Here is a 115,343-nt window from a genome sequence, read left to right on the forward strand (position 1 = left end):
GGATCGAATGTTGGAAGGATTTCCGAGGTGATGGTGACTAATATAGTAACCGGAACAGCACATTGACCTGCGTCTGGTGTAAACACATATTCTGCGTCTACAACCGCTACAGATGTATCTATTGCTGACGGGCTCCATGTTCCTGTTATACCATTTGTTGATGCCGGTAAAGCGTCTGGTGTTGCGTTTAAACAATAGGCAGTAGCTATTGGATCAAATGTTGGTGTAACTTCTTCTGTTACTGTAATTAACCATGTAACAATATTTGCACATTGTCCTGCATCTGGTGTAAATATATATTCTGCATCAACAACCGCTACTGTAGTATCTATTGTGGCAGGACTCCATGTTCCTGTGATACCGTTTGTTGATGTTGTTAATAATACATCCGCAGTAGCATCAATACAATAAGTAGTTGTAATTGGATCGAAAACAGGGTCAACAACATCGATAACAGTAAGTGTTACCGTATGGCTTTCATTGATTTCACAAACACCTGTGTTAGATGAAACTAAATAAGTAATCTCATAAACACCTGCAGTACTAGTTGATAAATCAATTGCACCTGTAGACGCGTCTATTGTTAATCCTGCTGGAGTTGCAGTAAATTGTCCTGTTATATCAAAGTTTTCGGCAGGTACAAGAACAGGATTCGATCCAGACTTACAATATTCTGCTTCATCGTAACTAAATTCTGTAATTGGAGTGACTGCATTTACTAATTCTATAGTAAAAGTGTATGTTCCTCCTTCTGTACAGCCTTGTGCTTCTAAAGTATAAACTACTTCATAAATACCGGCAGTACTAGTTCCTAAATTAATTTCTCCGGTTGTTGGATCAATTACTAAACCAGTTGTTGATGTAAATACTCCTCCTATATTGAAGTCAGTTGCTAATGTTGGCAATAGAAGACCACTTGTGCTTGATACACAAATTACAGCAGGATCATATTCAAACTCTACAATTGGTGTGACAATATCATCTCCAAAATTCAAGAAGAATGATTTAACCAAAGAACAAGTATTCGTTAAATCTGAAACGCGTACCCAAATTTGTTGACCATCTGTACCTTCAAACTCTGCAGGATTTTCTATAGGGTTTTGAGGAACTGATGCGTCTTCTTCAGATAAATAATAAGTAATTAAAAATAATGCCGGATCAAAAGTGCCTAAAATGGTAGCGTTATTTTGTGTTAAGTCAAAAATTGCTGTTCCTGTAGCACTACATGATTCCAAATCAACTGGATCATTACTTGGGAATTCAATAATATAAACAATATCAACTGTTTTAGAAGTAGTAACCTCTTCACCTGGCGTACATGTTGCATAGGTTGCAATTGCTTCCATTTCAAGTGTTAGAGTTAAGTTCGTTTCTAACTCTAGTTGCTGTTCTGGTGTTAAAACGATTGAAATATCATTTTGATTGCTATAAAAACCACCATTCATTAACCATTGGAAATCAACATCAGATTCTCCATTTGGAAGGAATCTCCAAGCTTCTTCTGTAGCAGACCAAGCTCCTGTATTTCTTCCAGGAGGGGTATAACCCACAGTTCCTAATGCGTTTTGAATACCAATAACTCCAACTCCATTTTGCCAAGATGTACATGGAACTCTTCTTTCTACATAAACTTCGATAATATTAGAAATTTCATATATTACAATTTGACTTGTTTGTGCACCAACGGCAGCACTATTATTACACCCTGTTCCAAATTGAGCAACTTGGGAGAAATTTACTACTAAAGCTCTACATGGATAAGTTCCTAAAACTTGATAGTTTATATTTGGTGAAGCAAATGCATTATTAATGAAAGGATCTATATCCTGATAAACTCCATATATTGCATTTAAAATTGGAAATGCAGGATTAGGAACACTCTGAGTAAAGGCCCATGGACAACCCCCACCATCTGTCATTCCATTTCCAAATTGTACAACTCCATTTGATCCTACTTTGGCTTGTGTAAAAGATTCTCCAAAGAAACAGAAATTAAACGGTAAATCTATAGCATCAGACCAAACGTCATCTGTGTCAACAGATGTTTGTGTACCACCAGTGAAAGGGAATGGAGGTTCATAGGTAATTGATTCTACTGCATAAGAAGTAGTTGAAGCAATTCCATAGAAGGAAGCTGCAAGGTTAATTTCTTCAATATCAGAATCAGGACAAACTACAATTGAACCATCTACAATATCAACACCAACACCAACAACATCTACAGATGCACACCCTGGCGGGATGTAGATTGAGAATTGCTCTGGTCCCGACCAAAAACTTTTATCGTCTTCCGAACAAATTGCTCTTACATAAAATTCGTAAAACACATCTTCAGATGCAAGGAAAGTGTATGTTGGACTATTAACAATTATTCCTGTTGAAGAAGCGTTTGGAACTCCACTTCCTAATTCTTGAATAATTACTTCCCATTGTGTTTCAGTTCCTGAAGGAGTCCATGTTAAATCTACAGAATATGAACCTAATTCGGTTGAAGCTGTTAATTCACTTGGAGAAGGACAGGTTAAAACACTAACATTAATATTGTCGATAGCTGCAGGTGTCTGAGTTCCTCCACCTCCATCATTTCTCCACTCAAATACTAAACGAAGTACTTGATCTGAAAATGCTGCTAATGGCAAAGTATATAATTGGTTTACATAACTAGCACTATTGTTAAAATTAGCACCTAATTGTTGACCTCCACTGGCTGCGTTAATTTGCACTCCTGGTGTTGGCGTAAAAGTTACAGGCACTAACCAAACTCTGAAGTAATCGAATGGGAAACCGCCAAATCCTTCTCCTACTGCTCTCCAATCAAATGATAGATTTACTTCATTCAATATTGTTGGCATTTGTAAATCACGGTAAGCATGAACTACAGTTGCAGGTGATGTTGTGTAAGTATTTGTAGCTCCATTATTATTAGAAATGTACATTGCTTGAGTTCCTCCATTATTTGTAGCATTTCCAACAACCCATTTATTGATAGAAGTTCCGTTTACGAAAGACCATCCATGAGCTGCTTCAAAATCTTCTGAATAATTTAAATCAACCGGTATTTGCGTAGTATTGAATGAAAACGCAGTAGTCCAATTGCTAATGCTTGTTTCACTACAAATTACTCTAACATAAACATCATAGGTTGTTGATGGTGATAATGAAGTAACTTCAAAAGGGTTATCTGTGGTAACTGTTCCTGTGTCGTCAATTCCTGGAGCAGGAGAACCTGTTGGAAGTACAATAACTTCGAACTCTGTAAATCCCGGTATTGGATCCCAACCAATCTCAGCTGTTTCTTGACCAACAGTAACGATAGAAACTCCAGTTGGAGGTAAACATTCCGGCACACCACATTCTACTAATGAATCGGTATATAAAACAGTTCCGGCTAAGCCTCCTGAAGCAACATCCATACTGTAAACAGTTTGGTTTGAATCGTTGATTACTTGTACTCGAACTTCACCTGTAAATCCACCGGCAACACTCCAAAATAAATCAAATGGTAAACCATTACATAATTGTACTGTAAAGTCAACCGGGTTTTGTCCATCTGCATTTGTTGGACCCGTAATAGTTGCAACAACAATTCCGTTTTGTCTAACTTCCATAATGTTGCCATTCCAACTATCTCCAAATGTATCTCGCGTTCTGATGATATAAGCACATTGGTCGGCTAAGTCACAAATTGTAGTATTGAATGTTAAAGCAGATGACCAGTTTCCGATTCCGGTTGGACAAATTGCTCTGATATACACGTCATATAATGTTCCTGATTCTAATCCTGTGATTAAAAATGGATTATCTGTAGTTAATGTTCCTGTAGCAGTTGCAGTAGGTACAGTTGAAGGCGATGGTAACCAAATTACTTCATATTCTGTAATTCCGGGAACAACATCCCATTGAACCTCTGCAGATTCTGCTGAAATTTGTCCGGCCACCATAGTTAAGCCTGTTGGTGCCAAACATTCCGGCACACCACATTCTACTAATGAATCAGTATATAAAACGGTTCCGGCTAAAGCTCCCGAAGGAACATCCATACTGTAAACAGTTTGGTTTGAATCGTTGATTACTTGTACTCGAACTTCATTTGTAAATCCGCCGGCAACACTCCAAAATAAATCAAATGGTAATCCATCACACAATTGAACAGTGAAGTCAACCGGATTTTGTCCATCAGCATTTGTTGGACCGGTAATTGTTGCAACAACAATTCCGTTTTGTCTAACTTGCATGATGTTACCATTCCAACTATCACCAAATGTGTCTTGTGTTCTAATGATATAAGCACATTGGTCGGCTATATCACAAATTGTTGTATTGAATGTTAAAGCAGTTGACCAGTTACTTGTTCCTGTTGGACAAATTGCTCTTATGTAAACATTATAAATTGTTCCTGAATCTAATCCTGTAATTAAAAATGGATTTTCAGTAGTTAATGTTCCTGAATCATCTGGACCCGGTGATGTGGAAGGCGATGGTAACCAAATTACTTCATATTCTGTAATTCCGGGAACAACATCCCATTCAACTTGAGCAGAATCTGCTGAAATTTGACCAGCCACTGTTGCTAATCCTGTTGGAGGTAAACATTCCGGCACACCACATTCTACTAAAGAATCGGTGTATAAAACTGTTCCAGCTAAGCCGCCGGAAGCAACTTCCATACTGTAAACAGTTTGATTTGAATCGTTTATTACTTGTACACGAACTTCATTTGTGAATCCTCCTGCAACGCTCCAAAATAAATCAAAAGGTTGACCTGTACATAATTGAACTACAAAGTCAACCGGATTTTGTCCATCAGCATTTGTTGGACCGGTTATTGTTGCAACAACAATACCATTTTGTCTAACTTCCATGATATTACCATTCCAACTATCTCCAAATGTGTCTCTAGTTCTAATTATATATGAACATTGATCCGCTGGTTCACATGTAGTCGTATTAAATATATAAGGTCCGGCCCAAGCACTAAATGTTCCGTCTCCACAATCTCTTCTTACCCAATATTGATATTGTGTTGAAGCCGCAATTGGAGTACCATCAAATAATGTGGTTACGTTTACGTTATCAAAGCTATTAGTTTGAATACCTGAACCTGCAGGAACTGTAGATCCAACAGTTTGTAAAACATATTCCCATGATGTAGCTCCATTAGCATCCCAATTTAAAACGGCACTTGTCAATCCACCAATTGCTCCTAAATTAGTTGGAGGTGGACAGTTTACTACTTGTAGAGATAAAGTGTAAGCAATTGTAGCAGGAGTTCCGCTTGTAGAAATTACTATATAATAAGTCTGACCTGAAACAACAGGTAAGTCTATAACTCTTGGTGTAGCATTATTACTTGATACACCTGCAATACAACTTACCCCAACATTATCACAACTATTATAAACGAATAAACCTGAATTGTTTCCTGTTGGTGTCATGGTAATGTTTACCACTCCATCAAAATCAGCGGTATAGCTATAAAAAACATCGTTACCGTTTAAAAAATTTCCGGCAGCTCCACAACCTGCACCCGGATTACCATCAATATTATCTAAATAATTAGCTGTGTTATCGGTTGTAGAATAAGGTAAGCCTCCTACCGGAATTGCAGAATCACATGTTAATCCCGGTGAAGATGTTGTAAAATTTACCGGCCCTACCCATTCACTATTACTTTGTGAACATATTGCTCTAACATAAACAGCATATTGAGTTGACTCATTTAATCCTGTTGCAGGATAAGTTGTTTCCGGACCAACCTCTACGCCAACCCCTGTTGGTGTGTTAGGAAATTCCACTATTTCAACTTCAAAAAGGTCTGCTCCGCCCGGATTATCCCATGTTATTGTTGCTCCAACTTGGCTAATACTGCCAACTTGAATATTTTCAGGATTAATACATCTTTCAACCAAACGAACATCATCCACAATCCATCTGTCTCCGGTTGGAGCAGCAGTTGGTTGTGTCACTAACATTACGAATGCAATATAAATGTCTTGCCCTTCATATCCGGCAAGAGCTAAATCCACTTCTTTTTCTTCACAGATATTAAAAACAGCATTTAATTCTGCTTCTGTCCATTGAGCAACAATTGAAAAACCACTGTTCTGAGAAACAGTAGAAACTCTAATCTGATACGTTGTATTATCAAAACCGTTAATTGTTGAACGGGTTGAGAATAACAATTGTCCATTATCAGGAACTGTAACTAATGATGACACTAACCACTTTTCAGAAGTGTTACCGGCACCAATATTTTCTCTACCGTTGACAAAAGCAGAAATACTGCCCTGGCAAACTGTTGGAGGTGTAGTTACAGCATTTACGGTTGTCCACTGAAAGGCACCGAATGCGTTGTTGTAAAATGTCCAACCGGGTGGTATTCCGCCCTCAAAATTTTGAGGAACCTGAGAATACGCAACTGTTCCTGTCAGCAAAAACAACAGTAATAGTAAAGTAATTCTTTTCATAAATGAAAGTTTAGATTGTTTTGTAATTTTTTTTCGTAGGTTTAGAGAGCCAAATTTAACAAAAATTAAGAATTATGTAACATTATTTTAATTTTTAACTAAATAATTCAACATATTTATTTCTTTTGTTTCTTTAATTTGGTCAGAAAAGCTTCTGAATTGCTTAATTTTGCAAGACATTTAATTGAATATGCTAGAAAAAGAAAAAACAAGTTTTGAAAAGACAGTTGTAGTAGGAATTGTTACGAAAGAACAAGATGAGTCTAAATTGAATGAATTTCTAGATGAATTAGAGTTTTTAACGTTTACTGCTGGCGGTGAAGTGATTAAGCGTTTTTGGCAACGACTTGAAAAAGCTCATCCTAAAACCTTTGTTGGAACAGGGAAAATTGAAGAAATTCATAAATATATTGTTGAAAACGACGTTTCTACCGTGATTTTTGATGATGAACTCTCGCCTTCTCAACAAAAAAATATTACTAAAATTTTGGATTGTAAGGTATTAGACCGAACCAACCTAATTTTGGACATTTTTGCTCAACGTGCCGAAACTTCTTATGCCAGAACACAGGTTGAGTTGGCTCAGTGTCAATATTTGCTGCCGAGATTATCGGGAATGTGGACGCACTTGGAACGGCAACGTGGTGGAATTGGTATGCGTGGTCCGGGTGAAACAGAGATTGAAACCGATAGACGAATTGTGCGTGACCGAATTGCATTGTTGAAAGATAAAATCAAGACGATTGACAAACAAATGTCGGTGCAACGCGGAAATCGTGGTTCGCTGGTTCGTGTTGCTTTGGTGGGATATACCAATGTGGGAAAATCGACGTTGATGAATGCGGTTGGAAAAAGCGATGTTTTTGTAGAGAATAAATTATTTGCAACGCTAGATACAACTGTGCGAAAAGTGGTGATTAAGAATTTACCGTTTTTGCTTTCGGATACGGTTGGTTTTATTCGAAAATTGCCAACTCAGTTGGTGGAATCGTTTAAAAGTACGCTGGATGAAGTACGTGAAGCCGATTTACTACTTCACGTTGTTGATATTTCGCATCCGGATTTTGAACATCATATTGCCTCGGTAAATCAGATTTTGCAAGATATTAAAAGTGCCGATAAACACACAATTATGGTTTTTAATAAGATTGATGCCTACAAACCTGCTCAATTTGATGAAGATGATTTGATGATTGAAAAAACCAGTAAGCATTATTCGTTGGAAGAATGGAAAGCCACATGGATGAGTAATGTGGGTGAAGATCGTGCGTTGTTTATTTCTGCGACGAATAAAGAGAATTTTGAAGAATTTAGAGAAAAAGTGTATGAAGCTGTGAGGGAAATTCACGTGACTCGTTTTCCGTATAATAAATTTTTGTATCCGGATTATAAGGATGCTGTGGATGAGGAATAGTTTATAGCACAGATTGCGACAGGGATTGCAGTGGAAAGCTTTTTTAAAAAAATTTTTAGTTTTGCTGACAAACAAAAGCGACCAACGGAAGCTCTTTGGGTGGCTTGCAAAACTTAATTTTTTTGAAAAACTTGGAACGGAAAGCCCGGCCGTTCGCCCCAAAAAAAAATCATTCCGAAAAAAGAGATTTGCTTCGCCTGTTCGCTTCGCTCGAGTCTCCTTCGTCGGAATGACAAGATTGGGGATAAATTATATTATTAAAATCCGTAATTCACGCCCACTCCCAACACTTGACGGGTTTGGAAACCGCGAAATGCATTGTCGTCATAAATGGTTTGGAACGACAGGTTGGTGGATAGGAATTTATTGATGGTCATTACGATATTTAACTGATAATCAACGTCTACGTTTTGTGGATCTTCGAGATAATTGGAATATAAACTCAGGATATTTTCGGCAGAAACGTTTTCGAATAAATTGAATTTATAGTAACCTGCTGCGTAGAAACCGAGCTCGTAACGCATTGATTTTCCTTCATCTACGCCAAAATAACTTCCGTCAACATAGCCCGGAACAGAAGTATAATCTTTGTCAACAAAAGTCATTTTTGATGATAATGGAGCTAAATTGAATTTGAAATTATCGCTTTTTTTCCACATCATACCCGGACCAAAAGTGAGGTAACCCGGCGACATAAAATTGGTGTTTTCGGTTCTGATTTCTCTGCCGTTTTCATCTGTTCCGTAAACAAAACCTTTTGTGAATTGTGTTCTGAAGTTAAGAAAAGCGGAATAATACCAATATCCTCCAGCTTTTTTTCCGGCAAGTGAATTAAACTCGAAACGGTCATCGGTTTTCTTTTCAAACTCTGAGTTTTTGGTTTTCACGATACCGTAGGATGCAATTACTTTGTTGTCCCAAGACCAATCTTCACTTTTGTAATTGAAATCGTAGTTGAGTCCGAGATTTCCTGAAATATTGTTTTCGCCACCGGCAACCCAATTGTCAAATGTTGATTGATTGAACAAGAACGAGATGTTTCCTTTTTTAATCCACCCGTTGGTTCGTGTGGTGTCGTTGACAGCTTTAACTACTTCTTCGACACTTTTTACTACTTCTTGTTGAGCTGAAACTTGTAGCCCAAACATGAAACTAAGTGCAATTACTACTTTTTTCATCCTTTAAATTTTAAGATTTTGCGGGACAAAGTTAATAATTGTTCTAAAATTAACAATTTTTTTCTGCTTAAAGGCCGTCTATTTTTGAGCTTTATATAACGGAACAGCAGAACAAGCTTCGCCAAACATAACGCTTTTGGCTACTTTTTGTAGATTTTGAATAGCAAAAATATAGGCTGATTCCGGAACCGGTTTTTTGGAACATCCTTTAAGAATGACCGGTTTTCCTTGGTAAATGGAATAATCGATTTGGCTGAGGATCTCGCTATATAATAAGGTGTCGATTTCTTCTTTTTTGCCTAAAATGATTTTTTTTGCAAACGGCTGAAGATGAACCGTAACCACAATAGTTGCCCAAGCCGGTAAAATAGCGTCGGTAGAGCAATAAATCGCCACAAAATGGTTTTGATATTGCGACCAATCGTGGTTTTTTAACGCTTCGCGGAAATTTTTTTCTTTAAGTAAAAATCCTTCTTCGAGCCAATGAGCAATATCAATTTGTGTTCGGATTCCGGTGGGATAATAATCCTCTAAATCGAACACTTCTAAGGAAGAATTGGCCACTTTGTTGATGATTTCGTTCATGTCTTTTGTTTCAGGTCTAAAGTTTCAAGTTTCAAGTTGCTGAACCTGAAACCTGAAACTTGAAACTTTTTTACAACATTCCTAATTCCAATTTTGCTTCTTCGCTCATTAAATCTTTGCTCCACGGTGGGTCGAAAGTGATTTCTACTTCGCACGATTTTACGGCATCGAGTGATTTTATTTTTTCTTCTACTTCTCTTGGCAATGTTTCGGCAACAGGACAATTGGGTGATGTTAAAGTCATTAAAACTTTTACATCATTGTCTTCGTTGATCATTACGTCGTAGATTAATCCGAGTTCATAAATATCGACTGGTATTTCGGGGTCGTAAATTCCTTTGAGGACTTTTACAACCGATTCGCCTAGGTTTATTTCGTCTTTATATTCTTCCATTTTGTTTACTTCTAAGTTTTGTTTTTGCCACTAAGGCACAAAGTCAATAAGTCTTTTTTTTAATTCTTAGCTTCAAAAGCTAACGCATACATTTTTATCTTTTTTATCATTGAGACCAAACCGTTTGCACGAGTTGGAGACAAATGTTCTTTCAATCCTATTTCATCAATAAAATCGGTATTGGCTTCTAAAATGGCGGATGGTTTTTGGTTCGAAAATGTTCGGATTAAAATGGCGATGATTCCTTTGGTTAAAATGGCATCGCTATCGGCTGTAAACATAATTTTTCCGTCCTGTTCTTCGCCTTGCAACCACACTTTTGATTGACATCCTTTGATGATGTTTTCCTCGGTTTTATATTTTTCATCAATCAACGGTAATGTTTTTCCAAGTTCGATGATGTATTCGTAGCGTTGCATCCAATCATCAAACATTGAAAACTCGTCAACGATTTCGTCTTGTATTTCTTTAATTGTCATTGTTTTCTGTTTTTACAAACGAGACTATTTTGTTTACAAACGCTTCAATCTCAACTGGTGGACTATCATGATCGAAGGTTTGTGATTGATAAACTTTTCCTTCATATACAATTCTGACATTAGCCATTGCTGCACCATCATAAAAACGTTTTTCCTCTGGTCCTTTATAGTTTTCCAGTTGATTTAGATCAATTTTTACAAACAAATCAGCTAATTCTTTAAAATCCTCTTTTGCCAATTGATAGCTTTTTGCCTTTTCATCTCTCTTTCTAACAATGGAAAGGGTTTCATTTTGGATTTGTATATTCACATAACTTCCTCTCGAAATGGCTTGGTATTCGATGGCCGCTTTCTTCATCTCTTCTTTTTCCTTTTGACTACAATTGTTTGCTAAAAAAAGCGAAAGGAAAATCATTGTAATAGTTTTCATAATCTGTTTTTAAGACAACATTAGTTTTGCTTTTTTAACGGCTTCTACCAAGGCATCAATTTCTTCTTTGGTGTTATAAAACGCAAATGAAGCTCTCAATGTTCCCTGAATTTGATAAAAATCCATAATCGGCTGAGCACAATGATGTCCGGTGCGAACCGCTATTCCTAGCTTGTCAATTATCGTACCAACGTCATACGGATGAATGCCATCAATATTAAACGAAATTACGGAAGTTTTTTGATTGGATGTGCCATAAATTTTTAATCCTTCAATTTCTAACAATCTGTTGGTTCCGTATTCTAACAATTCGTTTTCATAAGCTGCAATGTTATCAAAACCTATTTCGTTGAGATAATCAATGGCGGTTCCGAGCACAATACCTCCTGCAATATTGGGTGTTCCGGCTTCAAATTTATGAGGTAATTCCGCATAGGTTGTTTTTTCAAAAGAAACGGTGGCAATCATTTCGCCTCCGCCTTGATAGGGTGGCAATTTGTTTAACCAGGCTTCTTTTCCGTATAAAATTCCTGTACCGGTTGGTCCGCAGATTTTGTGTCCGGAAAATACATAAAAATCACAATCCAAGTCTTGCACATTTGGTTTTAGATGCGGAGTTGCTTGTGCTCCATCGATTAAAACCGCTGCACCCACTTCGTGGGCTTTTTCAATCATCCATTTAATTGGATTAATGGTTCCCAATGCATTGGAAATATGATTTACGGTTACAATTTTGGTTTTATCTGAAAGTAATCGTTCGTATTCTGAAAGAATTAATTCACCCGATTCATTCATCGGAATCACAACCAGTTTGGCTCCGGTTTTTTCGCACAACATTTGCCAAGGAACAATGTTGCTGTGGTGTTCTAACGCAGAAACCATCACCTCATCTCCTTGTTTTAAAAAAGAAGCAAATCCACTCGCAACCAAATTAATTCCGTGCGTAGTTCCGGAAGTAAAAAGCACTTCGTGACTAAATTTTGCGTTGATGTGCTGTTGAATTTTTAATCGTGAAGCTTCATACGCATCTGTGGCCAACTGACTCAACGTGTGTACACCACGATGAATATTGGCATTAATTTCTTTATAATAATTGGCTTCTGCATCAATCACCACTTGTGGTTTTTGCGAAGTTGCTGCGTTATCGAAATAAACAAGCGGTCTTCCGTTTACGGTTTGAGAAAGTATCGGGAAATCGGCTCTAATTTTTTGAATGTTTATCATTTTTTATTTAGAAAAATTCTAAATACAAAAGTAGTAAAAAGGATTGCGTATCTGCCACGAATTCACGAATTTTTATGAATTGTATCAACTGAAAATGCCAACGATTGATTTTCATTTGAGATAATTTTATACATTGCACTAAATAAATTTCAAATGAAAAAATTCTTCAAATTTCTTGGTATTGCTATTGTACTTTTTATTATTTATACTGGAATAACAACTTATCCAAAGTTGAATATTGTTTCCGGTTTTTCTGCAAAAAGTGTCGCTTCCGGATATTTTATTGATGGAAGACCGCTAGAAGTTATTGAGAATGGAGATAATGATATTGAAAGTGTTCGATTGGCAAAAAACGAAATTGATGAACAAGGAAAATTTGTCATTTCTTCTGCTTTTGGATTAAAAAAACGAAAAGCCATTTACCGAGAAGGCTTGGGAGCTACTTTGATAAACGATGATTTTGATGAAGCGAAGCCCTATTTGGTTCCGAATCGAACAAAAAACGAAACGAATTTACCTTTTCCGTATGGAAATCTTGAACCAAAAGATTCAATTTTTCCGGATGTGAATTATGAAAAATTAAATCAAGCGGTTGCGAATGCATTTGATAAAAAAGGTGAAAAAATTAAGCGAACAAGAGCTCTTTTAGTGATTTATAAAGATAAAATCATTGCCGAAAAATATGAAGATGGTTTTTCTAAAAACACTAAATTTTTGGGTTGGTCAATGACGAAAAGTATCACGGCTACTTATTTTGGAATTTTGCAACAACAAGGTAAAATTGATATTAATAAACCTGCTTCTGTGAAAGAATGGGCAAATGATGAACGATCAAAAATTACATTGCATAATTTAATTCAAATGAATTCCGGTTTGGAATGGGAAGAAGATTATGGGAAAATTTCGGATGTAACTAAAATGCTTTTTTTAGCGGAAGATATGACGAAAGTTCAATTGGAAAAACCCGCTGCTTTTGCACCGAATACACATTGGAATTATTCTTCGGGAACAACGAATTTGCTGTCGGGAATATTGCGAAGACAATTTCAAAATCATCAGGATTATTTGGATTTTTGGTATTCGTCTTTAATTGATAAAATTGGAATGCATTCGATGTTGATTGAACCTGATATGGCCGGAAATTTCGTTGGTTCTTCGTATGGATGGGCAACGGCTCGTGATTGGGCGAAATTTGGCTTACTTTATTTGCACGAAGGCAATTGGAATGGTGAGCAAATTTTTGATAAAAGTTGGGCGAAGTATGTGGCGACTCCTACACCCACTTCCAACGGAGAATATGGTGGTCATTTTTGGCTAAACGCCGGCGGGAAATATCCTGATGTGCCAAAAGATATGTATTTCTGTGGCGGATTTCAAGGTCAGAAAGTGATTATTATTCCGAGTAAAGAAATGGTGATTGTTCGTTTTGGATTGACGGAAGATGAGGATTTTGATTTTAATGGGATGATGAAAGGTGTTATTTCATCTATTAAGTTATAATTTAACCGCAAAGAGCACAAAGGAAAAATCGCAAAGGACGCAAAGTTTGAAGAAATTTTTTTTTGAAATTCAAAAGAATAAATTTCCCTGAAGTTCAATACAGTAAATCCTCTAGCCCGACCTTGCCTACCGGCAGGCAGGTTGCAGTGGAAATAAAAAAGTTCCGGTTTTTCTCGGGACTTTTTTATTGCAACGAAAAGCGGGAATATGGTTTCCTGAAATGCCCGAACCATTCGCTTCAAAGAATTAAAAAACGAACTATTTACAGAAAAGTATAGTTGATTCCAACATTCAATGTAACAGCCTTAAAGCCGTCGGGAAAATAAAAACCATGGTTATTTATTTCAAAAAACACGCCGAAATAGTTGTCTTTCTCTGTTTCTTTTGTGACACCAATTGTATATTTTCGGAGATATCCTGAGTAATTTTCAGTTCCAATTTGAAAACTTCTTCCATAGCCAAACGAAAGCAAGAGTTTGGTTTTCTCGGTTAAATCAATAAAGAATTTACTGTTTAAGTAAACGGGTAAAACTCCGGTATCTCGCCTGAAATTTCCTTCTATTCCGGAGTTTATTCCAATAAACAAACTTCCTTCGTTGTTGTGAACGCCAACGCCTCCTCTAAAACTCAATCCGCTGATTGAAAACACTTCTGTTTTTTCGTCTTGATTGGTAACAAAAAAGCCTGCTATAAATCCAACCTCACCTTCGTAATAAAAGTTTTCTTTAAAAAATTGAGCATTGGAAAACTGAGTCCAAAAAAGACAAAATAGGATTAAAAGTTTTAAAAATTTACTTTTCAACTTTTTGTAAACTACAAATCAAACCCCAAATTCACTCCTAATTTCATCGCAATAATCTTCGTGATGCGTTGTTTGAGTTCAGGTATTTTGATGCTTTCGATGACTTCGTTGGAAAATGCATATAGCAATAATGCTTTGGCTTCTTTTTTCGGGATGCCGCGTTGTTGCATATAGAACATCGCACTTTCGTCGAGCTGACCAATAGTGCAGCCATGTGAACATTTGACATCATCGGCAAAAATTTCCAATTGTGGTTTGGCGTTGATGGTCGCTTTGTCGCTTAATAAAATGTTATTATTTTGCTGAAAAGCATCGGTTTTTTGGGCTTCTTTTTCCACGAAAATCTTTCCGTTGAAAACGCCGGTTGAACTTCCGCCTAAAATGGTTTTATAGTTTTGATGGCTTTCGCAATTGGGTGTGGCGTGATTCACCAACGTGTAATGATCCACGTGTTGCTTGTCGCCAATAATCGTGATTCCTTTTAAAGTTGAATCGATTCGTTCGCCAAAGTGGTAGAAATTCAGGTTGTTTCTGGTAATGTTTCCACCAAACGAAAAGGTATGAACCGCAACTCTACTCTCTTGTTTTTGAGAAATATACGTATTGTCAATTAAATTGGCTGTTTGTTCGTCATTTTGAATTTTATAATAATCGACAATCGCTCTTTTTTGAGCAAAAATTTCGGTTACTGAATTAGTCAAAACCGGATTGCTGTTTAAACTTTGATGACGTTCGATGATTTGCACGTGAGCATTTTCGCCTACAATAATCAAATTTCGAGGTTGCACCATCAACGCACTTTCGACTCCAGTAGAGAAATGAATGATTTCAATTGGTTTGTCGGCTACTTTACTTTTTGGGATGTTGATGAACGCTCCTTCTTGTGCAAAAGCAGTATTTAATGTGGTTAAACTTTCGTCTTTGCTGGCGATTTGGTTGAAATAAGTATCCAAAACCATTTTGTATTTTGGCTTTGTTAACACAGAAGAAAGTAAGCAAACATCTATTCCTTCGTGCGTTGTTGACGACATAAACGAACTGAATTTTCCATCGATAAACACTAATTTGTAGGTGTCTATTTCGTGTAGAAAAAATTTCTTGACATCTTTAAATTCAATTGAATTTTCTCTTTTTGGGAAAACAGAAAAGTCGTTTTTTAATACTGAATTCAGTGATGTATATTTCCAAGCTTCCTCTTTTTTGGTTGGGAAACCTTTATTTTCAAAGTTTTTTATGGCAGAAGTTCGAATGTCGTGCAACTCGGCGGTTACATCGATTCGTTCTTCAAAGGCCATGAAAGATGATACTAATTTTTCTTTTAAATCCATTTTGTTATTCTTTTGTCATTACTTCGCCAGTTCGAGCATAGCTCTCGTACCCGAGGAACGAGGAATCTTATAATGAGATGCTTCCTTCGTCAGCATGACAATATTGTGTTAAACCAATTCACTTTTTATCCAATCGTAACCTTTTTCTTCTAACTCGTAAGCTAATTCTTTTCCGCCGGATTTAACGATTTTTCCGTCCATCAAAACGTGAACAAAATCAGGGATGATATAATCTAATAAACGTTGATAATGCGTGATTACTAAAACGGCATTTTCTTGGCTTTTCAATTTATTCACGCCATTTGCTACAATTCGCAAAGCATCAATATCTAAACCTGAATCGGTCTCGTCTAAGATGGCTAATTTGGGTTCTAACATTGCCATTTGAAAAATTTCGTTACGTTTTTTCTCTCCCCCCGAAAAACCTTCGTTTAATGAACGAGATAAAAACTTACGATCAATTTCTAATAATTCTGATTTTTCACGAATCAATTTTAGCATTTCATTAGCCGGCATTTCTTCTTTTCCGTTAGCTTTTCTGCTTTCGTTGATGGCCGTTTTCATAAAATTCGTTACCGAAACTCCTGGGATTTCCACGGGATATTGAAACGATAAGAAAATGCCTTTGTGAGCTCTTTCTTCCGGAGCTAAATCGGCTAAATCTTCGTCTAATAATTCAACTGAACCTTCGGTTACTTCGTAATTTTCATTTCCGGCGATTACAGCAGAAAGTGTACTTTTCCCTGATCCGTTTGGACCCATAATGGCATGTACTTCTCCGGCTTTAATTTCAAGGTTGATGCCTTTTAATATTTCTTTGTCTTCGATGGAAGCGTGTAAATTTTTTATGCTTAACATTTTGTTTTTGTTTCAAGTTTAATGTTTCAAGTTCGTTTTATTCACTTTTTGAAACATTTAATATTTATTTATCTTTTTTGATTGTTCTTTTGTTTCGTTCAGGCATAACTTGAAACCTGAAACTTGAAACATATTTAACCTACCGAACCTTCCAACGAAATCTCTAACAATTTTTGTGCTTCCACGGCGAATTCCATTGGTAATTTATTCAATACTTCTTTACTGAAACCGTTTACTATTAATGCAATTGCTTTTTCGGTTGGAATACCACGTTGATTGCAATAAAAAACCTGGTCTTCTCCAATTTTGGAGGTCGTTGCTTCGTGTTCAATTTTTGCAGATGTGTTTTTACTTTCAATATACGGAAAAGTGTGTGCTCCACAATTATTTCCCATCAAAAGTGAATCACATTGTGAAAAGTTTCTGGCATTATCGGCATTGGCACTAATTCGAACCAAACCTCGGTAACTGTTTTGTGATTTTCCGGCAGAAATTCCTTTGGAAATAATGGTTGATTTAGTGTTTTTCCCTAAATGAATCATCTTTGTTCCGGTGTCGGCTTGCTGATGATTATTGGTTACGGCTATTGAATAAAACTCGCCAATTGAGTTATTTCCTTTTAAAATTACTGAAGGATATTTCCAAGTAATGGCTGAACCGGTTTCAACTTGTGTCCAAGAAATCTTAGCGTTTTTCTCGCACAAACCTCTTTTGGTCACAAAATTAAAAACACCACCTTTTCCTTCTTTATTTCCGGGATACCAGTTTTGAACGGTTGAATATTTTATTTCGGCATCATCCATCGCAATAAGTTCAACCACAGCAGCGTGCAATTGATTTTCGTCGCGGCTTGGTGCAGTACAACCTTCTAAATACGAAACATAACTGCCTTCATCGGCAATTAATAACGTTCGTTCAAACTGACCTGTTCCGGCTTGATTGATTCGGAAATAAGTTGATAACTCCATCGGACAACGAACGCCTTTTGGAATATAACAAAAACTTCCATCTGAAAAAACAGCGGAATTCAAAGCGGCATAAAAATTATCTCGTTGCGGAACAACGGTTCCTAAATATTTCTGAACTAACTCCGGATGTTCTTTAATTGCATCAGAAATCGAACAGAAAATAATTCCTTTTTCGTTTAATGTCTTTTTGAAAGTCGTAGCTACAGAAACAGAATCCACAACAATATCCATCGCCACATTATTCATTTTTTTCTGTTCATCAATCGAAATTCCGAGCTTTTTATACATCGCTAATAATTCCGGATCAACATCGTCTAATGTTTTATTTGGATCTGCTTTTTTTGGAGCAGAATAATACGAAATCGCTTGAAAATCGGGTTTTTCATAATGTACATTTGCCCATTCCGGCTCGATCATTTCTTGCCAAGCACGAAAAGCTTCCAAACGCCAATCGGTCATCCATTGCGGTTCTTCTTTTTTCATAGAAATCGCACGGACAATGTCTTCATTTAACCCAATAGGAAACGTTTCCGAGTCTAATTCGGTATAAAATCCGTATTCATATTCTTTGCTTTCTAATTCGACTTTTAAGTCGTCTTCGGTATATTTTGCCATTTTTTTTATATTAACCCTAACAGCGTTTTGAACTCTTTCACGGTTGAAAATAATTTAATTTTTAAAGCGAAAAACTTTCTCCGCAACCACACGTTCTGTTCGCATTTGGATTGTTAAACACAAATCCTTTTCCATTTAAACCACCGGAAAATTCTAAAATAGTTCCGGCTAAATAAAGGAAACTTTTCTTTTCAACAGCTACTCGTATATTGTTGTCTTCGAATACTTTATCGTTTTCTCCAATTTCTTTGTCAAATTTTAAATCATAAGACAAACCGGAGCAACCACCACTTTTTACGCCAACTCGAACGTAATCTCGGGCAGCATCAAAACCATCATCTTCCATCAAATTGATGATTTTCTTTTTGGCTGTATCTGAAACTTTAATCATTTGCTATTTTGATTTTGTCTAAATTAACTGCAAAGATACATCAAAATAGGAATTTTAAAAGGATTCCTAACATTTTTATAACGAATGGATGGATAGAAAATAGTTATAATTACGCTTTAAAAAGGTAAGTTTTTAGTAATTTGCGAAACATTTTACTATCAAATTACAATTATGAAACTATACCCCATTGAAGCCGGAAACTTTAAACTCGACGGCGGAGCTATGTTTGGCGTGGTGCCAAAAACCATTTGGAACCGAACAAATCCGGCAGATGAAAACAACCTCATCGACATTGCTGCTCGCTGTTTATTGATTGAAAACGGAAATCGATTGACGTTGATTGACACCGGAATGGGCAACAAACAATCGGATAAATTTTTTGGTTATTATTCGCTTTGGGGCGAACATTCTTTAGATAAATCACTTGCAAAATATGGTTTTCATCGGGATGATGTAACGGATGTTTTTATGACACACCTTCATTTTGACCATTGTGGCGGCAGTGTAAATTGGAATGAGGATAAAACCGGTTATGACGTCGCTTTCAAAAATGCAAAATTCTGGACGAATGAAAATCATTGGGAATGGGCAACCAAACCAAATTCACGTGAAAAAGCTTCTTTTCTGCACGAAAATATCATTCCGATGCAAGAAAGCGGTCAGTTGAATTTTATCAAAAGACCAAACAGTGATTTTGGTTTTTCGGAAGAAATGGATTTCGGAATTTTTTATGTGGATGGTCATACCGAAAAGCAAATGCTTCCTCACATCCAATACGAAGATAAAACCATCGTTTTTTGTGCGGATTTGTTGGCTACGGCAGGACATATCCCGATTCCGTATGTGATGGGTTACGATACCAGACCGCTTTTAACTTTGGATGAAAAAGCGAAATTTATGAATGCCGCAGCTGAAAATAATTACTATTTATTTTTAGAACACGATGCTCACAACGAAATAATCACTGTTGAAAAAACCGAAAAAGGTGTTCGTTTGAAAGAGGTTTTTTCGTGTAAGGACATCCTAAACCTTTAAAAATTCAATCCTTCCAAATTGTTAAACTTGTATTAATTATTTAATTGATATATCAATTATTGATAAATCATTTTTAATTTTGATTAAAATTATAATATGGAAAAAATAAGTAGTGTTATTTTTTATTCGATGGATCAAAGTATTCGAACGTATCGAATGTTTGCTCAAAAACGATTAAAAGAAAACGGATTAAAGATCACAATCGATCAATGGCTTGTGCTAAAAACCATTAACGAAAACCCGGATATTGCTCAAAATGAATTGGCTGATATGGTTTTTAAAGACAATGCTTCTGTGACACGAATTATCGAATTATTAGTAAAATCAGATTATTTAGAACGAAAAAAAGATCAAAACGACAGAAGAAAATCAGTTCTAAAAATCACAAAATTGGGTTCAAAAACCATCGAAAAAGTATATCAAGTAGTTCAAGAAAACCGTCAAATCGCACTAACCGGAATTAATCAAGCTGAGTTAGAAATTGTGGATAGGGTTTTGAAAAAAATCAGTCAAAATTGTAAATAGTTTCAATCATCAATCAAAAAAAACAAATCAGTTATGTTACGAATTATCACCTATTTAGTGATGTTAAGCTTGTTGGTTATAACATCCATTTATTCTGCTTAAAGTCAAATAACAGAAATCTTTTGAACTAAAGAAATCTTTGTATCGAAGGTCAATCGGTTTAGCAAATGGATAATTATCATAAAAAAAATCAAAAATGAGTGGTTTTAGAACTTCTTTTTATGAAATTTGCCTTTTAGATTAAATTTACAAAACATTAACTATGAAATTGATACGTTCAACAGCATTTACTCTTTTATCTGCTCTAATTTTAACCGGATGTGGTGCTTCAAAATCATCCTTCACCAACTTAAAACCATTATCTTCTGAAACGGTTCCATTAAAAAACAGTAAAATTTCTGATGCCGAATTGTTGCGTTGGAGTCATTTAGACCTAATCAAAGACACGATTCCGGGTATGAGTGTAGATCGTGCCTACGAAGAATTATTGAAAAATAAAAAAGGTCAAAAAGTAATTGTTGCCGTAATTGATAGCGGAACTGACATCGAACACGAAGATTTAAAAGGTCGTGTTTGGACAAACGCTAAAGAAATTCCCGGAAACGGAATTGATGACGACAATAACGGATACATTGACGATATTCACGGTTGGAACTTTTTAGGCGATATTGTTCACGAAACCCTTGAGTTAACTCGTATCGTACGAAAAGGTGATGATGGTTCTGAAACCTATAAAAAGGCTCTTGCAAAACTAGAGGAAAAGAAAGAAGAAGCATTATCCAACAAACAACAAATCGATTTTATTGTTGCTGCCGACAAAGGAATTGCCGAGCATTTGAAAAAGGAAAATTACACATTGCAAGATGTGAAATCAATTTTGACTTCAAACCCTACCTTAGGAAGATATAAAATGGCGATGCTTCAGTTTTTAGCGAATTCTTCCCGCGAAGAGTTTATGAAAGGCGTAAAAGAATATGAAGAGCACGTTTATGACCAATTGAACTACAATTTAAATACAGAATACGATGGTCGAAAAATTTTAGGTGATAACTACGAAGATTTCTCAACCAAATTCTATGGAAACAACCAAGTTTGGGGTCCGGATAAAAAACACGCGTTACACGGAACGCACGTAGCCGGAATTATTGCTCAAGTGCGAGGAAATAATTTAGGTGGCGACGGTGTGGCAACCAACGTAGAAATTATGGCCATTCGTGCCGTTCCAAACGGAGATGAATACGACAAAGATATCGCTCTTGCCATCAGATATGCAGCTGATAATGGTGCAAAAATTATCAACGGAAGTTTCGGGAAAGGCTTTTCTCCTCAAAAAGAATGGGTTTATGAAGCTATTAAATATGCAGCAAGCAAAGATGTTTTATTTGTTCACGCAGCCGGAAATGATGGTGATGATTTAAACGTTGTTGAAAGCTTTCCAAATGACCGAATTGCCGATAAAGAAATTGCCGATAACTTCATCAAAATTGGTGCTTTAAACTTTGATTACGGAGCTAAAACTGTCGCTGAATTTTCAAACTACGGGAAAACCGATGTAGATGTTTTTGCTCCAGGTGTAAAAATTTATGCTACAGTTCCTGATAACAAATACGAACACCAACAAGGAACTTCGATGGCATCGCCAAATGCGGCCGGAGTTGCGGCTTTAATTCGTTCTTATTACCCAACTTTAACCGCTCCGCAAGTGAAAATGATTTTGAAAGAAAGTGGTGTTTCCATCAACAAAACAGTTGTGGTGGGCGGAGATCCAACAAACAAATTACCGTTTGCTGAATTATCCACTTCCGGAAAAATTGTGAATGCTTATAATGCGTTGTTGATGGCTGACAAAATGGCTAAATCATCAGGAAACGTTTCAAAATAAAACCTAAATCTATTTGTATGAGAAAGGCTACCGTGCTTCTTTTTATTGTTTTTTCTAATTTTCTTTCCGCTCAAAACAACCCAAATCCAGGCTATTGGCAACAACAAGCCGATTATAAAATGGATTTCTTTATGGATGTGAAAACCTTTCAATACAAAGGGACTCAAGAATTAGAATATACCAACAATTCACCCGACACACTTCGCAAAGTGTTTTATCATTTGTATTTTAATGCGTTTCAACCGGGAAGCGAAATGGATATTCGATTAAAAACGATTACCGATCCCGATAAACGAATGGTGAAAAGTTTTAAAGTTGCCGATAAAGAAGTAACTGAAAGTAGAATTTCTACTTTAAAACCCGATCAAATTGGGTATTTAAAAATCACTAATTTCAAACAAGACGGTCAAGTGGCTACAACAAAAGTAGTGGGGACAATTTTGGAAGTTACGTTAGTAAAACCAATTCTCCCTAAATCAAAATCGACCTTTACGTTAGATTTTGATGGACAAGTACCGGAGCAAGTGCGTCGTTCAGGAAGAAATAGTGCTGAAGGAGTTGCTCTTTCGATGACGCAATGGTATCCGAAAATGTGTGAATTTGATTTTGAAGGATGGCATGCCGACCCATACATTGGCAGAGAATTTCACGGTGTGTGGGGAAATTATGACGTAAAAATTTCGATTGATAAAGCCTATACCATTGGTGCTTCAGGCTATTTGCAAAACAAAAATGAAATCGGTCACGGCTATCAAGACGAAGGTGTAGAAGTCAAACATCCCAGAAAAACCAAAAACCTAACGTGGCATTTCGTAGCTCCAATGGTGCACGATTTTGCTTGGGGTGCCGATGACGAATACATTCACGATAAAATCATCGGAGAAAATGGTGTTGAACTTCATTTCTTTTATAAAAATGATAAAGAAATTATCGAAAACTGGAAAGCTTTACAACCCAAAACAGCGGAATTGTTAAGCTTTTTCAATAAAACAATTGGTGTTTATCCGTACAAACAATACTCAGTTATTCAAGGTGGCGACGGTGGAATGGAATATGCCATGTGTACCCTCATCACCGGAAAACGTTCATTAGGCAGTTTGGTGGGCGTTACTGCTCACGAATTGGCCCACACGTGGTTTCAACATGTGTTGGCGACCAACGAAAGTAAGCACGAATGGATGGACGAAGGGTTTACTTCTTTTATTTCCGATTTGGCAATGACCGAAGTAATGCCTCCTAAAAATAAAAAAGAAGACGATAACCCGTTTCAAAGTGCGTACAACAACTATTTCTATATGGTGAGCACGGGTCGTGAGCAACCACAATCTACGCACGCCGATCGCTATGATGAAAATATGGTTTACGGTATTTCATCCTACAGCAAAGGAACTGTTTTCCTGACGCAATTGGCTTATGTGATTGGGATGGATAACATGTTTAAAACCTTAAAACGTTTTTACCACGATTATCAATTCACGCATCCTACGCCAAATGATTTTAAACGCACGGCAGAACGCGTTTCGGGAGCGGTTTTAGACTGGTATTTGGTGGATTGGACACAAACTACCAACACGATTGATTACGGCATTAAAAACATAGACGACAGCGGTAAATTAACCTTAGAACGCATCGGAAGAATGCCAATGCCGTTGGATATTTTGGTGGCGTATGAAGACGGCTCCGTAGAAAGTTTTTATATACCAAATCCATTAATGCGATGGGAAAAAGAAAACCCGTATCCTCAAGTAAAAAGAACGGTTTTGAAAGGCTGGGATTGGGCGTATCCAACGTATGAATTGCCACTCTCACAAGCAAAATCTAAAATTAAATCGGTGGTGATTGACCCGAGTGGTTTAATGGCCGATGTGAATCAAGAGAATAATAGTTATCCTATAACGAAATAAAAAAAATCCGGACGTGAGTTCGGATTTTTTGTTTGTATGATTCGAGGTCGTCCCGATAATTATCGGTATCGCAGAGCTTTTTGCTTTATAAGAAGACTTTCGAGAGCTGGATTTTTTGAGTTATATCTAATTACTAAACGGAAACAACTTTCTTAAAAAGATTTTAGTTAAACCATCCAAAAGGATCTTCTCTTTTTGCTTTAATTTCTAAGGTATCTTCTATGCCGTCATCATTAAAATCGGCTATTCTTCGAACAATAAAATAGTCATCGTCAATAGAAATTACAGTATATATCAAAACTAATTGTTCGCCAAAATAAAAAATTAATTTGTCCCCATTCACTTTCCATTCTAGGTTGGTTTGAGAAACAGAACACTCATCGTTTACATGAATTATTTCATCGTATAAAAAACGTCTGCCTTCAGTATTAAAAAAGCCAAAAACATCTTTTGTACAGTTTGGATTATGAGGATAAGGAAACGTTTCTCCATTAAAAGTCATTGTTTCATATACCCATGCACCTATCATTTTGCTTGTGTCAAAAGAAGGATAATTGATGTTTCCTCTTTCTACAGGGGTGTACTCATCTTTAGAACAGGAAACTAGTCCTAACAAAAGCAGTAGTAGAATCTTTTTCATTTTTGTGTGTTTTCAATTTTATGACAAAGATAAAAAATTGATTCTATTTGGTTAAAAGCCAACTTTGATTCTCTTCACTTGCCAAAAAATGCTCTCAAACGCTTATCTGCAGGATACTTTCTATGTTTTGTGATGTTATTGAACACCAACGCCACCACAAATAGAATCAATGTGCCCGTTAAAACAGGCGATAAAACATAATAATAACCCAAAACTTTGATTTTTTCGGAACCCATTATAGCAATTAGTGCAGTTGCACCACCGGGCGGATGAAGCGACTTTGTCATTTGCATCGCCACAATAGAAAGAGCCACGGCAAGCGGAGCCGTTATCCAAATAATTTCCGGTAGAAATTTATAGATTGTTACGCCAATAAAGGCAGAAATTAAATGACCCACAATTAAATTTCTGGGTTGAGCGAGCGGACTTTGAATAGCACCATACAACAACACACTCGACGCTCCAAATGAACCAATAAGGAAGATATTTTCGTCTTTGGTTAGCCAATGACTTTGAATATAAGCAATGAGGCCGATGCCCACAAATGCTCCCAAAAATGACCAAAAGTGTTCTTTGTAGTCCACCAAGGTTTCTTTATAGATTATGTAGCGTGAAATGCGTAAACTTCTTTTTATTTTTTTCTTGACCACTGTTTGGAGATTAGTGTAGAGTACAAATTAAATAAAAAATCCGAACGTACTGCCCGGATTTCTATATTTTATTAGTGGTTTATAATACTCGTTCAAGTGTGCAAATAATCACCGGAAAACTAATAATTAGTCTTTATGACCTTTTCCATGTCCTTTAGATTTTCCGTGACCTTTTCCGTGATGACCTTTATGTTTAGCTTCTTTAACTACATAAACATTACCACGTTTTCCATATTTTACCTTATGAGTTTTATGAAGTTTGTAAGGTGCATTTCCTCTATAATCGGTAAGGTAAACAACATTTGCCCCTCTTAAATTGTAACCTCTGTATTTAGCAGGAAGTGCTGCTGAACGATGCCAACGACCATTTCGAATATAAATAAATCGTTCTGCGGGAACATCATAATAAACATCTACTTCCGGTAAATAGTAGTATTGAACCTCAACTCGATCTGCCGGTGCCCAAACGGGTGGCGTACCTAAGTTTACGTTTACAGAAACTTGCGATTGCATCGTAAAACTAGTCAACAATAACCCTAACAGTATACATTTAATTGCTTTCATGATCTTTACTTTTTATGTTTAATAATAAGTTGATAAGCAAAGATTGTGCAAGAATGTAGAATTTATGTTATGGAATTTTTTTTATTTGTTATATAATTTTAATCAACGTTGTTTTAATTAATTGAAATGCAGAACATTAAACTAGTTTGTTTTACTGTTTTAATGATGTAATTTAATTGAAATTATTTTGCTGCGAGGTCGGGAGACGCTCGCAGAACTTCGTGCTATATAAGAAGACTTTGGAGAACTTTGATTTATCTAATATTAAGTTTTAATTAATTTTTTGAAATTATTTTGTTTATTTGTTAAAAATATAATTTATGAGACTAAGAATCACAAAAGATATTCTAGAAAAAGCAAAAAAACTACTAATAACTAATGCCGTCGAAAGAGCAAGTAACCCAGTTACTTATAAATTAAGTAAAGTTTTAAGTCTACGTGAAGGAATTGATTACTTAGATCGAAGTAGTTTATTTAAAACACAGATAAATGCTTTAAAAACTTTAAGCTTCTACGAATCAACGATAGATACCGTTGTTATAACTAAACAAGAATTTGTAGCCTTGTCTCAAATTATTAATAATTTAAATGTTTCCATACAAGCAACTATTGAAGCATTATCAAATATAATATATGAAGACAATCAAGACTTGATTAGCATTAAAATACCAAATCCAAACTCTTTTAAAGATATTGTTGAAACATCTAAAAGTCTTGACAAAATATTTAATCAAACAATTTTTCATGAAGATATTAAAGGCAATTATAAGATTGTTAACTTCGATACAGGTAGTTACTGGATTGATATTTTATTAAACGGAGGAGCTACAGTTCTTCATCTTGTTGCAGCTCTTTCATGGGGAGGAGCAGTTGTGTATAAAAAAATTCAAGAAGGAAGACTTCTTAAAGAACAAGTTACTGCCTTAAAATTATCTAATGAAGCAACTAGAGAAATTAACGAAAAAAATAAAATTGCTGAAAATGCAGTAGCTCAAAATGAAGCAGAATTTATATATAACAAATTTTATAAAGGTCAAAGTCCTGAACAAATAGAAAGAATCAAATTAGCATTAAATGAATTAGCCAAATTATATTTTGAAGGTGCTGAAATATATCCTAATATTGAAGCTCCTACAGATTTAAAAAAAGAATTTCCAGATGTAAAATCAATTGAAAGTATAAAATCAAAAATTAAAGCTCTACCATCTAAAAAATAATTATTAACTTCTTAATCCTGGTTAATAAGTTTTGTAAATTAAAGAGTATTATATTATCTAGCAATAAAAAGATTGATTTATGATTTATTCAACTCTTTTACCTAAATACACCTAGTAGTGTAGTCTTTTTTTATTACTTTTGTTTATAATATTTTGAATATTACTCCAAGCAAAAACTATGTCTAAAGAATCTAAAATTAGAATTGCTATTGAAAGCTACAGAGCGATTCTTAGTGCTGATATTGCTATTGATGGAATAACGGTCGTTACAGGTGAAAATGGCTGTGGCAAAAGCACTCTCTCTAAAATTTTATATTATATTTTCAAAATTAGCTCATCATATAACGTACTAGTTGCTGAAAACTTAAAGGTTCGATTAGATGGTATTTTGAGGTTTTTAGAAATTGCCATTAGAGATGTTCGTCAAACAGATAGAGGCTTTAGAAATGATTTAATGAAGGATTTGGATAATCTAAATCAAATTTTAGACACTCAAACTCCAACCGTAGATATTTTAGAAAATCTTCTCTTTCAATTAGACCGCGTTAATCTATTAGTAAATTTAGATACTAAAGAGGATAGTAAGATGGCCTATAGAAGGCTAGTTTTCGTCGCTAATGATTTACTTGGCATTAAAGAGAATTATGAAAATTCTACAAGATTACCAATTGAAAAGTTAAAACAAAAAACAACAGATATTTTTGATAGTTCATTCAAGTTGTTGAAATCAAGAAACACTTTTTTGTTGAAAAACGAATTAGAAAAAGTTTTTCATACAAATGAACTTCCAAAAAAACTCGACGTTTTAGAGATAGATCAAACCTTACTTTCCCTCAAAGATAATAAACTATCAATACCCTACGGGATTCAAAACACTATATATATAGATACACCAATGATGCTTGGTGAGTATAGTGATGACAATCCTCACTGGAATTACTTAAATGATTTGTTACTCAGTAATAAGTATGTTAATACTAATGAATATATAACAAATATAATTAAAACTGAAATTTTAAAAGGAGATGTTAAATATGAAGACGACATACTTTCCTCTATGAGTTTTTCATTTAGTAGAAACGAAGACGGTAAGGTTTTTGACCTTTTAGATTGTGCAACTGGAGTCAAATCATTTAGTATTTTACAAATGCTTTTAAAATTAGGTTATATAAATAGTAAAACTCTTTTGGTATTTGATGAACCTGAATCAAATTTGCACCCTCAATGGATCGTAGAATATGCAAGAATAATAATCTTAATTAATAAATATATTGGTGCCAAGTTTTTTATTGCTAGTCACAATCCTGATTTTATAAGTGCAATAAGATACATTTCGGAGAAAGAAAATTCTTTAAACTCTGTTAATTTTTACCTAGCAAAAAAAAGTGGAGTTTCATATAAATACGAAGATTTAGGGATTAAAATAGATCCCATATTCGAGTCTTTCAATATAGCGTTAGATAGAATAGAAAAATACGGTATTTAATATGAAATATTCAAGAATATCGACTATTAAATTTGGTTTGAAGAATGGTTTAAAAGCTTGTCTCGCAAACTTGAATACTTTAATTCATCGAGATGGGTGTTCCGAAACAATGCCTTTTTTTGACAATAAAGATATAGTTCTTGATATGGACTGTGTTGAAAGTAAAATAGCTAAGTCTGAACACAGAACTAATAAGAAATCTATGGATTCATTATTTGTTGCTATTGATCAGTTTGGAAATAAAGAAATAATGTTTGTTGAGTTTAGATTCAATTACAAAAGCATGAAAAATTTGAAAGCTAAAGACTTAAGGGATAAAAAAAAGTTTTCAAAAAAACATGTAAATGACTTTGGATACACAAATATTCATCAAAATTACTATTATATATTTAATCCTGATTTAAAAGCTCAAGCTAGACGATACTTCCGAAGCTTATATCCTTCTATGCCTAATAATTTTAAACCAATTACAATTTCAGAATTGAAAGACAACTTTTTTTAAAAAATCCTTAAAATAATTATTCTTTTTAATTAAAGACTTTTACAAATCAATTTATAGATTTTTTTTTTAACTTATTTCTCAAATTTACAATAAATTCAACTATCCCAAACATTCCCCGCCATCAACCAAAAAATTCCACCAATCCTCCCATCCAAAACCCCATTTCCCTAACCAAAAACTACTTTTTACACGTTGGTCAACGTAATATAAGGGGTTGCAGACTCCTTTTTTCATGTCCTGAACTACTTTTTATAGGTTGCCTAACTGGTTTTACCACGTTGGTCAACTACTTTTTTGGGGTTCCAGACTACTTTTACCACGTTGGGTAACGTATTAAAAGGGGTTCTGAACTACTTTTACCACGTTGGGTAACGTATTAAAAGTGGTTCCGAACGTATTAAAACACGTCTACCAACGTATTAAAAGTGGTTGTTGGACGTGTTAAAATACGTTAGTAGACGTGGTAAAAGGGGTTCGGAACGTATTAAAATACGTTAGGGGACGTGGTAAATGGGGTTCCGAACGTCATTTAATACGTTAGAGGACGTGGTAAAAGTAGTTCAGAACGTGGTAGAATACGTTAGAGGACGTGGTAAATGGGGTTCCGAACGTCATTTAATACGTTGGTGGACGTGGTAGAATACGTCTATGGACGTGGTAAAATACGTTCAGGGACGTATTACTTTATTTTTAACCTACCTGAAAAAAGGTGAGAAATGGTTGCAAAGAATGATTTAGCAAAAAATTAGTTAATCATTTTCTCCAATTCCTTATAAATTTCCAACGAAACTCCTTTTAAAACACGAGCTTCTAAAGCTTTGTTAAATTGGTAAAATTCATAATCCTTTTTTATGCTTCCTTTTGTTTCATTTGTAGTGACAAAATTCTTTTCATAAAAAATTTTATTGTTCTCCACATAAAATGAATTTATATACGAGACCTCTTCATCAATCGGACTTTTTTCTCTGGTTAGAATTCGGATTAAGTTGTTGTTGTTTTTATAGAAAATAAAGGTAATTTCTGTTTTGCTTTGTTTAAAATTGGCTACCGCATAGTGCCTATTTTCAGAATGTGAATAACTAATAGCAATAGAATCAATAGGAAAATTGGGTTTTTCTGTAAACTCTCCTAAATCTTCCTTCATTCTATCTACTTTTTCATCAATTTTCAGGACTTTAAATTCAGCACTTCGTTAGTAGTGTGTTTTTACTCCTTCTTGCACTTCTATTTTGGTTATTTGATCAAACGGAACGTGGTTCATCAACCCTAAAATTCTCGATTTTTCTCCTTTCAACGTGTCGTTTTCTATAAAAACTGTATCAAAAAAGAAGGCATTTTTTTTTCCGTTCTTTTGCGTAACCCGCATTTCTATAGCAGGAGAATTGGGTAGCGTGGTTGCATTTCCCTTACTATCATACACCACCAAATTGTCAAGATCATAGGCTTGATAAATTGTTTTTTGATGCTGATTTTCAACTTTCGAAAGTTGTTTTTTAAAATTTTCCGGCGGAATGGTATAGGTTTTACATGAATTCAAAACTGTAAGTAGCAATGCAAAAAGAATGGCTTTTACTTTCATATTAATTTGATTCTAAACGGTTCGGGTTCACTTGCACAAAGTTATATTTTATTCTGTTGAGGAACATGAAACAAGTAAAATATAATAAAAGTGTTAAATTACCAGTTATAAATAATTCAAAATAGCTCAAAACTTAACTTTTCAATCCAATTCTCCACACTCAAAACCTTTTCGTACTTTTGCCGCATGACCTTCACCTATCCCAAACACGAAAAACTTAAAAGTCAAAAGCAGATTGATTTACTGTTTTCGGACGGGAAATCGGTTTCCAAATATCCGTTGCGATTGGTTTTTGCTCCAGTGGAATTAGAAAATGACGAGAAAATTAAGTTCGGTGTTTCGGTTTCTAAGAAGTATTTTAAAAAAGCAGTCGATCGAAATTACTACAAACGGTTGCTGCGTGAATGTTATCGGTTAAACAAAAAAATCTTATTGGAAAACATTGATAAACCCTACGCCATTATGTTTTTTTACCAAAGCAAAGAAGCGATGACTTTTGATGAAATGCATTCAAAAACGATTCAACTTTTTGAAAAGTTTATTAAAGAGATCAAATCGGTCTGATTTTTGACTTACAAAACTGCATTTGATACTTTATCGAACGGGTTTAACGTTATATCAACAGTTTATTACAATTTTATTCTTAATTTAGATGCCACTTTGTTCATGTCTATGAAGTTAATCAAAAAATATAATACCTTTTTTCATGTTTAAAAAATTCAAAAAACGCTATATCATTCCCGTAATTTTAAGTGGATTTTTACTTGTTGGAAGTAGTTTCAGAGAAGATTTTTTTGAAATTGCCAAGCAAATTGAAATCTTCACTAATTTGTTTAAAACCGTGAACATGAACTATGTTGACGAAACAAATCCGGGTGAAATGATGGACAAAGCAATCAAAAGTATGTTGGCCGATTTAGATCCGTACACCAACTATTTTAACGAAGGTGATGTGGTGAAATTTAAAATTAACAACACAGGCGAATACACCGGAATTGGTGCGATGATTACTAGAAAAGATGGTAAAATCATCATCAAAGAACCGTACAAAGGTTATCCTGCCGACAAAGCAGGATTGAAAGCTGGCGACGAGATTTTCCAAATTGGTGATGTTAACCTGAAAGACTACAAAGAAGATGCTTCTGCCTTAATGCGAGGTGCCAAAAATGCTAAAGTTGACGTGAAGTTCATCCGTCAAGGAAAAACTGAAAACACAACTATTGTGTTGGACGAAGTGGATGTAAAAGCCGTTCCGTTTTATGGAAAAGTAGATGACAAAACCGGATATATCGTGCTTTCGCAATTTAACCGAAAAGCATCATTTGAAACCCAAGCTGCTTTGTTGGATTTAAAAACGCAAGGAGCGGAAAAAATCATTTTAGACTTACGTGGAAATCCGGGTGGATTGCTCAACGAGGCCGTGAATATTTGCAATCTTTTTGTGCCAAAAGGCGAAGTGATTGTAACTACTAAATCGAAAATTGAAAAACATAATCAATCCTATAAAACAACTCGTGAACCCATTGATTTAGACATTCCGCTGATTGTTTTGGTGGATGGAAAAAGTGCTTCAGCGAGTGAAATTGTGGCAGGTGCTTTGCAAGATTTAGATCGTGCTGTTGTAGTGGGAAGTCGCAGTTTTGGAAAAGGTTTGGTGCAACGTCCGTTGGATTTGACTTATGGAACGCAGGTAAAAGTGACAATTTCTCGTTATTATACGCCTTCCGGCAGATGTATTCAAGCGTTAGATTATTCTAAAAAAGATGCCGACGGAAAAGCCATCAAAACCGATGCAAAAAACTTTAATGCGTTTAAAACCAAGAAAGGAAGAACCGTTTATGATGGTGGTGGAATTCAGCCCGATGTGGAATTGGCCGAAACAAAGTTGAGTTCGATTACGGAAGCTCTTCAACGGAACGATGCTATTTTTAATTATGCTACGGTTTATTTTTACAAGAATCCGAATTTAGGTACAAAGATTCCGACGATTTCTGATGCTGATTTTAATGAGTTTAAAGCGTTTTTGAAGAAAGAAAACTTCTCGTTTGACACGGAGACAGAAAAGCAACTAAAAAAGACATTAGAAGCTGCTCAAGTTGAAAAAATTGATGAAAACATTAAAACGGAATACCAAAACTTAATGAATGCGTTGCGGAAAAGCGAAGATATTCAGCTTAACAAAAATCAATCGGAAATTAAAGAACTTTTGTTAGACGAATTAATCAAACGTTATCAATACAAAGAAGGGCTTTATCAATACTATATTCAAAACAATTCTGAAGTTAAAAAGGCAACTTCCATTTTGGCAAACGCTTCCGAATACAATAAAATTCTTTTAAAATGATAAAAAAGTGGGCATTTTGCTTTTTATTTCTGGTGCATTTTGGACTTTTTGCTCAGGAGGAAATCGTTCAATCCATCTATTTTGAAACAAATAAATCGGATGTTGAATCAAAATACGCAACTGAGTTAGTTAATTTTATTCAAAAAACAGACAGTACAAGAGTTGAAAGCATCGAGATTTTTGGCTATTGTGATGATGTTGGAAAAGACGATTACAACCGAAAATTATCGACTGAAAGAGCCAATAAAGTAAAAGCCGAAATCACGAAAAGCGGCATCAAAAGCAAAATTATTGTCACTATCGAGGGAAAAGGTCGCATTTTGATTGATGATGATATTGTGGAAAATCTTCCTGAAGTTCGTTCTAAAAACCGTCGGGTGGATGTGGTGTTAAATATGAAACCTCAACCCGAAGAAGAGTTGAAGATTCCGGGAGTTTATACGATGTTTAACAAAGAAAACATTGTTGGCGATCGCATCATGCTTTCGGATATGATTTTTGAAAGAGGAAGCAGCAAACTCACCCTAAAAAGTAAAAATCAATTAGACAAAATGGCTCGCATGTTGTTGAAAAACAAAAACATCAACATAGAAATTCAAGGTCACGTGTGTTGCACGCCTCCTAATCACAAAGAAGCTATAGACAAAGGGACCAAAAAACGAAAACTATCGCACAATCGTGCGGAAGCGGTTTACAAATACCTCGTTTTAAAGAAAGTACCCAAAGCCAGAATGACTTTTAAAGGCTACGGAAATACCAAACCGTTGGGCAAAAGTCCGGAATTGGATAGACGTGTGGAATTGGTGATTACGAAGGTGTAGGGTTGTTTTGGTTTAATATTTTAAAAAAAATTAAACTGTTGCTTTTGTCTATAAATACAAATGATTAAAAAATGATAAACAAAAATTCGATTCTCTTTTTTTTAATCATAGTTTTACCATCTACTTCATTTAGTCAACTTTACAAAAACGATTTAGAACGATGTAATTTAAAAGGAAATGTGAAAATGATTTATTATAAATTGATTCATTTTCATGAAGAAGAAATTTTTGACTCACGTTTTAGTTCCATAGCACGAAACATTCACGTCTATTTTAACAAGGAAGGAAATATTGTAAATTATGGTGGTTTTGAAGATGAAATCTTGAAATATGAATTTCTAGACGGCAAAAAACAAAATGAAAATCATAAAAAACATTACACGTATAATTCTTATGGAAACGTTATAGAATCAACTGTTTATTTCACATCCGGATTTTACAAAGACAAAATTAAACAGAAGAAAATTTTTGAATATGACCACTATAATAAAACAGATTCTGCATCTCCTTTCAGAGTAACCGAATATGAGGGTCGTATTGATACAACAGATTCAGGAAGAGATTTATTAAATTTTAAATACGGTAGTTTTTCAGATAAAGAACACACACATTATTCCTTTTTAAAAAACAATGTTTCAATTTATAATAAAAAAAAACAATTAGTAAAAAGATATTATTACTCAAACAGAGATGTTGATGCTGATGAAGGTTATAATGAAGAATATGAAGAAATATTTGAATATGAGTATGATGAATTAGGTAATATAATTTTAAAAACTCAGTATTCTATTCGAAGATTTAATAAAAGGGAGACTAAAGCTTATGAATACTCTCTATTTGATAAAAATAATAATTGGATTCAAAAATCAATTTTATGTGATTATTGTCCCGAAAGTAAAGTAGTTATTAATAGAGAAATTATTTATTGGGAATAAGACTTAGAAAGACTTTTCAGTTTATCAATGGGAAATTCATTATTTCCGTTTCATCTCAATATGCTCAATATCATCCTCCAAGTAAACCTCACTCGTTTGCACAAACCCTAAATTTTCATAGAATTTTTGAAGGTATAATTGAGCAGAAATGGTAATGTTGGTTTCGTTTAATTCTGATTTAGTTGCTGCAATAGCTTCTTGCATCAAATCGTATCCCCATTTTTTATCGCGGTAAATTTGCTTCACCACTACTCTGCCGATGGACGCTTCTTCAAAATAATCGCCGGGCTTAAAAATGCGAACGTAAGCGACTATTTCGTCTTCCCATGTTCCAATAAGGTGAAGAGCTTTCTTATCTTTGCCGTCTATGTCTTGGTAAACGCAATTTTGCTCCACTACAAACACTTCGCTACGCAGTTGCAGGATTTCATATAGTTCTGACAAAGAAAGTTCGTTAAATCGCTTTATTTTGAATTGTAGTTTCATTAAAAAATGTTTGTTCGACAGATTATATCATTTCTTTTACCACTAATTCACTAATAATTTGGGCGTTAAACAATTCGTTATAATTCTAATTTTCATCAAAGATGAACTAATATAACTTTGTCAGTTAGACTTTTATTTGTGAATTCGTGGCTAATTTACCAAGTTAATTTTGTTTAATATTAATAATCAATTCTATTAAACTTGGTTAAAACAGTTTCACAAGTTACTTCCTGCGAATTTAATGAAATTTGAAGATACATTTTCCAGAAAACGAAACTTATAAAATCTTTACCGATTTGAGAATGGATTCTAATTCGTGCATAATGTCACGTTTGGCCAACGAAGGATTATAGCAAAAACCTTCAATCACCAAATAACGATTGTTTTTTTCATCTCGAATGGCATAATTAATGAATGGTCCGGCCATGTAATCGTTTTTCAATTCCCATGTTCCTTTGGTTTCATAGGTTTTTTTGCCATTCAACATAATATTGAAAAAATATGGCGAATAGGCAGCTTGCGTAATCATATAAGTGTTGGGAAGTGTGCCTTCAATGTGTTTTTGTCCAATGGAATCACGCATTTGAATGATGTTGGCAACCGTGTTGGTATCTTTTTGAATCGTACTTAACGGAACTTCATAAATCAACACACTGGCATTTCCGGAAGGAAGTTCTTTTCTAATCCAAAAGAATTTATCCTCTTCAATGATATATTTGTAAGCCGTTGGAAGTTTTAAACTGGCTTTAAAATTCTTTTTGATTTTAGCATCGTTCAATAACGACTTGGAAATTCTGCGTTGATTTTCAGCAATATCCGTTTGCTTGAATTTGTTGATAATTTCCGGCGAATGTTTTTCCAACAAACTCACAATTTCAGCAACCGAACTTCCGGTGATATGAGCTACATTTTGCGGTTTGGCAAACTCATTTTCAACCAATTCAAAATCGTTGTTTTCTTTTTTCAATACAACCAAAATATTTCGGCTATTGGTCATAAAACCTTCAAATAAGTTGGGAGCGTATTGTTTGATAGTAAACAAGGGTTCTTCTTGCGGTAAACCATCTACCGGAGCGGCGTAAATGTTCCTAATGCTATCTCCTACTTCGCCATTCCAAAGTTGGTTTTCGATAATAACCGACAAATGATTGATTTTTCCGGAAGATTCTTTTAGAATATCCTCTCTATTTTCCTCTTTGCAAGAAATAAACAATGAGGCAACAAACAGTAAAATAACAACTCTTTTCATGATGGTGTTTTCTGGTGAAATGAACCTTTTTTATCCGCTGATTTTAAGTTTCATTCCCGGTTTAATATTTTTACCACTAATACCGTTCCATTTTTTTAAATCTGACACCGTTACGCCTTTAATTTTTTGCGAAATACTGAATAATGAATCACCTTTTTGCACAATATATACTTTTTCAGACTTGTAAGGTGACTGTTTTTCAGGCTTTTTCGCTTTTACTTCTGCCACTACAACTTCTTCATCGGCAGGAACCATAATTTTTAAAGTTGATCCTAATTTGATGTTATTATCCTCTAATTCATTCCATTCTTTAAGTTCATCAATCGTTACATTATATTTCTTAGCAATTGCATTAAGATTTTCGCCATTTTGAACAATGTGATTTTCTGTTTTTTGTTTCACTAAAGCACTCACAAGTAGTTTTGAACCCGACTGAATTGTTTCTTCTTCAAGGTTGTTCCACTCTTTTAATTCTTCACTCGTTACATCATATTTTTGAGAAATGCTAAATAAGCTTTCTCCTTTTTCAACAACATGAAATTTGGCTGTTTCGACTGATTTTGATTTTACTTTGATTGTATCGTTTGAAACCACTGCTTTGGAAACAGGAACTTCGACCACTTTTTTAGGAGCAACTGCAACTCGTTCTTCTTTGATTATTTTAAGACTTCTTCCTGCTGCAATGTTGTTCGATTTTAATCCGTTCCAACGTTTCAATTCTGTGACAGAAACACCATTACGTTGAGCAATTAAACCTAACGATTCTCCTCTTTTTACTTTATGGTATTTCGTTTTAGATACGACAGAGGCATCTGAAGAAGCATCTGCTAACATTTCTTGTGAAGAAAATGGTTTTTCACGTTTATTAAAATCATAATCGCAATACGCATAGATTTGATTTTCATTCGATGTAAATACCGCTACTTTATCCAATGGTAAACGAACAAAATGTTTTTTATCTGTTTGGTAAGGAATAAAATCTCTCTTATACGATGGGTTTAAAAACTGCAATTGTTCCACCGAAATATCTAACAATTCTGAAATTTGTTTGAACGACATTTTGTTTTTAACCATGATGGTATCTGTCGCAAAATGATTTACAATTGGTTTTTGTGGTACGATACCGTGTTCTTTATGGTATTCAAACACATACATTGTTGCCAAAAAAGCAGGAACATATCCTTGGGTTTCTTTTGGTAAAAAAGGTCTGATATTCCAATAGTTTTGCTTTCCACCAGAACGACGGATTGCTTTGCTCACGTTTCCTGGTCCGGCATTATAGGATGCTAAAACCAAATCCCAATCGCCAAAGATTTTATACATGTTCACCATATATTGACAAGCAGCATCGGTTGCTTTTAACAAATCACTTCGCTCATCGGTAAATGTGTTGATATCAAGATTGTATTGTTTTCCGGTTCCGTACATAAACTGCCATAATCCGGTTGCTCCGGCTTTAGAAACAGCTCTTGGATTTAAAGCCGACTCAACAACGGCCAAATACTTAATTTCTAAAGGAACATTGTATTTTGCCAACGCTTCTTCAAAAATCGGGAAGTAATATTGTGACAAAGCCATCAAACGTTCATACGATCTTTTTCTATTTTTAAGATAATGTTTGATGATATTTTCTAAACCAGGATTATATTCGATATGAAAAGCAGATTTTGCATCTAACGCTTTTAATCGTTCTTTCAATAATTCGGTTGATAAATCATAATCAACTTTTTCATCAACATTAGTGTTTTCGATGTCCGCAATCATTTCGCTGTACAAATCCTGATTGCTCAATTCGGTCATCCAACGTTCCTCTACACAAGCAGCAATGTCGTGTTTTTGAAAGGTTGATTTAATGGAATCTAAATAGGATAATTTTGGTTCTACAGACACATTTACATCCGCAAGTGTTGATTCTTGGGCATAAAAAGTAGTCGCAGAAAATAGAACAACGAGGAGTGTGGTATTTCGTAAATTCATTTTTTCGTGGTTAATGTTTTATTTGTCAATAGATTAAGCGTACTTGCAAACATAATTAAGTTAAACGTTATAAGTTGTTTATTTATTGTTAAAAAACTTTTTTTAACTCAAAATTGCAGCAATACCTGGTAATGTTCGTCCTTCCAGCATCTCTAACATCGCTCCACCACCTGTGGAGACATAGCTCATTTTTGGTTCTAATCCGAATTGTTTTACTGCGGCTACAGAATCTCCTCCACCAACAAGTGAAAAAGCTCCGTTTGCAGTTGCTTCAGCAATATAATTTCCTAACGTGATTGTTCCTTTGGCAAACGTTTCCATTTCAAAAACACCCAATGGACCGTTCCATAAAATTGTTTTGGAATTCATAATCACTTCTTTGAAATTTTCTAACGATTTTGGTCCGGCATCCAAACCTTGCCATCCGTCCGGAATTTCGCGAACGTCGACAATTTTGGTATTCGCATCGTTTGAAAAAGCATCGGCAGCCACCACATCAACAGGTATGTGAATGTGCACATTTTTTTCTTTCGCTAAATGCAAAATATCCAAAGCCATTTGCATTTTATCATCTTCGCAGATTGAATCGCCTACTTTTCCGCCTAAGGCTTTCACGAATGTAAACGTCATTCCGCCACCAATAATCATGTGATCTACTTTGTCTAAAATATTTTCAATAACTGTGATTTTTGACGAAACTTTTGATCCGCCTAAAATGGCTGTTACCGGCTTTTCGCTATCTTTTAAAACTTTGTTTAAGCTTTCAATTTCTTTGGCCAATAAAGTTCCGAAACATTTATCATTCGGAAAAAATTGAGCAATGATAGTTGTTGAAGCGTGTGCTCGGTGAGCTGTTCCAAATGCATCGTTCACATAAATATCACCTAAAGAGGCTAATTTTTTAGAAAAATCGACATCACCGGCTTCTTCTTCTTTATAAAAACGAAGGTTTTCTAATAATAAAACTTCGCCTGGTTTTAAATCTGCAGCGGCTTTTTCGGCAACACTTCCAATGCAATCAGGGGCAAATTTCACTTTAACTCCCAGAACTTCTTCTGTTTTTGCAACAATATGTTTGAGTGAATATTTTTCTTCAACACCTTTTGGTCTTCCTAAATGCGACATTAAAATCACGCTACCGCCGTCGGCTAAAATTTTATCGATGGTTGGTTTTGCTCCTTCAATTCGATTGACATCTGTTACATTGAAATCTTCATCTAACGGAACATTAAAATCAACACGAACTAATGCTTTTTTATTTTTAAAATTGAAGTCGAACAACGTTTTCATGGTTTTATAGTTTTTATTTTTTAAAAGTAAAGACAAATATAAAATTTTAGAATTTAATAGGATTGATAATAATCATGTTTGCGATTATTTGTTCATGTTTACTACTAAAATCCAAGTTTCTTCGGTATATAAATTATTCAATTTATTTTCTATTAGCTTTTCTGCTTCTTCTCTAGAAGTTACATAGCCCAAATAAACATACATGTAATTATTAGCGGGATTGGTAAAATAATTTGGATTTAATCCTTTGTCTCGTAGACTTTTCATAAATCGAGCTGCATTTACTCTTTCGTTAAACACATTTACCACTAAATAATATCCTTTTGGCGAGTCAATATCGTTTAAAACTTCTACTGATTTATTTTCTTTAGGTATTTCTGATTTAACTGCTTCAGGAGCAACAACTATAGGATTTATTTTTGACTTAACTTCATCTGATTTAGTGACAGTTGTAACATCCGGTTTTACAGCAGTTTTTGGTTCATCTTTTTTAACAACAGCTTCGTTTTTTGTAATTGGTGGTGTTAAAACTTCTTTTTTGGTTTCCGGTTTTGAAGCTTCAACAGGTTTTGTCTCTTGCTTTATTTCTTTTACTTCGTTAATCTTTTCGTTTTGTTCAGCAATTTGTTTTGAATTTTCTAAAGTTTCCTGACTAAACGCTTCTTTAGCTTTTATAGCCAACAAGGTAGCAGTCGAATCTTCTGCAGTTTGATTTTGCACTATTTCCTCATTTGTATTTTTATCAAATACTTTGAACTTATTATCTTCATAAACCAATTTAGTGTTGTCCGCTGTTGCTATTGTCGCTGGTTTTGTTTCAATAGCCATAGCACTAAAAAAAAGATAAAATACATCTCCCGACGACTTGAATCGAACGGTGGCTTCGTCTGCATTGTTACCAATAAAACGGTTATTGTAATTTGATAATGTGGTTAAAAATGAGTCGTAACCCAACGTGTTTTTACCATCGGGAATGCGGTATTTAAAATGTTCATCTTCGATGGTAATGGAACTATCGAAAAAATTACTGTATCGACGTGTAACTGTTTTAACGTTTGTAAAATCTTTGTTTTTTGATGAACCAAACATGAACAAATCGCCATCTACTTTAAAATCTCCTTCTAATGCTGCACCGGCTAATTTTACCTGAACATTTCCTTGCGGTTGGGTTTTGAAACCTTTGAAAACCACATTCACACTTTCACTGGAAGCTCCGGCAAAACCATCATGTGAAACAATGAATTTTTCACTCATTGATGCATCTTCATACACAAAAATCATTGTCCAACCCGCAGCAGAACCACCAATGAGCGTTCCTTGTGTAGCTCGAACATTCGCCACCATATAAAACCCAAACGGATTATCAAGAGCTTTGACTTGTTCTGTAATATCTGCATATACCGCATAAGGGGCAGCGTCTTTAAATTCTCTGTGCTTTAAACCATCAAAGATAATTTCGCCTTTAACTGTTGAATATTCTTTTTGATCGGGAAATTTCACCAAAACTTCTTCAAAAGGCTCTCTGGTGTTATCGAAAGCTACAAATTTATCTTCTCCTTTTTTGTAGCCGCTTTCATATTTGTAGGTGGCTGACCAATATAGTCCTGCATAAACAATTTTTTTTGCCGCTTCATTTTTTTGAAATAACGCTGCACTACTCGAAGAAAAAGTTTGTTTATCGGTATCAATATCAATGTATTCCATATCAATTTCATCGTTGGTAATAGCATCAATACTTTGGTCGTTGTACGGATCGTTAGGGGAATTTTTTTTATCAATCCTATTTAGAATGGAATTGGCAATAATAGTCATATCGCCTTTTATGTTCGCTTTGTATCGCTCTTTAAAAGGGACGGCCATTTGAGCATGGCACCAATTGACACAGATAAAAAAAAGTATTAAAAATAAATTTTTATATCTTTTACGGTTCATAAATTTACTCATTATATGAGGAGCAATTTTAGATTTGGGACTACTAATTTGGGCTCAAAGGTACTAAAGCCTAACGATAAAATGCATATTTTACCGATTAAAGTGCCAAAAATGGTTTCTTTTTTCATACAAACAAAATAATTTAACTTGAATTTGTTAAAATTTGTATTTTTAAATATACAAAACAAACCCGTTTATCGGCAAAAAAAATAATTTATATTTGCTTTATGCAATTTACACAATTATTAGGCCAAGACCATATAAAAAATCATTTAACTCGCAGTGTTCAATTGGGAAGGATTCCGCATGCACAACTTTTTGTTGGTCCGGAAGGCTCAGGAACATTGGCTATGGCAATCGCATATGCTCAATATCTGTTGTGCAACAATACCGGAAATGAAAATTCAGGCGGAAACGAAGCTTGTAATCTTAAATTTCAACATTTTGCACATCCGGATTTGCATTTTATTTATCCAACTGTTACTACAGATGACGTTAAAACTAAACCCAAAAGCATTGATTTTATTCAAGATTGGCGAACTTTTTTAGCAGAAAACATTTACGGTGGTTTGTTTGATTGGTTCAAAATTTTGGGTGTAGAAAACAAACAAGGTGAAATTCGTGTAGATGATGCTCAAGAAATTGTGAAAACACTTTCTCTTAAATCGTACGAAGGCGGTTATAAAGTGATGATTATTTGGATGGCGGATAAAATGAACATTGCCGCTTCGAACAAATTGCTGAAAATTTTAGAAGAACCGACTGATAGAACGGTTTTTATCTTAATTACCGAAAAAGAAGAAGATTTGATTCAAACCATTCGTTCACGTTGTCAGGTGTTGGATTTTAACGGACTTCCGGAAAGTGTGATTGCCGAAGCGTTGATAGAGAAACTACAACTTGACCCAAAAACAGCCACAAAAATTGCTCATCAAGCCCAAGGAAATTACAACAAAGCCTTAAAATTATTGAGCGATGACAATGAAGATTTGCCTTTTGAACAATGGTTTGTGCTTTGGGTTCGTGCCGCTTTTAAAGCCAAAGGAAACGCCGCCGCTATTCACGAATTAATTACTTGGAGCGAAGAAATTGCCAAATTGGGCCGCGAAACGCAAAAGAAATTTTTATCTTTTTGTATTGAAATGTTTAGACAGGCGTTGTTGCTGAATTATCAAGCGACATCGTTGGTTTATTTGGAGCCGAAAGTGGAAAAATTTAAACTGGAAAATTTTGCTCCGTTTGTAAACGGAAATAATATCTTGGATATTTATAAAGAACTCAACGATGCCATGTATCACATTGAACGCAATGGCAATGCGAAGATTATTTTAACCGATTTATCAATTAAATTGACTCGTTTAATTCATAAAAAATAAACGCATGAACAACCCCGCCTCTTTTCTGATTTTGCTACTTTTAACCGTTACTTTTTTGCAGTCCGGTTATGATAAATTGTTTTATTGGAAAGACAATTTGGCTTGGTTAAAAGAACATTTTTCTAAAACCGTTATCAAAAATATGGTTCCACAAGCATTGGCTTTTGTATTGCTTTTGGAATTAGTAACCGTAATTTTAGCCATTGCCGGCTTGATTCAATTGCTGTATAACGGCAACCGTGAATATGGTTTTTATGCCGCCATAATGAGTTGTGTAACGTTACTTTTTTTACTTTTCGGTCAACGTTTAGCCAAAGATTATGATGGTGCCAGAACGATTGTGATTTATTATATTCCGGCTGTTTTGGCAGTGTATTGGCTGAATTAAGAGATTTAAAAAATTAAATCAAATTACAAACTCGCTTTAAACATCCTCAACTCGTCCCACGTAAATCGATCGCCTACTTGTTCTTTTAAAGCGGTCAAGCTTTCTTCGTTGTAGCCTTTGAACGCGGCTGCCAATTGCTCTATTTTGTCTTCGGGCAACACTTCTGTAATAGAAATAGTTCCGGCTTGAATAAGCTTGGCTAAATGGCCATAAATCGTTTGTGTGGTTAGAACACGAATTTTAGCAATTTCTTTTACAGAGTTTTTCTCTTGCCATAATTCGTAGGTTTCCTGTAAAGTTGATTTCTTCGGTTCTTTGGTTTTTTTCTTTTTTGGAAGGTATTGATATGGATCAAAATCAGCTTCTTCCTCTTCTTCGATTAATGTGCTTTGAATGGATTTATAATGTTCAACCACGTTTTCAACTAGAATACTTCGGTAGTTTTGAATTTCGTTGGAAGTTAAATTTTCCTTGTTGATTTCTTTTCCTTCCGATAAAACATCCACCATTTTAACAGCTTTAAACAATTGAAGAACGGTTTTTAGTGTACCTTCTTCTAGTTCATTCAACTCGGTGTAGAATTCTTTGACTCTTTTTTTACGTTTGACTTCTTCCATTTTCAAAAGTAAATCAAACATAATTTCATTTAATTTTGGAAGGAAATAGTCTTTAGCTGCTTTCACTCTTTCTGCAATAAAAGGAATATTGACATCATCAGCGTGAAAAAGTTTGTCTAGTTGAGATCTGAATTTTTTTGCCGGATCTTCTAATTTTGAAACTTTCTGTTCTTGAATTTCTGCCCAGTTTTGATGCTTTGATTTTTCTGATTTTTCAGCATCGCTATTATAACTAAAGCGATGATTTCGCCATTGTTGAGCAATTGCTTCCCAATCAAAACTATTCTTAATGTATTGAAGAATAAACCGTTGCGTTTCTTTTTGTAAAGCATTCACGATTGTTTCTTCATCTGCTTTATTTTCAGCATATTGCATTACATCTTGGTCGTTGGAAATGCCGTTCATTTGAATTGGCTTCAACAAAACCAAACCTTCCAATGATCGTAAGCGTGAAAGTGCCACATAGGCTTGTCCCGGTAAAAATACTTGTGAAACATCCAAAACAGCTTTGTCAAACGTTAATCCCTGACTTTTGTGCACCGTGATTGCCCAAGCCAATTTTATCGGATAATGAACAAATGTGCCGAGTGTTTCTTCGTCAATTTCTTTGGTATTTTCGTTAACAGAATAGCGAATGTTTTTCCATTCGTATTTTTCAACTTCGATGGTTTTATTTTCTTCCGGAAAGTGCACAATTATTTCTGCTTCGGATAATGATTTGATGAAACCCATTTTCCCATTAAAATAATTCTTATCCGCTGACAAATCGTTTTTAATAAACATAATTTGAGCACCCACTTTCAACTGAAGAATTTCTTCTACGGGATAAATTTTTTCGGGAAAATCGCCCACTATTTCAGGTTTAAAACGATAACATTTTCCTTCCAATTCCTCTAATGATTCGGCATTAATCGAATCGGCTTTGGCATTATGAGTTGTTAAAGTAATGTATCCTTTATTGGCTTTGATGTCGAAATTGGGTTTTACAAAATCATTTAGCACCACCATGTCTTGTGGCGTAATGGTGTTGTTGCGAAGGTTGTTTAAAACCGAAATAAACCGCTCATCCGTTTGACGAAAAATCTTTGATAATTCAATGTACAACGGTGGCTTTTCTTGAATAACTTTTGCATTAAAAAAGAAAATTCCGCGGTAATATTTTCGTAAAACTTGCCATTCATCATTTTTAACAACGGGTGGCAATTGGAGTAAATCGCCAATAAAAAGCACTTGCACTCCACCAAAAGGAATGTCTCTTCGGCGAACTTTTCGTAGCATAAAGTCGATGGCATCTAATAAATCAGCTCGAAGCATGCTGACTTCGTCAATAATGAGCAGTTCCATATTGAGCATCACCGATTTCTTTTGGCCGCTCATCTTAAAATGCTTCACTAAGGTATTTTTAGTCTCGAATTTTTGGTGTTGTGAAATGCTTGAACCGGCGATATTTTCTGGGATAAAACCTCCAAAAGGAAGTTGAAACATCGAGTGAATTGTAACTCCACCAGCGTTTAAAGCAGCTATTCCCGTGGGAGCAACTACAACCGTATTTTTATGAGTTGTTTGAATGATTTTCCGCAACAAAGTGGTTTTTCCTGTTCCGGCTTTTCCCGTTAGAAAAATAGAGCGTTGCGTTTGATTGATAAATTGCAGGACTTGGCGTGCATCGTTTGTAATTTCCATTTGGCGTTGAGTTTAAAGGTGGAAATTTACAAATATTTGAATAATTATGAAAGCCATGTACTGAATTTATATAATTTGAATTTGTAAAAATAAGTATTTAGAACATTTATAAAACAAAAAAACCTCTCAAAAAGAGAGGCTTTGATAGTAATAAATCTAATGCTTATTTTTTTGTTGAATCAACTTTTGCTTCCGCTTTTTCGTCTTTCTTATCATCCGAAGAAGTTGATTTGTATTTATCATTTAGTAGTTTAATTACGTCATTGGTAATATCATATTCTTCTTTTGCATACAAAACCGTTGCAGCATCACCTGTTCCGTAGATGTAATTATATCCTTTTTCTTTACCGTAGTCTTTGATGAATTTTTTTACATCTTTCACTAGGCTGTCCATTTCTTTTCCGCTCTCTTCTTGCAATTGACGTAAAATAGCTTGTTGAGCATATGATAATTCTTGTTCTTTTCTTTGCAATTCAGCTCCTTTTTGTTGAGCCCATTGAGGTCCGTAAGTTTCAGCATTTTTTTGAAAAGCTGCTGCTTCCGTTCTAAAACGAGCTACTTCAGCCTCTAATTGCTTGCCCATTTCTTCGCCTTTCGATTTATATTTTTCTTCAATATCTTTTGCTTCGGTATATTCATCCAAAAGTTTTGACGTATCTACATAAGCTGTTTTGAAATCTTTTTGATCGACTGCTTTTTCACACGATGCCATGGCCAAAAGTAAGCCGAAAACTAAAATTGATTTTTTCATTATGATTGTCTGATTTATAAAATTTTGGTAAAAGTAATAATTCCAATTTAATTGGCAAATTTGATTTACATTTTCAAAAAATGTAAAGTATAGAAAAATGTAATTGTTTTTAAACAGTAAATAGTTTTAATTTATTTATATTTGATTCATTAGATTGGATTAAATCAATTAATGGGTTTGAATCGACAAAAGAGTTGTTGAATGCTAAAATACTTCGAAAATGAGCTTTAAAATGATTTTTTAGCTGTTTTTGAAGATATAAATGTGTGAAGAATACTCTAAACTCTTTCTTCCTTTTAAATTTGATTGTAAACCAATCCAAAATGCTTTAAACGGATTCATCTTTCCGGTTTTGTATTTTTCGGATAGTAAACTCACGTAAAAACTGTCAAACCACATTGGCTGAACTTTTTTCAATTTTAAATTTTCCTGAGCAAAAATTTTTTCCATCGCCGTTTTAGAAAAATGCCAAAGATGTCTTGGCACATCAAAAGCGGCCCAAAATTTCCCGTAATGATTTGCATCATACGATTTGAAATTGGGAACCGCAATAAAAATTACGCCATCCGGTTTTAATAATCGTTTCAGTTCTTTAATTTGAAATTCCAAATCCGGAACGTGTTCTAAAACGTGCCACATTGTTATAACATCAAAAAAATGATCTTCTAATTCAGGATACGTATCGATTATGCAAATTCCTTTTTGTTTTGCGAGAGCTTTTGCTTTATCGCTTGGCTCCATTCCTACCGCTTTCCAATTTTGTTGTTTTGCTTCGGCTAAAAAATCTCCGGTTCCTGAACCAATATCTAAAACACTTCCTTTTTCAACACTCCAATATTCTATCAAACTTACTTTGTCTCGAATTGCTTTCCGTTTGACAAAATGATAGACTTTTTCAAATAAAGATCGTTTATTGTCTGTATGTGAAATGTAATCTTCGCTTTCGTAATAATTCGGTAAATCCGATAATGCAGGTTGCGGATACGTTTTTAATAATTGAAGATTTTCATCCATCAACAATTCAAATTGTTCTCCCGAAACGGAATAATCTTTAACTTTAATATACGGTTCTTTTGAAAAATTCATTAGATATAAAAATGCTTTTTGCTGTTTGAACAAGCTGTCTTTGTTGAGATTTTTGAAATAGTTTCACGTGGAACAATTAAATAATAAGTATTAAACTGAACACTTGCTATCTTCCCATATAAATTAATAATATTGAAATGTCACTTGGATTTACTCCGCTAATTCTGGATGCTTGAGATACTGTAACAGGACGAATTTTTTTAAACTTTTCTCTTGCTTCATACGATAACGATTTGATTTTATCAAAATCATAATTCTCAGGAATTTTTACATCTTCTAAACGTTTTAGCTTATCTGCGTTGTTACGTTCTTTTTCAATATAGCCATTGTATTTCACTTGAATTTCTGCTTGTTCAACTGTTTCTTCATCCAAGTTATTAACGGCAATATATTCTTTTACTTTATCAAATAAAACAATGTCCTCCAAATCAATTTGAGGTCGCGAAAACACTTTATACATTTTATCCGATTGAACCATTAGCGAACTTCCTTTTATTTCCAAAACCGGATTTGCTTCTTCAGGTGAAATACTGGTTTCTCTGAAAAAAGAGACCATCTTTTCCGCTTCATTAAACTTATGGTTCATTCGAATTAAGCGTTCTTCTGAAGCTAATCCTAATTCAAATCCTTTTGGTGTTAAACGTTCATCGGCATTATCTTGTCGCAATAACGTTCTGTATTCTGCTCTTGAAGTAAACATTCGATACGGTTCTTCTGTACCTTTTGTAATCAAATCATCAATTAAAACCCCAATATAGGCTTCATCTCTTTTCAACACAAAAGGATCACGTTCCTGCACTTTTAAAGCGGCATTGATTCCTGCCATTAATCCTTGTGAAGCGGCTTCCTCATAACCAGTCGTTCCATTGATTTGACCAGCGAAAAATAAACCATCTACTAACTTGGTTTCTAACGTATGTTTTAATTGTGTTGGTGGGAAATAGTCATATTCAATAGCATATCCCGGGCGAAAGAATTTAACTTTTTCGAATCCTTCGACCGAACGTAAGGCTTTAAATTGCACTTCTTCCGGCAATGATGTAGAGAATCCATTTACATATACTTCTACCGTATTCCAACCTTCCGGTTCAACAAACAATTGATGTCTGTCTTTATCAGCAAAACGATTGATTTTATCTTCAATTGAAGGACAATAACGTGGACCTGTACTTTGAATCCTACCGTTAAACATAGGAGAACGATCAAAACCTTCACGTAATAAATTATGAACCGTTTCTGAGGTATACGTCATCCAACACGACTTTTGATGAATTAATGGTTTGGATGAATCTAAATAAGAGAATTTATGCGGTTTATCATCTCCTTTTTCCTCTCTCATTTTTGTATAATCCAATGAACGTCCATCTACTCTTGGTGGTGTTCCGGTTTTCATTCGACCAGATTCAAATCCGAGTTTGACTAAATCTTCGGTAATTCCGTAGGCAGCACTTTCGCCGGCCCTTCCTCCTCCGAACTGTTTTTCGCCAATATGAATTAATCCGTTAAGGAAAGTTCCATTCGTTAAAACAACTGTTTTGGCTTTGATTTCAATGCCTAGAGAAGTTTTAATTCCTTTGATAACATTGTTTTCGATAATTAAACCAGCAACCATTTCTTGATAGAAATCAACATTCGGAGTATTTTCTAACATCAAACGCCATTCTTCGGCAAACCGCATTCTGTCACTCTGAACACGTGGCGACCACATTGCCGGACCTTTTGATTTATTCAGCATTTTAAACTGAATGGCTGTCTTGTCTGAAACAATTCCAGAATACCCACCCAATGCATCAATCTCACGCACAATTTGTCCTTTAGCAATTCCGCCCATAGCAGGATTACAAGACATTTGTCCGATGGTTTGCAAGTTCATTGTTACTAATAACGTTGAACAGCCCATATTGGCTGCTGCTGCTGCTGCTTCTGAACCTGCGTGACCAGCACCAACCACAATTACATCATATTTATCTTGAAACATAGTTTTATTTGATTGTTCCACGTGAAACATTTCACGGAAACTTCATTAAATTCATTTATTGTTCCACGTGGAACATCCTCATTTTTTCTTCTTCTTTCTGACGCATTAGTTTTTCGTCGTCTTCCGATTTGTCTTTATAACCACAATAATGTAAAACACCGTGAGCCATCACTCGCTTTAATTCATCTAAAAAAGAAACGTTGAATTCTAAAGCATTTTCTTGCACTCTTTCAGTTGAAATGAAAATATCACCGTGTAAAAAATTTCCTTCACTGTAATCGAAGCTAATAATGTCGGTTAACGTGTCGTGATTAAGGTATTCCACATTGATTTTATGCAAATAATCATCATCGCAAAAGATGTAGTTGATTTCGCCTTCTTCTTTGTCTTCCGATGAAATTATGGCCGAAATCCAATTGGAAAACGACTTTTCGTCACCTAATTCAAAATCGGTTTCATAGTTAAAACTAATCATTCTTCTTAAAGTATTGCTGAACCTTTTGGTTATAATTTGGCCGTAAAGGTAAGCTTTGTCGATTTAAAATTTCAACACTATTCAAATATTGTTGTAATTCAGGTGAAAGTGGTTTAACCGAATTATTGAATTCCTTCTTGTTTGTCTCCGATTGACGCTTGGTATCTTCCCCTTGTTGTTGAACTGCTTTCTCGAGTTTCAACATTTCGTAATTGATATTCAACATCCGCTGAAGCACTTCATTTTTAAAACCTTTATTTAAAATTTGTTTCTCTGCATCTTTCATTTGATCCAACACTTTTTGTCCACCAGGCGTTAAACCTTGCTTCTTCAATTCGTCTTCCAACTGTTGACGTAAACGACGTTGCTCTTGGAAAATTTCCATTAATTCACGAGCGTTTTCTTCGCCATCATTATTGCCTTGACCGCCGCCGCTTCCTTCACCCGGTTTATTTCCTTTTTGATTTCCTTTGCCTTTATCGCCATCTTTGCCGCCTTCTTTCCCGCCGGGCTTTTCACCTTTCTCACCGTCTTTACCTTCACCGGGTTTCTCGCCTTTTTCACCATCGCCTGGCTTTTCGCCTTTCTGCATTCCTTCTTTCATCTTCTCAGATAAGCCTTGCTGTTTCTGAATAATATCCGGCAACTGACCACCGCCTTTACCTTGACCCGGTTTAGGTTTTCCGCCACCGGAACCCATTCCAGCCATAGACATTTGCATATTATTCATCACATCAGACAGAAAATCAGCTAAACGATTGGATGCTGCAACAGTGTATTGTTGGTGCGAAACCCCTTTGGAAATAATCGCTTCCGCTAATGATTCAATCGATTTATCAACGTTGTAATGCACGTTTCCAATTTCTTCCGTCACTTTCTCTGTAATCATCTCATTTCGCAACGACATCGCAAACAAACTATCATCAACGTGTTTGAACTGCTGTTTCAAATCTTGTTGAATTTTAAGGTATTTATTGTATGAAGGAGCACCCTTTTTTAATCCTTTGAACTGTTTCATCAGGTCTTCTTGCGAAAACGAAAAAGCCAATAAATTATCTAAAATCTGACGCATCATTTTAACGTCTTCTTCCATTTGTTCCATTTCTGCACCCGCCATTCCTTCTTGCATTTGCATACTCATTTGCTTCATTTTTTGAGCGGCACTTTTTTGTTTAGGCTTGGCTTTGTCTTTTTGGTCTTTTTGAAGTTCATCCGAAGCTTTTTCCATATCTTCTTCGATGCTTTTTTCTTGTTTTTCGTCAGATGGAATGTCAACCGGTGATTTCAATTCTTTGTTTTCTTTTTCTAACTGACGCAATTCTTCCTGAATTTTATCAAATTCTTTATTGATTTCTTCCTGCTTTTCAGCCGAATTTTCTTTATCTTCTTTTGATAATTTATCCTGTTTATCGGCTAATTTGTCTAATTTTTTGATCAATTGTTCCGCTTTCTTTTCAACATAATATTTCTTAGTCAGTTCAACCAATTGCTCTAAATTTTTCGATTGATTTTTAGAATTTTGTTTAATTTTATCTAACTTTTCTTCAATGTCTAAATCCTGAATTTTCTCCGAAAGTTTTTGAAGTTCGTCTAATAATTTCTGATTTTCTTCCGATTGTTTTTCAGCATTTTCCGCACGTTTTTCAAGTTGTTCTTTTAATTCATCTTTTTCGTTTTTATTAAATTCTTTCAAATTTTCTTTCAAATCTTTTGTGAACTCTTTCATCATTTCCTCTTGTTGCTTCTGGCGTTTGATGAAATCATTTATTTTTTGTTTGTCTTTAAATTCTAAGCTTTCTTTTTCTTTACTCATTTTCTGAAGCTTATCCAACTCAGACATTTGCTTATCTTGATTTTTTAAAGATTTTTGAATGCTGTTGATATTATCATTTTGTTGTTTGAATTGCTCATCTTCCCGTTCTTCTTCCGTACTAATTCGATCGGAAAACACAGAAGATTTTGAGCTTTTGTAATTATGAATCGCATCATTATCAAACACTTCAAAATAGTATTCATAGGAAACACCTTCTTCTACCCGAAGATTTCCCGGGAAAGTGTAAATGAATTGATCAAAAACATCCTTCTTCACCGGAATAGCTGATTTTAAAGCTGCTTTTTCATTGTTTTTCGGATAATAGACGATTTGCAATTTAGAAAGTCCAATATCATCCGAAACTTGACCAATTAAAATATTCTTCTCTATTCGCAAACTATCCGGTGCATTGTTGACCGTTATGGTGGGAAATTGATCTTTAATAGTTGAGATTTGATAGTTTAATTTCTCGTAATGTTTAACTTTATTATTTGAAGTAAGTATTTGATATTCTGTGTTTTGATTAACACTTTTAGACAATTTGAATTCATTATTCTCCTGAACAAAATTTGTAAAACCGGAACCATCAGCATATTCAATTTTTGATGTGGAAAGAGCATTAATTTTCCAACTCACTTTCGTTCCTTCTGGTACAATGGCATTTCCGGAACCTTTGATGATTTCAGCTTTTCGATTTAAATACGATGGAAATTGCAATACCATTTCAAAATTAGAAACGGTTGGAACTGCCACTACTGAAAGCTCATAATCATCCGAAGAAACTGCATTCGCTTCAATGTGAAATTCAACATTTTTGGAAGGTTTTGTAAAACGATATTCAAAAACGCCGGGTTTTGTGGTTTCCATAAAATAACTTTCGTCACCAATAAAAATCATTGCATTTTCTGGAATGACTTTTCCTTCTGATTTTACCTGAAGAACATAATCCAACCCTTGTTCTGTTTGTAAATTTTCATTTAAAACCACAAAAGAAAACGGAGCCGGTGGTGAAAATTTTTCGTTATATCGCACCACTCGATTCATACTATCAGCAATAATATCGCTGTTTCCCGACAACATAAAGAAACTCAAAAACAACAATGGAACAATCGCCCACGGAAGGTATTTTGTATTCTTTTTAAAATTGATGGCGTTGCTAAACGGAATCGGTTGCAAACTTTTCCCTTTTTGTTCGATGGAAGCCAAAAGCAGCTCTGATTGCTGATTATTTTCGGCTAATTGCAGAAAGTTAGTCAGTTTGTCATTCACTTCAGTGAAATGATTTCCAATGATTTGTGATGCTTGGTTGTAATCAATTCCTTTTTGAAGTTTAACCAACTTAAACAGCGGAAACAAAATAAATCGCGACAACAAAAACAATTGTACGGCGATAAATAGCCAAAATAATATCGTTCTTCCTACTGGTTTTAACCAAAGAAAATATTCTACAAAAAGCGTAAAAAAGAAATATAACAACCCAAAACCAACAAATAAGATGACTCCTTTTACAAGTTCGTTCGTGTAGTATTTTTTTATGAATGCTTCTAACTTTTGATAAATCAATGACTTTGTTTCCAAAATAATGAGGCTTTTACTTATAACTGATAAAAGTACAATTTTATTCGATAGTCAAAAGTTAAATGTTTTCTAATGAAATTAACAGTTCTAATCGGTTTTTTGACACGGATTTCACGAATTTCCACGGATTATTTTGCTGATAAAATTTCCCCGAGAAAAACATAACGGCAATTACTTCTAATCTAAAATTGTAGCCCAATCTTCAACGTCTCGTCTCCCCCTCCTTTGGAGGGGGTTGGGGGGAGGTTATTTTTTGAGACAATTTCATAAATAAAATTCATAAAATGTATCTTTGCAAAAAAAATTTACTAAAAATGTCAAGACCTGTACGCGTTCGTTTTGCACCAAGTCCAACCGGACCATTGCACATTGGTGGTGTGAGAACAGCTTTGTTTAATTATTTATTTGCGAAAAAAAATAACGGTGTTTTTTATTTACGAATTGAAGATACCGACCAAAATCGCTTTGTTCCCGGAGCTGAGCAGTACATTTTTGAGGCTTTGGAATGGCTAGGAATTGCTCCTTCAGAAACGGTAAATAAGAACGAAAAGTTCGGACCGTATCGTCAAAGTGAGCGTAAAACGTTGTACAAACAATATGCCGATCAATTGATAAATTCAGGTTGGGCATATTATGCTTTTGATACAGCCGAAGCGTTGGATTTACACAGAAAACAGCACGAAGAACAAGGAAAGACCTTTATTTATAATTGGCATAACCGTGAGAAATTAGATACTTCATTGGTGATGTCAACCGAAGAAACGAACAGAAGAATTGCTGCCGGCGAAGATTTTGTCATTCGATTTAAAACACCAGTTAATGAAGTTTTGGAATTGAAAGACATCATTCGTGGCGATATTAAATTTGACACGAACTTATTAGATGATAAAGTGTTATTTAAAAGTGATGGAATGCCAACTTATCATTTGGCCAACATTGTTGATGATCATTTGATGGAAACATCTCACGTGATTCGTGGTGAAGAATGGTTGCCTTCGCTTCCACTTCACTATTTGTTGTACAAAGCTTTTGGTTGGCAAGCCCCTGAATTTGCACATTTACCGTTGATTTTAAAACCCATCGGAAACGGAAAATTATCAAAAAGAGATGGCGATAAAATGGGCTTTCCGGTTTTTCCTTTGGAGTGGAAAACAGAGGAAGGTATTTCATCCGGTTATCGTGAAACGGGTTATTTTCCGGAAGCAGTGATTAACTTTTTAGCCTTATTAGGTTGGAATGACGGAACTGATCAAGAGATATTTTCATTAGACGAATTAGTGGAAAAATTCGATTTGAATCGCGTTCACAAAGCCGGAGCTAAATTTGATCCGGATAAAAATAAGTGGTTTAATCATCAGTATTTGCAAAAACAAACTGATGAAGAGTTGGCGGAAAGTTTTTCTTCCATTTTAAAAGAAAAAGGAATTTCTGTTGAAAACAATAAACTAATCAAAATTGTTTCATCCATAAAAGAGCGAGCGAATTTCGTGTCAGATTTCTGGGAATTAGCCGATTATTTCTTTGTTGCACCTACTTCGTATGACGAAAAAGCATCAAAAAATTGGAAAGAAGAAACACCGGTTTTAATGAAACAAGTGATAGAAGTTTTGGAATCAATTAATGATTTTACTTCTTTAAACATAGAAACGATTTTGAAAGATTGGATGACCACCAACGAAATCGGGATGGGGAAAGTAATGCAACCACTTCGATTGAGTTTGGTTGGAGCTTTAAAAGGTCCGCACTTGTTTGATATTATTGAACTTATCGGCAAAGAAGAAACCGTTAAAAGAATACTAAAAGCGATAGAAAAAATTTAATTTTGTTAAAAGGTTTTACTTTTGTGACATGCTAAATGCAATTAGACATTCTAAAATAACCACTTTTGTTTGGGGATTTATGGCATTCTACCTGTTGAATATCAGTGTAGATGTCACTTCTTTGTTTGATGAAAAAGAGCAAAAACATAAAAAATACAACGAACAAGAAAGTATTGTTGAATTAGTTCTTGAAAAAGTTTTAGGTTTTGAAGAGGCTATTCCTGAAAATAACGCAAACGACAGCGAACAAAATCCAACCATGAAAAAAGGTTTTTCGATGGATAAGTTTGTGTTGCCTTTTTATGAAATCAATACCAAACTAATCGTTTTTAATCCGATAAAAAAGAGTTTTCATTACTCTAAAACTATTTTCTTAAAACCTTCGCTAGAAATTCATTCTCCTCCACCGGAAGTTTAATTTATTTTATTCGTAACAACTTGTTTTCCAATCGGAAACAGTTTAAATCATTCGTATAATTTAAAATTAAACAATTATGTACAAATTTAATTTGAAGCAAATGATATGCTTCTTTTCAATGCTTTTTTTAAGCCAAATTTCCTTTTCACAAACTGAAAATACAACAAAAGACAGTCTGTATATCGAAGAAGTTTTAACCAAAACCGAAAAACCAAAAGTACTTCACGCAGAGCCACTTTACATCGATTTAATTCGTGATTTAGGAGCCAGAAAAGGTGAAAAAGAATGGAACGTTGGTTTTGGAATTACCGACAACAATGAATACGATGAATATTTAGCATTGGTAGAATATGAATGGGCTCCGATTGACCGTTTGGGTTTAGAAGTCGAATTGCCTTTTACGATTTATCCATCCAACAAAAACGGGATGGCTCCGGGAAGTAAGCTTAACAGTGTAAAACTTGCCGCTCAGTATTCATTTTATGTCTCTGAAAAACAAAAAACTTCGTTAGCAATTGGTTACATTCACGAATTTGAAATGAATGAATTTGATAATTACCATAATGGAAGATTATTTGTTGGAAATGTTTACAATCCGTTTTTTGTAGCAGCAAAACGTTGGGGAAATAATTTTCACACTCTACTTTACACCGGCCCTGCTTTTATTCATCATTTTGAAGATAATTCAACACACACCAACTGGCAAATTAACAGCAATTTTCATTATATGATTCCGGGAACGCGAAATTTTATTGGTGTTGAATTCAATAAAGAAGTCACTAAAACCGATTTTGATATGACGATTCGTCCGCAAATGCGAGTTGGAATTGCAGATAATTTATTGATTGGAATTGTAACCGGAATTCCGATTAGTAGGGAAAACGAACGATTTAGTACATTTTTTAGGTTGATTTATGAACCTGGACATTAAAATAAAGGCTCCTTTCGGGAGCCTTACTTATTAAAAATAAAATATAATGTTTCCGGCAATAATTCCAAGGTTTCCCTTTAGTTTTCCATCGGCTACAAGAGCAACTTCATCTTGCTTGTTGAGATTATTCAAAATATTGGTTACGCCATATTGATAACTCAAACTCAAACGAATATTTTCAAAACCACCGGAAATTCCGGCGTAAACATTAAAATTTATCGGGTTGATGTCTTCAATGTCTTGAACACGAAGCAATTCATTACCAACAATAAAATTATTTTCATCGGAACTGTTGAACTTTAATTTACTGTTCACTTGCAATACAGGACCAAAATCTAATGAAACCGGACCTCCTCCTATTTTGTAACATAATAATAAATGTACTTGAACAGCCATCATTTTTAAATCGACTTCTTTTTGAGAAATTCCTGAAAATGTTTCAATAGCAAATTTATTTTCGGAGAAACTCATTCCGTAAATCATCGAAAAATTGTTGTAGTAATTTCCACGCATAGACAGTCCGCCTGTCCAACTCGTGCCGGGTTTTATATTAAAATTATCTGTATACAAATCGGTTTGGTTTATCCCTAAACTAATACCAATATGGTTATAATCACCTTTACCATATTGAGCCGAAATTGTGCTTGTAAAACCAAGTAAAACTAATGCTAAAAAATATCTTTTCATTAATAGTGAATTAAGTTGTAACAAACGTACGAGAAATTTCGTATCATTACATATAACCTAAAAACTATTTTTCTATGTTTACTTACATTTTTATTGCTATTGCAGTTTTGTTACTGTTAGCCTCATTTTTTACCGTTAAACAACAATCGGCTGCGGTGATTGAACGTTTTGGAAAATTCAGTAGCACCAGACAATCCGGTTTACAACTTAAAATCCCTGTGATAGATAGAGTTGCCGGACGATTAAATTTGAGAATTCAACAATTGGATGTTATCATCGAAACGAAAACGAAAGACAACGTATTCGTAAAAATGAAAGTTTCTGTTCAGTTTAAAGTGATTCAGGAAAAAGTGTATGAAGCTTTTTATAAATTAGAATATCCGCACGATCAAATCACTTCGTATGTATTTGACGTGGTTCGTGCCGAAGTTCCAAAATTAAAATTAGATGATGTTTTTGAGCGTAAAGATGATATTGCAGTTGCAGTAAAACGTGAGTTAAACGAAGCGATGACTACTTATGGTTACGACATCATTAACACGTTGATTACCGATATTGATCCGGATATTCAAGTGAAAAATGCGATGAACAGAATCAACGCTGCCGACCGTGAAAAAACAGCTGCAGAATATGAAGCAGAAGCAGGAAGAATCAGAATTGTAGCCAAAGCAAAAGCGGAAGCCGAAAGTAAAAGACTTCAAGGTCAAGGTATTGCCGATCAACGAAGAGAAATTGCAAGAGGTTTGGTAGAAAGTGTGGATGTGTTGAATCGCGTTGGAATTAATTCGCAAGAAGCATCTGCTTTAATTGTCGTAACTCAGCATTATGATACATTACAAGCAATTGGTGCCGATACAAATTCTAACCTAATCTTATTACCAAATTCACCACAAGCCGGAAGTGATATGCTAAACAATATGGTAGCCAGTTTTACCGCCAGTAACCAAGTTGGTGAAGCGATGAAAAAAGGTGCTATTAAAAAAGCAAATAAAAAAAGTGCTCCTAAAGATGAATTCGGTACGACCGAAGAAGATGAAGAATAAAATGAGAGAGACCTTCGGGTCTCTTTTTTTTGTTATAATTGGACACAGATTTGAAAGCTAAATTTAATGGAACACGGATTTGGCAAATTTGAGAAATCTTAGTATTGAAAAATTATTTTCTCACAGAAAACACGGAAAACGCAGAAATTTTCGTTTTTGTTTTCTTAAGGATGAAAAAACGGTTAGAAATTCATCAAAAACGAATTAGAAACGTTTAAATTCACTTTCATTGAGCAAAGCATAAAATCACATTGCCTTTTATTTTTTCTTTCTAAAAAAAGCTCTAAAAAAGCCATTTTTGATTGTTTTTGATAATAGAAATTTCAAATCGATAGAAATTAGTAATAATAGAAAAAGCCACAATAATTTGTGGCTTTTATAGTTTTTGGTTATTGTAGTAAATTATTCCTTCGCTTCCACTTTTGCCCAAGTATCTCTCAAGCCAACCGTTTTGTTAAAAACTAATTTTTCTGCAGTAGAATCTTTATCCACACAAAAATAGCCTAATCGTTGAAATTGAAATTTATCTTCGGATTGAGCAGTTTGTAAACTTGGTTCAACATATCCGGTGATCACTTCTAATGAATTTGGGTTGATGTAATTTTTAAAATCTACTTCTTTGTCTCCATCCGGATTTTCATGCGTAAATAATCGGTCATAAATACGAACTTCTGCTTCCACGGCATGCGGAACAGAAACCCAATGAATCGTTCCTTTTACCTTGCGTTGACTGGCTTCTGTGCCACTACCCGACTTAGAATCAACATCATATGAAGCGTGAATTTCGGTGATATTTCCATCAGCATCTTTGATCACATTTTCACCTTTGATGATGTACGCATTTTTCAAACGCACTTCTGTTCCCAACGTTAAACGGAAAAATTTCTTATTGGCTTCTTCTTGAAAATCTTCTCTTTCGATGTATAATTCTTTTGAAAAAGGTACTTTTCTATACGTCAAAATTTCTTCTTCCGGATTATTTTCAGCATCCAACCATTCTTCTTGACCATCAGGATAATTGGTAATGACTAATTTTATCGGATTCAAAACAGCCATCACACGAGGAGCGGTTTTATTCAAATCTTCGCGAACGCAGAATTCTAAAAGTGAAACATCAATTAAATTGGTTCGTTTAGCAATACCAATTGTTTTGGCAAAATTCCGAATGGAAGTCGGCGTGTAACCTCTTCTTCTCATCCCCGAAATTGTACTCATTCTAGGATCATCCCAAGCGGTTACGTGACCTTCTTGAACCAATTGAAGTAACTTTCGTTTACTTACAACCGTATGTGAAAGGTTTCTTCTCGCAAATTCTCGTTGTTTCGGTCGAACTTTATTCGCATCATAAATTTGATCTAAAAACCAATCGTATAATTCTCTGTGTGGTAAAAATTCCAGCGTACAAAGTGAATGCGAAATTCCTTCGATATAATCACTTTCGCCGTGAGCCCAGTCGTACATTGGATAAATACACCAATTGTCGCCTGTTCTATGGTGATGTTTATGTAAAATTCGATACATCAACGGATCACGCATCAACATATTTGTTGAAGCCATGTCAATTTTGGCACGTAAAACGTGAGTTCCTTCCGGAAATTCTCCGTTTTTCATACGTTCAAAAAGATCTAAATTCTCTTCAACAGAACGATTTCTGTATGGACTATTTGTGCCTACTTGCGTTGGCGTACCTTTTTGTTTTGCCATTTCTTCCGAAGATTGGCTATCTACGTAGGCTTTGTCTTTTTTTATAAATTCAACTGCCCAATCATACAATTCCTGAAAATAATCAGATGCGTAGCGTTCTTCAGCCCATTGATAGCCAAGCCATTGCACATCGCGTTTGATGGCATCTACATATTCTTGTTCTTCCTTGGCGGGATTGGTATCATCAAAACGCAAATTTACCGGCGATTGATAATCTATTCCTAATCCGAAATTTAAACAAATAGAACTGGCGTGACCCACGTGAAGATATCCGTTTGGTTCCGGCGGAAAACGAAAACGAAGTTTATCCTTGGCAAAACCATTCTTTAAATCTTCTTCGATAATTTGTTCAATAAAATTGAGCGACTTTTCTTCTGACATAATCAATAAAATGAGCGACAAAAATACGGAAAAATTTACCTATTTGCCGTAAATGATTTTTTAAAAAAATTCAACCAAAAAGTTAGTCTGTTTCTAAATAATCGACCAACTGCAATTGTTGTTACGGTTTTCAATACGGGTAATTACGGTTTCCCGCAAACCTGCTTACCGTTCATCGATTTTAATGTTAAATTTACTTAGTCATCTAAATATTTATATACTTTTAGTGAAACAAATTTCAAAAACAGATAGAAACAGAAAACCATTTATCGTTTTTTTCGTAATTAAGTGTAGTGTAGTGCCTATTTAAATTACAAAATAACAACCGATTGCTTTTGGGGTAAAAGCAGTCCGACATAAAGAGTGTTTTATGGTTTGGAAAATTACCCCAAGAAAATTATTCTTTTCTTTTTTGTTTCTGATGTTGCTTAACGGCATCGGAAATGGGTATGCCCAAACAATAGTAATTGGCACACCTTCATTAGGGTTCACTCAAGCTTGTGCTTCACAAGGATTTAACTCATACAATCTTAGTTTTACATTTTTCCCGGTTTCAAATGTTCAGGCGGGAAATCAATTTATTGTGGAACTTTCTGATCCGTCGGGAAATTTTGGAACGGCAACAACTTTAACCACCTCAACCAGCACTACTTCTCCGGTTAATGTTTCGTTTGCAATGCCAACAACGGTTGCCGGAGAAGCATACAGAATTCGAGTTAGAAGTACCGCTCCGGCAGTTACAAGTCCGGTAAGTACTGCTTTTTCAGCTTATTACGCTGTTCACAATCAACCTTTTTCAATTAATAATAATTCGGGAACGGTTTCTTTTTGTGAAGGAGGAAATATAACATTACAAGTTGATAACACAGGAACACCGGCCTCTCCTCTATTCTATTCCGGTTTAACGTATAAATGGTACCGCAATTTTGCTGAAGTTTCAGGAGCAACCGGTCCTTCGTTAACCGTAACACAATCGGGAAATTATTATGCTATTGTGGATTATGGAAGTTGTGTGATGAATTCCTATTCTAATATGGTTTCAGTAAACGTGACCGCTGGAATAAATTTATCGATTTCATCGGCCGGAAATGTCGATTATATTTGTGATGGAACGCCAAGACTTTTAACATCATCTCATCAAAATACAGGTTACCTTTATCAATGGTTTAAAGATAATGTTGCGATTTCGGGAGCAACCGGACCAACTTACAATGCTGCACAAGAAGGAATTTATAAATTAAGAATTACGTTTGGTGGTTGTGTTTTTGAGTCGAATGCCATCTTTTTAGAATTAATTGAATTGGATATCGATTGGAATGTGGATGCGAATGAAGTCATCATTCCGGGTGAACAACTTCAAATTAATTCGGTTAACAATGCGACGACGCCAACCTATCAATGGAGAAAAGATAACGTAGTTATTGCGGGTGCGACTACTGCAAATTACAACGTTACGCAACCCGGAACGTATCAATTAACGGTAACTGAAACACAAGGTTGCACGATTTCTGAACAATTGACAGTTGTAGTTCAATATCCAATTGGGTTTACGGTAACTATCCAAAATTCAGGCGATTATCAATCGTGTAATGTGACTACTTCTACGTTGTCGTTGAGCTCGATTATTGCACAAACTTCTTCCGGAAATGTAACAGTTTCTCTTCCAAATTCAAATTTTTCGTATCAGTGGTTATTGAATAATGCACCAATTGCAGGAGCTACCGGAACAACATATACAGTTAACGATGCAACACAAAACGGATCATATAAACTCCGTGTTACCATTCCAACCTTTGCTCCTATTGAATCAAATGCGATTTCGATTGCTTTGCAACTTCCAACACCCGTTTTAACTGCCGTTGGAAGTTTGTGCGGAACTAACTCAGTTCAATTAAACAGTTCTGTAACCAACAGCATTTTTACTTATAAATGGTATCAAAATAACACGTTAATTACCGGAGCAATTCAACCAAGTTACACAACCAACCAAGCCGGAAATTATCATTTAGTGATTTCGTATGGAGTTTGTTCGGTTACATCAAATACGATAAATTTAGAACAAAACAGTATTACAGCCAATTTGAATTTACCGGCAACATCGATTATCATTCCGGGAGAAACAAAAACCTTAATCGCTACAACCAATGCTGTAAATCCAACTTTTGAATGGTTTAGAAATAACGCAATTATTTCAGGACAAACGGGTTCATCAATTAATGTTACACAAAATGGTGTTTACAAAGTAATTGTTACACAAACAACAGGTTGTAATGCAACGCAAGAAGCTGTTTCGGAATTGGTTTATCCTGATTCATTCAACGTGACAATTGCAGCAAATGCTGGTTATTCTCCTTGTGGAAGTGAGGAGGCGACTTTATCAATTACTAATTTTAATGCAGTTAGTTCATCTGAAACATTATCCATTTTAAATAATTCGTATGGTTATGTTTATGAATGGTTTAAGGATGGAGAATTGGTGCTTTCATCATCTAGTACAACCTACACCGTTCCTTCTTTTTTAGAAAATGGTTTGTATGAATTACGTGTTATCATCCCAACATTTGCACCAATTGAATCAAATGCGATTTCGATTGCTTTGCAATTTGAAACTCCGGTCGTAACCGCGGTTGGAAGTTTGTGTGGAACAAACTCAGTTCAATTAAACAGTTCTGTAACCAACAGTATTTTTACATACAATTGGTATCGAAACAACACCTTAATTACGGGAGCAATTCAACCAAGTTATACCACAAATCAAGAGGGAAATTATCATTTAGTAATTTCGTATGGAGCTTGTACGGTTACATCAAATACGGTGAATTTAGAACTAAACAGCATTACAGCAAGTTTGAATTTACCGGCAATATCGATTATCATTCCGGGAGAAACAAAAACCTTAACTGCAACAACCAATGCGGTGAATCCTTCTTTCGAATGGTTTAGAAATAACGCAATTATTTCGGGACAAACCGGAGCTTCAATCAATGTGACGCAAGATGGCATTTACAAAGTAATCGTTACACAAACAACCGGTTGTGATGCAACACAAGAAGTTGTTGCAGAACTGGTTTATCCTGATTCTTTCAATGTGACAATTGCTGCAAATACAGGTTATTCTCCTTGTGACAGTGACCAAGCAACGTTGTCAATTACAAACTTTAACGCGGTTAGTTCATCTGAAACAATGTCCATTTTAAACAATTCATATGGTTATGTTTATGAATGGTATAAGGACGGAGAATTGGTGCTTTCATCATCCAATACAACCTATAATGTTGCTTCTTATTTAGAAAATGGTTTGTATGAATTACGAGTTACCATACCGGGTTTTAGTACGATTATTTCTAATACTGTTACTATAAAATTAGGCATTTCAGATGATTTTACTTTATCAACCGAAGGTACTTTATGTGAATCGGGTGGGAGTGTAACCTTATCATCAGACATCACCAATACAAATTATATTTTGACATGGTTTTCGATTGAAAATAATACTGAAATCGGAACTGGAAATTCAATTACAGTAACCGAACCCGGAAATTATTTTATGACTATTGATTTTGACGGATGTACCTATTCATCAAACACAATTGCAGTTGAAGTGATTACAACAGACGGAATTACTTTAAATATATCCGATGCGATTACTGTTATTCAAGGCGGTTCAAATGAAGTAATTGCCAGCGGAGTTGATAATTACACTTGGTATTTGAACGATGAAATTATTGCCATCGGAAATTCATTTTCTGTTTCACAAGCCGGAACATACACAATTATCGGAACGATTGGGGATTGTGAATTCACTAAAACATTTACGGTTACTGTAGTTGAAAACACAAGCATTGTTGTGCCAAATGTAATTACGATGAACAACGACGGAATCAATGACTTTTGGTCACTTCCGAACGAATATATTAATAAAGAAGATGTTGAGGTGATTATTTATTCACCAAAAGGAAAAGTAGTTTTCAGAGCGAGAAATTATCAAAATAACTGGCCAAATTCAACTTTAGAATATGCCAAATCAGAACCGGTTTTTTATTATACCATTTCTGAAAACGACGAAATTATTAAAAGAGGGGCCATTACCGTAATCGAATAAAAATGATAAAAAAGTACGTAATCGTTTTAATCATAACAGGATTTGTGTTTGCCGATTTGCAAGCACAAGATGCTCCTGTTTTGACGTTTACGATACCTACGCAAAACACTTTATTGTTGAATCGATTTATGATGAATCCGACTTTTTCGGTTGTTCGTGAAAACGATTCGTACCTCACACTTTACCACAGAAATCAATGGATTCAATTTGATGATTCGCCGGAATTATATATGCTTTCTTATTCAGGTAAACACGGTGAAAGAGCAGGAGTAGGGATTGGAATTTATCAACAGAATTTAGGAATTATTACCAGTTTTGGTGGAGTTGGAAACTATGCTTATCAAATTCCGATTCGTGAAAAAATAAAGTTGACTTTAGGTTTCAACATCGCATATTACAACAGTGGTGTGGACCGAAACAGAGCCGTAACCAACGAACCTGATCCGGCTATTATGGCGTTGCGAAATAATTCGATATTAACAATAAAACCGGGTTTGAATGTAACCTGGGGAAGTTTTGACTTTGGAGTTTATGCCGAAAATTTCGTGGATTATGATTTTAAATCCAGCGAAATGGTTCAGGATTATTCGCAAAAAACGTACACCGGACATGCGATGTATCATCATCAAATGCAAAATCAAGAAGGGTTGTTTGAAAACGGTTTTTTCAGATTAATTGCCCGTGGAAAAATGAATCAGACGGATGATTTTGTGTATGGAGGTTCGGTGATAACCAACTTTCCAAATTTAGGTTGGGTGCAAGCCGGAATTGATGATTTTTTTGGAGTGAATATTGGCGTTGGGGCTCATTTTACCAAAAAATTGTCTTTAGGTTATACGTATGAAAGAGTGATAAATGATGGTTTAGTGAATTTTGGTCCAACGCACGAAATCACACTTTCGTATCGATTTGCAGGAAAAGAGAGCGAAGAAACATACAACAGAAAATCATCAAAAAAAAAGCCTACAGCAGTTGTTAGAAAGCCAAAAGTGTTGAAAAAAACAGAAGAATTTGAAGAAGAATACGAAGAGGATTTTGCCGAAGAAGAATATGAAGATATGGCCGAAGAACCAATTATCATTGAGCCTGCTCCAAAGAAGAAAAAATCGGTTTTGAAAAAGAAAAAACCATCAAAAGCGATTGCTGAAGTTGAAGAGGAAGAAGAATATGATGAAGATGAAACAATGAAATCCTACAACAAAGACATCGAAATTGAAAAATTAAAAATGACGTTGGACGAAAATAATTTAAAACTATTAGAAATCATTGTCAAACAAGATTCGCTTGAAAATATGAAAAAAGCCGATTTTGAAAAACGAATTGAGAATATGATGCAATACATCGAACGATTAGAAGTAACCATTGCCGAAAAAGATTGCAATTGCGATCCGAAAACAACAGTGGTTACAGAAGAAACAACAGTGGAAGCCACAACAAAAACAACTGTAAAAAATGGTGAAACAGTTGTAGTGAAAGGAGATAAAAATGATTTGAACAGCAAATTATCAGCGATGAAATCATCAACTAAAAAAGAAGAAATTAAATTACCATCAACTAAAAATAATTCAAAAAACACTGATTTGGAATCTAAAATTTCCAAACTCAAAAAAGAAGAACCAAAAACAAATACCAATTCAAAATTTTCCCTAACAGATGAAGAAATCAAAGAGTATTATTCCAGACTGACCGACAAAAAAAGAGCTACTGCCAAAAAAGGAAACTATTTGCAGGTAGATAATCAAGAACCCGGATATTACATTATTTCCAATGTTTTTTCTGATCCTGCTTTTGCTGATGATTTTATCAATAAGCTAAAAAAGCGAGGAATTAAAGCCAATTATTTTATTAACCCAAAAAACAATTTCAGGTATGTTTATTTAAAAAAACATTCAGAATGGAGTGAAGCCCTAATCTCCTATTACACGAATGTTGACAACACCTACTTTGATGAAATTTGGATTATGAACATTAACATAAAATAAACACCCCAAAATGAAAACGCCCCAAATACCACAATTAAAAACAATCTTCCTACTCGGTTGTTTTTTGCTAATTAACTTGGCTGCCTATGCCCAGGTTCCCGTTCCTTTTACGGTTCGCTATGAACGAAATTTAAAAGGAGATATGACGTTGATTTCAAACGGAATTGTAAACAGACAAACCAATTCCAACACACCAAATGATCCGTATAATACGGTTGGAAATTCATCGGAGTATAACGATAACCTCAATATGCGATACATAGATATTGATGGTGATCCAAGTACGTTTAGTTCCAGTAGTGCATCATTAATTTTACCGGCTAGTGGATGTAACAAAATTGTTTACGCCGGATTATATTGGTCCGCAACCTATCGTTTTAACAACGGTTTCTCTACTTCTCCGGGAGATGGGGATAACGTTCGTGAAAATGATTTTAACCAAGTGAGATTAAAATTACCTGGTGGAACTTATCAAAATATAACCGGACAATTAATTTTTGATGGATTTACAAATCCCGATTTTATTGCGAATAGTCCGTATTCTTGTTTTGCAGATATTACTTCATTAGTAACAAGTTTAGCCAATCCGGAAGGAGAATATACTGTTGCAAACATTAGAGCTACGCAAGGACAAATAAATGGAGGAGGAGTTTCCGGCGGATGGACAATTTTCTTTGTATATGAAAATCCAACGATGACCGGAAAATTTATTACTGCATATGATGGTTTTGCAGGAGTGCGAGCAACTATTGGTCAAACGGATATTTCTTACTCTGGATTTACCACTTTACCACCGCCGTTTCCGGTAAGAGCAAAATTAGCATCAGCAGCTTTAGAAGGTGATAATAGAATCACGGGAGATCAGTTGTTATTTAGAGCTGACTCAAACGCAACTTTTACCGCTTTGGGAAACACATTAAATGTAACCAACAATTTTTTTAATAGCCGATTAACACTGAATGATACTGATTTTGTAGATAGAGTTCCCAATAGTTTAAATACGTTGGGATATGACGGAGATATTATTACAGTAGCAAATCCGCTCAACAACGTAATTCCGAATAATGAAACTGGGGCAACGCTTCGGATTACCTCAACACAAGATACTTACTTTATGTTCTTCAATGCATTCAATATTGAAGTCATAGAACCGGATATTAAATTAGTAAAAACAGTCGAAGATTTAGCAGGAAACGACATCGGTGGGGCTGATGTCAACCTGGGGCAATTCTTAGATTATGTTGTTACATTTCAAAATGTGGGTAACGATGATGCAACGAATGCAACAATTCGTGACATATTACCAATCAATACCAGTTTTATTTCAGTGGATTTGAGTGGAGCTCCCGGGGTGACTTTCACACACGATCCTGCTTTTGATGAATTGACTTTTACTTTACCGAATAACTTAGTTGAAATAGGCGATCCTGTTTATACTATTCGCATTCGTGTTCAAGTAGCTACAACATGTAGTGAATTGGAGGATGCTTGTTCAAATTTAATTCAGAATCAAGCCTACGCCACTTATCGTGGGGTTTTAAATAACAATTGGATATCAAATGACCCAAGTTTTGCCGGACTAGACAGTTGTGGATTTGGTCAACCGGGTCCGGCGAATTTCTTGGTCGATATCGACGATTGTATTTTTGAAAACGAAGCCTATTTATGTGGTAGTGATATAACGCTTACCGCTGCAAATGGATATGAAACCTATACTTGGTTCAATAGTGCCAATGAAGTAATCGGAAATACACAAACCATTACTGTTTCCAACGTTGGAACCTATACAGTTGTGAATACCGCAACTCCTCCGTGTATTGGAATTACTCAAACTTTCAATGTTTTATTATTTGGAGCAACACAAACCAATCCGGTGATTCCTTTTGCCGATGAGGTGGTGATTTGTCCGAATAATGGAGAACAATTGCCTTATATTTTCTTATGTGGAACGAATGATAGTCAGCTTATTCAAACCGGAATCAGCGATGCAACCAGTATCGTTTGGGAAGTATTGAATGAAACGAGTTGTCCTCCGGTTGGCATTGATACGTGTGCCAATAATAATCCGGCTTGTTCTTGGAACCAAGTAGGAACCGGTGCCAACTTTAATGTAACAACGGCAGGACAATATCGCTTGACAATCAATTACCAAGATGGATGTTTTACTCGTTTTTATTTTAATGTATATACGAATTTATTAGACATTCAATATGTAACAACTAACATACTTTGTAATACGCCGGGAAGCATCACGATTACTAATCTTCCGTCGGACTATCAATTTCAATTAGTTGATCAGATGACCGGAAACATTTTAGTTCCTTACCAAAATAATCCTGTGTTTACAATTTCAGATGCGGGAGTTTATACGGTTCAAGTTACACAAATTGGTGTGACAGATGGTTGTGTATTTGAACTACCAAACATCGGAATTCAAGAGAACAATTTCCAAGTAAATTTGATTCCACAAAACACCAATTGTAATGGTTTTGGAAGTATTCGTGTACAAGCAACAGGAGCACAGCCGCAATATCAATTTAGTATCACCAATCCAATTTCTGCAACAAGCGGATGGGTTGTTGACAACGATTATACCTTCAATAACTTAAATCCGGGAACTTATACGGTTACAGTTGTTACAGAAGATGGTTGTTCATTTACCGGAACAGTGACTATTGAAGATGAAAATAATTTGGCTTTAGTTGCTTCCATTTCTCAAAATATTACTTGTAATCAAGGAAATATTTTAGTCAATCCTTCAGGAGGACAACCACCTTATTCTTTTGCAATCTATAGCTATAATGGAACATTGTTAAATCCAACAGGAGCAGACTACCAAACTAGCGTTATTTTTGACATTGAATTTGGTCAACAAGGAACTTATGTTTTCATTGTTGTAGATGCAAATAATTGTACAGCTTTATCAAATCCTGTAACAATTGAATTAGTTCCAAATGTTCAGTTCACGACAACTGTTCAAAATATAAATTGTTTTGGTCAGAATGACGGATCAATTATCTACAATTTAACTTCATCAAATGGTTTTCAGGTTTCTTATCAATTATTAGATGAAAACGGAAACATCATCAGTACTAACAATTCAGGTATTTTCAACAATTTACCTGCTGGAGACTACACTGTTGTTTTAGTTCAATCACAAGGAAACAGAGTCTGTGAATTCCCAACAGATTTCACAATTACCGAACCAACGCCAATGACTGGTGTTGCTGAGATCACTGAAAATTATACTTGTATTACTAATGCGGGAACGATTAATATTGTTCCGGGTAGTATCACTGGTGGAACTGCTCCGTATCAATTTAGTATTGATGGTGTGAATTTTGTTTCTTCTTCGGAATTTGCAGGTTTAACATCAGGAAATTACACCATCTATATTCAAGATGCGAATGGATGTATTTTTACAACCAATACCATTTCCTTAGTTGCACCTAATCAATTAACCGATTTAACTTTTAATGCAACAGCGTTAACGTGTCCGGCACAAAATGCAACGGTAACAGTAACAACAGTTGGCGGAACAGCTCCGTTTACGTATGAAATAATCGCTCCTGCAGGACAAACCGTGAACAACGGAACTAATCCTGTGTTTACTGGATTAACTGCCGGAACATACACGTTTGAAGTAACTGATAGTAATGGTTGTACATATCAAGAAACTTACACTATTAATCCATTACCAATTATTGATGTAATTGGTCAAACGATTAGCAATGTGGTTTGTTTTGGAGCTTCAAATGGAGCTGTTACTTTTACAGTAACCAACTCAAATCCATACAATTATCAAATCGTAAATAGTTCAAATGCGGTTGTTGCATCAGCAAACAATTCAAATTTATCAACTATTTCGTTAACAGGTTTAACAGCTTCAACTTATACGATAACGATAACAGATACTGTTACCAATTGTACTGACACAACAACTGCTATTGTTGAAGCACCAAGTAGTGCGTTGGCTTTCACATTTGTTGCCAATCAAATCAGTTGTAATTCCAACGGAAGTGTAATCATTACTGCTGCCGGCGGATGGGGAAGTTATCAATACCAACTTACTCAACCAAATGGGGTAGTGGTAGGGCCTCAATCGAATGCCACGTTTACAAATTTAACACAAGCCGGAACTTATACAATTTCGGTAACTGATATAAATGGTTGTGTTGTGAGCAACACATTCAACCTAACTACGCCAACAAATCCTGTTGCTGTAATTGCATCGTCATCCGATTTATGTTTTGACGCTAATGGGGCTACATTAGTAATTGCAGTGACGGGTGGTGTAGTTCCTTATACGTACAGTATCAATGGAAATCCATCACAAAATTCAAACACATTTGCCAATTTAACTCCGGGAAGTTATACGGTAATTGTTACGGATGCCAATGGATGTACCTCATCTGTTTCACAAACCATTCAACCTGAATTAACAGGCGATTTATCGTTAACGAAAGGTTTGGATTGTACGGCATCACCAAATGCTCAAATCTCAGCTGCAATCGCTGGCGGATTAGCTCCGTTTACCTATCAAGTTTCTTTCAACGGGGGAGCTTTTGGATCATCCACGAATGTGGTTGGAACTAACTTTGTGTATTCTACTGCCAATGCCGGAAATTATCAATTTTTGATAACCGACGCACAAGGCTGTACTTTTACAAGTCAAACTATTACTGTTGAACCGTTGACATTACCTGAAATCACTTCTGTTATAGAATTACAAGGAATTTTATGTCACGGAGGAAATGAAGGAGAAATTCAAATCAATACCAATAATGCGGTTGGATTAGCTCCTTTCGTCTTAGAAGTAATCAATACTACAACAGGTGTAAATTACGGAACTCAAACTTCAGGATTAACAGCCGGAAATTATCAAATTACATTAACTGATGCTAATTCGTGTACCGATACAGCATCTATTACATTAACTGAACCTAATCCGATTGTTTTCACAATTGCTACTGTAGATATTACGTGTAACAATCCGGGTGGTACTTCTTATGGTGAAATAATCGTGCAAGGTGTAGCCGGTGGAACAGCTCCATATACTTATATTTTAAATAATAATTTCGGATTTATTGCTTCTTATACTCCGGTAACCAATGAAAATCATTCTTTCCAGATTCTTAATTTCGGAATTTATAATGTTGAAGTTATTGATGCCAACGGATGTGTTTTACTAGTTGATAATATCATCATCGCTTCACCTCCAAGTGATTTGATTATTGATGTTTCTACTTCAACTTCTGATTGTGTGAACGGTGGAACAGCTGTCATTACAGTAACTTCTGCAGTAAGTAGTGGTTCGTATGAGTTTGCGATTTTAGAAACGAATGTTTTACCATATTCAACAAACTATCAACCGTCAGATGTTGGAACTCCGGAAACTTCTACTTTTACAGGATTAGTTCCGGGTGTAACGTACACGTTTGTAGTGCACGATTTAGTAACCGATTGTTATTATTTTAAAACTGCTGATACGCCAATCAACACCCCATCCAATTTAACTTCTGTGTTAGATGTGGTTGGAAATGTGAGTTGTACCGGAAGTAATGATGGTTTTGTGAATTTTACATTTGATAATTATGATGCTACGGCGACGAGTGTATCCTACGAAGTATTTAATTCTCAATCGAATATTTCTACCGGAATTACAGGAACTTCTTCACCATTAGGCGGACCAATTTCTGTAACAAATCTTGGCCCTTTAGCTCCCGGAATTTATTACATTTTATTTACTGAAAATGGAGGAACATTAACCGGATGTAGTAGTGCATCAGTACCATTTACCATCTCTCAATCAACTAATTTATTACAAGTAACTGCGAATGTTACCAGAAACGATAATTGTCAGAACAACAGAGGACGAATTACTGCAACAGGCCAATTTGGAACAGCTCCTTATCAATATCAATTGGTAATTGCCGGTGATCCTGCTCCAACAGTACTAACTTGGGCGGGAAGTGCAACCAATGTTTTCAATGTTGAAGGCGGAAATTATGTAGTTTATATTCGAGATGCCAACGGATGTATTCAATCAGCACCTGTTTTTGTACCGACGGATCCTTCTCCGCAAATTTCAGCTACTGTAACCAATTTATGTACAGCTGTTCAAGGCGATTTCACCATTGAAGTAACGTTAACAACTGCCGGAATTGCTCCTTATACATTTAGTTTAAACGGCGGAACTTTCCAAGCACAAACGGTTCCAACATTCACTTATACCAATTTAAACTCAGGAAATTATTCAATTAGAGTGAGAGATTTTAACGGATGTATTCATACTGTAAACCTTACTATTCCTGCTCCTTTGAATTTAACTCCGGCAATTACGGCTCAAACTTCTTGTGCTAATAACGATGGAATTATTACCGTAACACCTTTCGGCGGAAGCGGAACTTTTACATACGAATTACAAAACAATGTAGGCGGTGTAATTGTAGCGGCTCAAGCTTCTCCAATATTCAACGGATTGGCTTCAGGGAATTATGTGGTGGTAATAAATGATACAACCACAGGCTGTTCAGCTCAAGCTCCAATTGAATTAGAGCCTGCAACTCCTGTAACTTTTACCACTGTTCATAATGATGTAAGTTGTAATGGCGGAAATGACGGAAGTATCACCGTGACTTTACCATCATCCAACGATAATCCGATTTATACGTATGTTTTAACAGATGGTGTAAATGCTCCAATTTCTCAAAACAATGGCGTTTTCACAGGATTAGCGGCTGGAACTTATACGATTACTGTGACTTCTGCCAGAGATTGTTCATTACAAGAAATCATTGTAATTGATGAACCGGCTTTATTAACAGTTGCTGCAATAGCTACCGATTTTGCTTGTGATCCTTCTAATGTGGTTCAAACATCAACCATTACAGCCACTGCTAATTTTGGAACAGCTCCTTATGTTTACAGCATTAACGGAACGAATTTCTTCGCATCCAACACATTTACAATTGTAGATAATGGAAGTGTTCAAAACATTACTGTGACTGTTCGCGATGCTAATAATTGTTTGGCGACAACTGTTGTGAACATTAATCCGTTACCAACCATTACTGCAGTTACTGCAACAACGGTAACGAATTTAACGTGTACAAATGACGGAACCGTTCAAATTAGTGTAACCGGTGGTTCTGGTGATTTCACTTTTGAATTATTACCACTAGGAAGTCAGCCTGCTATCACACCGGGAAGTGGTGTATTTAGTGCCATTTTTACTTTGACTGAGCCAGGAACTTATACTTTCCAAGTAACCGATAATGAAACAGATTGTTATTTTATAACAGCTCCTTACGAAATTGCTCCTTTTGATACCATCGAAGCAACTATAATCAACTCATCTGCAGTAACTTGTTTTGGCGATACAGATGGAACTATAACTGTAAATGTTTTAGGTTATATAGGAAATGTAACCTATGATGTAATTGACATTCAAGGAAATACGGTTGCTTCCGGAAGCGGAAATACAGCCATAAATCCATTCATTGTTTCAGGATTATCGGGTGGAAATTATCAAGTGGTTGTAACAGCTACTGAAACACCTTTCTGTACAGCTATATCCAACTTTGCAGTAGTTTCTTCGCCAAGTGAGCCATTGGTTTTAACAGCGAATGAAACAGCAAATGTGACTTGTACAAATAATTTAGGTGAAATTTTTGCCAATGCAACCGGAGGGTGGGGAACGTATCAATATGAATTGGTAAATAACACGACTGCTACAACCGTTCAACCTTTTGGAGCCAATTCCTTATTTACAGGATTAACTGCCGGAAATTATACAGTTTCAGTACAAGATGCAGGCGGATGTTTAGTAAGTTCAACTGTTATTCTAGTTCAACCGAGTTTAATTTCGGCTAATCTTACTTCTACCAATACTAATTTACTTTGTAATGGTGATACAGATGCTTCTGTAACGGCTGCAAATGTAATCGGAGGACAAGGAACGTATCAATACATTTTGAATACGTATGATTCAACCGGAACAACGATTGTAACTAGTTCAGGCGGACAAACGAGTCCAACTTTTGACGGATTAGGTGCCGGAATTTACAGTATCACCATCACAGACGGATGGAATTGTGACTTCACATCCAACATCATCACCATAACTGAACCAACAAGTGTTATTGCTTCATTAACATTGACTAGTTCATTAACGTGTGAAAATGATGCGGTCATCACTGTTTCTGCTTCGGGTGGAACGGCTCCGTATCAATACAGCACAGACGGAATCACTTTTACTAACACAACGGTTTACAATGTTGGCCCAGGAACGTATCAGTTTTTTGTAAGAGATGCTAACAATTGTGCCGTAGTTCAAACCAATCAAATTACAATCGAAACTATTCCTGATTTAGAATTGAATTTGAATTTAAACAGTGCCAACATCAACTGTTTTGGAGAAAGTACTGCAACCATTATTGCTAACACAACCGGAGGATTAGGAAATTACAGCTATACGCTTTTAGATGGTGCGAATAACATAATTGCCGGTCCACAAAGCAGTGGAATGTTTACCAATCTTCCATCCGGAAATTACATTGTTGAGGTGGATAGTGTGGATTGTAATGCAGTTTCATCACTAATCCAAATCACTGATCCGCAAGAATTGATGATTTCAAACTTAACTGTCAATAATGTTTTATGTAACGGTGGTGAAAACGGAAGTGTTTCCATCCAAACTACAGGAGGAACAGGAACTGTTCAATATGCGATTTCGCCTAACTTAAATCAATTTTTCAATAACGGAACATTCAACAATTTAGCTCCCGGTAATTATGATATTATCGTTCAAGATCAAAACGGATGTTTTATTTTATTGGATATCGAAATCACAGAACCTGCTCCATTAGTCGCGGATGTTGATTTAACCACAGTGGTTCAAAACTTGTGTTTAGGTGATAATGATGGTTCGTTTACCGTTCTAATCACCGGAGGAACAGCTCCGTACTCAACCAGTTTAAATAACCAAGATCCGGGTGCTTTTGTTGAAGGACAATTATCGTTCTCAGGATTAGAAGGCGGAACTGATTATTTCATCTTCGTAAAAGATGCCAATGGTTGTGAAACAATTGCGTATATCTTCTTAGATGCTCCGGTAGAAGTAATTCCTGCCATTGAATCAGTTGTTTATAATTGTACAGGAAATGTACCGGGTAACATCGTAACCGTTTCTGTCAATGCATCAGCAGTTGGAAATGTTCAATATGCTTTAGATGGTGGAACATATCAAGCTTCAAATGTGTTTGTGAATGTTCCAGCCGGAAATCATACTATTTCAGTTCAACACACCAACGGTTGTACCAAAACAGTTGATGTGAATATCGATGATAATCAACCGTTGAGTGCGACTTTATCAAGTGTTCAAAACGTACTTTGTAACGGAGATTCAACAGGAAGTGTAACCATCGACGTAACCGGAGGAACCGGAACAATTGAATATGCGATTTCGCCAAACTTAACCACATTTACAACTAACAATGTGTTTACAAACTTAGCGGCCGGAACGTATGATATTATCGTTAGAGATGGAATTGGTTGTAGTTTAACAGAACAAGTTATCATCACCGAACCGACAGTTGTGACTTCAAGTGTTTCAGCTTTAGTGCAAGAATTATGTACCAATGACGGAAACGCAAGCATCACAATTGCTGTAAATGGTGGCGTTGCTCCTTATTCAACCAGTTTAAATGACCAAACTAATTTTGTAGCCAATCAATTTACTTATGGTAATTTAACAGGCGGACAAACTTATATCATTTTCATTCAAGATGCGAATGGTTGTATTTCATCCATTCCTGTAACGTTAGATGCTCCCGTAACAATTATACCAACGGTTGATATAACGTATTTCTGTACAGGAAATGTCGTTGGAAACACCGTAACTGTTAGTGTAAATTCAGAAGTAGTAAATGATGTGACTTATTCATTAGACGGAGGAACTTACCAAACATCACCAACTTTTACAAATGTTCCGGTTGGAAATCATACGATCTCAGTTCAACACACCAATGGTTGTATTCAAACTGTTAATTTCATTATCGATGACATTCAACCGATAAGTGTTACAATTTCAAATGTTCAAAATGCACTTTGTAACGGTGACTCAACAGGAAGTGTAACGATAAACGGAACAGGAGGAAGCGGAACAATTGAATATGCAATTTCGCCTAACTTAACCACATTTACCACAAACAATGTGTTTACAAATTTAGCTGCGGGAACGTATGACATTATCGTTAGAGATGGAATTGGTTGTAGTTTAACAGAACAAGTTATCATCACCGAACCGACAGTTGTGACTTCAAGTGTTTCCGCTTTAGTGCAAGAATTATGTACCGGTGACGGAAATGCAAGCATCACAATTGCTGTAAATGGCGGAGTTGCTCCTTATTCAACAAGTTTAAATAACCAAAATAATTTTGTTGCGAATCAATTTAACTATTCTAACTTAACAGGTGGACAAACCTATACAATATTCATTCGAGATGCGAATGGTTGTATTTCATCCATCCCGGTAACGTTAGATGCTCCGGTTACTATTAATCCAACGGTTGCTGTAACGTATGTTTGTACAGGAAATGTGGTTGGAAATGCCGTAACAGTTAGTATAAATTCAGCTGTTGAAAATGATGTAACTTACTCATTGGATGGTGGAGCTTTCCAAACATCAGCAACTTTCAACAATGTTGCAGTTGGAAATCATAACATCAGAGTGAGACATTCAAATGGTTGTGAACAACAAGTTCAATTTACAATCACACCTTCAACTCCTGTTCAAGCTGTATTTACTAAAGTAGATGTAACTTGTCATGGTGAATCAACCGGTTCATTCCAAGTTTCAGCCTTTGGTGGAAGCGGACAATTAGAATTTGCAGTTTCTCCAAACTTGACAGATTTTGGTGCAAACCAAACATTTACCAACTTACCTGCCGGAAATTATACGGTTATTGTTAGGGATGAAATTGGTTGTACTACCCAGTTAAACATCACCATTAACGAACCAACTTCATTAGATGCTTCCTTAGTAACCATGTTCCCGGATTTGTGTGCAGGTGACAATGTAGGTGCAATTGAAATTGATATAAATGGCGGAACTGCTCCATATTCAACCAGTTTGAATAATGAAAACAATTATACACCCAACCGTGTTTTGTTTGAAAATTTAGCCGGTGGGCAAACTTATACCATCTATGTGAGAGATGCCAACGGATGTGTAACAACATTGCAAGTTGCAGTTGATGGTGGAATATCAATTTCTCCCGGAGCTGATGTTGTGTATGGTTGTTTAGGCGATTCAGCCTTTAATACCGTAACCATCAAAGTGATGCAAAATGTTGAATCTCAAGTAACGTATTCGTTAGACGGCGGAGCCTATCAAAACGGAAATGTATTTACTAATTTATCAAACGGAAATCATTCGATAACTGTTCTTCATGAGGATGGTTGTTCGGAAACTATCGGATTTACCATTTCAAATTACATTCCGATTACGTTGACTTTAACTGAAACGTATCAAAATCAGTTTACGGCAACAACAACCGGAGGAAGTGGAAATTACACCTACTATCTAAACGGAGTAGACTATGGATACAATAGTGTTTTCCAAATCTTAGCTACCGGAACCTACACGGTGGTTGTGAGAGATGAAAATGGTTGTACTGCCGAAGCTCAGATTTATATTGAGTTTATCGACATTGATATTCCGAACTTCTTTACTCCGAATGATGATGGTGATAACGATACTTGGGTTCCTGAAAATTTAGAAGGATTCCCAAAAGCACGCGTAGAGGTTTTTGACCGCTACGGAAGAATTATTACGCAATTTGGACACAAAGGCGAGTGGGATGGAACCTACAACGGATCACTGTTACCTACCGGTGATTATTGGTACACCATCACGCTAGACGGCGGAAGACAATTTGTTGGAAACGTTACCCTTTACAGATAAAAAAAATAAAAAAATGCCAACTTCAAATTGCCACAAGTTTGGAGTTGGTTTAACCCAAAAACCTACAACCATGAAAAAAATAGCCCCGTTTTTCATTTTGCTAGCTTTTCTAAACGGAAAAGCCCAGGAATTAAACCTACCATCCTTTACGCAATATTTAGCCGATAATCCATTTATAATTTCACCGGTATATGCCGGAATTGGAGACAATGTAAAAATCAGAGCCAACGGATTTACACAATGGGTTGGAATCAAAGATGCACCCGAAAATATGTCGCTTGCTGCCGATATGCGAATTCACGATCAATCAGGAATTGGTTTGTATTTGTACAACGATAAAAACGGAAACACCCGTCAATCGGGAGCAAAAGTGAGTTTTGCCCATCACATTGTAATTGATAAATATGCTGAACAATTTGTTTCGTTTGGTATTTCGTATGCTTTAAATCAGTTTCGAATTGAAATTGAAAATTTCACCGGTCAAGATATGGCAGTTACCGACGACAGAAGATTAACCAATCACAATGTAGATGTTGGTTTTTTGTATCGTAAAAACGGTTTCTACGGCAGTTTTACCGTTGCCAATTTATTAAACAAAAATGTAGATATTTTTAATGACATTGAGCCTCTTGAACTTCGTAATTATCAAGTGTTTTCCGGTTATAAATGGCGAAGTTCATCCAACAGTGATTTTGAAGTGGAACCATCCGGATTTTTTCAATATTTTGAAAGTGATCAAAGATCGACCACCGATTTGAATTTGAAGCTTCGTTTTTATAACTTTGATGATTATTACTGGGCAGGTATTTCCTATCGGTTTTTAAATGATCAATTGTTGGAGCCATTAAATATCGGTCCGATGTTGGGATTAAAAAGAAGTAATTTTTATTTCGCTTATTCCTATCAAATCACGCTCAATAAATTGGTGAATTACAATTCGGGTACGCACATGGTTACGCTTGGTATAGATATTTTCCAAGGCATCAGCAACTGTCCGTGTACTTATTAAAAACAACAAATGGGAACAATTAAATTACAAAACATCCGAACGTTTTCGTTTCATGGGTGTTTGATGGAGGAGAGCAAAATCGGCTCAGATTATTCAATTGATTTGGAAATTAAAACCGATATGCGAAAGTCGGCCACTTCAGATGAATTGCACGACACTGTAGATTATGTTCACTTAAACAAAGTAGTGGTGGAAGAAATGGCCATTCGCTCTAAGTTATTAGAACACGTCGCTCATCGTATCATCAAACGCATTTTTGATGAAATTCCGGCTGTTTCACGAGTAATCGTCTCGGTTTCTAAACTGAATCCGCCTATTGGTGGTGATGTAGAAGCAGTTACGGTGGTGATGGAAGAGTACAGGAGTTAGAAGGTTGCGAGTTGAAAAGTTGCGGGTTACGGGTTTTCTGCGTAAAATTGTCATTCCGAAGAATAAGGAATCTCATAAATTTAGGATTAAGTTTACTTTTAGAAAAAGTTTTTTGAAGTTTAGCTTTTTAACTTTAAACTTTTTATTTACATTTGCCATCCGATTATAAGGCGTCGTGGCCGAGCGGCTAGGCACCGGTCTGCAAAACCGTCTACCCCGGTTCGAATCCGGGCGATGCCTCAAGAAGAGTTACTGAAAAGTAGCTCTTTTTTTTGTTTAAAATTTTTAGAAAAAATTAATTAAAGATAACGCAAAAACCGTCTACTCCGGTTCTCCCGATTGCTATCGGGAGGTCGATGCCTCTGAAACCTTCAAGGAAACTTGCAGGTTTTTTTTATTGTAAATTTTTAGAAAAAATTAATTAAAGATAATGCAAAACCGACTGCTTCGGTTCTCCCGATCGCTTTCGGTAGGGTGAAGCCCCTGAAAGCTTCAAGGAAAATTGGAGGTTTAAATTAGAATTTTAAGTGTACCTTAAGTGGTTAATCAGTAATTATTATCAGAATTGGTGGAATATTAGGCCAAAGAGCATTAATATTTGGATACACTTTGTATTTAATAGCTGCTATTGTAATTATATCTCCTTTTTTTATTCTATTTAATTCATTAAAAGTATACTCATTGATAGTGTTTCCATCTACTATAATAGCGGGCTTTTTTTCCCTTTTAATCACAAAATTTGTTACTTCAAAATTCCAGTCAAATAGAAAATCTTCCATATGAACTGAAATTTTTGCATTTTTAAGCTCTGTTAAATCCATAGTAACATAGCTATTATCACAATTTCTATTATTTATTTTTCCTAAAGGTCGAGGAATGTTTTTTATCCTGAAAACTTGTTCTTCAACCACTTTTGTATCATCTTCCAAAATTATTTCTAATGTAACAACCACTTCATTTCCTTGTCCGGGAGAAATGGAATAATGTCCATTACTAAAAGTTACACCTAATCCAGAAGCGGTAAATGATTTTGCGTTTGGTACAGCAATTGAAATTGGATTTTGAATTCCTCTATAAACTACATTCAATTTATCAACAGAAATTACTCCCAACTTTGGTTTTGAAACTGACGCAGAATCATTTTGTGCCAATAAAAATTGACAAAAAAACAAACAAAGTATAAGTCGAAATTTTTTCATTATTATAATCCTTTTACCTTTCAATTTTCTTCTTAATCATTTCTTTTTCTTCATAAAAAAACTTGAATAAATAAAAAGATTATGTTAAACTCATTTCAAAAATCCTCTACCACGTCTTTTCAAAAGAGGTTTTATCAAACGGTTTGGTGTTTTCTTTGAATAAAGAATCTTGCGTGTTTTTGAGTGATAGTTGATTCTTTTCGCCAAATACTTTTGATAACAAAGCAATTGGGGTGAGGAAAATATAAAATATCAACGAAAGAAGAATGTTAGGCACAATCATGCTGAGTACCCAAGTGAGTTTCATCCAGAGATAATCAATTTTTTCGGCTAAATAATCTGAAAGTAAGCCTAAAACGCCAACAATTAATGAAACATTCAGAGCCCATTTCCATCCGGAAAAGAAATGAATGATTAAAAATCCGACAGCGATAACTAATACCGTTTTGGTTGGATTCGATTTTATTTGTTTTGGATTCATACTATTAAAATAATGTGTAAATAAACGGTGCAATTGCACTACCACCACCAATAACGATGAGTACACCCAAGAGCAATAAAACAACAATAACCGGAATTAGCCAGAATTTTTTTCGCTCTTTCATGAAACCAAGCATGTCTTGTAAAAATGTAAGCATATTATTTAAAATAATTATAAAGTTTAGTTGCTAATAATTCATTTCCTTCCGGCGAAAAATGTACACCTTCGGTGGCATGAATTACATTTGATTTTTTTTGATTGTAGGCTTTATAAAAATCATCTTGAAACTCTACCGTTTTTAAATTCATCGATTCAAGATTGGTTTTTAATAAATTCCACGTATTTGTATTTGCCGTTGATCTATCGCCGAAACTATTGTTATTGTCAATTAAAACAACAATTGGAACAATGTTTTTGGCTTCACAAAACGCTTTAAAAGTACTGAAAATTTTTAAACAGTATTTAAAATCTTCATTATCATTCATATAAACCGGCGGTTTACGGTGTTTTACTTGTTCTTTTGTGCTGTATAGTAATCGTAAGAAAGCAGACTTTGTCCAAATCTTATCTTCCAATTCCAAGTAATTGTTATATCCTTCAATATTTTCATATACGACTCTTGCTCTTTCGGAAACCGGTCTGGAAACAAATTCGATTGGTTTAACACAAGGAACATTTATCAACGAATATTTATTGCTGTTTTCTTCAAACTTAAACCTTGGTTTGGTTTTAACTCCACCTCCATAATAACTGTAAACAGTTGATAAAGAACGTTCAAGATCACCTGAAACTAAACCAAAAATGATGGTATCACATGTAATTTCATTGTTCATAAATCGAAGTAGAGCTTGATCAATTCCATAACCACCACTTCCCATATTTAAGACAGAACGATTTGTTTTTTTGGATAAAATTGCCGGCCAAGTATCTTCATAAACTACAGCATCACCATGTGTAAACGAATCACCTATACAAATAATATCATAATGATTTTGGGTCTTAATTTTAGCTTTAAAATCTTCTTCCGAACAACGAAAACCATTACTATCGGAAAAGTAAATACCGTCTTGTTTCCATTTTCCATGCGACCATCCTAACAGCGAATCATAAATTCTATAACCATCCGTTTGAGTGGTTGGTTTTTTGGAATCTTGGTATTGAATTGGTAAAATGTACTTTGTTTTTTTTCCTAAAACATATTCATGTCCGTTTGATTCGGTTAAAATAAATCGTGTACCAATTTCCAATAAAGCAAGGGTAATAAAAACGGAAATAAGAATAGGTTTTAAACTTTTCATCGGTATTAATCCTTTTTAAATTTTACTAACCATTTTTCTCTGTTCTCAAAATCAATTTGTTCCGTTTTAGTGTAAACAAAATCATTGATGACTAGAAAATCCATTTCGGTACTCATAAAACAACGAAAAGCATCAAAAGGAGTACAAACAATCGGTTCGCCACGAACGTTAAAACTAGTGTTGACAACTAAGCCGTAATTGGTTTGTTTTTCAAAAGCATGAATCAATTCCCAATAACGTTGATTTGTTTCTTTATGAACGGTTTGAATTCTGGCAGAAAAATCTAAATGCGTGATCGATTGAACATCACTTCTTTCAAAATATAATCGTTCCCACAGCGGTAGCGAATGATAATTTTCCGGTAAAGTTTTTCGTCTGTTTTCTTTTACCGGAGCTACCATCAACATATAAGGTGAACTTGTTTCTAAATCAAAATAATCAGAAACTCTTTCTGCCAAAACAGAAGGTGCAAATGGTCTGAATCCTTCTCTGTATTTGATTTTAAGGTTTAATTTTTTCTGCATTTCCGGATTTCTGGCATCGCCCAAAATACTTCTGTTTCCTAAAGCTCTTGGACCAAATTCCATTTTACCTTGAAACCATCCCACTACATTTCCTTCTGCTAATTTAGATGCGATGAAAGTGGAAAGCTCTGAAAATGATTCATAGTGTTTAAAGTTTGCTTTCACTTTTTTGTTCATCAACATAATTTCTTTATCCGAATAGGCCGGACCAAGGTAGGAACCTTGCATTAAATCGGTTGTATTGTTGAATTCTCTTTCTTCATCAAAATACATGTGACTTGCGGCCAGAGCAGCTCCCAAAGCACCACCGGCATCACCTGCAGCGGGTTGAATATAAATTTCTTTGAAAATATTTTCCTTGAGTAGTTTTCCGTTGGCAACACAGTTTAATGCTACACCACCTGCCATACAAAGATAATCTGCACCGGTTATTCTTTTTGCTTCTTTTGCCATTTTGATGACAATTTCTTCGGTAACAATTTGAATTGCTAAAGCAAGATTACAGTGTTTTTGTTCCAATTCATCTTCATCATCACGTCGTTTGAAACCAAATAATTTTTCCCATTTATCATCATGCACCATTCTGAGTCCGGTAGCGTAATTAAAATACTTTTGGTTTAGCCAGATTGAACCATCTGTTTTTATATCGACCAATTCTTTTTTAATGATTGAAATAAAGCGATCGGTTTCTTCCGATTCCGGATTTCCGTAAGGAGCCAATCCCATTAATTTATATTCACCCGAATTTACGGTAAATCCTAAATAATAAGTAAACGCACTGTATAACAATCCAACAGAATGCGGAAATTCCATTTCTTTTAACAATGAAATTTGTTTATTGTCTCCCATTCCGATGGAAGCTGTACACCATTCGCCCACACCATCAATGGTTAAAATTGCCGCTTTTTCATACGGTGAAGGAAAAAAAGCACTTGCTGCATGCGATAAATGATGTTCTGGAAACAGTAATTTTACCTTTTTTTTATCATATGGACCGACTTCTTTTAAACCATCAAAAATTAATTTCTTAAGAAACATTTTTTCGTTTAACCAAATTGGAATTGCTTTTAAAAAAGAAAGTAATCCCTTGGGTGCAAAAGCATAATAAGTTTGCAAGAGACGTTCAAATTTTAGTAACGGCTTGTCATAAAAAACGATAGCATCAAGATCATCAATTTCTAAACCGGCTTCTTCCAAGCAGAATTTTACGGCATTAGTAGGAAAATCGGGAGTATGTTTAATTCTTGTAAAACGTTCTTCTTGAGCGGCAGAAATAATTTTACCGTTGATGGTTATTGCCGCAGCAGAATCGTGATAGAAAGCAGAAATTCCTAAAATTTTCTTCATTAAAGTTGCATTTTCTTGATTTTATCTTTTGAGTAAACGTGTGTTTTTATTCTAAAAAAGGGACGTTAAACCAACAGATTCTTAAGTTCATAGATTTCTATGCAATAATATGAAATTGTTTTTTAATTGAAGTTTATTTGGCGATGCAATGTTGGTGATTCTCTTGTAAAGTTGAATTTTAATAAAAAAATCAATCAATCCTTCAACCGCTCAAACTTATCCTTAATCATTTTTTTCTCTTCAGGAAAAAAGCCTTGAATAATTAAAAAGAACCCGAAAATCATTAGAATTACACTAATAACGCGTTTTATTTTATAAATGATATAGGGTGTTAAACGGTTTTTAAGTTGTTTAGCTAAGATGATTTTAACGACATCGGTAATCAAATAAGTAATGATAATCACCGTCATAAACAGAACAATACGGTCGGTTTCCATGTTCATTTGAGGACCAAAGACGATGATGATTCCCACCCAAAAACCCAACACACCAATGTTGATGAAATTGAGTATAAATCCTTTGAAAAAAAGTCCTAAATAATTGTTTTTCGGAATTGAATCGGCTAAAAATTCTGGGTTGAGGTTTTTCTTTTTTACTCTTTTTTCTCTGATAAAGGAAATTAAACCAAAAACAAACATAATTACACCTCCAAATATGAATAAACTCGGATCGTCTTTGAGTTTTTCCAAAAGTTGATTGGTACTGAAATAAGCTATCAGAATAAAAACCAAATCGCCAAAAACAACACCAAAGTCAAATGTGATGGCAGCTTTAAATCCTTTGGTAATACTGGTTTCTATCAGTACAAAAAACACAGGACCAATGGTGAAAGCCAAGAGAATTCCCCACGGAATGGCAGCTAAAATATCGTTAAGCATTGAAGTTTGTTTCAGGTTTAAAGTTTCAAGTTACGAAACTTTCTAAATGCTAATTTAGAATTTTAAATTCAAAAAATGAACAATTCTTAATTCATTTCTTTAATTGAACCTCCTAAAACTGTTTTTTGATCAATTTGTTTTGGTTTTCCGTAGATGTAAATATAACCGCCGGCTCTCACTTTGGCATCTACATAATCGGTGGCATGAATACTGGCATTTCCACCCGCATTGATGCTCACAGTAGTTTGATTGGAATTAAATTTACTTGCATTTACTTCACCTCCGGAAGTAACGATAACCTCTTGATTTTGAGTAGTTCCTGTAATATTAATTTTTCCACCTGTAGAAGTTTTACTGTTGCATTTTTGTACATCTAAAGCAATTTTAATTTCTGCTCCTTCTTTGGCATTCAAATTAAAATTAACTGCTTTTATTGTTTTTTCAGCATTCACATAAGAACCTTCGCTGGCTTCAACACCTTCTAATTTTTTGTAGTAAACGGTGGCTTCAATAACTTCACCTTTTAATAATTTTGTCAGCGGCATGCGGATTTTTAAATCGCCATTGTTATTAATCACTTCCACTTCTGAAGCTCTTGAACCTTTGATTTCTACTTTATTTTCATTGGATGGAATGAGCTGAGCTGAAATTCTGTCAAATATTTTTACCGTTGTAAAATCGCCCGGACTTTTGGTTACCGTTTGAGCAAAAAGGGGAGAAGTAGCTAAAATAAAAAGTAAGATGATTTTTTTCATGATAGGATGATTTTGAGATTGATGTATTTCAAAAATAATACCAAATTAAAACTTAATTTTAAGACCACTAAGTATGTTTTAATTTTAAAACTTTAGCATTTTGTGCATTTAAAATAATAAAGAAAACACCTCCTTTTTTATCTTTTGGCGATGAACCTTCTATAACCCAATAAGAATTTTGAACAAAGAAAATAGTATATGGTTTTTGTTTTTTTATTTGTTTTTTGCCGTATTTATTAAAAAGAATGGCTTCTGCAACCTGAACTGCAGTTGTACTATCTTTTAAAATTAATTCACTACCAATGTTTAATTCCGGACTTTCTTCTAGAATTGTTTTAATTTCAAGATTCAAAAATCTTTCTAAAAGTATTTTTTTTCTTTGCTCAACTAGATCATCTTCTTGTTTTTTTGATGCACAGGAAAATAGAGATAAAAGTACTAATGAAAGGATAATATTTTTCATATTTTAAGTTTTATAATATAACAAAACTGTTGTTTTATTAAAATGAAAAAATAAAATAAGTAATATCCCTACAAGGTTCTAAAAACCTTGCAGGATGACTGTCAACAGAAAACCGATAACTATTCTTTCCTTCTAATAAAATGAAAATCCAATTGTTTTTTAACCAAATCGGCATTTTTTACTTTAACGTAAACTTCGTCACCTAATTGTATAATGTTTTTTGAAACTTCGCCTACTAACGCATATTGTTTTTCATCAAACACATAATAATCATCTTTAATTTCGCGGATTCGCACCATTCCTTCGCATTTGTTTTCGATGATTTCTACATAAATTCCCCATTCGGTAACACCGGAAATTACACCTAAAAATTCTTGATCTTTATGGTCTTGCATGTATTTCACTTGCATATATTTGATACTGTCGCGTTCTGCTTTAGCAGCTAAATTTTCCATATCAGACGAATGAGCACATTTTTCTTCATACAATTCTGCCGAAACCGATTTTCCTCCATCCAAATAATATTGCAACAAACGATGCACCATCACATCCGGATAACGACGAATGGGTGATGTAAAATGTGAGTAATAATCAAATGCTAATCCGTAGTGACCAATGTTTTCAGTTGAATAAACCGCTTTGCTCATACTTCGTATAGTCAACGTATCTACTAAATTTTGTTCTTTTTTTCCAACTACATCATTCAACAATGTATTCAATGATTTGGAAATATCTTGTTTCGATTTGAAATTGATTTTATAGCCAAACTTAGAAATTACCGTTTGCAAATTGATCAATTTATCTTCATTTGGTTCATCGTGAATTCTGTACACAAACGTTTTCTTTTGTTTTCCTATAAATTCTGCCACTTTTCTATTGGCCAACAACATAAATTCTTCAATTAAATGATTGGCATCTTTGGATACTTTAAAGAAAACTCCAACCGGTTCTGCTTTTTCATTCAAATTGAATTTTACTTCCACTTTATCAAAAGAAATTGCTCCGTTTGCCATTCGTTTTTGACGAAGGATTTTAGCTAATTCATCTAATTTTAAAGTAGCTTCTACCACATTTTCATGAACTTTATAATCATTTCCGGTTAACGAAATTTCGGCCGGAATGATATCTTTTTTGGTTTCGATGATGTGTTGAGCTTCTTCATACGAAAAACGTTGATCAGAATAAATCACGGTTCTTCCAAACCATTGATTGATTACTTCTGCTTTGGGAGAAACTTCAAAAACGGCAGAGAAGGTAAATTTATCCTCGTGTGGATTCAGAGAACACGCGTCGTTGCTTAACACCTCCGGAAGCATCGGAACAACACGATCAACTAAATAAACCGATGTGGCTCGTTTATAAGCTTCGTCATCCAAAATCGTTCCTTCTTGCAGATAATGGGAAACATCGGCAATGTGAATACCAATTTCATAATTTCCATTGTCTAACTTTTCAAACGACAACGCATCATCAAAATCTTTAGCATCTTTTGGGTCAATTGTAAACGTTAATGCTTTTCGCATATCACGACGTTTGGCAATTTCTTCTTCGGTAACGGAAGTATCAATTTTGTTGGCAAATGCTTCCACTTCAATCGGGAAATCATACGGCAAACCATATTCGGCTAAGATTCCGTGAATTTCTGTATTGTGTTCACCAGGTTTTCCTAATACTTTGATGACTGATCCAAACGGACTATCGGCTTTAACGGGCCAATCTTCCATTTTTACTAAAACTACATCTCCGTGTTCGGCATCGCCCATTTTATTTTTTGGGATGAAAATATCGGTGTACATTTTAGCATTGGCAGTAGTTACAAAAGCAAAATTCTTTTGAATATCAATCACACCTACAAATTCAGTTTTGGCACGTTCTAAAATTTCTAACACTTCAGCTTCGGGTCGGCGAGAACTTCTTCGGTTGTAGATGTAGGCTTTTACTTTATCGTTATCCAACGCATGATTTAAATTGATAAACGGAATGAAGACATCTTCTTCTAATTCATCACAAATAAAATAGCCTGTTTTTCGGGAAGTCATATCGATGGTTCCTTCGTAATATTCGGCTTTGGAAACCATTTGGTATTTGCCAACTTCTACTTCGTGAATTTTATCTTGAGCTTTTAAAATTTTTAAATCGCGGATAATTTCGTTTCTGCTTTTAGTATCATCTAATTCTAAAATAACAGCTATCTGTTTGTATGTGAATGATTTATTGGTTTCTTTTGACAGAATTTTAAATATCTGTGCGGTAAAATCTTTATTTTTTTTACCTAATTTTCTGGGTTTCTTACTCATAATTCTTTTCTAATAAAGGTGAAAATTACGAATAAGATAGCAGAAAATAGAATTTGAAATACAGATTTATTGAAAATATAACTTTTGTATCTTTATGCAAATTTGAAAAATGAAAGACTTTGTGACCGTTGCAGTTTTTAATTTACCCACAGAAATTGCGGTTTTAAAAACTATTTTAGAAAACGAAGGCATTCAGTACTTTTTTGAAAATGAAACGATTGTATCGATCGATCCGTTTGCAAGTATTGCTTATGGCGGAATTAAATTGAAAGTGCATCGAAATGATGTGGTTTTGGTAAAAGGTATTTTAGATAATTTGGATAGTCATTTACGGATTGTAGAATAGTTATTTCTCACAGAAAGCACGAAAAACACAGAATTGACTTTTTTTTAATCAAAGAACACAGATTTATAAAATTTTAGAAATCTTTATAATCGATGGAACGCGGATGAAACGGATTAGCTTCGCTAAACGCAGATTTTAACTGATTTCCTAACTAGATGTAAAAAGGTAATCAAAATTAAAAAGAATACACAACTTGAAACCTTAAACTAGAAACTTTTTAAATACCATCTTCTAACTTCCATCTTAAAATAGTTTTCAACATTTATTAAATACAACAAAAAGAAAAATTAAATTAATTTAAAATTTATGATGGTTATTATAGCGTGTTCATTTGTACAATAACTTTATCCGGTAAACTTGATTTTAAAAGTTGTCGTAAGTTATACAGACTTGTTAACAAGGTTACAAAAAGATAAAATGCTCAAAATGAAGAAAATTTTAGTTTTTATTAACAGTTGTTAACATCCAATTTTTGATGTAAAATATTAATAAGTTTGTTGTGAAAAACTGTTGAAAACCGACTTTAAAAAGTTGATAATTTTAAAGTAAAAAATCAAAACAAAAGTTGATTTATTCATTTCAATTTTTGATTAGAAAAAATTTCCATACTTCTTCAAAATACTTCTAAAATTCTATCTGAATTTATCAACAACCTATGTTAATTTAATGTTACCTCATTATCAAGCGATTATGAAATACTGTTAACAATGGAAAGATTTAACGTTTAGTTTATGATAATTATAAGATTATCAAAGGTTTAGTGAAAAATTAATTAAAAAGAGTTTATTGAGTTTTTTGTCATTCCGACGAAGGAGGAATCTCATAATGTGAATGACCTATTGAGATTCCTCCTTCGTCGGAATGACAAGATTGCGGGTAAACTGCGACTAAAAACAGATAACAAACAGCAGATAACAAATAACAGACAACGGCTACACCAACTTCCACAAAGCCCGAAAAGTAGCCTTAATAAATAACCATTTTGGTAACGTTAACATCACTTTTAAGTTGGAGAAAATAGTACCTTCCTCATTCAAAAATTGAAAGATATTTTGAATGGAATTTTTTTTAAAAAGTGTTCCAAAAAGTTGAGCTCCTAATTCATTATTTTGATGTAAAACTTCTAACAAAATTAAATCGTAAAACCAATAGCGGTTTTTTTGATGAAATTTTGAAAGGTTTTGATTACTTTTTAAGAATTCAACCAATTTTTCAGATTGTTTCTTACTGTTGAAAAAAGTAAAACCGGTACTAGCTTTTGTCCAACCACCGGCCGTTCCTATGAATAAAACGCGTTCCGAATTCTGTTTATGAAACGGAAAACAAGTCATCGGAATGTTTCCACTTTCTTTTTCTACAATTTCATGATCGGTGATACCCAGATTTTGAAGATAGTTTTGAATCGCTTTTTCGTAAACTGATTTTTCTAATAAATCTTCAGAAAACAACGTATATTCGAACAAAGCTTCGGTTTTGGAAGTTGGCAAAACATACATAAATCGAGTGTTTCCATCTTGTTCTATTGTAAAATCCATAAATTTTACTTCTGAATCATCAAAAATTGCTTCTTTGGTTTTGATGAACCAACCGATGAAATGTTGCTTTAAATAGGGATAGTTAGTTTGATTGAGAATTGGATTGACATCGAAAAAGCTATTCAATAGAAAATGACTTGAATATGTTTGATTTTTTCCTTGAACTTCAACCGAATCTTCAATTGTTTTCCAATTTAAAATTTCATCCTTTTCAAACGTAAAATTGGATTTGTTTGAAATTTTATCGAATACCAATTTGTAAAAATCACTACTTCTAATCATTTTATACAAATAAGGATTCATTTCAAAAGATTGTTGAAAATCCTGATTTCCGATGAATGCTTTTTCCCAAGTTTTGGATAGGATGGAATCGAATTCGCCATTTGGTTCTTCCCAAAAACACCACGTTCGGTCGTTTTGATTTTTAATTTCTTTGTCGATTATTAGAATCGATTTATCATCAAACCACGCATCATTCGCCATCCGATAAGCGGTTAGCAAACCGGATAATCCGGAACCAAGGATGATGTAATCGTATTTTATCATTTAATTTTTTTTTAGCCACGAATTCACAAATTAAATCTACTATATTCGTGAATTCGTGGTAACATCATAATCTATTCTTAAAACTCTTAAAATCCTCATTCAACCCTTTAAAATCCAAAACACCTTTTCGGTTTTTCAAATGATCTAAAATAACGAATGATTTTTCAATTCGAAGTTGAGAACTTTTGTATTTGTTTACTACATGAATTAACGTTCGCTGTTTTCCCGGTGTGAGTTTATGAAACAAATCGCTTCCTTCGGGATCGCTGAAAAAGACTTCTTCCATTTCTTCCGATAGTGGCATACCGTATTTGCTATCGTCTTTAACTAATTCAACTTTTACATCATCATTCAAATGCAAATTCAGTTTTTTAGAGATTTCTCTATTCAATAAAATATAATGAAAAGTCACTTTTGGTAACATCGCACAATGAAAAGAAAAATTTCCGTTAAGTGTGCAAACCACCCGTTTATCTTTGGCTTCTTTGACTAGTTTTTCAAAAACAGCCGGCGGAATCGGGATGTGTAATTCCCAATACAACGTATTATCATCAAACGAACAAACCTGACCGTTAAATTTCATCCTAAGCTGATTGAATTTGATTATTTTTGTAAAGATAAAAATAACAACACAACTACAAATGAAAATCTCTATTGGAAACGATCACGCTGGTCCGGATTATAAAAAAGCCATCGTTGATTTTTTAGAAAAACAAGGTCATGAAGTCATTAATCACGGAACCAACACAACCGACAGTGTTGATTATCCCGATTTTGGTCATCCCGTAGCCAGCGATGTAGAAACAGGAAAAGCCGACTTAGGAATTGTCATTTGCGGCAGCGGAAACGGAATCGCTATGACTGTCAATAAACACCAAGGCATTAGAGCTGCTTTGTGTTGGACAAAAGAAATTGCGGCTTTGGCAAGACAGCATAACGATGCAAATATTATTAGTATTCCTGCTCGATTTACTTCGATTCCGCAAGCAGTTGAAATGGTGGAAACTTTCTTGAAAACTGATTTTGAAGGAGGAAGACATCAGAATCGAGTGAATAAAATAAGTTGTTCGTAAAAAACAAAAAACCTAAATGTCCACCAACCCAAAAATCCACAAGCACAATGTAACCGGAAAAAATCTGATTTTATCCATTTTACTCAATACATTGATTACGATTGCTCAAGTGATTGGTGGAATTGTTTCAGGAAGTTTGGCTTTAATTTCTGATGCATTACACAATTTTTCCGATGTGCTTTCGCTCATTTTTAGTTTGGTGGCTCATAAATTATCCAGAAGAAAAGCTTCCATCAGTCACACATTTGGTTATAAAAGAGCTGAATTGATTGCAGCGTTTATTAATGCCTCCACGTTGATAGTTGTGGCATTTATATTGATTTATCATGCGATAATTAAATTAGCACATCCTGAACCCATTGAATCCAGTTTAGTGATTTGGTTGGCACTTTTAGGAATTGCTGTCAATGGATTTTCTGTTTTATTACTTCGTAAAGATGCGGCTCATAATTTGAATATGAAATCGGCTTATTTGCATTTATTCACTGATATGATGGCTTCTGTCGCGGTTTTAACCGGTGGTTTATTGATGAAATTCTACCAAATTTATTGGGTAGATAGTGTGATGACATTGTTGATTGCTGTTTATTTAATCATTGTTGGAACAGATTTATTTATAAAATCTACTAAAATGTTGATGTTGTTTACACCGGATACAATCGACATTAAAGAAATTGTTAGAGAAGTACATCAAATTAAAGGAGTTGGCAAATTACATCACATTCACGTTTGGCATTTAAACGAAGAAGAATTGCATTTAGAAGCTCATCTCGACTGTGCAGCCGACATTAAAATGAGTGAATTCAACGATTTATTGCATGAAATTGAAGAAGTGCTTTATGAAAAATTCAATATCAATCACGTGAATATTCAACCGGAATTTCAGAAGGTTGATCCGAAGGATTTTATTGTGCAGGATTGATACTACTCTTACAAAAAAAGAAATCACATTTTACCACTATAAATAACTATAATGAATCAAATTCAATATATTCAAAACGCCACACAACTTCCGGTTAAAGGAATTGAAAATACGTTACAACTTCTTTCCGAAGATTGCACAATTCCCTTCATTTCTCGTTATCGGAAAGATCAAACCGGTAATTTAGATGAAGTGCAAATTGAGCAAATTTTTAAACATAACAAGCAATTTGAAGAAATTGTTAAGCGAAAAGAATCTATTTTAAAGGCAATTGAAGAGCAAGGACAACTTTCTCCGGAGTTAAAATTGAAAATTGAAAATTCTTTCGATTTACAAGAAATTGAAGATTTCTACTTACCATACAAAAAGAAGAAAAAAACCAAAGCCGATGCAGCCCGTGAAAAAGGATTGGAACCGTTGGCGAAGATTATTATGGCACAAAACAGCGATGATATTGAGTTCATTGCTTCAAAATATTTGAACGATAAAGTAGCCAATGAAGACGAAGCCTTACAAGGAGCAAGAGACATTATTGCCGAATGGATCAATGAAAATACGTTTATTCGTAAAAATTTGCGTCGATTGTTTCAACGAAAAGCAGTTGTTTCTACTAAAGTAGTGAAATCAAAAAAAGACGATGAAAATGCTCAAAAATTTAATCAGTATTTTGATTGGGCTGAACCACTTTCCAAAGCACCTTCTCATCGATTATTGGCCATGTTGCGAGCAGAAGCAGAAGGTTTTGTGAAAATGAATATCGAAATCGAGCCTGAAGAAGCATTGGAATTCATCGAAAATAATACCATTAAAAACAATAAAGAAACCGCACATCAACTGAAATTAGCCATAAAAGACAGCTATAAACGCTTGTTAGAACCAGCCATTTCCAACGAAACGCTACAAGAATTTAAAACCAAAGCGGATGCAAAAGCCATTGAAGTTTTTGCTCAAAATTTAAGTCAGTTATTGCTTGCTCCGCCTTTGGGTGAAAAACGAATTTTGGCCATCGATCCGGGTTATCGTTCGGGTTGTAAAGTGGTTTGTTTGGATGAAAAAGGCGATTTGCTCTACAACGAAACCATCTATCCTCATCCGCCACAAAATGAAAATGCGATGGCGATGAAAAAAATTCGTTCGATGGTCAATGCGTACAACATTGAAGCAATTTCAATCGGAAACGGAACTGCCAGTCGTGAAACGGAATTTTTCATCAAAAAAATTGCTTTTGACAAACCGATTCAAGTGTTTGTAGTTTCTGAAGCGGGAGCATCGGTTTATTCAGCATCTAAAATTGCACGCGATGAATTTCCAAATTATGATGTAACCGTTCGTGGATCCGTTTCTATTGGAAGAAGACTTTCAGATCCGTTAGCAGAATTGGTAAAAATTGATGCCAAATCAATCGGAGTGGGACAATACCAACACGATGTAGATCAAACCAAATTAAAAGAAGAATTGGATACTGTAGTGGTTCGATGCGTAAATTCGGTTGGGGTAAATTTGAACACCGCCAGTAAATCATTGTTGAGTTATGTTTCCGGAATTGGCGAAAAAATGGCTGAAAACATCGTAAATTTTCGTTCGGAAAATGGTCCGTTTGAAGATCGAAAGCAATTGAAAAAAGTGCCACGATTAGGCGAAAAAGCCTATCAACAAGCAGCAGCTTTTATTCGTATTCAAAACGGGAAAAACCCATTGGATAATTCGGCAGTACATCCTGAGGCTTATTCAATTGTGGAAAAAATGGCGAAAGATTTGAAAATTTCATTAACTGATTTAATAGGAAATAAAGAAAAAATTTCCTTAATCAAACCCGAAAATTATACCAACCAAACCATTGGAATTTTAGGAATTAAAGACATTTTAAAAGAACTAGAAAAACCAGGACTTGACCCGAGAAAATCGGCAAAAGTTTTTGAATTTGATCCGAATGTCAAAAAAATGTCAGACTTAAGAACAGGAATGATTTTGCCCGGAATTGTCAACAACATCACCGCTTTTGGTTGTTTTGTAGATATAGGTTTAAAAGAAAGTGGCTTGGTTCATATTTCACAACTCAAAGCCGGTTTTGTCTCGGATGTGAATGAAGTAGTGAAATTGCATCAACACATTCAAGTAAAAGTGGTTGAAGTGGATGAAGTAAGAAAAAGGATTCAGTTGACGATGATTCTATAACTAAAACGAGTAATTTTTACACAATTGATTTTTAAATTTCACCTAATTTTACTCATTCTTATAAAAGTTGTTTTTTTAAATTTAAAAAACAACTTTTAATATTTTTAAAATTAAATAGCTGAAAATCAATTAATTAAAAACAATTCATTCTCCATCTTTCAACAGCTATTATAATTTATTTTTTATTCGGCATTTTTATTGTTTATGACTAATCAACCATAAGCTAATAAAACCAAGAAAAATGAAAAAGTTAATTTTAAGCGTAATGCTATTGTCAGGAGTATTTGTTTTTGCACAGGAAACAAAGAAAGTTGAAAAAACGGAAAAAGTAAACACAACTACAACGGAAAAAACAGCTGAAGCCAAAAAAGCTGAGAAAGATGCAAAAGAAGCTGAAGCACTAAAAGCAATGGATCCAAAAAATGAAGCAGAAATAAAAGCCAAAAAAGAGGCTAAAAAAGAAGAATAAAATAATTAACCTTCATATATATTTGTTAAGTCATCGGGAGTTTTTCTCGGTGACTTTTTCTTTGCAAAAAAAATTCCAAATACAAATCTTAAATGATAGTATTTGGAATTTTATGTATAGAAACAAAACGTATTATTTTTTGTCTTCTTCTTTTTTGTCGGCCGGTTGGTCTTCTTTGGCGGCATTTTTAAATTCTTTGATTCCGCTTCCTAAGCCTTTCATCAATTCCGGAATTTTTTTTCCACCAAATAAAAGCAAAATCACGACAATGATTAAACCTATTTGCCAAGGACCAATAAAACCTAAAAATATTGCTAATACATTCATAATATCTAAATTGAGACTACAAAGGTAAAAATAAATTAATGTAGTTGTTCAGAATATAAGCAATTCTTAACTAAAAACTGCGTTAAAGTGGATTATATTTGTGTAAAACAAGAAAAATGACGCTTTTTAAAGAAGCTTTAATTCTTATATTTGTATATTAAAATAAAAACATGTCTGGCAAAAGACTAAAAAGACAACGGCTAAAAAAACAATTGTTTACCAAAAACCGCTTGGTAATTTTAAATGAAGAATCATTTGAAGAGATTTTTTCATTAAAACTTAATTTGATGAATGTTTTTGTGGTGGTAACCATTTCGGCTATTTTAATCATTTCTATTACAACTTATATTATTGCTTTTACACCTTTACGGGAATTTATTCCTGGCTATGCCTCTAATAAATTGAAAAAAGACGCTACTATCTTAGCTGTAAAATCCGATTCTTTAGCTTTGGAAGTAAAGAAAAACGAACTCTATATCCAATCGATTAAAAAGATTCTAACCGGCGACTTAGAGTATGCTAAGTTCAATAAGGATTCTATTTTGAACCCTGGAAATGTTGATATTTCGAAAGAGGAATTAAATCCTTCTGAAGAGGAATTAAAACTGCGTGAACAAGTAGCTATGGAAGATAAATACAACCTTTTTGAAAAAGCTCAATCAAAAGTAAATTTGGTATTGTTTCCTCCTGTAAGAGGACATATAACCGAAAAATACAGTGCCGTAAATAAACATTTTGCCGTTGATGTGGCGGTTCCAAAAGACACTCCGATTAAATCGGTAGCTAATGGAACTGTAGTTTTTGCAGATTGGACACCTTCAACAGGAAACGTAATTATCATCAAACACCGAGATGCTATTTTATCGGTGTATAAACATGCAGCTACTTTGACAAAAACGCAAGGTGATGTTGTGCGAACAGGTGAAGTAATTGGTTTGGCCGGATCTACAGGAAAAGAATCAACCGGAATTCATTTGCATTTTGAACTTTGGAAAGATGGATTTACCATCGACCCTACCCAATTTATTGATTTTGAATAAATATGATAATCAAAGTTATTGCAGCTAAATTATTAGCAAAAAAAGTAAATAAAGACACTTTAAAATGGTCTTCAAAGCCAGTTGAAACGCAACAAAAGGTTTTTGATGATTTGATTAAAATGGCTTCTCAAACAAAGTTTGGAAAAGACCATCATTTCAAGAAAATTAAGTCTTTTAAAGATTTTGCTAACCAAGTTCCGGTTCGAGATTATGAAGCTCTAAAACCTTATGTTGATTTAGTTGTTCAAGGAAAAGAAGCTATTTTGTGGCCTGGAAAACCGGTTTATTTTGCCAAAACTTCCGGAACTACTTCGGGAGCAAAATACATTCCGCTTACCAAAGAATCAATTCCTTTTCATATTAGTGCCGCCAGAAATGCTTTGTTGAGTTATGTGTATGAAACCGGAAAAGCTGATTTTTTAAAAGGAAAAATGATTTTTTTACAAGGAAGTCCAATTTTGGAAGTTAAAAACGGAATCAAATTAGGACGATTATCAGGCATTGTGGCTCATTATGTTCCGAAATATTTGACTAAAAACAGAATGCCTTCTTGGGAAACCAATTGCATTGAAGATTGGGAAACCAAAGTGAATGCTATAGTTGATGAGACTATCAACGAAGATATGACAGTTATTTCAGGAATTCCGGCTTGGGTTCAAATGTATTTTGAAAAATTACAGCAAAAATCAGGAAAGAAAGTAGGCGAACTTTTTAAAAACTTTAGTTTGTATGTTTATGGTGGAGTGAATTTTGAACCGTATCGTGCGAAATTTGAAAATTTAATTGGAAGAAAAGTTGATTCAGTTGAATTGTTTCCGGCTTCCGAAGGATTTTTTGCTTATCAAGACAAGCAAAATGAAAAAGGAATGTTGCTATTATTGAACGCTGGAATTTTTTATGAATTCATCAAAGCGGATGAATTTTTTACCGAAAATCCAAAACGATATACCATTGGCGAAGTTGAATTAGGAGTCAATTATGCCTTAATTATCTCCACAAATGCAGGCCTTTGGGGTTATAACATTGGTGATACCGTGCAATTTACATCATTAAAGCCTCATCGATTGATTGTTTCCGGCAGAATCAAACATTTTATTTCTGCTTTTGGCGAACACGTCATCGGTAAAGAAGTAGAACATGCTTTGAAAGAAGCGATGGAAGGTTCGTCAATTCGAGTAAACGAGTTTACGGTTGCTCCACAAATTTCTCCTGAAACAGGTTTGCCTTATCACGAATGGTTTATAGAATTTGAAAACGAACCTGAAAATTTAGAGGTTTTTGCTCTAAAAATTGATGATGCCATGCGAAAACAAAATGCTTATTATGATGATTTAATTGTTGGGAAAGTATTGCGAACATTGATTGTGACCAAAGTTTCACAAAACGGTTTCCAAGATTATATGAAATCCATCGGAAAATTGGGTGGTCAAAATAAATTGCCTCGTTTGAGTAATGATAGAGGAATTGCAGATAAGTTGAAATCTAAATAGTCATCAATCATACTGAATGACATTTTCATAAAATACGTTAAAAAAAACTACCTTTGCCAGTTAGAAAATAGAATTTAATGAAAGAAATAAAAAACATATCCCGTTCAAGAGCACAAGAATCTTCTTCAGCGATTGAGCGATTATACATCACAATGCGTCATTTGTTTAACCGTGGTTTTTATAAGCCAATGGGTGTTTCGGGTGAAACATTACGAGAAGCATTATTGCAATTGCGTCCGGAAATTTATGGAACCATTGCCGAAGAAAAAGTAGAATTAAACGGATTATTATATGTTATCGAACGACTTCCGATTGGAATTGAAGAGTGTCGATACATCAATTTAACTTCAGACGAAGGTTATTCTAAATCGCATTTTCAAGCGATTGTTCCGCCAAAAAGAAGACGAAACTGCTACCGAATTGACGAAGAACAAATGAATGTGGAAATCACCAGAGGACGTTCTGATATTTATGATATTCTAACGCACTTGACGTTTATTTTCATCGAATCACATAAAATTAAAGACCGCGTTTTATTAGATGAAAATCAGTTAGAAGTAACTCGCGATTGGCAAAAAGTAGAACAGTATGTTTTACAAGGAAAAAAATTATCCCAAATTGATAAAGAAAAAGCGATTTCGCATGCATCCAATGTGTTAGGAAGAAGTTTTTCGGAAGTTTTAGACATTTATGATTCATTTGGAACAACCGAAAAACCGGATCGTTTTTTACACATTATTTATTGGTTAGGAAAAATTGCGATTGAAGAAGTTTTAGAAAATAACAAAAGAACTATCACTTTTAGTCCAATTTTGAGGGAACGTCTTGGACATCATATTCACGGTGAATTTTGGGCAACTCGTATCAAAGATGTGTTGAAAGAAAATGAATTGTTAGACAGACCGATTCACATCATTAGTGCCAACATGCATAGTGTTATGAATTCAATTTTTGCAACAAATGTTTTAAAAACAAAATTCAAAGACAAACCGGATTTCTTTATATATGAAGAATTAAGTAAGTCAGGAGCAAATGAATTACGTAAAAAAGTGGAAGATGTAGCTCTGAAAAGTGGAATGATTTCGCTACTTGACACTTCAGGAACCAACATTGATGTGCAAGTTTTTGATACGGCAAAAATAGATTTTTCTAAAACCGCCTTTCCAAAAGCGAAAATTGCCAAGCAACAACCTGTTTTAATTGTGATGGATTATGCCTTTGGCGAACAAGCCTATGAAACCATCGATGAATTATTGAAAGCTTACAAAGAAGAAAATAACAGTCAAACATTTTTAAATGTAGAATCCGTTTCTATTATGGGAAAAGCAGGAATTCTTCAAGGAGGAAAAGGCGATATTATGATTCCGTCTGCTCACATTAACGAAGGAACTGGGGATAATTATCCGTTTGAAAACCAATTGTCACCCAATATGTTTTATGGCAATGACATTCCGGTTTTTGCCGGACCAATGGTGACCGTTTTAGGAACATCGCTTCAAAACAAAGATTTGTTGAAATTTTTCCATGAATCTACTTGGGGTGTAATTGGTTTGGAAATGGAAGGAGCTTATTATCAAAAAGCGATTCAATCTGCTTCGAAAATTAGAAAAAGTATACCAGAAAACGTAAAAGTTCGTTATGCGTATTACGCTTCTGACAATCCGTTGGAAACAGGAAGCACTTTGGCATCAGGTGGTTTAGGAACTACCGGTGTTAAGCCAACGTATTTAATTACCATAAAAATATTAGAACAAATTTTTAATTCTAAATAAACAAGTATGAGCTCAAACTCACCCATTAATTCTGATAATCAAGAAATTGACTTAACAAAAATATCCCAAAAAGTTAATGGAATTTTTGAAAGTTTATTAACTATGGTCTTTCGATTTATTCTATTTATCAAAAGAAACATTATTGTACTAATAGTTCTTTTTATAGTTGGAGCAGGAATAGGATTTTATTTAGATAAAAAAATTAAATCATATGATCACCAAATTATTGTTTCTCCAAATTTTGGAAGCACTGATTATGTATATGCAAAAGTTGATTTATTACAATCTAAAATTAATGAAGGAGACACGAATTTTCTGAAAAAAATTGGAATTAAAAACACAAAAAAATTCGGTAATATAGAAATTGAGCCAATAATTGATGTTTATAAATTTATTAGAAACAACGAAGAAAATTTTGAGTTAATTAAATTATTTGCCGAAGACGGAAGTATCGATAAAATTGTTGAACAAGAATTAACTAGTAAAAATTACCCTTTTCACACAATTTCTTTTACAACCTCAAAAAAATCTACCGAAGATGAAACGGTTAAGCCAATTTTAAGTTTTTTAAATGATAGTGATTATTTTAATAAAATAAAAAAAGAATACCTAAACAATATTGATATTAAAATGAAAGCAAATGACTCTATTATCAGTCAGATAGATGCTTTAATGAATCAATTTAAAAACAAGACGAGTGGCTCTCACAGTGATAAATTAGTTTATTACAATGAGAATACAGAGTTAAATGAAGTGATAAAAACTAAAGATGAGCTGATAAGAGACCAAGGTCAAAAACGTGTAGATTTGGTGATTTTAGATAAAACAGTAAAAGAAACTAGTGTTATTTTAAATCGTAAAAACACCAAAGGAACAAATGGTAAAATGAAATTCATTATTCCGTTTATTTTTCTGCTTTTATTTATTAGTTTTAAAGGTATTTTAAGTTTTTATAAAAAGCAAGCATTGAAAAGCAAACAAACAAACAGTTAAAATGAAAGGTATTATCTTAGCCGGAGGATCCGGTACACGATTACATCCGTTAACATTGGCCGTTAGTAAACAACTAATGCCAATTTACGATAAACCGATGATTTATTATCCTCTTTCAACACTTATGTGGGCAGGTATTAATGAAATTTTAATTATTTCTACACCACATGATTTACCTTTATTTCGTCAGCTTTTAGGTGATGGTAGTAAATTAGGCTGTCGTTTTGAATACGCTGTTCAAGAACATCCAAACGGTTTGGCAGAGGCATTTATTATTGGAAAAGAATTTGTTGGTAATGATAAAGTTGCTCTAATTTTAGGAGATAATATTTTCTACGGAACCGGATTAGCAGAACTACTTCAAGCAAATAGCAATCCTAATGGCGGAATCATTTATGCATATCATGTGCACGATCCGGAACGTTATGGTGTAGTTGATTTTGATGCTAATGGAAAAGTTATTTCTATTGAAGAGAAACCAACTCACCCAAAATCGAATTATGCTGTGCCGGGAATTTATTTTTATGATAATGATGTATTGGAAATCGCAGCGAACATAAAACCAAGTCATCGAGGAGAATTAGAAATAACAGATGTGAATAAAGAATACTTAAACCGAGGAAATTTGAAAGTAAGTATCTTAGACAGAGGAACAGCTTGGTTAGATACCGGAACGTTTCAATCGCTTATGCAAGCCGGTCAATTTGTGCAAGTAATTGAAGAAAGACAAGGTTTAAAAATTGGAGCTATCGAAGAAGCAGCATATAAAATGGGTTTTATTGATTCAAATCAGTTAAAAAGTTTAGCAGAACCATTATTAAAAAGCGGTTACGGAACTCATTTAATGGGTTTACTCTAATATTGGCAAATTGACTAATTGTCAAATTGACACATTATTACTATGAAATTTACAGAAACTAAGCTCAAAGGTTGCTTTGTTATAGAACCAAAAATAATTATAGACGAACGTGGTTATTTTATGGAAAGTTTTAATGAACGAACTTTTCAAAATGCCCTTGAACAGTCGGTGCATTTTGTGCAGGATAATCAATCGTTTTCATCAAGAGGCGTTTTAAGAGGATTGCATTATCAAACAGGTGAATTTGCACAAGCCAAATTGGTTCGTGTGATTCAAGGTGAAGTTTTAGATGTTGCCGTAGATATCAGACCCGGTTCTGCAACCTTTGGACAATATGAAGCAGTCATTTTATCTGCCGAAAACCAAAAACAATTTTTTGTGCCAAGAGGATTTGCACATGGTTTTTTAGTACTTAGTGAAACAGCCACTTTTTTTTATAAATGCGATAATTTTTATAACAAAGAATCAGAAGGTGGAATTATTTTCAATGATTCAACCATTGGAGTTGATTGGAATTTTGAAACCGAAAAACTGATTATTTCAGAAAAAGACACCCATTTACCAACGTTAGAAAACGCAAAAAAAGCATGGTAGTTTTAGTTACAGGTGCTAGCGGACAATTGGGACAGGCTCTACAATTCATTGCTTCAATCCATTCTGATGTTCAATTTGTTTTCTGTGATTCAAGTAAGTTAGACATAACTAATTTAAACAACATTAAACAGCTTTTTGAACAATTTAAACCCAATTGTTGCATTAATGCTGCAGCTTATACAGCCGTTGACAAAGCAGAAAGTGAACTAGAGAAAGCACATTTAATCAATGTTTTTGGAGCAAAGAATTTGGCAGAGGTTTGTAAAAAATTTAACACTATTTTACTTCATATTTCCACTGATTTTGTTTTTGACGGAACTAAAGATTCTCCTTATACAGAAGAGGATTTTCCAAATCCAACAGGTGTTTATGGTCGAACCAAATTAGACGGCGAAAAAGCCATTCAAGAAACGTGGGATAAACATTTTATAATTCGTACATCTTGGGTTTATTCGCGGTTTGGAAATAATTTTATGAAAACCATGCTTCGGTTAGCTTCTGAAAGAGATAAACTATCAGTTGTAAACGATCAAATCGGAACGCCAACAAACGCTGTCGATTTAGCAGAAGTCTTGATTAAAATTATCTTAACCAACAACCGACAACCGACAACCGACAATTTTGGCATTTACAACTTCTCCAACGAAGGCCAATGCAGCTGGTATGATTTTGCTAAGAAAATATTTGAATTTAATAACATCAAGATTAATTTGGAACCCATTCCAACAACAAGATTCCCAACACCTGCAAAACGTCCGGATTATAGTGTTTTGGATAAAAAGAAGATTAAAAATGCTTTTGGAGTTGAGGTTAAACATTGGGAGGAGAGTCTGAAAAACGCTTAATTTTTGTTTTAACAAATAAAAAAGTCCAATGAGAATACTAAATCATTGGACTTTTGTTAGGTATTAATTTTATTATTTTTTTACAATCTTTTTAATTTCTTTTTTGTCATCTACCTCTAGTTGAAGAATATAAAGTCCGCTTTGAAGATTAGACATATTTATTTTTAAACCATTTAAAAGTCCGTTTTTAACCAATTTTCCATCTACTGAAAATAGTTTATAATCTACTGCTTTATATCCATGAACAATATACAATTCTTCAGAAACCGGGTTGGGATAAATATTAAATTGAAGAGCTGGAATTGGATCTACAATATCAAAAGTTTCTTGAATTCCTTTAATGCTAAAGTTATTGAATGTTACTCGATTGCCATTATCTTGTGTCATGTTTTCTCCCTCAAAACGGAGACGAATTTTTAAGTTTGGATTATTATTCACTGCTTCAATTGAAGAAAAATCAACTTCATATAATTGATACTCATCAGACAGGTCTAAAGAGGTTGAGATTAACCCATCAGTTGTCCAAATAGGCGTGTTTTCTGAAATTGAGTAATCAACCAAAATAGCATCTGCAGCCTCTTCATCTTTGGCAGCAAAACCAAACAAAATATCTTGATAGCCAGAAGTTGAAAAGTCAAAAATCATTTGGTTTTCCAGGCCATTCTGTTGAAAAGGTTGTTTTATTTGTAAACCACGCATATTGGCGGTTTCAAATGGTATATCATTGTTAGCTTCCGGAATATAGTTTAATTCGGTTGGACTATTCCTGCGTTCCATGGATGCTTTTCTCCAATTTGGGTGAGTGTTGTCAAACGGATAGCCTTCTAAACACGACTCAAAAAGAAGTACTCCTTCTCCAGGAATTTCAAATGAAGAATTGATTTCAATTAATGGAGTATCATTCGGAACAGCACTATCCATTACCCAAAAGTAAATAGGAACATCTTCTAGTTCTTCAGAAGCTACAAAATGAGCCGTAAGCTGAATGTTTGTGTTTGGAATGATTGTAATTTCCTCTTCCGGACTTATTGAAGCTCCGGACCAATGACTAAACACATAACCGGGTTTCGCAATGGCTTTTAATGTGATTGGAATGCTTTTAAAGTAAATTCCTAACCAAGGATAGGAATTTTCTTGAACACCAGGTGTTGCAGGAATGATTTCAATTGTATTGATTTTAACAAAACCGTGTTCTTCATCAGAAACATCTAATTGGACACCTAACGTTGATTCAATTTCAAATTTTTCCAAAATATGATTTCGTTGATGTATTGGTCTTTCGTTTGAAAATTCGATCATCACATCGATGTTAGAATTCCAAAACTCTAACGAGTTAATGGAATTCCAACGTTGTCCGTGTTCAATAATTTCTGCTTCTACACCACTTTTCATTTCGTTGATGATGCCTACCACACGTTCCGGTAAATAGGTTGTATTCATCAAATCAGCAAAACGATTGATAAAATTATTTTTGAAAGTAGTATTTTCAAGTAATTTTCGTAAAATTAGGGTTGACCATTCCGGATTTGTTGTTTCATCGCCACCGGTTGAAGTTGCAAAAGCTAAGGTGTTATGTTCATAAGATTGTGGTCCGCCATCGCCACCAAAACCAAAATCGGTGTCTTTTAGCACCCATCGCCATCTGCCGTCTTGGCCATGAGGAGCATCGGGTTCATATTGTTCGGTTCTTTTTCTCCAAAACTCGATGTTATTGTGCGGCCAATCCGTATTTCGGGCATAAATATTAGCAATAAAATGGTCGGCATAATTTTCCGTATCCATTTGTGTAGTAACATAATTAAAATTAGCAACGTTATTTAGATTATTACTTTCAATAAAATTCAACATAGCAGCATAATGTTCAAAATCACCTTCTTGAACCAAAAAACCATTGTATTCCAAGAAATCTAAGTCGCCATCTGCGATGTTGTAAACACGTTCGAAGTAATGACGATCAAAACGTTCTCTCATATTTAAAATTCCCCAATATTCCCCATTTAAAAAAGTAATTGTTGGTTGATAGGCTTGTGTGTCAAAATTTAAGTGATTAACTGTTCTTTGTATAAATGCATCTCTAAAATAGGTTGAAGATAAATCATTTCCAGAATTTCTTAATATTAATCGTTTGAAACTTGAGTAAGATGAATTTTCAAAAAAAGTGTGATTAAAAGTGCTACTACCATATTCTGAACGAGCATATAAGCGAAGCGATTTATTTGGAGAAATTCTTGTAAAACCACCATTAATTCGTAAACCAATGTTTTGATTAATAATTTCGTTTCCATTCTTAAAAAAACTAAAGTGGGCTTTTTTTTCGGTTTCATCACCGCTCCTTTTATAATTTGCATCAGACCAAAGAGCATTACCGTCAGGATTATTTGTCCGCCAATCGTCAAAATCTTTTCCGGCAACATATATTCCATTTTCATATTCAAAAAAATGCTCTTCATCCAAGCTGATAGAAACTACCGGAATAGAATAACGGTTTGATTCTTCGGGAGAAATAAAATAGGTTTTGGTTACTGTTTCACTAGAAAGAGAACCCTCTTTTATAGCTTTTGCTCTAATTACGGTTCCTTTAAAAACTGGAAAGTCTGGAGTATAAAAGGGATTTTGATGAAATGTGGAAGAAATTGAGGATATTTTGTTAGGTAATTCACTTCGATCAATCACTTCAATCGGATTTGTGTAAATCAAAGTGGAAAATGATTCTTCCAGCAATTCGCCTGTTTCTTGTCCGGGAAATTCTTCATACTGATTTTTGTAGAGGTATGATTTTCCTCCAAGATTTTCTGCCATTGGTTCAGACCCGTCGAGGGAATAAAGTATATTAACTTCTGGGTCGGGATGAGAAATTGTAAGTGTAAAACCATCAGTATAAAACCCTGAATTTACCGAAAATTGAGGGGCACTCAATTCATCAGCGGCACCTTCACTAGGGTTTAATGTCCCAGGCGTTGGTTCCTGAAAAATTAAAAAAGTTGATGAGCCACTTGGAGCCCTTCCGTATGAAAAATTTTGAGGGATAACAATGGCAGGAATTTGATCGGCAATAGTACCATCTGGATATGTAAGTGAAATTGTTTCTCCGCCGGCACTGATAGCAAAATTGGTATGAAGTGGAAAATCGGGATTCGTTCTGTTTTTGTTAGAACACCAAATTAGTAAGTGTTCTCCGGGCTGAATAGAATAATTAGGAAAAGTCCATTTAAAAAGGTTGTCATTGTCTGATAATCCGTAACCTAAAAGGTTAATGATTTCTGTTCCTGTGTTGTAGAGTTCTACCCAGTCTTCATAACTTCCATCATCATCTGTGTTAACGGTAGAATTAGATGTAATGATTTCGTTGATAACAATGTTTTGGGCTTCTACACTAAAAAACAAAAATAGTAAACTTACGAAAAAGATCGTTTTTTGTAATTTCATGGGTGGTTAGATATTAGTAGGAATTTTGCAAAAATAGTTAAATTTTAATTAATGGTTTTTCTTTTTTAATTAGTGGGAACAAAATGTATCTTTGAGTTTTAAAAGTCAAGTATAAAATAAACGACATGAGTTTAAACAAAATATTGGTAGGTTATTCAGGTTTTGTTGGGTCAAATCTTATTGATCAAACCCGCTTCGACGGAATTTTTAATTCTTCAAATATAGAAGATTCATTTGGTTGTAAATCTGATATATTAATATATTCTGGTGTAAGAGCAGAAAAGTTTTTGGCAAATAGCCAACCCGAAAAAGACTTTGAAATCATCAAAACTGCAATAGAAAACATCAAGAAAATAGACTCAAAAAAGCTAATTTTAATTTCTACAGTAGATGTTTATCCAATTCCACAATTAGTTCATGAAAATAGCCTAATTGAATATGAAAGTAATCAAGCTTATGGCAAAAACAGACTATATTTAGAGCGATGGGTTGAAGAAAACATAGAAGATTATCTTATTGTTAGATTACCCGCATTATTTGGAAAAAACCTTAAAAAGAATTTTATTTATGATTTAATCCATATAGTTCCAGCAATGTTATCTGAGCAAAAGTTTTTAGAATTAGCCATAACAAATCAATGGATTAATGATTATTATACAAAACAGGAGAATGCTTTTTATAAACTTAATCCAATTTCTGCAGATGAAAAAGAGCAATTAAAAGAGCAGTTTTTAAGTATAAATTTTTCAGCACTTAATTTTACGGATAGTCGAAGCATTTTTCAGTTTTATAATTTGAACCATTTATGGAGTGATATTTCAATGGCATTACAAATGGGAATTAAAAAATTGAATTTAGCCACAGAGCCCATTTCGGCAAATGAAATTTATGAATCTGTATTCGGCAAAAAGTTTAAAAATGAAATAGCAATAAATCCACCACATTACAATTTTCATTCAATACATGCTATAAAATTTAATGATTCTGAAAAATACATTCGAAATAAAGAATCACTCTTAAATGATATTCAATTATTTATTAAGGAGAACAAATAATGAAACTATCAATATCTAATATAGCATGGTCTGCTGAAGAAGATTTTGAAATGTATGATTTTTTAAAAAAAGTCAATTTTTCAGGTTTAGAAATAGCTCCAACAAGAATTTTTCAGGAGAATCCTTATGAAAAATTAAACGAAGCTACAGAATTTTCCATGCGGTTAAAAAAAACATACCAACTTGAAATTTCATCAATGCAGTCCATTTGTTTTGGAAAAAATGAAGCAATTTTTAGTTCTGAGGAAGAGCGAAAATTAATTTCAGATTATATAAAAAAATCAATAGATTTTGCCCAATCCATAGGTTGTAAAAATTTAGTTTTTGGCTCACCCAAAAATAGAGTTATTGGGGAAAATCAAAATCAAATTGCAATAGATTTCTTTAAAGAACTGGGCAATTATGCTACTTCTAAAGACACAATTTTAGCTCTCGAACCTAATCCGGAGATATACGGTACTAATTTTATTAACACAACAAATCAAGCTTTTGATTTTGTCAAACAAATTGATTCAGACGGATTAAAGGTTAATTTTGACTTTGGAACATTTTTATATAATGAAGAGAAGTTGAATGACATTGAAAAAAATATCCAGTGGATAAATCATATTCACATTAGCGAACCTTATTTGGAACTCATACAAAAAAGAGAAATTCATGAGGAATTAATCAATATGTTAATCAAAAATGAATACACCAATTATGTTTCCATTGAAATGAAAAATTTGAATTCATTAGAATCAGTTAAAAACACAATTCTTTATTTAAAACAATTATCAGATGCTTCATAAAGCCATCAAGGGTGTTCCAAATTTTGAATCAAATGAATTTGAATCAAAAAAAACAAAGTACTGTTTGTGTATTCCTATTATTAACGAAGGAGATCGAATTTTAAAACAACTTCAACGAGCCAAAGAGTTTGATATTCATAATTTGGTTGATATTATTCTGTGTGACGGTGGTTCTACTGATGAATCAATGGAGCATGAAAGATTAAAAAAACTAGGAGTGAACACACTACTGGTAAAAAAAGATTTTGGTAAACAGGGAGCTCAACTCCGAATGGGATTTTGGTTTGCTTTAGAAAGAGGTTATGAAGGTATTGTGACCATTGACGGCAATAATAAAGACAGTATAGAATCGGTTCCTTTGTTTGTAGACAAACTGAATCAAGGTTTTGATTTTGTTCAAGGTTCACGTTATTTAAAGGGTGGAAATGCAATAAATACACCATTAATAAGGCATTTGGCGGTAAAATTCATACACTCTCCAATAATATCCCTGACGGCAAAGCACCGATTTACAGATTCTACGAATGCTTTTCGCTGTTATTCCAAAAACTATTTATCACACCCTAAAGTACAGCCTTTTCGGGATGTATTTGTAACTTATGAATTGTTGGCTTATTTGTCAGTAAGAGCCACGCAGCTGGGATTAAAAGTAGCTGAAGTACCAGTTACAAGAAGTTATCCAAAAACTGGGAAAACACCCACCAAAATTAGTTTTTTTAAAGGAAATGGTAACTTAATTAAAATATTAATCAAAAATTTTAAAGGAGATTATAACCCATGAAAATAATGCTTTTAGAAAATATTCGTCAAAAATTTAATCAACATCCACTATTTGTTAAATCATTACTAGTGTTTAGTTTCTTTTGTTCTTTTTTGATAAACGCTCCGTTTTTGAATAGTATTTTAGAATTTAAACCTGCAATTTCTAATTTTTCAAATCATATAATTTCAAATGCGGCATTGCATAATTTTGATATTTCTTCGCGGGTAAGACTTTATTATTTTGTGTTTTTTAGTTTGGTTTTGATAACTGTTTTTTTCTTTTCAGTATTTTTTTATTTTGTTAATAAACGTTTTGTTAATCCAACTTTAGATAAACGTATTCTCAAAAAAATTGAACAGATATCTATCGTAGGAATAGCTTCTGTTTTAACAAGTTTATTTTTTGTAGAGTTAGATTTAGCGGAACTTTTTATAGTATTTCTAGGATTTTATTTTTTCTTTTTCTCAAAAGAAACAGCAAATAACACATTTAATAATGGATTATGGACTTTAATTACAAGTATTCCTTTTGCTTACTTGCTTTATAGAATTATTAAGTCCAATGGTATTTTTAAAATACTTCCTGAAACCATACTAATAAAAAATATTCCACTTCCGGTTTCAGCTGATTTATTGGTGTTCTTTTCTGTTTTTTTTATAATTTCGGCTATACTTCATTTTATTTTAGTAAAAAAATTTAAATCTAACAATTATAATTCTCAAGAGGAAGTTCAAAGCTATAAACGATTTTATTTAGCAACCATTCCTCTATCAGTGATAATAATTGCTTTTTCAATATCATTAGAAATTTTCAATATAATTAACCTTAAAACTAATTATGTTTTTAATAAACCAAAAGAATTATTTGCAGTAATTGCTATTCTCGGAATTATAATTTCTATGCTTTATTATCGTTTTTTGAATAAAAGAAAACATTCTAAATTAATTCTTTTTGATCCAATTGAAAAATATCATTTTCCTTTACTTATTATAAGTCTGGCTTTTATGATTTCGCAACCATGGCGAATGTTTGGGCCTGAAAATGAATTTTTTGAGTTTGCAAATCATGGAATATCTGTAGACCATTTTTTTAGATACGGGAGTATTCCTATTATTGAGACATTTGATGCTCATATGTTGTCAAATCAACTATTTGCCTATGTTTTTGGGTTGTTAAATGGATATGAGCCTTGGTCTCCTTTTTTATACTCAAGCTATATCTTTATATTCATTTATTTGTTGGTTTATTTCTTGTTAAAAAGGATTTTAGGAGGGTTTTATGCATTTATTTTATTGCTATGTTTTCCTATGTTAAGTGTTGTCATTTCTAGTTTTATATTTAGCGGAATTATCGCATTACAATTATTTTCATTGTTTAATAATAAAGCGAACAAACGATTTTACTGGTTTTGGGGCTCAATAATTTTTCTTTGTATGTATAGATTAGACTTAGGATTTGCTTCTGCAATGGCGGGAATCGTAAGTTATTTTCTAATTCATTTTCTTGCTCAAAAATCTTATCAACTTAAATCATTCTTAAAAACCGGAGCGATTAGTATAGCTGCAACTGTACTTTTATTTGTTGTGTTGTGTTTGTTTAAAGGCATAAACCCAATCTCCCGCTTACTGGAACTTTTAACTACTGCCATGTCCAATCAAAATTGGGCTTATGAAGATTTGGGTAACACTACACACGTTCTTTTCCGATTAACGTATTATATTTTACCTGTTTTAACTCTGTTTTTACTAGCAAATACAATTTTAAAGCGAATAATTGTTAAATCGTATTTTCATAAAATTATTGAAAACAAATCACAGTTAGCAGCTTTAATTTTTTTCGTTTTCTTTAGTTTAGTTTTTTATTTTAATATTCCTCGCGGAATTGTTAGGCATAATTTTTTGTTTAACAATGTAGTCATTATCACGAGTACAATCCCACTGGCTCTAATATGTTATATTTATATATTTAAGAGAAAAAATAATCTTTTATATTTTCTTTCCACTTTAATCATAAGTTATTTTATAATCAACTTAACAACACTTTTATTTCAAAATAAAAGCCGAAGTTATTTTAAAGAGGCTTTTGCGTCTGCTCCCTTTAACGAAAAATTCCAACCATCTTATGCATTTAATAGTACCAGAATTAGTGAAACTTTTAGCTTAGCAGAAGTAAAATACTTTAAGGAGATTTTAGATAAATTATTACATAAAGATGAAACGTATTTTGATTTTTCTTCTACGAATTATTATCACGCATTAGTTGGGAGAAAAAATCCATTATATGTTAATCAGACTCCGTTACTTCTTAACGGGGACAGATCACAAGATTTCGCATTGGAACAATTAAAAAAAGCTAAAATCCCAATAATATTAATGCCCAATAAAGAAAATATTTGGCATCAAATTGACGGCATTCCTGTTGAATATAAATATTATAAAATTTCAGAATACATAAATGAAAATTATTCACCATTTTTAAAGTTAAAAGATTTTACCATTTATGTCGAAAATCAAAAAATTCAAACCTATAAAAACAAATTAAATATAAGCTCAAACCAGAGTTTCGCTATTAATGATTTTTCTCAAAAAAATATCGAACAAATACAAAAAAACGACATAGTAGTAGAAACCAATGAAACCAATCATCTAGTTTTAACAAAAAACGGAAACGACGCTTTTATCTTCGGACTTTATAAGTCGAATCAAAGTAAGGATTCCGTTTATCAAAACAATCCAAAAACTATAAAAGTAAAAATTGAAGCACTATCTATTGGTTCAGTTCAATTATATTATTGGCTTAGTGGTGAAGAATATTTTTCAGAAGAAAATTCAAAAACATTTCAAATTCCATCACTAGGAAACTATGAGTTTGAAGTAAATACACCAACTTCTATTGAAGATGTTAGAATTGATGTTGATGCTTCTAAAATCATTTTGAATCAACTAACAATTCAAAATAGGGAAACAGAACTTATAACAAATAGTGAAACTCTGAATTACAATTTAGGTGAAATACCTATGGTTTGGGGCGAACTAGCTGATCAAAAATTATTTAAATCGGTTGCTAAGTTCAATGACGTTTTAAATCAGAATAATGTCATTTTACAGCTAGATCCAAATACTCCAAAAAACAAGCCTTATTATTTATTTGTTGAAATGGAGTCAGACACAATTCAAGCAGCAACAGTAAGCATATTTGATGATAAGAACAATAAAAAACTGGAATATCTATTCAGGTCAAATCAGGGAAAACATAGTTATGCTATACGACTAAGCTCAAACATTCACTGGTGGAATGAAAAAATTTCTAAGATCAGTATGACCACAGAAAAACCATTAAAAATAAGTAAGTTTGCTTTGATATCAGAAGATGGAAAAAGTACGTTTTCATTAAAAGACACTGATTTTTATCTAAGTAATATTACTGATGAGAATTGGTCTGGAGGCGTAGGAATTCCCTTTAATGTAGTATTAATGGATAATTCACAACGAACTTTGAGCAAGCTTAAAACCCATAAAAAAATCGAAATGAGCAGTGGAGAGGTTATCAACATAACGAAATATTGGAACACAGGTAATTTTATTCATGTAGAAATTGCAGAGCCTTTAGAAACTTATCGTTCAAAAATAGCCTACCCCAATAATTTTAAATTCATTAAATAAAACATGAACCAAAAATTTGATAAAATTATTATTGGTGCCGGAATTTACGGACTTTATGCTGCCAAATATTGTGGAGAAAAAGGCGAAAAAGTACTTGTTTTAGAATTTGATGATGATCCGTTTAAAAGAGCAACATATATCAATCAAGCAAGAGTTCACATGGGTTATCACTATCCGAGGTCGTATACAACCGCGACAAAATCAGCGGGTTATTATGATCTTTTTCATAATGATTTTAATTTTTCTATAAAAGATGACTTTGATAAGATATATGCTATCTCGAAAAATTTTTCGTGGACCAATTCGAAACAATTTATAAAATTTTGTTCAGATTCAAACATTCCTTGTAAACCGGTAAATACTTCCGATTATTTTAAAGAAGATTTAATTGAAGGTTCTTTTTTGAGTAAAGAATGTACTTATGATGCTAAAATGATTGGAAATCATTTTATGTCTGCATTAGATAAAATGGAAAATGTAACAGTTCTTTTTAACGCTAGAATAAAAAAAATAATAAAGAATGAATCAAGTTATCTAATTGAAACAGAAGATTATAATTTCTTTGAAGCCGAATTTGTTCTGAACGCAACGTATGCATCAATTAATCAAATTTTGGAGGAATTAAATTTTGAAAAAGTCGACATAAAATATGAATTATGCGAGATTATACTTTGTCAAGTTAGTGAATCATTAAAAAATGTTGGAATAACAGTAATGGATGGTCCATTTTTTTCACTAATGCCATTTGGTAAAACAGGGTTACATTCACTAACGGCAGTTTCTCAAACACCGCATAAAACAAGTTTTGATATATTGCCTACCTTTGATTGCCAAGAGCAAAGTAACAACACATGTAGCCCAAAGCGATTAGGTAATTGCAATAGCTGTATAGCTAGACCAAAATCTGCATGGCAATATATGAGTGGAATGGCAAAAAAATACTTAAAAGATGGAGTAGAAATAAAATATGTTGAGTCTTTGTTTTCAATTAAGCCGATATTAAAAGCTTCTGAAATCGATGATTCAAGACCAACAATAATAAAGAAGCACAGTATAAATCCAACTTTTATTTCGGTTTTATCCGGAAAAATTAATACTGTTTACGATTTAAATGAAATTTTATAATGGGAACGCTTAGTAAAGAAAAAAAATTAGTTTCTGCAGTAATATATCTTCATAATGACGAAGATCGTATTGTTGAATTTTTAAAAACAGTTATTCAAGTTCTCAAAAATAATTTTGAAAGCTTTGAAATTATAATTGTAAACGACTGTTCATATGATGATTCTGTAGAAAGGATGAAGAATGATGAACTTCTTAAAAAATTTAATGTTTCTATTGTAAATATGAGTATCCGACAAGGATTAGAAGTTTCAATGACAGCTGGCATCGATTTATCTATGGGTGATTTTGTTTATGAGTTTGACGACCTAACTCTCGATTATGATGAACATTATATTATGAAAGCCTATCATCATATTGTTTCAGGTTTTGATATAGTTTCTGTAGCTCCTACTAAAGATAATTCATTGTTGTCCGGTTTTTTTTATAAAATTTTTAATAACTATTCAAAAAGCAGATACAAACTTCGTTCAGAACGATTTCGAA

At 34.2% G+C, this 115,343-nt stretch carries 86 protein-coding genes and 1 tRNA gene (1 of these 87 running past the window's edge); 43 read left to right on the top strand and 44 right to left on the bottom strand.

What is annotated here, in order from left to right:
- Positions 1 to 6,467, bottom strand: a 6,467-nt coding sequence (locus tag B4N66_RS04065) for a fibronectin type III domain-containing protein (RefSeq protein ID WP_291092543.1), incomplete at its 3' end; no start/stop codon positions are given.
- A gap of 190 nt (positions 6,468 to 6,657) precedes the next feature.
- Here B4N66_RS04065 and hflX point away from each other — a divergent pair.
- Positions 6,658 to 7,881 carry a GTPase HflX gene (gene hflX, locus B4N66_RS04070; protein WP_291092545.1) on the top strand — a complete coding sequence of 408 codons (1,224 nt, stop codon included), beginning with the start codon at positions 6,658 to 6,660 and terminating at the stop codon, positions 7,879 to 7,881.
- Positions 7,882 to 8,138: 257 nt separating this feature from the next.
- Here the strand turns inward: hflX and B4N66_RS04075 are convergent, their stop codons facing one another.
- The 6 genes from B4N66_RS04075 to B4N66_RS04100 all read right to left on the bottom strand — a co-directional run bounded on the left by B4N66_RS04075 (position 8,139) and on the right by B4N66_RS04100 (position 12,171).
- Complete coding sequence (locus B4N66_RS04075) at positions 8,139 to 9,059, bottom strand: DUF3078 domain-containing protein (protein WP_291092547.1); 921 nt, start codon at positions 9,057 to 9,059, stop codon at positions 8,139 to 8,141.
- 78 nt (positions 9,060 to 9,137) lie between these two features.
- Positions 9,138 to 9,644: a DUF2480 family protein gene (locus tag B4N66_RS04080; protein WP_291092548.1), complete on the bottom strand. Its 507-nt coding sequence runs from the start codon at positions 9,642 to 9,644 to the stop codon at positions 9,138 to 9,140.
- 70 nt (positions 9,645 to 9,714) lie between these two features.
- A complete protein-coding gene (locus tag B4N66_RS04085) occupies positions 9,715 to 10,038 on the bottom strand; it encodes an SUF system Fe-S cluster assembly protein (protein WP_291092549.1) in 324 nt (107 codons plus the stop codon).
- 59 nt (positions 10,039 to 10,097) lie between these two features.
- Positions 10,098 to 10,517 (bottom strand): SufE family protein, encoded by a 420-nt coding sequence (locus B4N66_RS04090; RefSeq protein ID WP_291092550.1) that lies wholly within the window; start codon positions 10,515 to 10,517, stop codon positions 10,098 to 10,100.
- Positions 10,507 to 10,947, bottom strand: a complete 441-nt coding sequence (locus B4N66_RS04095) for a hypothetical protein (RefSeq protein ID WP_291092551.1) — start codon at positions 10,945 to 10,947, stop codon at positions 10,507 to 10,509. The genes B4N66_RS04090 and B4N66_RS04095 overlap by 11 nt, the downstream gene beginning before the upstream one ends.
- A 9-nt stretch (positions 10,948 to 10,956) precedes the next feature.
- Positions 10,957 to 12,171 (bottom strand): aminotransferase class V-fold PLP-dependent enzyme, encoded by a 1,215-nt coding sequence (locus B4N66_RS04100; RefSeq protein ID WP_291092552.1) that lies wholly within the window; start codon positions 12,169 to 12,171, stop codon positions 10,957 to 10,959.
- Between the two features lie 153 nt (positions 12,172 to 12,324).
- On the opposite strand from B4N66_RS04100, the gene B4N66_RS04105 reads away from it, so the two are divergent.
- The gene (locus tag B4N66_RS04105; RefSeq protein ID WP_291092553.1) at positions 12,325 to 13,671 is read left to right on the top strand and encodes a serine hydrolase domain-containing protein; all 1,347 of its coding nucleotides are present in this window, start codon (positions 12,325 to 12,327) and stop codon (positions 13,669 to 13,671) included.
- A gap of 262 nt (positions 13,672 to 13,933) precedes the next feature.
- Here the strand turns inward: B4N66_RS04105 and B4N66_RS04110 are convergent, their stop codons facing one another.
- The 5 genes from B4N66_RS04110 to B4N66_RS04130 form a co-directional block, all read right to left on the bottom strand.
- On the bottom strand, positions 13,934 to 14,473 hold the full coding sequence (locus B4N66_RS04110; RefSeq protein WP_291092554.1) for a hypothetical protein: 540 nt from the start codon (positions 14,471 to 14,473) through the stop codon (positions 13,934 to 13,936).
- A gap of 11 nt (positions 14,474 to 14,484) precedes the next feature.
- Positions 14,485 to 15,801, bottom strand: coding sequence for a Fe-S cluster assembly protein SufD (gene sufD, locus B4N66_RS04115; protein ID WP_291092555.1), 1,317 nt, complete (start codon positions 15,799 to 15,801; stop codon positions 14,485 to 14,487).
- A 108-nt stretch (positions 15,802 to 15,909) separates the two neighbouring features.
- Positions 15,910 to 16,659 carry a Fe-S cluster assembly ATPase SufC gene (gene sufC / locus B4N66_RS04120; protein WP_291092556.1) on the bottom strand — a complete coding sequence of 250 codons (750 nt, stop codon included), beginning with the start codon at positions 16,657 to 16,659 and terminating at the stop codon, positions 15,910 to 15,912.
- 134 nt (positions 16,660 to 16,793) lie between these two features.
- Positions 16,794 to 18,242, bottom strand: coding sequence for a Fe-S cluster assembly protein SufB (gene sufB, locus B4N66_RS04125; protein ID WP_291092557.1), 1,449 nt, complete (start codon positions 18,240 to 18,242; stop codon positions 16,794 to 16,796).
- 61 nt (positions 18,243 to 18,303) lie between these two features.
- Positions 18,304 to 18,633 (bottom strand): HesB/IscA family protein, encoded by a 330-nt coding sequence (locus B4N66_RS04130; RefSeq protein ID WP_188361480.1) that lies wholly within the window; start codon positions 18,631 to 18,633, stop codon positions 18,304 to 18,306.
- 171 nt (positions 18,634 to 18,804) lie between these two features.
- On the opposite strand from B4N66_RS04130, the gene B4N66_RS04135 reads away from it, so the two are divergent.
- The 4 genes from B4N66_RS04135 (at position 18,805) to B4N66_RS04150 (ending at position 23,979) form a co-directional block, all read left to right on the top strand.
- The gene (locus B4N66_RS04135; RefSeq protein WP_291092560.1) at positions 18,805 to 19,668 is read left to right on the top strand and encodes an MBL fold metallo-hydrolase; all 864 of its coding nucleotides are present in this window, start codon (positions 18,805 to 18,807) and stop codon (positions 19,666 to 19,668) included.
- Between the two features lie 96 nt (positions 19,669 to 19,764).
- Positions 19,765 to 20,193, top strand: a complete 429-nt coding sequence (locus tag B4N66_RS04140) for a MarR family winged helix-turn-helix transcriptional regulator (protein ID WP_291092561.1) — start codon at positions 19,765 to 19,767, stop codon at positions 20,191 to 20,193.
- 262 nt (positions 20,194 to 20,455) lie between these two features.
- Complete coding sequence (locus tag B4N66_RS04145) at positions 20,456 to 22,075, top strand: S8 family peptidase (RefSeq protein WP_291092564.1); 1,620 nt, start codon at positions 20,456 to 20,458, stop codon at positions 22,073 to 22,075.
- A 17-nt stretch (positions 22,076 to 22,092) separates the two neighbouring features.
- Complete coding sequence (locus B4N66_RS04150; protein WP_291092565.1) at positions 22,093 to 23,979, top strand: M1 family metallopeptidase; 1,887 nt, start codon at positions 22,093 to 22,095, stop codon at positions 23,977 to 23,979.
- A 163-nt stretch (positions 23,980 to 24,142) separates the two neighbouring features.
- On the opposite strand, the gene B4N66_RS04155 is transcribed toward B4N66_RS04150, so the two are convergent.
- The 3 genes from B4N66_RS04155 to B4N66_RS04165 all read right to left on the bottom strand — a co-directional run bounded on the left by B4N66_RS04155 (position 24,143) and on the right by B4N66_RS04165 (position 25,833).
- Positions 24,143 to 24,619 (bottom strand): lipocalin family protein, encoded by a 477-nt coding sequence (locus tag B4N66_RS04155; RefSeq protein ID WP_291092567.1) that lies wholly within the window; start codon positions 24,617 to 24,619, stop codon positions 24,143 to 24,145.
- A 74-nt stretch (positions 24,620 to 24,693) separates the two neighbouring features.
- Positions 24,694 to 25,203, bottom strand: a complete 510-nt coding sequence (locus B4N66_RS04160) for an HPP family protein (RefSeq protein ID WP_414654088.1) — start codon at positions 25,201 to 25,203, stop codon at positions 24,694 to 24,696.
- Between the two features lie 192 nt (positions 25,204 to 25,395).
- On the bottom strand, positions 25,396 to 25,833 hold the full coding sequence (locus B4N66_RS04165; RefSeq protein WP_291092571.1) for a hypothetical protein: 438 nt from the start codon (positions 25,831 to 25,833) through the stop codon (positions 25,396 to 25,398).
- Between the two features lie 320 nt (positions 25,834 to 26,153).
- Between B4N66_RS04165 and B4N66_RS04170 the strand changes: the two genes are divergently transcribed.
- From B4N66_RS04170 to B4N66_RS04180, 3 genes are all read left to right on the top strand, one after another.
- Complete coding sequence (locus B4N66_RS04170) at positions 26,154 to 27,050, top strand: hypothetical protein (RefSeq protein WP_291092572.1); 897 nt, start codon at positions 26,154 to 26,156, stop codon at positions 27,048 to 27,050.
- Between the two features lie 178 nt (positions 27,051 to 27,228).
- Positions 27,229 to 28,536: an AAA family ATPase gene (locus tag B4N66_RS04175; protein ID WP_291092573.1), complete on the top strand. Its 1,308-nt coding sequence runs from the start codon at positions 27,229 to 27,231 to the stop codon at positions 28,534 to 28,536.
- Position 28,537: 1 nt separating this feature from the next.
- Positions 28,538 to 29,038 carry a hypothetical protein gene (locus B4N66_RS04180; RefSeq protein WP_291092574.1) on the top strand — a complete coding sequence of 167 codons (501 nt, stop codon included), beginning with the start codon at positions 28,538 to 28,540 and terminating at the stop codon, positions 29,036 to 29,038.
- 99 nt (positions 29,039 to 29,137) lie between these two features.
- Here B4N66_RS04180 and B4N66_RS04185 read toward each other — a convergent pair whose 3' ends face one another.
- The 3 genes from B4N66_RS04185 to B4N66_RS04195 form a co-directional block, all read right to left on the bottom strand.
- The gene (locus tag B4N66_RS04185) at positions 29,138 to 29,272 is read right to left on the bottom strand and encodes a hypothetical protein (RefSeq protein ID WP_291092576.1); all 135 of its coding nucleotides are present in this window, start codon (positions 29,270 to 29,272) and stop codon (positions 29,138 to 29,140) included.
- Between the two features lie 511 nt (positions 29,273 to 29,783).
- Entirely contained in the window at positions 29,784 to 30,182 is a 399-nt protein-coding gene (locus tag B4N66_RS04190; protein ID WP_291092577.1) for a hypothetical protein, read from the bottom strand.
- A gap of 48 nt (positions 30,183 to 30,230) precedes the next feature.
- Entirely contained in the window at positions 30,231 to 30,617 is a 387-nt protein-coding gene (locus tag B4N66_RS04195) for a hypothetical protein (protein ID WP_291092579.1), read from the bottom strand.
- A 186-nt stretch (positions 30,618 to 30,803) separates the two neighbouring features.
- Here B4N66_RS04195 and rnpA point away from each other — a divergent pair, with 186 nt between their 5' ends.
- From rnpA to B4N66_RS04215, 4 genes are all read left to right on the top strand, one after another.
- A complete protein-coding gene (gene rnpA / locus B4N66_RS04200; RefSeq protein ID WP_291092582.1) occupies positions 30,804 to 31,181 on the top strand; it encodes a ribonuclease P protein component in 378 nt (125 codons plus the stop codon).
- Positions 31,182 to 31,323: 142 nt separating this feature from the next.
- The gene (locus B4N66_RS04205; RefSeq protein ID WP_291092584.1) at positions 31,324 to 32,961 is read left to right on the top strand and encodes a S41 family peptidase; all 1,638 of its coding nucleotides are present in this window, start codon (positions 31,324 to 31,326) and stop codon (positions 32,959 to 32,961) included.
- Positions 32,958 to 33,782 carry an OmpA family protein gene (locus B4N66_RS04210; RefSeq protein ID WP_291092585.1) on the top strand — a complete coding sequence of 275 codons (825 nt, stop codon included), beginning with the start codon at positions 32,958 to 32,960 and terminating at the stop codon, positions 33,780 to 33,782. Before B4N66_RS04205 ends, B4N66_RS04210 begins: the two co-directional genes overlap by 4 nt.
- A gap of 71 nt (positions 33,783 to 33,853) precedes the next feature.
- Complete coding sequence (locus tag B4N66_RS04215; RefSeq protein WP_291092586.1) at positions 33,854 to 34,717, top strand: hypothetical protein; 864 nt, start codon at positions 33,854 to 33,856, stop codon at positions 34,715 to 34,717.
- Positions 34,718 to 34,756: 39 nt separating this feature from the next.
- On the opposite strand, the gene B4N66_RS04220 is transcribed toward B4N66_RS04215, so the two are convergent.
- The 5 genes from B4N66_RS04220 to B4N66_RS04240 all read right to left on the bottom strand — a co-directional run bounded on the left by B4N66_RS04220 (position 34,757) and on the right by B4N66_RS04240 (position 41,579).
- The gene (locus B4N66_RS04220; protein ID WP_291092588.1) at positions 34,757 to 35,203 is read right to left on the bottom strand and encodes a GNAT family N-acetyltransferase; all 447 of its coding nucleotides are present in this window, start codon (positions 35,201 to 35,203) and stop codon (positions 34,757 to 34,759) included.
- Between the two features lie 277 nt (positions 35,204 to 35,480).
- Complete coding sequence (locus B4N66_RS04225) at positions 35,481 to 36,452, bottom strand: DUF4837 family protein (protein WP_291092589.1); 972 nt, start codon at positions 36,450 to 36,452, stop codon at positions 35,481 to 35,483.
- Between the two features lie 30 nt (positions 36,453 to 36,482).
- Positions 36,483 to 38,429: a LysM peptidoglycan-binding domain-containing protein gene (locus B4N66_RS04230; protein WP_291092590.1), complete on the bottom strand. Its 1,947-nt coding sequence runs from the start codon at positions 38,427 to 38,429 to the stop codon at positions 36,483 to 36,485.
- A gap of 102 nt (positions 38,430 to 38,531) precedes the next feature.
- Positions 38,532 to 39,719 carry a phosphoglycerate kinase gene (locus tag B4N66_RS04235; RefSeq protein WP_291092592.1) on the bottom strand — a complete coding sequence of 396 codons (1,188 nt, stop codon included), beginning with the start codon at positions 39,717 to 39,719 and terminating at the stop codon, positions 38,532 to 38,534.
- An 84-nt stretch (positions 39,720 to 39,803) separates the two neighbouring features.
- Positions 39,804 to 41,579, bottom strand: coding sequence for an SPOR domain-containing protein (locus tag B4N66_RS04240; protein ID WP_291092595.1), 1,776 nt, complete (start codon positions 41,577 to 41,579; stop codon positions 39,804 to 39,806).
- Between the two features lie 299 nt (positions 41,580 to 41,878).
- Between B4N66_RS04240 and B4N66_RS04245 the strand changes: the two genes are divergently transcribed.
- Together B4N66_RS04245 and B4N66_RS04250 are read left to right on the top strand one after the other, a co-directional pair.
- The gene (locus tag B4N66_RS04245) at positions 41,879 to 43,027 is read left to right on the top strand and encodes an ATP-binding protein (protein ID WP_291092597.1); all 1,149 of its coding nucleotides are present in this window, start codon (positions 41,879 to 41,881) and stop codon (positions 43,025 to 43,027) included.
- Positions 43,028 to 43,031: 4 nt separating this feature from the next.
- Positions 43,032 to 43,415: a DoxX family protein gene (locus B4N66_RS04250; protein WP_291092598.1), complete on the top strand. Its 384-nt coding sequence runs from the start codon at positions 43,032 to 43,034 to the stop codon at positions 43,413 to 43,415.
- 23 nt (positions 43,416 to 43,438) lie between these two features.
- Here the strand turns inward: B4N66_RS04250 and B4N66_RS04255 are convergent, their stop codons facing one another.
- The 6 genes from B4N66_RS04255 to B4N66_RS04280 all read right to left on the bottom strand — a co-directional run bounded on the left by B4N66_RS04255 (position 43,439) and on the right by B4N66_RS04280 (position 53,396).
- A complete protein-coding gene (locus tag B4N66_RS04255; RefSeq protein WP_291092599.1) occupies positions 43,439 to 45,715 on the bottom strand; it encodes a helix-turn-helix domain-containing protein in 2,277 nt (758 codons plus the stop codon).
- Between the two features lie 163 nt (positions 45,716 to 45,878).
- Entirely contained in the window at positions 45,879 to 46,466 is a 588-nt protein-coding gene (locus B4N66_RS04260) for an OmpH family outer membrane protein (protein WP_291092600.1), read from the bottom strand.
- Between the two features lie 240 nt (positions 46,467 to 46,706).
- Positions 46,707 to 47,552, bottom strand: coding sequence for a class I SAM-dependent methyltransferase (locus B4N66_RS04265; protein ID WP_291092601.1), 846 nt, complete (start codon positions 47,550 to 47,552; stop codon positions 46,707 to 46,709).
- A 106-nt stretch (positions 47,553 to 47,658) separates the two neighbouring features.
- The gene (gene mnmG / locus B4N66_RS04270) at positions 47,659 to 49,530 is read right to left on the bottom strand and encodes a tRNA uridine-5-carboxymethylaminomethyl(34) synthesis enzyme MnmG (protein WP_291092603.1); all 1,872 of its coding nucleotides are present in this window, start codon (positions 49,528 to 49,530) and stop codon (positions 47,659 to 47,661) included.
- A gap of 55 nt (positions 49,531 to 49,585) precedes the next feature.
- Positions 49,586 to 50,005: an rRNA maturation RNase YbeY gene (gene ybeY / locus B4N66_RS04275; protein WP_291092604.1), complete on the bottom strand. Its 420-nt coding sequence runs from the start codon at positions 50,003 to 50,005 to the stop codon at positions 49,586 to 49,588.
- A complete protein-coding gene (locus B4N66_RS04280; RefSeq protein WP_291092605.1) occupies positions 49,998 to 53,396 on the bottom strand; it encodes a hypothetical protein in 3,399 nt (1,132 codons plus the stop codon). Before B4N66_RS04280 ends, ybeY begins: the two co-directional genes overlap by 8 nt.
- A gap of 314 nt (positions 53,397 to 53,710) precedes the next feature.
- On the opposite strand from B4N66_RS04280, the gene gltX reads away from it, so the two are divergent.
- The 3 genes from gltX to B4N66_RS04295 all read left to right on the top strand — a co-directional run bounded on the left by gltX (position 53,711) and on the right by B4N66_RS04295 (position 56,565).
- Entirely contained in the window at positions 53,711 to 55,216 is a 1,506-nt protein-coding gene (gene gltX / locus B4N66_RS04285; protein WP_291092607.1) for a glutamate--tRNA ligase, read from the top strand.
- Between the two features lie 28 nt (positions 55,217 to 55,244).
- Positions 55,245 to 55,634, top strand: a complete 390-nt coding sequence (locus tag B4N66_RS04290; protein ID WP_291092609.1) for a hypothetical protein — start codon at positions 55,245 to 55,247, stop codon at positions 55,632 to 55,634.
- A 76-nt stretch (positions 55,635 to 55,710) separates the two neighbouring features.
- Positions 55,711 to 56,565 (top strand): HAEPLYID family protein, encoded by an 855-nt coding sequence (locus B4N66_RS04295; RefSeq protein WP_291092610.1) that lies wholly within the window; start codon positions 55,711 to 55,713, stop codon positions 56,563 to 56,565.
- Between the two features lie 30 nt (positions 56,566 to 56,595).
- On the opposite strand, the gene B4N66_RS04300 is transcribed toward B4N66_RS04295, so the two are convergent.
- The gene (locus tag B4N66_RS04300; protein WP_291092611.1) at positions 56,596 to 57,252 is read right to left on the bottom strand and encodes a PorT family protein; all 657 of its coding nucleotides are present in this window, start codon (positions 57,250 to 57,252) and stop codon (positions 56,596 to 56,598) included.
- Positions 57,253 to 57,326: 74 nt separating this feature from the next.
- On the opposite strand from B4N66_RS04300, the gene B4N66_RS04305 reads away from it, so the two are divergent.
- Positions 57,327 to 58,295 (top strand): SPFH domain-containing protein, encoded by a 969-nt coding sequence (locus tag B4N66_RS04305; RefSeq protein ID WP_291092612.1) that lies wholly within the window; start codon positions 57,327 to 57,329, stop codon positions 58,293 to 58,295.
- A gap of 402 nt (positions 58,296 to 58,697) precedes the next feature.
- On the opposite strand, the gene B4N66_RS04310 is transcribed toward B4N66_RS04305, so the two are convergent.
- The gene (locus tag B4N66_RS04310; protein ID WP_291092980.1) at positions 58,698 to 60,383 is read right to left on the bottom strand and encodes a glutamine--tRNA ligase/YqeY domain fusion protein; all 1,686 of its coding nucleotides are present in this window, start codon (positions 60,381 to 60,383) and stop codon (positions 58,698 to 58,700) included.
- Positions 60,384 to 60,750: 367 nt separating this feature from the next.
- Between B4N66_RS04310 and B4N66_RS04315 the strand changes: the two genes are divergently transcribed.
- The 6 genes from B4N66_RS04315 (at position 60,751) to B4N66_RS04340 (ending at position 80,050) form a co-directional block, all read left to right on the top strand.
- Entirely contained in the window at positions 60,751 to 64,482 is a 3,732-nt protein-coding gene (locus tag B4N66_RS04315) for a gliding motility-associated C-terminal domain-containing protein (RefSeq protein WP_291092613.1), read from the top strand.
- A 2-nt stretch (positions 64,483 to 64,484) separates the two neighbouring features.
- Entirely contained in the window at positions 64,485 to 66,464 is a 1,980-nt protein-coding gene (locus tag B4N66_RS04320) for a PorP/SprF family type IX secretion system membrane protein (protein ID WP_291092614.1), read from the top strand.
- A 10-nt stretch (positions 66,465 to 66,474) separates the two neighbouring features.
- The gene (locus B4N66_RS04325) at positions 66,475 to 78,432 is read left to right on the top strand and encodes a T9SS type B sorting domain-containing protein (protein ID WP_291092616.1); all 11,958 of its coding nucleotides are present in this window, start codon (positions 66,475 to 66,477) and stop codon (positions 78,430 to 78,432) included.
- Positions 78,433 to 78,502: 70 nt separating this feature from the next.
- A complete protein-coding gene (locus tag B4N66_RS04330; protein WP_291092617.1) occupies positions 78,503 to 79,441 on the top strand; it encodes a PorP/SprF family type IX secretion system membrane protein in 939 nt (312 codons plus the stop codon).
- Between the two features lie 9 nt (positions 79,442 to 79,450).
- Entirely contained in the window at positions 79,451 to 79,810 is a 360-nt protein-coding gene (gene folB / locus B4N66_RS04335) for a dihydroneopterin aldolase (RefSeq protein WP_291092618.1), read from the top strand.
- 169 nt (positions 79,811 to 79,979) lie between these two features.
- Positions 79,980 to 80,050, top strand: a tRNA-Cys gene (locus B4N66_RS04340).
- 302 nt (positions 80,051 to 80,352) lie between these two features.
- Here the strand turns inward: B4N66_RS04340 and B4N66_RS04345 are convergent.
- The 9 genes from B4N66_RS04345 to rnr form a co-directional block, all read right to left on the bottom strand.
- Positions 80,353 to 81,009 (bottom strand): GldM family protein, encoded by a 657-nt coding sequence (locus B4N66_RS04345; RefSeq protein ID WP_291092619.1) that lies wholly within the window; start codon positions 81,007 to 81,009, stop codon positions 80,353 to 80,355.
- A gap of 106 nt (positions 81,010 to 81,115) precedes the next feature.
- Positions 81,116 to 81,490, bottom strand: coding sequence for a hypothetical protein (locus tag B4N66_RS04350; protein WP_291092620.1), 375 nt, complete (start codon positions 81,488 to 81,490; stop codon positions 81,116 to 81,118).
- 4 nt (positions 81,491 to 81,494) lie between these two features.
- A complete protein-coding gene (locus B4N66_RS04355) occupies positions 81,495 to 81,647 on the bottom strand; it encodes a DUF5989 family protein (RefSeq protein ID WP_291092621.1) in 153 nt (50 codons plus the stop codon).
- A gap of 1 nt (position 81,648) precedes the next feature.
- Entirely contained in the window at positions 81,649 to 82,788 is a 1,140-nt protein-coding gene (locus B4N66_RS04360; RefSeq protein ID WP_291092622.1) for a hypothetical protein, read from the bottom strand.
- Between the two features lie 5 nt (positions 82,789 to 82,793).
- On the bottom strand, positions 82,794 to 84,659 hold the full coding sequence (locus B4N66_RS04365; RefSeq protein WP_291092623.1) for a carbamoyltransferase family protein: 1,866 nt from the start codon (positions 84,657 to 84,659) through the stop codon (positions 82,794 to 82,796).
- 194 nt (positions 84,660 to 84,853) lie between these two features.
- Positions 84,854 to 85,537, bottom strand: a complete 684-nt coding sequence (locus B4N66_RS04370; protein ID WP_291092624.1) for a LysE family translocator — start codon at positions 85,535 to 85,537, stop codon at positions 84,854 to 84,856.
- An 86-nt stretch (positions 85,538 to 85,623) separates the two neighbouring features.
- A complete protein-coding gene (locus B4N66_RS04375) occupies positions 85,624 to 86,292 on the bottom strand; it encodes a head GIN domain-containing protein (RefSeq protein WP_291092625.1) in 669 nt (222 codons plus the stop codon).
- Positions 86,293 to 86,359: 67 nt separating this feature from the next.
- Positions 86,360 to 86,755: a YbbC/YhhH family protein gene (locus B4N66_RS04380; RefSeq protein ID WP_291092626.1), complete on the bottom strand. Its 396-nt coding sequence runs from the start codon at positions 86,753 to 86,755 to the stop codon at positions 86,360 to 86,362.
- Positions 86,756 to 86,874: 119 nt separating this feature from the next.
- A complete protein-coding gene (gene rnr, locus B4N66_RS04385; protein WP_291092628.1) occupies positions 86,875 to 89,052 on the bottom strand; it encodes a ribonuclease R in 2,178 nt (725 codons plus the stop codon).
- Positions 89,053 to 89,161: 109 nt separating this feature from the next.
- Between rnr and B4N66_RS04390 the strand changes: the two genes are divergently transcribed.
- A complete protein-coding gene (locus tag B4N66_RS04390; RefSeq protein WP_291092629.1) occupies positions 89,162 to 89,398 on the top strand; it encodes a DUF2007 domain-containing protein in 237 nt (78 codons plus the stop codon).
- A 932-nt stretch (positions 89,399 to 90,330) separates the two neighbouring features.
- Here B4N66_RS04390 and B4N66_RS04395 read toward each other — a convergent pair.
- Complete coding sequence (locus B4N66_RS04395) at positions 90,331 to 91,479, bottom strand: lycopene cyclase family protein (RefSeq protein ID WP_291092630.1); 1,149 nt, start codon at positions 91,477 to 91,479, stop codon at positions 90,331 to 90,333.
- Between the two features lie 64 nt (positions 91,480 to 91,543).
- Positions 91,544 to 92,062: a DUF1905 domain-containing protein gene (locus tag B4N66_RS04400; protein WP_291092632.1), complete on the bottom strand. Its 519-nt coding sequence runs from the start codon at positions 92,060 to 92,062 to the stop codon at positions 91,544 to 91,546.
- 58 nt (positions 92,063 to 92,120) lie between these two features.
- On the opposite strand from B4N66_RS04400, the gene rpiB reads away from it, so the two are divergent.
- The 4 genes from rpiB (at position 92,121) to B4N66_RS04420 (ending at position 96,118) form a co-directional block, all read left to right on the top strand.
- The gene (rpiB, locus tag B4N66_RS04405) at positions 92,121 to 92,552 is read left to right on the top strand and encodes a ribose 5-phosphate isomerase B (protein ID WP_291092633.1); all 432 of its coding nucleotides are present in this window, start codon (positions 92,121 to 92,123) and stop codon (positions 92,550 to 92,552) included.
- 16 nt (positions 92,553 to 92,568) lie between these two features.
- Positions 92,569 to 93,474, top strand: coding sequence for a cation diffusion facilitator family transporter (locus tag B4N66_RS04410; RefSeq protein ID WP_291092635.1), 906 nt, complete (start codon positions 92,569 to 92,571; stop codon positions 93,472 to 93,474).
- Between the two features lie 51 nt (positions 93,475 to 93,525).
- Complete coding sequence (locus B4N66_RS04415) at positions 93,526 to 95,649, top strand: Tex family protein (RefSeq protein ID WP_291092637.1); 2,124 nt, start codon at positions 93,526 to 93,528, stop codon at positions 95,647 to 95,649.
- A 241-nt stretch (positions 95,650 to 95,890) separates the two neighbouring features.
- Positions 95,891 to 96,118, top strand: coding sequence for a hypothetical protein (locus tag B4N66_RS04420; RefSeq protein ID WP_291092638.1), 228 nt, complete (start codon positions 95,891 to 95,893; stop codon positions 96,116 to 96,118).
- A gap of 132 nt (positions 96,119 to 96,250) precedes the next feature.
- On the opposite strand, the gene B4N66_RS04425 is transcribed toward B4N66_RS04420, so the two are convergent.
- Positions 96,251 to 96,445 (bottom strand): Sec-independent protein translocase subunit TatA/TatB, encoded by a 195-nt coding sequence (locus tag B4N66_RS04425; protein WP_291092639.1) that lies wholly within the window; start codon positions 96,443 to 96,445, stop codon positions 96,251 to 96,253.
- Positions 96,446 to 96,615: 170 nt separating this feature from the next.
- On the opposite strand from B4N66_RS04425, the gene B4N66_RS04430 reads away from it, so the two are divergent.
- The 7 genes from B4N66_RS04430 (at position 96,616) to rfbD (ending at position 104,038) form a co-directional block, all read left to right on the top strand.
- Positions 96,616 to 97,485: a M23 family metallopeptidase gene (locus tag B4N66_RS04430; protein ID WP_291092641.1), complete on the top strand. Its 870-nt coding sequence runs from the start codon at positions 96,616 to 96,618 to the stop codon at positions 97,483 to 97,485.
- 2 nt (positions 97,486 to 97,487) lie between these two features.
- Positions 97,488 to 98,975 (top strand): GH3 auxin-responsive promoter family protein, encoded by a 1,488-nt coding sequence (locus B4N66_RS04435; RefSeq protein ID WP_291092643.1) that lies wholly within the window; start codon positions 97,488 to 97,490, stop codon positions 98,973 to 98,975.
- Positions 98,976 to 99,052: 77 nt separating this feature from the next.
- The gene (locus B4N66_RS04440; RefSeq protein WP_291092646.1) at positions 99,053 to 100,747 is read left to right on the top strand and encodes a DUF6909 family protein; all 1,695 of its coding nucleotides are present in this window, start codon (positions 99,053 to 99,055) and stop codon (positions 100,745 to 100,747) included.
- Positions 100,748 to 100,753: 6 nt separating this feature from the next.
- Positions 100,754 to 101,740 (top strand): hypothetical protein, encoded by a 987-nt coding sequence (locus B4N66_RS04445; protein ID WP_291092648.1) that lies wholly within the window; start codon positions 100,754 to 100,756, stop codon positions 101,738 to 101,740.
- A gap of 1 nt (position 101,741) precedes the next feature.
- Positions 101,742 to 102,599 carry a glucose-1-phosphate thymidylyltransferase RfbA gene (gene rfbA / locus B4N66_RS04450; RefSeq protein WP_291092650.1) on the top strand — a complete coding sequence of 286 codons (858 nt, stop codon included), beginning with the start codon at positions 101,742 to 101,744 and terminating at the stop codon, positions 102,597 to 102,599.
- Between the two features lie 42 nt (positions 102,600 to 102,641).
- On the top strand, positions 102,642 to 103,193 hold the full coding sequence (gene rfbC, locus B4N66_RS04455) for a dTDP-4-dehydrorhamnose 3,5-epimerase (RefSeq protein ID WP_291092651.1): 552 nt from the start codon (positions 102,642 to 102,644) through the stop codon (positions 103,191 to 103,193).
- The gene (gene rfbD, locus B4N66_RS04460; protein ID WP_291092652.1) at positions 103,187 to 104,038 is read left to right on the top strand and encodes a dTDP-4-dehydrorhamnose reductase; all 852 of its coding nucleotides are present in this window, start codon (positions 103,187 to 103,189) and stop codon (positions 104,036 to 104,038) included. The genes rfbC and rfbD overlap by 7 nt, the downstream gene beginning before the upstream one ends.
- A gap of 72 nt (positions 104,039 to 104,110) precedes the next feature.
- On the opposite strand, the gene B4N66_RS04465 is transcribed toward rfbD, so the two are convergent.
- The gene (locus tag B4N66_RS04465; RefSeq protein WP_291092653.1) at positions 104,111 to 107,464 is read right to left on the bottom strand and encodes a CotH kinase family protein; all 3,354 of its coding nucleotides are present in this window, start codon (positions 107,462 to 107,464) and stop codon (positions 104,111 to 104,113) included.
- A gap of 125 nt (positions 107,465 to 107,589) precedes the next feature.
- Between B4N66_RS04465 and B4N66_RS04470 the strand changes: the two genes are divergently transcribed.
- The 6 genes in view from B4N66_RS04470 to B4N66_RS04495 are tightly spaced (at most 3 nt apart) and all read left to right on the top strand, a layout consistent with a single transcriptional unit that may run on beyond the window.
- Positions 107,590 to 108,519, top strand: a complete 930-nt coding sequence (locus B4N66_RS04470) for an NAD-dependent epimerase/dehydratase family protein (protein WP_291092654.1) — start codon at positions 107,590 to 107,592, stop codon at positions 108,517 to 108,519.
- Positions 108,519 to 109,310 carry a sugar phosphate isomerase/epimerase family protein gene (locus tag B4N66_RS04475; protein WP_291092655.1) on the top strand — a complete coding sequence of 264 codons (792 nt, stop codon included), beginning with the start codon at positions 108,519 to 108,521 and terminating at the stop codon, positions 109,308 to 109,310. Before B4N66_RS04470 ends, B4N66_RS04475 begins: the two co-directional genes overlap by 1 nt.
- Positions 109,300 to 110,091 carry a glycosyltransferase family 2 protein gene (locus B4N66_RS04480; protein WP_291092656.1) on the top strand — a complete coding sequence of 264 codons (792 nt, stop codon included), beginning with the start codon at positions 109,300 to 109,302 and terminating at the stop codon, positions 110,089 to 110,091. Before B4N66_RS04475 ends, B4N66_RS04480 begins: the two co-directional genes overlap by 11 nt.
- Positions 110,088 to 113,735 carry a hypothetical protein gene (locus B4N66_RS04485; RefSeq protein ID WP_291092657.1) on the top strand — a complete coding sequence of 1,216 codons (3,648 nt, stop codon included), beginning with the start codon at positions 110,088 to 110,090 and terminating at the stop codon, positions 113,733 to 113,735. The genes B4N66_RS04480 and B4N66_RS04485 overlap by 4 nt, the downstream gene beginning before the upstream one ends.
- Before the next feature lie 3 nt (positions 113,736 to 113,738).
- Positions 113,739 to 114,860 carry an NAD(P)-binding protein gene (locus B4N66_RS04490; RefSeq protein WP_291092659.1) on the top strand — a complete coding sequence of 374 codons (1,122 nt, stop codon included), beginning with the start codon at positions 113,739 to 113,741 and terminating at the stop codon, positions 114,858 to 114,860.
- Positions 114,860 to 115,343, top strand: partial view of a glycosyltransferase gene (locus B4N66_RS04495; protein ID WP_291092661.1) — the 5' portion only. The gene runs 455 nt beyond the window's last position; 484 of the gene's 939 nt are visible here — the first part of the coding sequence; its start codon is at positions 114,860 to 114,862; the stop codon falls past the right edge of the window. Before B4N66_RS04490 ends, B4N66_RS04495 begins: the two co-directional genes overlap by 1 nt.

Origin of the sequence: Flavobacterium sp. UBA2787, assembly GCA_002352205.1 — a bacterium.
In the GTDB taxonomy this organism is placed as follows: domain Bacteria; phylum Bacteroidota; class Bacteroidia; order Flavobacteriales; family Flavobacteriaceae; genus Flavobacterium.

Excerpts from the sequence above, each read along its gene's own strand:
- hflX (WP_291092545.1), top strand. The coding sequence starts at position 6,658 with ATGCTAGAAAAAGAAAAAACAAGTTTTGAAAAGACAGTTGTAGTAGGA.
- B4N66_RS04075 (WP_291092547.1), bottom strand. The coding sequence starts at position 9,059 with ATGAAAAAAGTAGTAATTGCACTTAGTTTCATGTTTGGGCTACAAGTT.
- B4N66_RS04080 (WP_291092548.1), bottom strand. The coding sequence starts at position 9,644 with ATGAACGAAATCATCAACAAAGTGGCCAATTCTTCCTTAGAAGTGTTC.
- B4N66_RS04085 (WP_291092549.1), bottom strand. The coding sequence starts at position 10,038 with ATGGAAGAATATAAAGACGAAATAAACCTAGGCGAATCGGTTGTAAAA.
- B4N66_RS04090 (WP_291092550.1), bottom strand. The coding sequence starts at position 10,517 with ATGACAATTAAAGAAATACAAGACGAAATCGTTGACGAGTTTTCAATG.
- B4N66_RS04095 (WP_291092551.1), bottom strand. The coding sequence starts at position 10,947 with ATGAAAACTATTACAATGATTTTCCTTTCGCTTTTTTTAGCAAACAAT.
- B4N66_RS04100 (WP_291092552.1), bottom strand. The coding sequence starts at position 12,171 with ATGATAAACATTCAAAAAATTAGAGCCGATTTCCCGATACTTTCTCAA.
- B4N66_RS04105 (WP_291092553.1), top strand. The coding sequence starts at position 12,325 with ATGAAAAAATTCTTCAAATTTCTTGGTATTGCTATTGTACTTTTTATT.
- sufD (WP_291092555.1), bottom strand. The coding sequence starts at position 15,801 with ATGGATTTAAAAGAAAAATTAGTATCATCTTTCATGGCCTTTGAAGAA.
- sufC (WP_291092556.1), bottom strand. The coding sequence starts at position 16,659 with ATGTTAAGCATAAAAAATTTACACGCTTCCATCGAAGACAAAGAAATA.
- sufB (WP_291092557.1), bottom strand. The coding sequence starts at position 18,242 with ATGGCAAAATATACCGAAGACGACTTAAAAGTCGAATTAGAAAGCAAA.
- B4N66_RS04130 (WP_188361480.1), bottom strand. The coding sequence starts at position 18,633 with ATGATTAAAGTTTCAGATACAGCCAAAAAGAAAATCATCAATTTGATG.
- B4N66_RS04135 (WP_291092560.1), top strand. The coding sequence starts at position 18,805 with ATGAAACTATACCCCATTGAAGCCGGAAACTTTAAACTCGACGGCGGA.
- B4N66_RS04140 (WP_291092561.1), top strand. The coding sequence starts at position 19,765 with ATGGAAAAAATAAGTAGTGTTATTTTTTATTCGATGGATCAAAGTATT.
- B4N66_RS04145 (WP_291092564.1), top strand. The coding sequence starts at position 20,456 with ATGAAATTGATACGTTCAACAGCATTTACTCTTTTATCTGCTCTAATT.
- B4N66_RS04150 (WP_291092565.1), top strand. The coding sequence starts at position 22,093 with ATGAGAAAGGCTACCGTGCTTCTTTTTATTGTTTTTTCTAATTTTCTT.
- B4N66_RS04155 (WP_291092567.1), bottom strand. The coding sequence starts at position 24,619 with ATGAAAAAGATTCTACTACTGCTTTTGTTAGGACTAGTTTCCTGTTCT.
- B4N66_RS04165 (WP_291092571.1), bottom strand. The coding sequence starts at position 25,833 with ATGAAAGCAATTAAATGTATACTGTTAGGGTTATTGTTGACTAGTTTT.
- B4N66_RS04170 (WP_291092572.1), top strand. The coding sequence starts at position 26,154 with ATGAGACTAAGAATCACAAAAGATATTCTAGAAAAAGCAAAAAAACTA.
- B4N66_RS04175 (WP_291092573.1), top strand. The coding sequence starts at position 27,229 with ATGTCTAAAGAATCTAAAATTAGAATTGCTATTGAAAGCTACAGAGCG.
- B4N66_RS04180 (WP_291092574.1), top strand. The coding sequence starts at position 28,538 with ATGAAATATTCAAGAATATCGACTATTAAATTTGGTTTGAAGAATGGT.
- B4N66_RS04185 (WP_291092576.1), bottom strand. The coding sequence starts at position 29,272 with ATGAAAAAAGGAGTCTGCAACCCCTTATATTACGTTGACCAACGTGTA.
- B4N66_RS04190 (WP_291092577.1), bottom strand. The coding sequence starts at position 30,182 with ATGAAGGAAGATTTAGGAGAGTTTACAGAAAAACCCAATTTTCCTATT.
- B4N66_RS04195 (WP_291092579.1), bottom strand. The coding sequence starts at position 30,617 with ATGAAAGTAAAAGCCATTCTTTTTGCATTGCTACTTACAGTTTTGAAT.
- rnpA (WP_291092582.1), top strand. The coding sequence starts at position 30,804 with ATGACCTTCACCTATCCCAAACACGAAAAACTTAAAAGTCAAAAGCAG.
- B4N66_RS04205 (WP_291092584.1), top strand. The coding sequence starts at position 31,324 with ATGTTTAAAAAATTCAAAAAACGCTATATCATTCCCGTAATTTTAAGT.
- B4N66_RS04210 (WP_291092585.1), top strand. The coding sequence starts at position 32,958 with ATGATAAAAAAGTGGGCATTTTGCTTTTTATTTCTGGTGCATTTTGGA.
- B4N66_RS04215 (WP_291092586.1), top strand. The coding sequence starts at position 33,854 with ATGATAAACAAAAATTCGATTCTCTTTTTTTTAATCATAGTTTTACCA.
- B4N66_RS04220 (WP_291092588.1), bottom strand. The coding sequence starts at position 35,203 with ATGAAACTACAATTCAAAATAAAGCGATTTAACGAACTTTCTTTGTCA.
- B4N66_RS04225 (WP_291092589.1), bottom strand. The coding sequence starts at position 36,452 with ATGAAAAGAGTTGTTATTTTACTGTTTGTTGCCTCATTGTTTATTTCT.
- B4N66_RS04230 (WP_291092590.1), bottom strand. The coding sequence starts at position 38,429 with ATGAATTTACGAAATACCACACTCCTCGTTGTTCTATTTTCTGCGACT.
- B4N66_RS04235 (WP_291092592.1), bottom strand. The coding sequence starts at position 39,719 with ATGAAAACGTTGTTCGACTTCAATTTTAAAAATAAAAAAGCATTAGTT.
- B4N66_RS04240 (WP_291092595.1), bottom strand. The coding sequence starts at position 41,579 with ATGGCCGTCCCTTTTAAAGAGCGATACAAAGCGAACATAAAAGGCGAT.
- B4N66_RS04245 (WP_291092597.1), top strand. The coding sequence starts at position 41,879 with ATGCAATTTACACAATTATTAGGCCAAGACCATATAAAAAATCATTTA.
- B4N66_RS04250 (WP_291092598.1), top strand. The coding sequence starts at position 43,032 with ATGAACAACCCCGCCTCTTTTCTGATTTTGCTACTTTTAACCGTTACT.
- B4N66_RS04255 (WP_291092599.1), bottom strand. The coding sequence starts at position 45,715 with ATGGAAATTACAAACGATGCACGCCAAGTCCTGCAATTTATCAATCAA.
- B4N66_RS04260 (WP_291092600.1), bottom strand. The coding sequence starts at position 46,466 with ATGAAAAAATCAATTTTAGTTTTCGGCTTACTTTTGGCCATGGCATCG.
- B4N66_RS04265 (WP_291092601.1), bottom strand. The coding sequence starts at position 47,552 with ATGAATTTTTCAAAAGAACCGTATATTAAAGTTAAAGATTATTCCGTT.
- mnmG (WP_291092603.1), bottom strand. The coding sequence starts at position 49,530 with ATGTTTCAAGATAAATATGATGTAATTGTGGTTGGTGCTGGTCACGCA.
- ybeY (WP_291092604.1), bottom strand. The coding sequence starts at position 50,005 with ATGATTAGTTTTAACTATGAAACCGATTTTGAATTAGGTGACGAAAAG.
- gltX (WP_291092607.1), top strand. The coding sequence starts at position 53,711 with ATGTCAAGACCTGTACGCGTTCGTTTTGCACCAAGTCCAACCGGACCA.
- B4N66_RS04290 (WP_291092609.1), top strand. The coding sequence starts at position 55,245 with ATGCTAAATGCAATTAGACATTCTAAAATAACCACTTTTGTTTGGGGA.
- B4N66_RS04295 (WP_291092610.1), top strand. The coding sequence starts at position 55,711 with ATGTACAAATTTAATTTGAAGCAAATGATATGCTTCTTTTCAATGCTT.
- B4N66_RS04300 (WP_291092611.1), bottom strand. The coding sequence starts at position 57,252 with ATGAAAAGATATTTTTTAGCATTAGTTTTACTTGGTTTTACAAGCACA.
- B4N66_RS04305 (WP_291092612.1), top strand. The coding sequence starts at position 57,327 with ATGTTTACTTACATTTTTATTGCTATTGCAGTTTTGTTACTGTTAGCC.
- B4N66_RS04315 (WP_291092613.1), top strand. The coding sequence starts at position 60,751 with ATGGTTTGGAAAATTACCCCAAGAAAATTATTCTTTTCTTTTTTGTTT.
- B4N66_RS04320 (WP_291092614.1), top strand. The coding sequence starts at position 64,485 with ATGATAAAAAAGTACGTAATCGTTTTAATCATAACAGGATTTGTGTTT.
- B4N66_RS04325 (WP_291092616.1), top strand. The coding sequence starts at position 66,475 with ATGAAAACGCCCCAAATACCACAATTAAAAACAATCTTCCTACTCGGT.
- B4N66_RS04330 (WP_291092617.1), top strand. The coding sequence starts at position 78,503 with ATGAAAAAAATAGCCCCGTTTTTCATTTTGCTAGCTTTTCTAAACGGA.
- folB (WP_291092618.1), top strand. The coding sequence starts at position 79,451 with ATGGGAACAATTAAATTACAAAACATCCGAACGTTTTCGTTTCATGGG.
- B4N66_RS04345 (WP_291092619.1), bottom strand. The coding sequence starts at position 81,009 with ATGAAAAAATTTCGACTTATACTTTGTTTGTTTTTTTGTCAATTTTTA.
- B4N66_RS04350 (WP_291092620.1), bottom strand. The coding sequence starts at position 81,490 with ATGAATCCAAAACAAATAAAATCGAATCCAACCAAAACGGTATTAGTT.
- B4N66_RS04355 (WP_291092621.1), bottom strand. The coding sequence starts at position 81,647 with ATGCTTACATTTTTACAAGACATGCTTGGTTTCATGAAAGAGCGAAAA.
- B4N66_RS04360 (WP_291092622.1), bottom strand. The coding sequence starts at position 82,788 with ATGAAAAGTTTAAAACCTATTCTTATTTCCGTTTTTATTACCCTTGCT.
- B4N66_RS04365 (WP_291092623.1), bottom strand. The coding sequence starts at position 84,659 with ATGAAGAAAATTTTAGGAATTTCTGCTTTCTATCACGATTCTGCTGCG.
- B4N66_RS04370 (WP_291092624.1), bottom strand. The coding sequence starts at position 85,537 with ATGCTTAACGATATTTTAGCTGCCATTCCGTGGGGAATTCTCTTGGCT.
- B4N66_RS04375 (WP_291092625.1), bottom strand. The coding sequence starts at position 86,292 with ATGAAAAAAATCATCTTACTTTTTATTTTAGCTACTTCTCCCCTTTTT.
- B4N66_RS04380 (WP_291092626.1), bottom strand. The coding sequence starts at position 86,755 with ATGAAAAATATTATCCTTTCATTAGTACTTTTATCTCTATTTTCCTGT.
- rnr (WP_291092628.1), bottom strand. The coding sequence starts at position 89,052 with ATGAGTAAGAAACCCAGAAAATTAGGTAAAAAAAATAAAGATTTTACC.
- B4N66_RS04390 (WP_291092629.1), top strand. The coding sequence starts at position 89,162 with ATGAAAGACTTTGTGACCGTTGCAGTTTTTAATTTACCCACAGAAATT.
- B4N66_RS04395 (WP_291092630.1), bottom strand. The coding sequence starts at position 91,479 with ATGATAAAATACGATTACATCATCCTTGGTTCCGGATTATCCGGTTTG.
- B4N66_RS04400 (WP_291092632.1), bottom strand. The coding sequence starts at position 92,062 with ATGAAATTTAACGGTCAGGTTTGTTCGTTTGATGATAATACGTTGTAT.
- rpiB (WP_291092633.1), top strand. The coding sequence starts at position 92,121 with ATGAAAATCTCTATTGGAAACGATCACGCTGGTCCGGATTATAAAAAA.
- B4N66_RS04410 (WP_291092635.1), top strand. The coding sequence starts at position 92,569 with ATGTCCACCAACCCAAAAATCCACAAGCACAATGTAACCGGAAAAAAT.
- B4N66_RS04415 (WP_291092637.1), top strand. The coding sequence starts at position 93,526 with ATGAATCAAATTCAATATATTCAAAACGCCACACAACTTCCGGTTAAA.
- B4N66_RS04420 (WP_291092638.1), top strand. The coding sequence starts at position 95,891 with ATGAAAAAGTTAATTTTAAGCGTAATGCTATTGTCAGGAGTATTTGTT.
- B4N66_RS04425 (WP_291092639.1), bottom strand. The coding sequence starts at position 96,445 with ATGAATGTATTAGCAATATTTTTAGGTTTTATTGGTCCTTGGCAAATA.
- B4N66_RS04430 (WP_291092641.1), top strand. The coding sequence starts at position 96,616 with ATGTCTGGCAAAAGACTAAAAAGACAACGGCTAAAAAAACAATTGTTT.
- B4N66_RS04435 (WP_291092643.1), top strand. The coding sequence starts at position 97,488 with ATGATAATCAAAGTTATTGCAGCTAAATTATTAGCAAAAAAAGTAAAT.
- B4N66_RS04440 (WP_291092646.1), top strand. The coding sequence starts at position 99,053 with ATGAAAGAAATAAAAAACATATCCCGTTCAAGAGCACAAGAATCTTCT.
- B4N66_RS04445 (WP_291092648.1), top strand. The coding sequence starts at position 100,754 with ATGAGCTCAAACTCACCCATTAATTCTGATAATCAAGAAATTGACTTA.
- rfbA (WP_291092650.1), top strand. The coding sequence starts at position 101,742 with ATGAAAGGTATTATCTTAGCCGGAGGATCCGGTACACGATTACATCCG.
- rfbC (WP_291092651.1), top strand. The coding sequence starts at position 102,642 with ATGAAATTTACAGAAACTAAGCTCAAAGGTTGCTTTGTTATAGAACCA.
- rfbD (WP_291092652.1), top strand. The coding sequence starts at position 103,187 with ATGGTAGTTTTAGTTACAGGTGCTAGCGGACAATTGGGACAGGCTCTA.
- B4N66_RS04465 (WP_291092653.1), bottom strand. The coding sequence starts at position 107,464 with ATGAAATTACAAAAAACGATCTTTTTCGTAAGTTTACTATTTTTGTTT.
- B4N66_RS04470 (WP_291092654.1), top strand. The coding sequence starts at position 107,590 with ATGAGTTTAAACAAAATATTGGTAGGTTATTCAGGTTTTGTTGGGTCA.
- B4N66_RS04475 (WP_291092655.1), top strand. The coding sequence starts at position 108,519 with ATGAAACTATCAATATCTAATATAGCATGGTCTGCTGAAGAAGATTTT.
- B4N66_RS04480 (WP_291092656.1), top strand. The coding sequence starts at position 109,300 with ATGCTTCATAAAGCCATCAAGGGTGTTCCAAATTTTGAATCAAATGAA.
- B4N66_RS04485 (WP_291092657.1), top strand. The coding sequence starts at position 110,088 with ATGAAAATAATGCTTTTAGAAAATATTCGTCAAAAATTTAATCAACAT.
- B4N66_RS04490 (WP_291092659.1), top strand. The coding sequence starts at position 113,739 with ATGAACCAAAAATTTGATAAAATTATTATTGGTGCCGGAATTTACGGA.